Genomic DNA, 115,343 nt, shown 5'->3' with positions numbered 1-115,343 from the left:
AGATTTATAAGAAGGAATAATCAGAGATTTGGAGGGGTACAGATGCTCTTTATCGGGGATTTGTTTCAGCTTCCTCCGGTGGTAAGGGATGAGCATATCCTGAAAATGTATTACAATTCACCCTTCTTTTTTGACAGCCATGCCATTAAAGAAATTCCAATCGTCACTATTGAGCTGACAAAGGTATACAGACAATCTGACGAAGAGTTTCTGGAAATTCTGAATGCAATCCGTGACGGCGATGTGGATAATATAGACTTTAATCATCTCAATGAAAGGTATGATCCTGACTTTGATATGGGAAAAGAATCCTATGTATATCTGTGTTCTCACAACAAAATGGCAGATGAAATCAATCAGGAAAAACTGGCAGAAATAAAAGTTGATCCTCAGGTGTATGAAGCTAAGCTGGTAGGGGATTTTAAAGAAAATCAATTTCCGAACGAACAGTTTTTAGAACTGAAAATAGGAGCTCAGATCATGTTTATCCGAAATGATATTTCCGGTGAGAAGAAATATTTTAACGGAAAGCTGGGCGAGATCATCGGATTGGATGAAAATGAAATCCGTGTTGTACTGGATGAAAGTGAAAGAGAAATTGTTGTCAAAAGAGAAACCTGGGAACAGAAGAAATATTTTCTTGATACTGATAAAAATATCCAGGAAGAAGTGTTGGGAAGTTTCGAGCAGTTTCCTATCAAATTAGCATGGGCGGTTACGATTCATAAAAGTCAGGGATTAACGTTTGATAAAGTGATTATTGATGCCGGAAAGAGTTTTACTGCCGGTCAGGTCTATGTAGCTTTATCCCGTTGCAGAACTTTGGAAGGAATTGTTTTAAAATCAAAAATTACCCCTGAAGTTATTTTCAAGGATAACAGAATTTTGCATTTCCACACAGATACGATTGCTAATGACCATGTAGAAGCTATTTTAAATCAGGAAAAATATGATTACAGCATCAGAAAAGTATTGCGTACGTTAGACTGTACATGGTTTTTAAAGGAAGTGGAGGAGTGGAATAACCTTTCCATTGTCACCAAGAATATAGACCACGTCAAAACCAAACAGCTTTATCTTCAGTTAAAACATGAAGCAGTAAATCTTGGAAAAATCTTTGAGAAACTGGAACGTATTATTTTTCAGAAAGTAAATAGTTTTATTGAACAGAAAGAAGAATGGTCCGAGATTGAAAGCAAATCAAAAGGTGCGGTTAATTTCTTTTTTACAGAAACCAGAAATAAGATTTTCGATCCTTTGAAAGAATTTTATGCTGAAATAAAAGGAGCGAAAGGTTTAAAACAATATAACGAAGAATTTAAAAGCTGGCTGGAAGACATTGAAGAATATCTGAACAGTCTGAAAGATATTCACTTACTTGAAACTAAACTTTTAGATGAAAAGAATGATAAGGAAATCAATCTGAAAATTGCTAAAGTTCCGTCACAGGTTTTAACTTTCCAGCTGTTTGAGCAGGGAAAAACGATCGGAGAAATTGCCTTGGAAAGAGGGCTGGTGAAAGAAACCGTTATTGGGCATCTTGCCAAATTTGCCGAACAAGGCTTGCTGGATATTTCCCGAGTCATTACTTCGGATAAAATTAAGGCTTTTGAAGATGAATTCTATAAAAATCCACATGAAACATTAACCGAGTGGAAGAATGCACTGCCAAGCCATTTTGAATTTAACGAAATCAGGATTTTAATCAATCATTATAATTATAAAAAAGAAAAGAACTCATAAGAGTTCTTTTTTTATGGAGAGACGATTCTTAAAAATTTAAGGATACATCGCATTGATGGTATTGATATCTCCGGTAGTAAATCCGGTTCTGTTATAAGTAAAATTGCTGTTATCAGCTCTGGTAATTGTTGGTAACCCATTTTTAGAATAAGAGGTTGGCCAATACATCATCACAGAATTAATATTAAACGGGCCTATATCTGTTCCGGAATTATAGATGTTGAAATTATAAGATTGTCCATTTTGAATATTGTTCCACAGAATCTTTACATATTGATCTCTGTCTTTACGCGTATGTTCATGATAAAGTCCTACCGTATGCCCCATTTCATGAATCACTGAACCTACAGAAATGTACTGATCCAAAGAAATGGTTTGTTTTCCACCCTGATATCCGATATGAGCCCAGCCATCAGATCCTGATGAGCTTCCGAAAATAAATTCCACATAATTAGCCTGGTTGGTACGGTAGATCCACTGTGTATTCGTTTTATTATTGTACTCGCTGATGGCAGAGTTGATTTTGTTAACATTGATGGAACCCATATTGCCAGCAATAGTATAATAAATTTTACCATTCGGCCATCTTGAATAGCTTGCACCGCCTTTATTAACTTCATTACCTTCTGATAATTGTTTGTCGGTAAGAACAATATCTCCCTGGAAAAAATTCATTCCGTTTTTTCTTTCATAGGTAATTTCCTGGCCGTTCAATTGTCCTTTTTTTACATTGTCTGCATTGAAGGCATTGGTTTGAGCTTCAGAAGTAATTTCTTCATTGTTTTTGCTACAAGACGAAAATATTGCAGCAATAAGAAAACTCATAAAGACAGTTTTTCCTGTCAACATCTGCTTATAAAACAGGCTGTTTGTTTTTTTGTTCATATTAAAGTTTTTAAAAATTTGGTATACGAATATAATAAATATGTCTCTTTTTGTTGAATTATTTTCGTTAAAATATGTTTTTTAATATGATTATTTAATTTTAAGATCACATAGGTAAAACGATGTAAGCAAAATTTTCATTCCAATAGTTTTTCCCTGTACTGATCAATTGTTTTTATTAATTACAAAAAGTAACTAATGCAGTTTTTATGTTTTAAATTTGCCTTGTTTTTCAGATTAAAGAAAAATTAACATCATAACATGAAAAATTTTGAAATTTCTGTTTTAGATCTTGCCCCGGTAAAGCAAGGTAAAAGCATTCATGATACTTTTCAGGACAGCTTATCACTAGCTAATCACGCTGAAAATTTAAATTATAAAAGATTCTGGCTGGCAGAACACCACAATATGGAAAGTATTGCAAGCTCTGCAACTTCTGTTTTAATTGGTTTCATTGCCAATGGAACGAAAACTATAAGAGTAGGTTCAGGAGGAATTATGCTTCCTAACCACAGTTCTCTGATCATTGCAGAACAGTTTGGTACTCTGGAATCTCTGTTTCCGGGAAGAATTGACCTTGGATTAGGAAGAGCTCCGGGAACAGATGGCTTAACAGCACAAGCGTTGGGAAGGAATCCAGCCATCATCAATGAACAGTTTCCAAGACAGATCCTCGAACTTCAAAGATATTTTTCAAAAGAAAATTCAGAGGCGATGGTTCGTGCCATTCCGGGAGAAGGATTGGATATTCCGCTATATATTCTGGGGTCAAGTACAGACAGTGCATGGCTGGCTGCAGAACTAGGGCTGCCTTATGCATTTGCGGGACATTTTGCACCTGAGCAGATGGAAATGGCTTTTAAAATATACAGAGAACATTTCGAACCGTCAAAATATCTGGATAAACCTTATATCATTGCGTGTGTAAATGGGGTAGCGGCTGAAACTTCTGAGGAAGCTCATAAAATTTCCACCACTTTATTCCAGGCATTCATCAATATTGTAAGAAACGACAGAAAACCTTTTGCTCCACCCGTGGATGATATGGATGAAATCTGGTCGCCAATGGAAAAATCTATGGTTTTACAGAAACTGAGATATACTTTTATCGGAGATAAGGCTGAAGTTCAGGAAAAGCTTAAAGATTTCCAGGAAAGATTCCAGGTGGATGAACTGATGATCAATTCACATATCTACGATCATCAGAAAAGATTGAGATCTTACGAGATTTTCAGAGAGGCTGCAGACTCTTTATCCAAAGCGTAATAAACCATACATAATTAATTGGCAGATGCTTATTTTTATGAGTATCTTTGCACAAATAAAAAGTAAAAATGTCCGATATTAAATTAAATACTATTCCAGAGGCTATCGAAGACCTTAGAAATGGTAAAATAATCATAGTAGTAGATGATGAAGACAGAGAAAATGAAGGTGATTTTCTTTGCGCGGCAGAACTGACAACGCCGGAAATTATCAATTTTATGGCTCTTCACGGAAGAGGGCTGATCTGTATGCCGCTTCCTGAAAAAAGATGTGATGAGCTTGGACTTGAAGTGATGGTAAGCAGAAGCAGCGATCCTAAGGAGACTGCTTTCACCGTATCAGTTGACCTTCTGGGTAACGGAACATCTACCGGAATTTCTGCAAGTGACAGAGCAAAAACAATTTTAGCATTGATGGATGAAAAATCCAAGCCTACAGATTTTATGAGACCTGGCCACATTTTCCCGCTTCGCGCAAGAAAAGGAGGAGTATTGAAAAGAGCCGGACATACTGAAGCGGCCATCGATCTTACGAATTTAGCAGGGTTAAAAGAAGGAGGTGTGATCTGCGAGATCATGAATGAAGATGGTACAATGTCACGTCTTCCTGAACTTCATGCGTTTGCTCAAAAACATGATATGAAGATCGTTTCTATTGAAGATCTTATCCACTATCAGCTTAAAAAAGGAAATCTGGTAGAAAGACTTGAAGAGAAAAAAGTAAAAACGCACTACGGTGATTTTGATTTTTATGCTTTCAGAGAAACTTCCAATGACCAGATCCACTTTGCATTGACAAAAGGAGCTTGGACAGTAGATGAGCCTGTTTTGGTAAGAGTACAGTCTTCAGATTCTTATTTTGATGTATTGACCAGACTGAACAACGGTGAAAAACCATTGTTGGAAAAGGTCACAGGTATGGTGAATGAAGCTGGAAAAGGAGCTATTATTTTTATCAACAACGTTTCCAACTCTGAAAATACATTGAGAAAACTTCAACAGTTCCTGAACTATCAGGATGGTCAGGAGCAGCATCCTACATTAGCGTACAATTACAGAGATTATGGAATCGGAACGCAGATCTTAAAGAATTTAGGAATCAACAAGTTTAAAGTAATCACTCAAAATCCTAATATCAAACCTCAGGTTGGAGGATATGATGTGGAGGTTACTGAGATGGTACAGCTATAGAAAATGCACGGTCAATAGTGAATTGTTTTCACAATAAATGACCGTTTGTAATACAAAATTATAAGGTTTAGGGTTTTTCTAAACCTTTTTTTATTTTTAAACCATGACTGAGTCTTTAAAAAAACACATCCGGGGATATATTGATATTTCAGACGAAAAGCTGGATAAATACTGCAGTGCCTTTAGTCTTCAGAAAATAAAGAGAAAAGAATTCCTTTTAAAAGAAGGAGAGATTTGTGAATTTGAAGGATTTGTGGTGAGTGGTTGCTTTAAAGTTTTTCATACCCATCATAATGCTGCCGAACAGATATTGTATTTCGGAATTGAAAACTGGTGGATCTCCGATATTGATAGTTTTGTGAATCGTATTCCCTCAAAGCTCAATATTCAGGCGCTGGAGGATAGTGAGATTCTTCTTATTCCCCAAAAGGAAAAAGAGAAATTGTATACTGAAATGCCAGAGATTGAAAGATTAATGAGACTTAAGTTTCAAAAGTCGATTATAGCATTACAGCGTAGAATTATTGATAATTTAAGCAAGCCTTCAGATGAGCGGTATGTGGAGTTTTTAAAAGATTATCCACAGACAGCAAGCCGGCTTACCAATATTCAGATTGCTGCCTATCTGGGAGTGACACCTGAGTTTATAAGCAGAATCCGGAAGAAAATTGTGAGTAAAAGTTGATGACTGAAAATTAAAAAGTCCCAAAAGTCTATCTGTAAATACTTTTGGGACTTTTTTATGTATAATGATCTTATTTTTTAGGCTAATGCAATTCCGTCAAAGTTTCGGAAACCATTTAGAAAATCTTTTACCAACATTCTTTTTTTACCTTCCAACTGAAGCTCCAGCGGATAATAGATTCCGTCCTGAGTATAGATTTTAAATTCATTCTTAGAAATATCAAGACTTCCAGCTGGTTTTCCGTGATCAGAAAGTTCAAATTTACCCCCGAATATTTTTAATCCCTTTTCTTCGTTGTCAATCTTTAAAGTGGTGAAAGCTGCAGGATAAGGCGACATTCCCAGAATAAACTGATGAATGGTTTTTGAAGGCTGTTCCCAATTGATCCTCGTATCTTCCTTGAAAATTTTATAAGCATTTTTAGGATGTTCTACATGGGGCTGAGGTTTCTCTTCAATAGCATTTTCGGCAAGACCATCCAATGTCTTAACCACAAGGCCTGAGCCCATTTCCATGAGTCGGTCATGAAGGCTTCCGGCATTTTCATCCGGTAAAATTTCCATTTCCTGCTGAAGAAGAATATTTCCTTCGTCAATTTTTTCATTAATAAAGAAAGTAGTTGCTCCGGTCTTTTCTTCTCCGTTGATTACAGCATAATTGATGGGTGCAGCACCTCTGTAATCAGGAAGCAGTGAAGCATGAAGATTGAAAGTTCCCATTTTAGGCATCTCAAAAAGCACTTTAGGCATCATCCTGAAGGCAACGACTACAAAAACATCAGCATCCAGTTTCCTAAGTTCTTCCAGGAATTCAGGGTTTCTCAACTTTTCCGGCTGAAAAACAGGAATATTATTTTCTTCAGCATAGATTTTTACCGGTGACTGGTGAATTTTCTGTCCGCGTCCGCTTGCCTTATCAGCTACAGTTACAACACCTACTACCTGATGGTGGGATTGGTGGATGGCCTCCAAAGAGGTTTTTGCAAACTCAGGAGTTCCTAAAAAAACAACTTTCAATGATTTCATACTGTAAAGATAAGTTTTTGATCTGAGAGTCGGAAAATATCAGGGTTTGAAGGTAGGAGAGTTTTAGAGTGTGAGCGTTTGAGATTTAGGCAGGTTGAGGGTCATAATATTTATCAATAATTACTCATTACTCATTACTCATGATTCAGCGCATACGTTCTGAAATTCAACATTCTTACCTTTCCTGAATCCAAAAGAAAAATCAGATTCTCCAGTATATTTTCTTTGGAATGATAGCTGAGCTGGATAGACAGTTCTTCAATAGTAGCCGACTTTTTAGCTAATAAATTAATGATCTGCTGGGAAATATTTTTTCCAAAGATAGACTGCTTATTTTTTTCACAGACAGAACACTGGCCACAGTTTCTGGAATTTTTTTCACCAAAGTAGGCTAGGATAAGTTTCATTTTACAGTAGTCGTTATTTTCTACGTAAAACTTCATCTCTTCCCATTTTTGGATTTTATTCCTCTGAATATGTTCAAATAATTTCCAGTAAGTGCTGTTCACAGCTCTTTCATCGCGGGGTTTCAGGAATTTGATACTGGCTAACGCCCCATCGATATATTCAAGATAGTTCTTTTGCTGAAGTTCTTTCAACCGTTCTTTGATCAAAGGAACACTGATATTGATTTTGTTGCTTACCTGTTGTTCACTGAACATTACTTTGTGGGTGGTAATTCCTGATATATTACGGAAAAGAAGCTCTATAAAATAGGCATCTTTTTGAGGAAGCTGGTCCAGCTCATCAGCTTTGATAAAAAGCTCAAGTGAAGACAGACTTTTGTAATCGTTGTAGTAGACAATTTCCTGGTTGTGGAGAAAATTGAGTACATTGTTGATCTTTGCTTTCGACAGTTTTGTGAAATTCTGTATACCAAGATTATTCAGCTGAAATGTTTTTTCCGGAAGTTCAAACTCTGCTACCTGAAAAATAGAATAGAGGTAACTAATGATCTTCAAAAACTCAGCTTTGTTGGGTGTCTGATTTTTTAGAACCTGATCAAAATTCAATAATTCCTGTTTGTTCCAAAGCATGAAGGCAAAACTGTCTTTTCCATCTCTTCCGGCTCTTCCGATCTCCTGATAATAGTTTTCCAGAGACGCAGCAGGGGAATAGTGAATCACAAAACGAACATTGTCTTTGTCTATACCCATTCCAAAGGCATTGGTAGAAATAAGAACATGGTTGTCGCTATTATTCCAAAGGTTTTGTCTTACATTTTTTTCCTTGGTTGTGAGACCTGCATGAAAATAATCTACATTTTTCAGTTGGTTTTTCTTCAGGAATTCTGCCAGCAATTCTGCTTCTTTTCTTGTTCTTACATATACAATTCCGGAGTCATTGCTGTATTTTAAAATATCAAAAACACGTTGGAATTTATCAGATACTTCATCGGTGAAAATTTTAATATTCTCTCTCTTGAAACTTTTTTGAAAAACAAAAGGATTTTTCAGTTCCAGTTTATTTTTAATTTCTTCCAGCACTTTCGGAGTTGCAGTTGCAGTTAAGGCAAGGCAGGGAATCTCCGGGTTATTACTTCTGAATCCTTTTATATTCTGATAACTGGGCCTGAAATCCTGACCCCATTCTGAAATACAGTGAGCTTCATCCACAGCAATGAAGGATAGTTGAATTTCCTCCATGTTTTGAATAAACTGACTATTGGTAAGTCTTTCAGGAGAAACATAGAGTAGTTTGGTAATTCCTTCTTTACAACGGTCATAAACTGCTTCTGCATCATATTCATCAAGTTCTGAGGACAGATATTCTGCTTCTATCCCGCGTGATTTAAGCTGATTAACCTGATCTTTCATCAGTGCCAGCAAAGGAGACACAACAAGGCAGGTTCCTTCTTTCAATAAGGCGGGTAATTGATAGCACAGAGACTTTCCTGCTCCTGTAGGTAACAGAACCAAGGTATCTTTTTCGTTGATAACAGCATTGATAATTTCTTCCTGAGAATCTCTGAAGTCGGTATAACCCCAGAAATACTTAAGAGTATCATATTTTAGCTTTTGAAAATCCTGCGGAGAAATCATGTTGTAAAAATAAGGAAAGAATTAGACAAAAAAAGTCACGCTGGGCGTGACTTTCATATAATATATCAATATATTTATTATTTAGCTTCGAAGTATACTCTTCTATTGGCTCTGTTTTTCCATTCAGGGCACTTCGTTGCTGGTTCACACTCAGGGTATTTAAGGTCTTTTTCACCTTTTCCTATTGCCTGTAGTTTACCTGTTTGAACACCGTTTTTGATCAGATAGTTCTTAACGTTGTTTGCTCTTCTTTCTGATAGTTTTTGGTTGTAAGCATCAGTACCTCTTGTATCAGTAGCTCCAATTACATTATAAGAACCAGTTGAAGAATTGATGTAGTTTACAGCATTATTTAAGATTGGAGTATTTGATGGTAAAATTCTGTCAGAATTTAAATCAAACTCAATTCCCTCCAACTTAGTTTCTGTTTCTACTACAGGTCCTGTTGTAGCTACAGGACATCCGTTGTTTTCAACAGGTCCTGGAACTGTTACACACTTATCGTAAAGGTCAATTACACCGTCTAAGTCTGTATCAAGCGCAACTCCGGCACCATCCACTCTTGCTCCTGCAGGAGTATCAAGCTGTCTGTCCCAATCGTCACATACCCCGTCGTTATCAGCATCACCTTTTTTACATACTTCGATATCCTGGTTTTTATTAGCCAGTACATCAAGCTTATAATAGATTTCCTGAAGTGGGTCATGCCACATTAAGTGAGACTCATGTTTTCCAAGTTTTACAGAAAGACCTAAGGTAGCATTGAAGAAGTTGTCAGAAACCTGCTCAGAACGCTTGTTGATAGCGCTGTAAGCATCACCGCCTCCGTCAAATTCATCATCACCTGTTACCACATACATTAATCTACCTTCAATGTCGATTCTTCTGTTTACTTTAAACTTCAGACCTGTACCAGCCTGGAAGAACAGAGAACCTAATTGGAAAGGTTTGATTTCAGTCATTAATGTCTGTTTGTTACTTCCGTCTTTCTGGTATGCTCTGTAGGCAATAGTACCAATACCAGCATATCCATGAAGTGCCCATCTGTAAGGGGAGTGGTTGTCCACTCTTCTTAACAGGTTCGAGAAGTTAATGTCTCCTAATAGAGAGATTGCGTCATACTGAGTTCTTGCTCCTACTGCTGATGCATCGGGTGCAGCATTTTTAGTATTGAACCATCCTTGTCTGGTTTCACCTCTGTCATATTGTAAATTGATCCCAAAAGCATGGGTAATCGCTTTATCAATACTTACGTAGGCTGAATATCCAAAAAGGTTTTTACCGTTACCATTTTTGATAGAGGTTAAATCCGCAGACTGAAGAAGTGGAACACCCACCCCGGCAGAAATAGACCAATCATTAAATCTTTTAGATTGATTGGTGAATGGGGAAACATTAGCAGATCCCGAAGAAAATGTATTAGGATACTCTCCTTTTGAAACTGCCGTTGAGTCTTGTGCATAAGTGGCAGAAGGAATTGCCAAAGCTAATGCAACAATTGCTAAACTTAATTTCATAGTGTTATTTTTTTAAGTTAAGTTATTTTAAATGATTTTTTACGCTAAAAAGTGATTTTGTATTAATTTTTTTCAAAACAAACTTACTGATTACTAATGTATTTCACACAGTTGTCCTGAAAATAATGATAAAGGTATGTAAAAAAAATCGTAGTAGAAAAAAAATAAACCGAAAAGAGCAATTCTTTTCGGTTTAAGTAGTATTTGAAATTTATTTCTTCTTTTTCTTAGCAGGAACTTTTTTTACTGCTTTTTTTACAGGAGCATCTTCATAGTCTTTCTTTTTGATAGAATCCCATTCTGAACTTTCTATAAATCTTACAGTAACTTTTCTGTCAGCCATTCTTTCAGCATCTGAAGCTGATGCCGGGATCGTTGCTTCTGCAGAACCAACTCCTCTAGATTTTAGTACATTTTCATTAATGCCTCTGTTTTCAAGAGCTCCTACTACAGCAGCTGCTCTTTCTTTAGACAGTCTAAGATTGTAGGCTGCATTTCCTTTGATATCTGTATGTCCGGTCAACAAGTAATTACCTCCGTTTTCTTTAATAATTGAAGCTGCCAGATCCAATTTTTCGTTAGATTCAGGTCTGATGGTAGCTTTATTAAAGTTGAAATAAATATCCTTAAGGGTTTTCTCTACTTCTACAGCAGTTTCCTTATGATCTTTAACGATAGGGCATCCGTTGTTTTCAACAGGTCCTGGAACTGTTACACACTTATCGTAAAGGTCAATTACACCGTCTAAGTCTGTATCAAGCGCAACTCCGGCACCATCCACTCTTGCTCCTGCAGGAGTATCAAGCTGTCTGTCCCAATCGTCACATACCCCGTCGTTATCAGCATCACCTTTTTTACATACTTCGATATCCTGGTTTTTATTAGCCAATACATCCAGTTTGTAATAGATTTCCTGAAGTGGATCATGCCACATAACGTGAGATTCATGCTTTCCTAATTTGAAAGAAAGACCTAATGTCGCATTGAAGAAGTTGTCAGAAACCTGCTCAGAACGCTTGTTGATAGCGCTGTAAGCATCACCGCCTCCGTCAAATTCATCATCACCTGTTACCACATACATTAATCTACCTTCAATGTCGATTCTTCTGTTTACTTTGAACTTCACACCTGTACCAGCCTGGAAGAACAGAGAACCTAATTGGAAAGGTTTGATTTCAGTCATTAATGTCTGTTTGTTACTACCATCCTTCTGGTATGCTCTGTAGGCAATAGTACCAATACCAGCATATCCATGAAGGGCCCATCTGTAAGGGGAGTGGTTGTCCACTCTTCTTAACAGGTTTGAGAAGTTAATGTCTCCTAAGAGAGAGATTGCGTCATACTGAGTTCTTGCTCCTACTGCTGATGCATCAGGTGCTGCATTTTTAGTATTGAACCATCCTTGTCTGGTTTCACCTCTGTCATATTGTAAATTGATCCCAAAAGCATGGGTAATCGCTTTATCAATACTTACATAGGCTGAATACCCAAAAAGGTTTTTACCGTTACCATTTTTAATGGAAGTCAAATCTGCAGACTGAAGAAGGGGAACACCTGCTCCTACAGAAATAGACCAATCATTAAATCTTTTAGACTGGTTGGTAAAGGGGGTAACATTGGCAGATCCTGAAGAAAATGTATTAGGATATTTTCCATTTGAATCTGCAGTTGAGTCTTGTGCATAAGTAGCAGAAGGAATTGCCAAAGCTAATGCAACAATTGCTAAACTTAATTTCATCGTGTATTATTATTTGATTTCTTTTATTGAAAAAGAAGTTTAAGTTTGTTTTAATTATTTAACTGGACATCCATTGTTTTCAACGGGTCCTGGTACGGTTACACACTTGTCGTAAAGGTCAATAACGCCATCCAGATCCATATCCAAAGCAACTCCGGCACCGTCTACTCTTGCACCTGCAGGAGTGTCAAGCTGTCTGTCCCAGTCATCACATACTCCATCATTGTCTGCATCTCCTTTTTCGCAAACAACAAGGTCAGTACTTGCGTTTTCAAGAACGCTGGTTCTGTAGTATGCTTCCTGAAGCGGATCATGCCATGCAAGGTGAGATTCGTGTTTTCCTAGTTTGAAAGATACTCCTAAACTTACTGTCCAGGCGTTATCAGATCTTCTGGAATTTAACATGTTGTATTTTGAACCTGGAGTGGAAGGATCATAATCATTAGGATCTGCCCATCCGCCGCCATCGAATTCATCATCACCACTGATAATGTACATGGTTCTTGCCTCAACGTCAATAAGTTTTGAAACATTGTACTTTATTCCCACACCTCCCTGATAGAAGATAGAGTTGATATCAATGTCCTGTTTAATGAATAAAGGAGTTCTTCTTGGAGTATTGCTCCATCTGAATTCGTCGTTATCATGTAGTGATGTTCTGAATCCCTGAACTCCAATACCCATATATCCGTGGAAAGCCCATCTGTATGGAGAGTGGTTATCTACTCTTCTGAATAAGTTCGAGAAGTTGATGTCACCTAATAAAGAGATGTTGTCAAATTGTGTTGTAGCAGTAGCTATTCCTGATTTTACACCTGCAGCACCGGGAAGCTGGGCTGTCTGTTTCGTTTCTCCTCTCATATACATTAGGCTTAGCCCGAATGCATGTGTAATTTGTTTGTCTACGCTTATGTACGCATTGTAACCCCAATTAGTCTTATCCTTGCGGATAGATTTTAAATCGGAGTGTACCATAAATGCAGGACCTCCTCCAACAGAAATAGACCAGTCTCTGAAACGTCTGGATTTGTTGTCAAAGGGTTTTACATTAGCGGAACCTGAGGAGAATGTATTAGGGTACTCTGTGGAAGAGTTTACTGTTGTGCCGCTGTTCTGTGCGAAAGCTGCAATTGGCAATGACGTAGCCAATAATAATAAACCTAATTTCATACAATATGTTTTATGTTTTAAATAAAATCTTTCAATAATATTCTGGAAAAATCCCTTTCAAAAAGATGTTTTTTATGAGGGACTTCTAACCTTTCTGATTTAAAATTTAACTCATTATACTTAATGATATCAATGTCTATAATCCTGTCAGTATAACCTCCGGATACTTTTGAATCATTAATTCTTCCCATCTCAACTTCTATATTCTTAATACAATCAAGCAGTTGGATTGGTGAAAGATGAGTGAATATTATTGCTGCAATATTACAAAAAATATTGGAACTGACAAACTCTACAGGGTCAGACATTAAAAATTCGCTGGTTTGTGAAATGTGATTTCCAGCATCATTTATCATCTTTAATGCAAGCTCTACATTTTTTTTTTGCTCTCCTAAGTTACTTCCCAGTAACAAAACGACCTTATGCTGCGACATATTAGAAAATTGATTGATTTATGAGAAGTTTCTTTAAAAATGTTTTGGCAAATATAGTAGCAATTATCATACTTTGCGCTCTATTTTTCATCTTTTTCATTATGATGCTTGTGTTCAGTGCGATGGGGAATGATAAGTCGGTGGCGGTAAAAAAGAACTCCGTTCTTACGATTAATTTAAAGACAAATATAATCGATAGCCCTACTGAAGAAGAGATGGGATTATTCGGCTTGGGTGCTCAAAATAAAAGTATCCTTATATATGACGCACTGGAAGCTATCAATAAAGCAAAAACTGATGACAATATTAAAGGAATCAGTATAGAAACTGATTATTTATCTGCAGGACTTACTCAGATTGATGATCTGAGAAACGCCATTGAAGATTTCAAGAAAAGCGGAAAATTTGTATATGCATACGGAAATGGAGTATCACAGTCTGCTTATTATTTAGGATCTGTTGCTGATCAATATTATCTGCATCCTGCAGGAATGGTAGAATTAAAAGGTCTTTCTACAGAGGTTGCTTTCTTCAAGGATTTTGCAGATAAATACGGGATTGGAATTGAAGTAATTCGTCACGGTAAATTCAAGTCTGCAGTAGAACCTTTTCTAAGAAATGATATTTCTCCTGAAAATAAAGAACAGTTAAGCACTCTCTTGAATGACCTTTGGAAAAACACTTCCAATAAAATGGCTGTTTCAAGAAAAATTGATACTGCTCAGTTCAGAATGATCACAGATAGTTTGTATGGAATGATTCCTGAGCAAAGCTTAAAATATAAACTAGCAGATAAACTGATTCAGAAATCAGAATACGAAGATCTTCTTAAGGCTAAGTTAAGCGTAAAAAATGACGAAAAACTGAACAAGATTTCTTTGACAAGTTATATCAATTCTTATGCGGATGAAGATAAATCCGGCGAAAAGATCGCAGTACTGTATGCTTCAGGATCTATTAATAACGGAGATGAATACAATGATATTCATTCTGAGAAATATGTGAAGTATATTAAAAAACTTCAGGAGGATGATAAAGTGAAAGCGGTTGTTTTCAGAATCAACTCTCCGGGAGGAAGTGCTAATGCTTCAGATGAGATCCTATTTGAGTTACAGCAGCTGAAAAAGAAAAAACCACTGATCGTATCTTTTGGAGACTATGCGGCATCAGGAGGATATTATGTAGCAATGGCTGCAGATAAAATTTATTCAGAGCCTAACACACTTACCGGTTCTATCGGAGTGTTCGGAGTAATGCCTTACTATAAAGATATTGCGGCTAAAAACGGAATCCGTGCAGATATTGTTTCTACCAATGCCAACTCTATGTATTATTCCGGGTTAAACGGAGTGACGCCTTATGGAGTGAATATGATGACAAGAAGTGTAGAAGGTACTTACAAGAGATTTGTTCATTTTGTAACCCAAAACAGAAAGAAAACTTTTGAGCAGATTGACAATGTAGGAGGCGGTAGAGTATGGAGTGGTGTTCGTGCCAAGCAAATAGGATTGGTAGATGAATTGGGTACTTTAACTGATGCTGTGAAATTTGCCGCTCAGAAAGCAGGATTAAAATCTTATCATGTAGAGGCTTTCCCTAAGAGAATGACTCCGTTCGAGCAAATCTTTAAAGACCTGAATGAAGAGGACGTTTCTGCCAGAATTATCAAGAACAAGATTGGTAAATCCAACTATGAAATTCTGCAGCAGATTACAGATAAGAAACTACAATCTGAGGTGAAAATGGAGATGCCATATCAGATTAGAATTAACGACTAACTAAATTTTATATTGTATACAAAAATCCCGGACCTGAAATTTCAGATCCGGGATTTTATTTTTTTATCAGCTTTACTATCAGCTTTTCTTTGTGGCCATTCCGTAAATCCAGAGAATGATTAAAGCTCCTCCGATTGAGAGAATCCAGCTTCTTGGATTCCAGAATGAGGTAACATCTCCCCAGTGTAAAACGTAAACTCCTATAGCTCCTCCTACAAATGCTCCCAGAATTCCAAGGATAATAGTGATTAGCCATCCTCCTCCCTGAGTTCCAGGCATGATCATTTTAGCGATAGCACCTGCAATAAGACCGAATAAGATCCATGTAATAATTCCCATAGTTGCAAATTTTTTTATTGTTAATATTTTAAAAATGATTTGTTACTAATATAAGGGAAAACATGATATAAATCATCTTTTCTTGAAGAATGAGTCTACAAATTCCGTACCATTAAAAAGTTGTAAATCCTGCATTTTTTCGCCTACACCGATATATTTCACCGGAATCTGGAACTGATCGGAGATACCGATTACAACGCCTCCTTTGGCTGTTCCATCCAGTTTAGTTACTGCTAAAGCATTTACTTCTGTTGCCGCTGTAAACTGTTTTGCCTGTTCGAAAGCATTCTGTCCTGTAGAACCGTCAAGTACTAATAGAATCTCATGAGGGGCATCAGGAATTACTTTTTGCATTACTCTTTTGATCTTGGAAAGCTCGTTCATCAGGTTGATCTTGTTATGAAGTCTTCCTGCAGTATCAATGATGACAACATCTGCATTTTGAGCTACAGCACTTTGTACTGTATCAAAGGCTACTGAAGCGGGATCTGATCCCATTTCCTGTTTTACAATAGGAACACCCACTCTTTCACTCCAGATAACAAGCTGATCAACGGCAGCAGCTCTAAAGGTATCTGCAGCTCCAAGAACTACTTTTTTACCTTCTGATTTGAACTGATGAGCCAGTTTTCCGATGGTTGTTGTTTTTCCAACTCCATTTACCCCTACGACCATAATGACGTATGGCTTTTTGGAAGTATCGATATTTCCTGTACCGGCATGCGGATTTTCAAGCAATAATCCTGAAATCTCATCACGAAGAATTTTGTCAAGTTCGTTGACGCCTACATATTTATCTCTGGCAACACGTTCTTCAATTCTTTCAATGATCTTGATAGTGGTAGAGGCTCCTACATCGGAAGCAATCAGTACTTCTTCCAGATCATCCAGAACTTCATCATCTACTTTGCTTTTACCGACTACGGCTTTCGTCATTTTTTCAAAGAATCCCTGGCTTGATTTTTCCAATCCTTTATCTAAGGTTTCTTTTTCTTCCTTTTTGAAAATATTTTTAAACCAACTCATAGTTTTAGTTTATTCTTATTTATTTTTAATCACTGCTGTGGCTTCTACTTCTATAAGCACGTCATCTCTGAAAAGCTTGCTCACTTCCACAAGGCTGCTTACGGGAGGGTTTTGAAGGTTGATATGCAAATCCCTTACTTTTCTGAAATCAGGTGTTTTTTTGATGTCTGTGGTATAAATTACCAGTTTTATAATATCTTTTCCTGTACCTCCATATTCTTTCAGGATGTTTTCAATATTTTTGAAAACCTGCTGCGTCTGCTCTTCAATAGTATTTCCCACAAGATTACCTTCAGAGTTCAGAGGAACCTGTCCGGATAATAAAATCATTTTAGAATTTCCACAGTCAATACTTACTGATTGTGATAATCCTTTAATAGTGAAAACTTTTGGCGAACTTTTATATTCTACAGAATTCATTGTTTTCTGACTGAATGAAAATAGAAAAGTTGCTGTACAGGCCAGAACAAGTATCTTTTTCATACTTTACTGATTAATAATCTGGTGAGCAAAGATAACAAAAAAACTACCCAAAACAGGAGTTGTTTTTTTATATGTAAACAAAGTCTTTATTATTTTTATTTCCTGAAGCTACTTATCAGGAGTTTTATTGTTGTCTCCTCAATGAAACTGATTGTCGCTATAATTCAAACTCATCTCCCATTCGTGCAATATTAAAACCTTTTTCTATGACCTGCTTACTTTGTTTGCTTTCCGAATTTAAAATTTTATTGGTATGATTAAAATGGATAAAGAAAATTCTTTTTTTATACTCAGGTGACAGGCTTTTAAACAGTTCCATACTCTCCACTACAAATGGGTGCGGGATATCTTCAATATTTCTGTAGCCTATTTCTTCCGAGTCATAGAATGTACCGTCCAGAAATGCATAATCTACTGTTTTTATCAGATCTGTAATATTGTATTTCCACTTATTCCATTTGTCTATATCCGGAATGAATAACGCCTTTTTATGAGGCCCTTTAATGATGAAACCAACCGTTTCTGAATATTCATCACGATGAGGAACCTGTATAGGAGTAACTTCCAAATGAGAGTTCACCTGTATTGGTATTTCATTCTGCATCTCATAAGGAACAATATTCTGCAAACGGATCAGCTGAGACCACGGTCCATTGTTTTCGAAAAACTTTTTAAGCCGTGGCATGGTGTACACAGGAATATCCCTGGAATTCATAGCTTCTTTCCCCAAAAACATTAGACCTGTATAATGTCCGATATGAGCATGGGTGATAAAGATACCATCAGGTATCGTTTTCTTCGGAATGGCTGTATGTTCCATCAGGAATTGCAGTTGCTGGGTAAAATCCGGACTGGCATCGAAGATATAATTTTTCTGCAGCTCTTTATCAATAAGTCCCAGAGAAGTTATTTTCCTGTCTTGCAGAGGATGTTTCCAGAGGTCCAAACAACATTCTTTACGGCATCCGATCTGGGGTGACCCTGCGTCCTGTACATTTCCTAAAACAATAATTTTTACATTCCCAGGAGCGCTTTCTTTGTTTTGAAGACTTTGAGAATGATATAAAGATCCAGTGAATAATAGGGAGAAAAATAAAATAAAGAATTGCTTCATAATGTGTTTTTTTTATGAAACGAATATAACAAAAAAACTACCCAAAAAAATGAGTAGTTTTTTTATATTGTAAACAAAGTATTGATTATTTTTTTAAATAACCGTCTACTTCGTCAGCATTCATTACTTTTTCTTCGAAAACGTAAGCTCCTGATTTAGAAGACTTAACCATTTTCACCACTTTAGTCATCTTCTTAGACTGACCGCTTTGTAGGGTTGCTACTACTTTCTTTGCCATGGTAAGTTATTATTTATAAATTACTTAATTTCTTTGTGAAGGGTAGATCTCTTAAGAACTGGATTATACTTTTTAAGCTCTAATCTCTCTGTAGTGTTCTTTTTATTTTTTGTAGAAATGTATCTAGACATTCCTGGCATACCACTTTCTTTGTGCTCTGTACATTCAAGGATTACTTGAACTCTATTTCCTTTTTTTGCCATGATTTATTAATTCTTTTTAATCAATCCGTTTCTAGTAGCTCTTTCAATAGCTTCCTCGATTCCAATCTTGTTAATCACTCTCAATCCATGAGCTGATACTTTCAGTGTAACGTGCTTATCTTGCTCCGGAAGGTAAAACTTCTTCTCTAATAAGTTAATTTCAAAACGACGCTTCGTTTTGTTATTAGCGTGAGAAACGTTGTTACCAACCATTGCACGCTTTCCTGTTATTTGGCAAATTCTTGACATATCTCGATGTTCTTATTTGTATAATATTTGAGAGTGCAAAATAACGAAGAATTTTTTAGATAGACAAATCTTTTGGAAAATATTTGCAAATAAGTGGCTGATTAATAATATTGAATTTTTAAAATAGCAGAATCCTTGGGATACAGCAGATAAAGGGTGCTGATATATTTCATACAGCCTTTTTTTTACCCTCAGAATTTAATATTCTATCTTTGTTTTTAATTAATCTAAATAAAAACAACTATGAGGAGGATTTATATTCTATGGTCTATGATACCAGCCAGTCTGATGGCTCAGAACTTTACTGAGGTACAGACCATCATGAATAATTTTTATTATTCTGCAGCTGATATTGCGGATATAGACAACAATGGGACGCTTGATATTGTGCTCAACGGAGCAATAGATTCTGATGGGGACGGAAATGTAGACAGTACCTATAATGAAGTATATCAGAATAATGGGACAACCTTATTGCCATTTGTAGGATTGGGAGCTGATGTAACCCATCTTGGAGATATTAAGTTTATTGATTATAATAATGATGGTCTGATGGATATTATTTCTACAGGACTCAGCTATATGGATGTTGTTAATTATAAACAATACCGATTCAAAAATACCGGGACAGGATTTGTAAAAGAAGCAGAACTGCCTGGTAAAATTTATGGTTCTCTGGAAGTTTTTGATTTTAACCATGATGGGAAACCTGATTATGCCATTAATGGAACTCAATATGCTCATGGAGGAGGTTTTGGAAATAGCTTGGATTATTACAAAAACACAGGCGCCGGTTTTGATCTTACGGAAAATTGGATAGATGGAACTCAGAGTGGAAGTTTTAAAGTAGTAGACCTCAATAACGACAACCTGCTGGATCTTGTGATTATAGGATCGGATATTAATGGTGATGCGGTATCCAAAGTATATATGAACCAGGCTGGAGTTCTGACTCCTACACAGGATCTTGCGCCTGTAGCAGTGGGTAAAATAGATTTTGCAGACTTTAATGCAGATGGTTTTCAGGATATCGTGGTAATTGGAAGAGATGCCAACGATGATGCCTATTCTGCTGTTTTAATGAATGATGGTACCGGAGCATTAACTCCTCATATAATTCAAGCAGGCGATATTTCTGATGTTGCATTAAGTGTCGGAGATTTAAATAATGACGGCTACTATGACCTTATCATTTCAGGAAATGAAAATTATAATGCTGTAGTGAAAACCTATATCTATGATGTTTCCAATCATACATTCAATGAAGGAACTGTAACGGGTATTACTGCGCTTGGAGGTCCAGGGCTGGTGCAGCTTTTTGATTTTAATAATGATCATCATCCGGACATCTTATTGGGTGGATTCGACTGGTCTGCTTCAGATCTGCCTTCACTGACTAAAGTATTTAAAAATAATGCTGCAGAAGCAAACGCAAAACCTGCAGCACCAACGCAACTGAATCTGACTAAAAACGGAAATCGTTTCAATTTTACTTGGAGTGGCGCATCCGACGATAGAACTCCGGTGAATGCTTTGCGTTATGAAATTACCGTAGGATCTACACAGGGAGCTCATGATATTGCAAAATACATAGTAACAACATCATCATGGTTTCTGGAGCTTGATCCGGCTGTCCAGAATGTATACTGGAGTGTAAAATCAATTGATGCTGCAAAAGTATATTCTGACGCTTCTGCACAAAGTGTGCTGGGAACAGCGGAAATTAAATCTGAAAAGCAGCTTGTTATCTATCCCAACCCTACGTCAGATAAAGTATATATCAAAGGAGAAAAAGTTTCGGAAGCCGAAATGTATTCTATGGATGGAAGAAAACTGAATATCAGTATCAATGGAGATCAGTCTATTGATGTTTCTCATTTATCTAAAGGAGTCTATTTATTAAAACTGAAGATAAAAAACGAAATAACCACCAGAAAGCTTACGATTAAGTAATTGAATCAATTCTATCTTCTATCAATGAGAAAAGCCAGACGTCCAGCTGGCTTTTCTCTTTTCTATCTGTTTGTTTTTTTGATTTTCAGTAAATATGAGTGGAGTTTACCATCGAAGTTCTGAAATACAAAAAGAAAAAATAAAGGAAAATATAACAGGAAATATCTCGGTAATGGTGCTATTGAATAAAACAGTAAATAAAAAATGAAAATGATTCCTGTATATACAGCATCAAATGAAAATCTTAATTTTAACTTTTTAATGATTGTGTAAATAAAAAGCAAACTAAAAACCAGTAAAATACCAGAGTACAGATACATTATGTAAGCGCTTGTGAAATTATAGTTTCCTGGATAATAATTTAAAAAGTTGATTCCTATTTTTTTAAAACTGTTTTTAATAAACAGTTCCGGATGCTCCGAAATAAAATTTTTATTAAGCTGTTTCAGATATTGATCTATTTGTTTTTCATCTGTAAAATTCTGACGGAGATATTCATCGGTTAATAATAATTTTTTTTTTGGATCATACGGTAGATTTTCACTTGAGAAAATATCATATTTTTCGTTGTTGCCCTTTGCAAAATTATAATTGAGAGAAGTTGAATAATGGAATACTCCCGTTTTTTCATAGTTTCTTATACACCATGGAAGATAAGCAATGAAAATAAATGCGAAAACAAACAGAAGGTTGTAATATTTCATTCTCTTATATCCGATCAGCATAATTGCTGAGATGATCATTAAGAACAGAAATTCAAACCGGAGGTACAGCCCTGCTATTGAAAATATTAAAATTAATATTATACTTTTTGCAGTGACCGTCTGTGACAATTTCAATACTAACGCAAAGAAAATGCAGAATACAGATAATGTAAGAGCAAATGAACTGATTTTTGTAGCGCCTAAAAGAATAGGCGGAAAAAAAATAATACACCCAAAAGCAAAGAAATATCTATTTTTTTTTATTGCATTTTTTTCAAAAGAAAGAACAAGTACTAAAACTGAGAAAAATAAAATGACAGACTGCAGAATACATGAAATCATAATCCACTGCGGTGTCTTAACAATACTTTCTATTAAAAGTAAATAATAAGGATATAAAGGAGGCATGTAAGCCGTGGGTTTGCCCAGATAATAATACTCATCATAAATGGAAAAATCTTCCATGATTACCTTCCATTCAAATACAAGACTGGCATTTTTACTCAGAAAGTATACTGTAATACAATACACCAGAAAAATAACAGAATACCTGTATCTGAATATTTTTGCTTTCATTTTAGCCGTACCTAGTAATTTTTATTGACCCTCGGGGTTACGCTTTCTTTGTTTTCTTTTTGAACCATTCAATCAGATAGTAGAACAATAAGAATCCTAACGCAAATATGGAAAACCTTGAAAGAAGATCTCCTGCTCTTGTATAAAATGTCATGGTATCATACAGGTTTACTTTTGCGAATAAGGCTGTCTGGTCACCATAGAAAGTGTCAGCAGTTACCTCACCTTTAGCATTGATATGTGCAGAAATTCCACTGTTGGCCGCTCGGGCAATTTCTCTTCTGGTTTCAATAGCTCTCAGTTTAGCATAAGATAAAAGCTGTTTGTGTCCTTCTGTAACGCCCCACCAGGAGTCGTTGGTCATAATACCTAAGAAATTAGCTCCTTTTTTGACATAGTGTGTTACAAATTCACCATAAATACTTTCATAGCAAATGATAGGCGCTAGTTTCCCTTTGTTGTAAGGATTCGAAAAGGCAACTCTTTCTTTATCTGTTCCCAAAGAAGCTACTGTTCCTCCCAGATTCAGCATAGCATCTCCAAGCAATGGCTTTAAAACATTCATATAAGGGAATATTTCAACGCCTGGCACTAGTTTTCCTTTGTGATAAGCCTGTACTTTTTGGTTAGGTACCAGTTGAATGGCGGTATTATAACTGCTCACCCAAACTCCGCTGTTGATCTGGTATGCTTCTTTTGGTAAATCGGCTGGATTATAAAAAAAACGGTGTGAAGAAATTCCTGTTGCAAAAACAGATCCAGGGTGATTGGATAAAAATCCTTTGATATTATTGAGAAGTAAACTCTTTTCAAAAGCTGTTTCGGAAATAGATCCTCTTCCCGGTAAAGCTGTTTCCGGGGCAATGTAATAATCAATTTTACCTGTTGAGTTTTTTTCAGCAAGTGCTAATAAATCCTGTTCTATGGTTAGACTGTCTTTCGAATATTTTTCAGCATAAGGATCAAGATCCGGCTGCAGCATCAGAACATTAACTTGTCCTGTTGGTTTCTCATCGAAATTATTGTATTTGATTACCGAAATAATCATAGGCAAAGCAATTAAAGCTCCAATAATAGCCGAATTTTTGATCAAATCTTTTCTCTTTCTTCCGGCTTCCCATGTTCTTACTGTGTAAAAAATAAGTACATTAATCAGTAGAATCCAGAAACTTCCTCCGGTTGCTCCTAGGGTATCATACCACTGGATCAGTTTTGGGTAGTCTGAAAATACATTCCCAAGGTTTAGCCAGGGCCACGTAAGTTCCCATCCCAGATGAAATTTTTCAAAACTCATCCAGATAGCGATTAAAAATCCTAATCCCCAATATGTTCCCTGAGCATTTTTGTACCAGTGATAACATTGGAATACTAAAGAATATAAAAGAGAATTGACCAGTACCGGAAATAAAACAGCCATCAGAGAGTGGCTTCCGTCAGGGTTTTTGGAACCATACAGCCATCCTGTGGTTACTACATTCCAGATGATAAAACACAGATAAGATAATCCAAAGACCATCCAGCTTTTCCTTTTATAATCTGAAAATTTTGAAATTCCGTGCTCCATCATCAGAAGAGGAACAAGAGCAAAAAATATAAAAAACGGAACCCCATAAGTTGGCCATGAAACCGACAGCAGCATTGCTGAAATAAGTGTAAGCAGAACGTATTTCATTAAATTATTTTAATACACAAATTTAATATTTTTGAAATGAATATATTAGCAGTTCGATGTTAAAGAAAATTTATAAAATCATTATTGTTCCGTACACTCTGTTTTTGCTCTATTTGATGTTTTTAGGAATGGGCAGATTTCAATATGAGGAAAATCTCATTACGGTAGAACCTTTTTTTTCTACCATAAAATTTATTCAGGGGCCTAATAAGACGATAGATATTGTGAGGATTGTTTTAGGGAATATCATAATGTTTATTCCTTTTGGATTTTTGGGTTGGATCATTCCTGAACTGAAAAAACTGAAGCCGTTATTATTTGGTTTTATCTCATGCATCGTTATTGTAGAAGCTCTTCAGTATTTTACCAGGATGGGAATATTTGAGGTATACGATATCATCCTGAATACTTTTGGGGTGTATCTGGGATTGAAGATTTGCGGATTGATTGAAAAAAAAATTAATTATTAAGTTCCTTTGCACGCTTTTCGGCGTTCAGAATTCCCTGCTTCAGAATTTCTTTAAAACTGTTTTCTTCAAATGTTTTTAAAGCAGCTTCAGTAGTTCCGCCTTTAGATGCAACATCTTTGATCAGCTCTTCAAGATTCTTTTCTGAATTATTGATCAGATGATAAGCCCCAAGCATGGTCTGTTTTACAAAAAGCTTGGAAAGATTTTCTTCAATTCCCATTTCAATACCTGCTTTAATCATAGCATCGATGATATAATAGAAATATGCAGGACCACTTCCTGAAAGGGCGGTGACACCATCCAGAAGTTCTTCGTTCTCCAGATAAACCGATCTTCCTGTGCTGTTCAATAATCTTTCAATATTGATTAACTGGCTGAAAGAAATTCCATTGGCTGCAGTATATCCTGTGATTCCCATTCCCAGAAGGGTAGGAGAGTTCGGCATTGCTCTTACCACAAGTGGATGATTCAGTAATTTCTGGATTTTTTCAATATTGATTCCCGCCATGATCGATAAAATCATCTGGTTTTCTTTAAATGTAAATTGAATATTTTGGGCAACGGTTTGAAAATCCTGAGGTTTTACAGCAATAATAATCAGATCAGCATCAATTTCTTTTACTTCTTGAAAAGTGGAAATTTTAGATTTGGGAAATTCCTCAGCTATTTTGGTAATTTTTTCCTGACTCCTTATAATAAGATGCAGATGTTCAGGTTTGATCAGTTCGTATTTCAGAAATGATTTTGAAAAAGAAAGTCCCATATTTCCGGCTCCAAGAATAGCTATTTTCATCGCAAATTGTAATTTTTAAGCTAAAATAATGATTTTCCGGAGACTGGATATGAATTGATTCTGAATTAATTTTTGTTACGCAAGGGCAAAGGTGCAAGATTTGAATAATATGCTGTTTTAAGGCGTAAGAAAATCGAAGATTTTCAGTAAGAGTGAAATAAAATTAATATCATAAAGATCTGTGCTATATGAGAAATCCGTGCGAGAAATATATTTCATAAAATAAGACTTCAAAATATTCGACACTTATAGATAATTAAGAAATAAAAAAAGACTGAATTCATATGAATCAGCCTTTGTGTATTTTTAGATTAAATAATATTCACTTCCCTTTCTAATTCTATTCCGAATTTTTCTTTTACAGAATTAATAATCTCAGTGGAAAAATCAAATATTTCTTTTCCGGTAGCATTTCCTGTAGCATTGATGATGACCAGAGACTGCAGTTTGTGTGAAGCTACATTTCCGATCTGCTTCCCTTTCCATCCACATTGCTCAATCAGCCATCCGGCAGGGACTTTTACCATCTCTCCATTCGGGTAACCCTGAATATTTTCAAACTGTTGTTTTAATGCTTCAAACTGAGCCAAAGGAATAGTAGGGTTCTTGAAAAAACTTCCGGCATTTCCGATTTCTTTAGGATTTGGTAATTTGCTTTGTCGGATATTGATCACTGCCCTGGAAACATCCTGAATTGTAGGATTTTCAATGCCAAGATTTTCCAGTTCAGATTTGATAGCTCCATATTCTGTCTTGATAAGGTGATCTTTTTGAGTCAGTTTAAAAGTAACTTCCAGAATAACATATCTGCCTTTTCCTTCCTGTTTGAAAATAGAATCTCTGTATCCGAATCTGCATTGGTCAAGAGTGAAAGTTTTCAGTTCAAGATTTTCTAAATCCAATACCTTACAGCTTATAAAAATATCTTTGATTTCTGTTCCATAAGCTCCGATATTCTGCATGGGAGAAGTTCCTACATTTCCGGGAATTAAAGAAAGATTTTCAAGGCCTCCATAATTTTTTTGCAGGCAGAACATTACAAATTCGTGCCAGTTTTCCCCTGCTTTTGCGGTTACCCATACTTCATTTTCATTGATATGCTCTTCAGAAATTCCTCTTAAATTAAGTTGAATGGCAAGACCGTCAAAATCTTTGGTAAGAAGAATGTTACTTCCGCCTCCTAAAAAAAGAAGCTGAAGAGATTGGGTTTCTGCAAAATTAAGTGCCTCTTTTAACTCATCAATGGTATTGACTTCAGTAAAAAATCGAGACTTGGCTTCAACACCGAATGTGTTATAAGATTTTAATGAAAAGTTTTCTTGCATGTTTTATTGGTATTCTTTAGGAAGAATCTTGTCTAGTTGTTCTTTAACTTGCTGTAGCTGCTTGTAATGTATAGTGTCTGCATAAGCATTCACATAGATATGTGATTTTTTGGGAGTCCGAATCTGGAAGGTTTCATCTATTCCGTCTACGGACTGTTGACTGTGAGAACTTTTTATATGGTCAAGATCTACAATGTTAATAGATGATGTAAGCTTTTTCCACGTTTCGGAATTGATGGCAGATGCCCACGCTTTATGGGTTTGATTGGCTGTCATTCCTTTTTCTGCAAAAACAGAATCTTTTGTGGCTTTGATAATCCTGTAGTTTCCGAGGTTTCCTTCAACATCAGATACACTGATGAAAGTAATTTCGTGTGGATTTTTAGGGGAAACAGGCTGTTCTGTCTTTTTGGAGTCACAGGAAAAAAATGCCGACAGCAAAAGGATCGAAAACAGGATTTTCAGATGGAGTTTTTTTGTTGTCGGCATAGGGTCTATTTTACAGACTGAATTCTTCTCTGTACTTCTTTAAAGCTTCTTTAAGAATTTCAGCACTTCTTTTTAAATCTTCTTCTTTCAGAACGTAAGCAATTCTTACCTGTTTTTTACCTAATTCAGGATTGCTGTAGAATCCTCCTGCAGGCGCCACCATGATGGTTTCGTTATTCAGAGAATATTTTTCAAGTAACCACTGAGCAAATTTTTCAGTATCGTCTACCGGAAGTTCGGCAACACAGTAGAATGCTCCTCTTGGTTTAGGGCAAATTACCCCAGGAATAGCATTTAAAAGATCTACCAATACATTTCTTCTGTGGGTATATTCTTCTCTTACGGCTCTGATGTAAGGTCCATCATTCTGGTGTGCTGCTGTTGCTGCAATCTGTCCTAAAAGAACCGGGCTTAATCTTGCCTGTGCAAAAAGCATGGCAGCATTGCGGATCTTGTTGGAACGTGTTAACATACATCCGATTCTTACACCACACATAGAGTAACGCTTGGATTCTGAATCAATGATGATACAGTTTTCGGCTAATTCCGGGAAATCAAGCATTGAAATCTGTTGCTTCCCATCATAAACGTATTCTCTGTAAACTTCATCAGAAATGATTACGATGTCATATTTCAAAGCAATTTCTGCCAGTTTCTGAAGTTCCTCACGGGTATAAAGATATCCGGTAGGGTTTCCAGGGTTACAGATAATGATTGCTCTTGTTTTCTCTGTAATTTTTTTCTCGAATTCCTCAACAGGTGGCAAAGCAAAACCAGTGTCAATTGTAGAAGGAACTGCTACTACATTCACATCAAATGTGCTGGTGAATCCATTGTAGTTGGCATAATAAGGTTCAGGAATAATCACTTCATCCCCTTCATCACATAAAGTAGAAATGGCAAAGTTTAGTGCTTCAGAACCTCCGTTGGTAACAATAAAGTTATCAGGAGTAAGATCTGAGAATCCTAATGAATGGTAGTATTCTGTAAGGGCTTTTCTGTATTCAATATTCCCTTCAGAAAGCGCGTATTCCAATACTTTTAAATCGATGTTTTTTAAAGCATTTAAAGCTGTTTCCGGAGTTTCAATATCAGGCTGCCCGATATTAAGGTGATATACTTTTATTCCTTTTTGTTTTGCTTGTAACGCAAAGGGAACCAGTTTTCTTACCGGCGATGGCGGCATATGCAGTGCTCTGTTTGAAATATTCGGCATTGTTCAAAAAATTTGTATGACAAAAATAGGATTTAATTTCTCAATAATAAAATTAAGAATCAATAAGAAGGTGTTTCATTAAGCCTTACGTTGTCTTTAAAATTTACTGATTTAAATAGTTTTTAATATTAATTTGTCATACATTTTAAATAAAGTTTATGATTTTGTTAAAAATAATATTTTCGTATTGTTATTTTTCCTAAATTTCGCCACAAATGTGATTAAAATGGTAATAAATTTACTTTCTAGAGTGGTACCTGCTATCGCTCTGTTTTCTGCCAGTATATTCATGGCTCAGAATTATCAAACTATGCCGGTCTCTTCAGGCTTTACAGCCGATGTGATTGCCAACGGGATAGGTTCTTCAACAATTAGTACAAATAATGATGTAGACGGAGTTTCTTATGCTTTTGTAGCTAAAGATTTTCAGCTTACATCATCAAGTAATGCCATTACGTATGGGATTCCTGTTGACGGAATTATTAATTCTGTAGTGGCAACCACTCCCGGATTGAGTTTTCAGTTAGCAAATTTGAATACGAATAATTCTTTAAGACTGGCTGCAACCAATGATAACGGAACTTTGGCATTTACAACACCAAAGGCAGCAACCAAGCTGTATATGCTTGCTGTAAGTGGAAGTGGTACTTCTACGGTAAGTGTGGTGGTAAATTTTACAGATGGCAGCTCGCAGACGTTTTCAGGTATCAGTCTTGCTGACTGGTATAATGGACCTAATTTTGCGATCCAGGGGATAGGAAGAATTAAAAAGCCGGGAGCTACTCCTGGAGCTGGTGATGATGTTCCTTCTCCCGAAGGCGGAACTAATCCAAGATTATATCAGGCTGAACTGGCAATAGATGCAGCCAATCAGGCAAAACTAGTACAAAGTGTAACAGTAACCAAAGTAAGTGGTTCTGGGATACCAAATATTTTTGCTTTTTCAGCAGATGCTTATTCGGATTGTATGCCTCCTGTATTGCAGGCGGTTTCAGGGATCACAGCTAATTCTGCTTTAGTGTCATGGACAGGTAGTGCTGCCAGTTATGATGTATACCATAGTACTTCAAACACAACACCGGCGAGCTCAGTAGCACCTACTTATCCGGGAGTAACAGGTACCAGCACAACAATAGGAGGTCTTAACTCCAATACAACTTATTATTATTGGGTAAGATCCAATTGTAACACGGCGACAGGCCAAAGTGTATGGTCTTTTGCAGGCACATTTAAGACAGCTTGTTCTACTTTCACTGTTCCATATACAGAAAACTTTGATACCACAAGTACAGGTTCCAGCTCAAATACGAATGCACCAAGCTGCTGGGCATATTTAGAAAGTGCGTCATTTGCAGGATATGGTTATGTAACCACAACGAATAATTACTCAGCACCTAATGCTTATTATATGAATAATTCAAGTGGGACAACAGGTAGCCAAATGTTGGTTGCACCTCCTACTATAAATCTTTCAGATGGTACGAAGAGGGTAAGATTTTATGCAAAAGCCGGAGGAAGTAATTATACATTATTAGTGGGAACATTATCAAACCCTGCAGATCCTGCTTCTTTCACACAAATTGGTTCTCCTATTGCTCTGACTACTACTCACACACAATATACTGTTAATATTCCAGTGGGTACTGATTTACAGTTAGCATTTAAACATGGTTTAGGAGGTTCTTCACGTTCTATTTATATTGATAATATTACCGTTCAGAATATTCCTTCCTGCCTTGAACCAACGGCACTTATGTCATCAAACGTAACAATGAACTCGGCAACAATCGGTTGGACGGCACCAGCTTCAGTTCCTGCAAACGGATACGAAGTATATTACAGTACAACCAATACAGCACCTGATGCTACAACAGTATTGAACTCTACCAATTCCGTAACTTCTACCACTATTTCTGCACCATTAAGTTCATTATCTACGGATACGAATTACTATGCCTGGGTAAGATCTGTATGTAGTGCTAGTGATAAAAGTATCTGGAGTGAAGCGACTGCATTCAGAACGGGATATTGTCTGCCTTCATCCAGTTCTCAGAATTCCTGGCTTTCTGACTTCAGTTCTACAGGAGGCCTTGTAGATATGGCTTATTCATCTGGATCAAGTGTTGCAGGTGGGTATCAAAACTTAACAACAAGCAGTAACAAAATAATCAATGCTCCGGGATCCAGTACTTCAGTATCTTTCACTGCCGGTGGTCCTACATGTGGAATCGGGGTTTGGGTAGACTGGAATAATAATTTAACTTTTGAAGCTTCAGAAAGAATGTTTGTTACTAACACTTATATTACAAATGCTTCGGGATCTATCACTGTGCCTGCAGGAACACCTCTGGGAACTTATAGAATGAGAGTGGTGACTGATTATAATAGTACAGCCCCTTCAAACCCTTGTTCTGCTATTTCAAGAGGAGAATTTATTGATTTTACATTTGAAGTAGCTACTTCTTTATCAACTTCAGAAACGCAATTGAAGAAAAAAGAAGTGAGTGTATATCCTAATCCTTTCAAAGATGTTCTGCATATTGCGGATATCAAAGATGTTAAATCTGTAACTGTTACAGATGTAGCGGGAAGAGTAGTGAAAACTATTGACAATCCTACCACAGAACTTCAGTTGGGTGAATTGAATGCCGGTTTATACTTAGTGACGATGAACTTTAAGGATGGTTCAAAATCAACAGTAAAAGCCATTAAAAAATAAAATTTTTTGAGTTAATAATTTCTGTAGACGGCTGCATTCGTGCAGCTGTCTTTTTTGTGACCGGTTTATTAATAACTGGACAAAATATTATCAGAAAATGTCCATAAAATTATTATACATTTGCACCGAAAACTATAATATCTATGAATAAATTTAAACTACTTTTTTTAATACCATTATTTTATTCCGAATTTTCCCAGGCTCAGCGAATTGATAAAGAAATAATCAGTTTCCAGCTTTTAAAAGAGCCGGTTTTTCCTACGGAACTTTCCAACAGAAATTATACGATTACGGTAAAGTCTCCCTATAACATTACAAAAGATGATGTCATAAGAATTTCAAAAGAAGACCACCAGAAAAAGGTAGACAATTACCAGACTAATGTTGAAAATGCCAAGTATGAGCATCAGGAAAGATTAAAGGACTATGATGCTGAGGTGAAAAAACTTCAGGAAAAATACAAACTTGAATCTGCAGAATACAGCAAATTGTCAGCGGTTGAAAAAATTGCAGCAACCAACGGTGCTCCTACGCTTAGACTTCCTTCAAGACCTGTCCTTAATATTCCTCCAATGCCGGTTTACCAGCAGCCCGACCTGAGAGATGCTTTAATTGTGGATAACAAAATTCTTGCTTCTCAAATCGATGTGATTGGTTTTTCAAAAGGTGGAAATTATCTTGACATTGTGATTGAGATGGAAAGAACAAACTTTCAGGACAATCAGGGAAAAACCTTTGCCAATCAGCCTACAAAAATCACGGCGAAGCAGGACGGTGCCATAAAACTGGATAAAACCTACTTCTCAGATTTTGCTGAAATAGCAAGTGTTCCAACTAATGAAATTAATCTGAATGCCCAGGAAAAAAGATTTCTGCAAAGAACAATTGACCGTACAAGAAATATTATCAATGAAAACTTCGGCTATCAGACCATTAATTCTACAGTCACATTAGCAACTGTAAAAAATAAAGGAGAGTATGATGATCTGGAAAAAGCATATATCTATGTGACGACCAATCTGAAGAAACTTCAGGCAAAATCTGATTATGCACCGAACAAAATTGCCATGGAGAACATGCAGAAAGGAATTGATCTTTGGAAAACAGCTTTAACAAAAGTAAATTATAATGATAAGAAAGCAGTTTACAATCAGAAGATCGGAGAATACCTTTATTTTAACCTGATCAGATTGAATATTGCGTTAGGTAATTACCAGGAAGCAGAGAAATATTTAAATGAGTTACAGGAACATTTAGTAGATATTAAACTGTCCTACGATGCTAATCTTGAACTGAAAAGACTGGAAGAAAAAATTTATAATAACTAAAGAAAACGATATGATTAAACAGATTATTGCTTCGGCATTAATTACCGCTTCTGTGTACTCTTATGCACAGACGAAAGTAACGGAAGGAACAAAATTCACTGTGGATGCCAATCTTGAAACGGATGATAAACTGGTGCTGGCAGATGATTACAATTCTTATATGTTCAGCGCTATCAATATTGACGGTCTGATGAGAAATGTTTTTCCTCATAAGAAATTACTGATGAGAAAACTGGATCAGAACGGAAGTCTTGTGGATACTTATGTGAAAGATTATGCCAACAAAACGAATGGTGTTCTTCACAATTATCTGGGGTCACAACAGATTGATGATGATAAATTTATAGCATTTACGGAAGAGTATTTCGGAAAAGAAAACAGAAAAGAAGTTTTCCAGCATGTTTTCAGCAGAAAGGAAGGTACTTTTACAACAAAGAGTATTGCAAAATACAGTATTGAATCTACCAATAAATCAGGAACTACTTATGTCCTTTTCTCAGAAAACGGGAAATATGCAGCCATCTTCAACGACAGATTTGCCAATAAAAAAACTGAAAATGTAAATGACGTTCTGGTATTGGATCTGAGAACACTTACTCCGGTATGGAACAAAGAAATTATATTAAGCAGTGACTATGTTGAAAAGTCTCTGACATTAACGAACTCAGCGAAAATCGTTGTATTGCGTAAAGCAGCAGGTTGGAAGGAATCTTACAAGCTGGAACTGGTTTCCAATACGGAAGATAAAGACCTTCCATTCGATGATAAATATATTCCTGAAAAATTATATGCATTCAGTAAAAATGATAATGATTACCTGGTAACTTTTGGAAGAAAAAATGCAGCGGTTACTATAGGTTCAAGTACTTTCGGAACGGTAATGTTTTATGATATGAAATCCGGAAAAGCAGTTATCAGCAATACCAATCTGGCAGGAAGTAAAGACATGAGTGATGTGAAAGTCATCAAAACAATTGTAAAAGGAGATGAAACTTTAATGGCTGTTCAGCAGGAGACGGTAACAAGACCGATGCCTACAGCAATGAACCGTTTCCCGGATCCTGTATATTCTCTGGATGCGGGAATGCTGATCAAGTTTAATAAAGAAGGTGAGGTAAAACAATTTGTAGCGGCAGGCACTTCTACCGGAAAAAGAATTCATGTGGTGGAAGCAGGAGACAAACTTTATATTTCCGCTTTCTATCCTAAAGGAGCATTTGGTAATACAGGATTTTCTATGAAAGTTTTTGACTTCGCCAATCTGAAACCTCAGGAAGTAAGCCTTGATTATAAAGGCAGAAACTTCTTCCAGAATTATGGTTTTGCAGATGGAAATATGATTCAGTATGTTCCGAATGTTAACAAAATGATGTTCCTTCAAAAGAGCAGCAAGGAGGTTCAGATGTTCAGTGTTTACAATTTTATAAAATAATCGTATTTTAGAAAAAATTATCACATGCAGATTCAATCGGTTTCTATAGAAGATTATATCTCAAAAATTCCTGAAGAGAGACAGGAAGCTTTTAAAAAACTTTTTGATACGGTGAACGATAACCTTCCGAAAGGTTTTGAAGACGCTGCCAATTATGGGATGATAGGCTGGGTAGTTCCTTTAGCAAAATATCCTGCCGGATATCACTGTGCACCCGGGACCCCGCTGCCTTTTATCAATATTGCTTCCCAGAAGAATTTTATAGCATTGTATCATATGGGACTGTATTCAACGCCGGAACTCCTCGATTGGTTTGTGACAGAATATCCTAAACACTCCAAAAAGAAACTGGATATGGGAAAATCCTGTGTACGTTTCAAAAAAGCAGAAGATATTCCTTTTGAGCTGATCGCTGAACTCAGTAAAAAAATGACCGCAGACGACTGGATTAAAATTTATGAATCGCAGTATAAGAGATAAAAAAAGCCCTGAAATCAAACAGATTTCAGGGCTTTTGGTAGTGTCTCACTAACTGTGTAAGTTAAAAAGTTATTCTGAAAAATTTTTGAGCCCTCTAAAGCTCAAAAATAATTTTCGGAAATAACTTTTTATTAATTTTAACCTATATAGTTATGATCGACAAAGAAGAATTATTAAACAACAAGGATTTCTATAAGTCCTTTAAAAATGGAGAAGATTTAACCTTTTTCTTCAAACAGATGCACAAACGTGCCGTTGAACATATGCTGGAAGCAGAACTTGATGCTCATCTGGACAATGAAAAACATGAAAAAACCAAAGAAGGGAACTATCGCAATGGACATGGAACCAAGAAAATAAAATCCTCTTTTGGAGAGAGTGAAATCAAAGTTCCCAGAGACAGGGCAAGCAGTTTTGAACCTGCATTAGTTCCAAAAAGGCATAACATCATCGAAGGTTTGGAGAATATTATTATCTCCTTCTACGCCAAAGGGATGAGTGTGAGCGATATCGAAGAGCAGGTTAAAGAACTATACGATTTTGAAATATCTTCCTCTGCCATTTCCAGGATTACCAATGCCGTTGCCACCGAAGTGGTGAGCTGGCAAAACCGCCCCTTAGAAGATTTGTATTTAATTGTCTGGATGGATGGGATCGTATTCAAGGTTCGTGAAAACTCCAAGGTCATTAACAAAACCATCTATTTGGCAGTAGGATTAAATCGTGAAGGGAAAAAAGAAGTTCTTGGAATGTGGCTCGGTAAGAATGAAAGTTCGAGCTTCTGGATGGGTGTTTTAACGGATCTCAAAGCTCGCGGCGTGGAAGATATCCTCATTACGGCAACAGATAATCTGAACGGATTTACTGGGACTATTCGCTCAGTTTTCCCACAATCTCAAACCCAAATCTGTGTCGTTCATCAGATCAGAAATGCCTGCAAATATGTGGTTTGGAAGGATAGAAAAGAATTTTCTGCAGATATGAAACATATTTACACCGCCCCAACAAAACAAGCGGCTGAAGCAGCTCTCAATGATTTTGCAGGAAAATGGGAAAGCAAATATTCTTATGCTATCGCCTCCTGGCGGAATAATTGGGATGAGCTTACTGTATTTTTTGAATTTCCTTTAGAGATCCGTAAGATCATTTATACCACAAATTTAATTGAAAATCTCAACGGAAAAATAAGAAAATACACCAAAAATAAAATGTCTTTCCCTACTGATGAGGCCGTAATGAAATCAGTGTATCTGGCATTAAAAGAAGCCACTAAGAAATGGACAATGCCTATCCAAAATTGGGGCATTGTTCTCAACCAATTTATGCTTATTTTTGAAGAAAGGCTCAGATTATAAAATCCAAGCCATAACTTTTTAACTTACACACTTTATGGGAGAGTGTCGGGCTTTTTTATGTTGGAAGATGGAAGCTGGAAGTAATACTTTTTTTAAACTACTGATTGTCATTTCTTTATAAATATTCCAAGTATTAATAAGTTACTTAAATGGCGTGTATTTATTCATCGGTTTCCAGATGTCTCCATCCTTCTGCTTCCTTCTTCCAGCTTAAAAATGAATATCCCAGATTCCTGCCTTCCTTTCAAGTTCAATTAAAGCTGCTGCATTATCGGCAAGAGCCTGATAATAATCTTTTCGTACATTATTATAGGTTCTCTGGGCATTCAGAACTTCAAGAATAGAACTTTCGCCTCTTTTGTAGCTATAAATGATTCCTTCCAGAATACTTTTGGCCTCAGAAAGCATTCCGTTATGAAATTGTCTGAGCTGTTTCTGAGTGGCTGTGTATTGCTGAAAAGCCTGCGTTACCTCAGCTTTTATCTCCTGTTCGATCTGTTTATACTCAACTTCTGCCTGCGAATGGGCCATTTCTGCTATTTTCAACCCGGCATTTCTTCTGTTGGAAAATTTTAAAGGAATACTGATACCCATTTTTACAGCATTTACAGTGGGAGAAGGAGCAATTTCATTAGTGGCTTCGGTGTGTCGTTCTGTTCCGGCACTGATGCCCAGATCTATGACACGATTAGCTTTTTCAAGGCTGATCTGGCTTTTGGCAACCTCTTTATTTTGCTTGGCTGCCAATAAATCTGCTCTTTTATTCAATGCCTGAAGAATCAGATCGTCAATGCTGAAATCTCTGTTGAAGGTATTAAAATCTCCGGTAACATCTCTGCCAGTTATTTTGCTGTCTCCAAGAAATACAGATAAACCGGTGAGAGCCTGCTGCTCTGCACTTTCGGCCTGATATACTTCATTGAGTAAAGAAGCTGCTTCCAGCTTACTCTGTTTGGAAGTGACCAGGGTTATCGTTCCCAATTGGTACCGAATACTGTCGGATTTTGCCAATTGCCGCATGTTTTGATAAGAATCCTGCTGTACTTCAAGCAAAGCCTTGGATTTTAAAGCCTCAATATATCCTAAACTGGCATCTGCACGAAGATTTCTGAAAAAATCCTGCAGCTGTATTTTGCTTAGCTCCGACTGGTTTTTGGCCAGATTAACACGAGCTTTTCTTTTTCCTCCTAATTCAATTATCCAACCAATGGCGGCTCCATAGACATATCCCATATTCTGCTTCACTCCGTTATTGGTGGTTTCCATTTCCAGTTGAGGGTCAGGAAACATATTAGCGGTTTGAATGGCAGCTTCGGCCATGCTTACATTATATTTCTGAGAGGCATAACCCAGATTCTTATTTCCGACAAGGTTCAGGTATTCTTCAAATGGTAAAAGCTCTTTTTCCTGTGCCTTTATCCCTGTAATGCTCAATAATACTACAGATAATATGATAATATGAACTCTAATTTTCATGTGATTCTAAGTTTTGTTTTTCATTTCGGCGTTCAGCCATAAAATAAATAGCCGGCAGCACGAATAAGGTTAAAATAGTAGAGAACATCAATCCATATACGATTACTGTTGCCAGTGGACGTTGTACATCAGAACCGATTCCTGTGGCTAATGATGCCGGGAAAAGCCCGATTACAGCAACCGTCGCAGTCATCAGTACAGGTCTGAAACGGTCTTTTGCCCCTTTGATGGCAGCCTGTTTCAGTTCATATCCTTTCTTACGCAGATCGTTGATGTGGGAAATCATAATGACTCCATTCTGGATAGCAACCCCGAAGAGTGCGATGAATCCTACTGCAGAAGATACATTCAGAGACATACCACGTATATTAAGTGCCAGCATTCCACCAAATAATGCCAGTGGAACAATAGACATCAGAACCAAAGCCTGTCTGAAATCTCCAAATGCACCATATAATAACAGAAACATGATGGCTAATGCCAGTGGAACAATAAATGCCAGTCTGGAATAGGCTCTGTTTTGATTTTCAAACTGTCCGCCCCATTTGATCTGGTATTTTTCGTGATCATATTGGATATCTTTTTCAATTTTATCCTGTGCATTTTTCAGGAAAGAAGAAAGATCGGTTCCTCTTAAATTCAGCTTTACCGTAAGATGTCGTTTATTCATTTCTCTGGTAATAGTACTTTCACCTGTACTTAATTTTACTTCTGCCACCTGTGATAAAGGAATTTTTGCTCCGGAAGCTGAGGTTAGCATCAGATTTCCGATCTTATCAGGAGTGTCACGGCTGTCTTCTGTATAGCGGCATGAAATATCATATACTTTATTGCCGATAAAGATCTGGGAAATGGCTTTTCCACCTAGTGCAACCTCAATGAGATCGGCGACATCGGCTACATTCAAACCATATTGGGCAATTTTATCTCTGTTGGCAATAATCTGCAGTTGAGGCAATGGGGGTTCCTGATCGATAGCAAGATCTGCTGAACCCGGAATTTTATTTAAAGTAGACAATACATTTTCAGCAATTCTTCTGGTTTCTTTAAAATCTTCTCCATATACCTTTACTACTAATTCGCTGTGAGCTCCGGAAATTTTATCCATAACTCCGTCAATCATAGGCTGTGAAAAACCTACGGTAAATCCCGGCATATCTTTATAATCAGCTGCCAGTTCTTTGATGAGGTCTGCTTTGGTTTTTCCTTCGGGCCATTCGCTGTAAGGTTTTATCCCGACCGAGACTTCAAAATGGGAAGCTGTCCACGGGTCGGTACCATCATCATTACGTCCCGCCTGAACCATCATATACGTAATTTCAGGATGTTTTAAGGTGCGGGAACGTAAGGTATCACTCATTTCTTTTGATTGGGCTAAAGAAATTCCGGGAGGCAGCTGTACCTGCAGCCATATAGAACCTTCATCCAGTTCGGGAAGGAAATCTTTTCCGACCTGATAGGAGAGAATTCCGGCAGATACTAAGACAATCATAATGGGAATGAGAACTCTTTTAGGAGTCTGCATTATTTTTTCAATGCTTTGTCCATAGGTTGTGCTCAGTTTCTCGAGCCATTTATTGTGATAAATCTTCTGTGGTTTCCGATAAATTACATAAGCTAATCCCGGGATAAGAAGTAATGCTACAGCAAGGGCTCCCAACAGAGCATATCCAACAGTAAAAGCCATGGGGGTAAATAATTTTTTTTCTACTCTTTCAAAAGCAAATAAAGGCAGATAGGCGGTAATGATAATGATGGTTGAAAAGAAAATAGGTTTTGCCACCTCAATCACTCTTTGGGTAATGGTTTTTTCTTCCAGTGTCTCTTCAGAATTTTCTTCCCGTTTCTTCAGAATGGTTTCCAGCATGACGATGGCTCCGTCCACAATGATTCCAAAATCAATAGCTCCCAATGAAAGCAGATTGGCGGGAATATTGGTAAAATGCATTAATATAAAAGCAAATAATAAAGAAAGAGGAATGGTAATAGCCACTAAGAACGCTCCACGCCAGCTTCCAAGAAATACAATCAGCACAATAATAACCAGTACAATTCCTTCGGTAAGCGTATGGGAAACTGTGGTAAGCGTTGTTTTGACAAGATCCGTTCGGTCCAGAAAAGGATGAATCTTTACTCCTGGAGGAAGTGTTTCGTTATTCAGTTCTTCAATAGCTTCATGCACTCCTTCCAATACTTGTGATGGGTTCTGCCCTCTGAGTAAAAGCACGATTCCTTCCACACTTTCAGAATAATTGCGGTTTCTGTCGGTGTAGCCAAGAATTCCTTTCCTTTCCAGATTCCCGTATTTTAATGTTCCTACATCATTCAGGAAAACTGGAACTCCGTTTTGGGTTTTGACTACAATTTTTCCAAGATCATCTAAATCTTTTACCAAACCTATTCCACGAATTACATAGGCAAGATTTCCGCGGGGCAGCATACTTCCTCCGGCGCTTACGTTATTTTTGGAGATGGTTTCAGTAACTTCAGAAAGTGACAGTCCGTATTGTTCAAGTTTATGCGGATCCAGCTCAATCTGAAACTGCGTGGTAATTCCTCCGAAATTGGTCACATCGGCAATTCCTGAAACCTGCTTGATACGGGGAATAATTACAAATTTTTGTAAATCCGTAAGTTCCCGCAGACTGTGGTTATTACTTTCGATAATATAACGATAAACTTCGCCAATAGGAGAGGTGAGAGGATCTAATCCGGGCTGTGCACCATAAGGGAGCTCCACATCCGTCAGTCTTTCCTGAATACGCTGCCGTGCCCAGTAATCGTCTATACCATCATCAAAAACCATAGTAATGATGGATAGTCCGAAGGTACTTTTGCTTCGCATTACATGCATTCCCGGAAGTCCGTTCAGAGATCTTTCCAAAGGAATGGTGATTTGCTGTTCTACTTCTTCGGCAGCCAAGCCCGGAACCTGTGTTACCACCTGGGAAGTTACATCGGCGATATCGGGATAGGCTTCTATGGATAGCCTGGTCCAGAAATAATACCCGAAGAATCCCAGTAAAAGGAAAAGGGCAAGCATGAGCCATCTCTTCTGTATCGAGATTGTTAGTAATTTCTTCATAGTTTTTCTTTTACATTATTTCGCATCCAGCATATAAATTCCTCCTTCAGTCATGATGGTTTCTCCGGATTTTAATCCCGATATAATTCTTACTGTTTTCTGATCGGTTTCTCCTGTTGTGACAACACGTTTTGTATATTGGCTCTTGCCTGTTTTTACCCATACATACTGAGAGTTATCCTGCTGCATTAAAGAGGTTACAGGAATCATCACTGTCTTTTCAGGAGTTGTTGAAAAGTTGACTGTAGCGTACATGCCCGGCTTTAGTTTTCTGTCCGGGTTGTTACATTCAATAAGGACTTTGATGCTTCGGGTATCTTCGTCTACAATTTCATTGATGTGGTATACTTTTCCGGTAATATTCCTGTCTGGATAGGCGCTTACCTTTACAGAAACCTGATCTCCTTTATTCACAAAGCGGATGTCTTTTTCTTTTACATCACCGGAAATCCAGACTTTTGATAATTCTGCGATGATCATTACCGGATCTGCATCTCCTTTCAGATATTGGCCGTTGACAATTTTGTTGGAAATAATTTCTCCGTTAATGGGTGCTCTTACCAAAAGAGGACTTCCTATACCTCCGCCTTTGCTGTTATATACCTTCAAGGCAGAAGAAGCATTGGAGAGGGATGTTTTTTTATTTTTAAAATCAGTTTCTGCTTCGTCCAGTTCCTTCTGAATACCCACTCCATGTTTTACAAGATCCTGTTGGCGTCTGTAATTTTTTTCTGCAAGCTGTACATCATTTAACGCATCTGTGTAATCCTTTTGAACCGAAAAATAATCTGAAGAAAGGATTTCAAAAAGAGGGCTTCCGGCCGAAATATTTTGTCCAAGCTGAATAAAAGATTTTGTAATTCTTCCGGAAAAAGGACTGGCAATTTCCGCATAATGATTGGGTATTGCCTGGATTGTTCCCGCTGAAATCACTCCATCACTGTGTTCCTGTTCAGTAACGACCTGTGTTTTAATTTTTTTGAAAACGGGATGGGTTTCCGGAACGGTGACCTGATTATTTTTGATGAGGAGATCCTGATCCTGCGGAGTTTCACTTTTGGAATTTTTACAAGAGGTAACAATTGTCAAAAGTACCATTGTTAAGACTGTTTTTCTCATATAAGTTATTTATAACCATTATTTTATTGATAGATCTGCTAGCAATGAATTTTGTTACTAAAGCCACTGCCCGAATTCTCTGATAAACCATTGTTTCACAAACTGGGTTAAAACACAATATCCTGTAAGAATTCCTATTAAATAAGGGAAGTAGCTCAAAGGTAAAGGCTGCATTTTGAGATACACTGCCATTGGAGTGAAAGGAACCATAATTCCGATCAGCATGATTAAACTTGTTAAAGCAACAACTGGTGTGGCGGCCCAGCTTTGGATAAATGGAATTTTCTTCGTTCTGATAATGTGAACAATCAAGGTTTGAGATAATAAACCTTCCACAAACCAGCCTGTCTGAAACAACCCTTGTTGTTCCGGTGTATTGGCTTTGAAAATAAAAAATAGTACGACAAACGTGACATAATCAAAAATGGAGCTCAAAGGACCTATATACAGCATGAATTTTTTAATGCTTGCAGCTTCCCATTTTTTCGGTTTTTCCAGAAAATCTTTATCCATTGTATCCCATGGGATGGAGGATTGTGATACATCATACAGTAAATTCTGTGTCAGAATCTGTAGCGGAAGCATAGGAAGAAACGGAAGTAGTGCACTGGCTCCAATCATGCTGAACATATTTCCGAAGTTGCTGCTGGCCGTCATTTTGATATACTTGACGATATTCCCGAAAGTTCTTCTTCCATAAATTACTCCGCTTCTAAGCACCATCAGATCTTTTTCCAACAGAATGATATCTGCACTTTCTTTGGCAATGTCTGCTCCGGTATCCACAGAGATTCCCACGTCTGCTTCTTTTATAGCTGCTGCATCATTAATACCGTCACCCATAAAACCAACGGTGTGACCTTTTGATCTTAATATTTTTACAATACGTTGTTTTTGTAACGGGCTTACTTTAGCAAAAACAGAATAGAGATCCATATCCTTGCAAAGTTCATCATCAGTCATATGCTCCAGTTCATCACCCAGCATAATGGTATTGATAGGAATTCCTACATCATGGCATATTTTTTTAGCAACAATATCATTATCTCCGGTTACTACTTTCACTTCTACACCAAGCTTGTGTAAAGCTTTGATACTTGGTTCTGCTGATGGTTTTGCAGGATCAAGAAATCCCATAAATCCTGTAAGGGTAAGTTTATTTTCGTCGGCAACGGAATAATTCAATGGATGATCACCGTCAAATTCCCGGATGGCAATTAGCAATACACGAAGTCCTTCAGCATTGAGCTTTTCAGACATTCTGATAATCTGTTGTTTCATAAGATCATCCAACGGAACACTATTGTCATTCTCAACATGCAGGCTGCGATCATCTCCAGGGTCTAAGGCATATTGACATAAAGGAAGCATTTCTTCCACTGCCCCTTTGCAGATCATAAGATGCTTTCCTTTTGATGTATTCAGGATGACAGACATTCTTCTTCTTTCAAAGTCAAAAGGAATTTCATCCACTTTTTGATACAATTCATCTGCCCTCATCATATTGTGAACTTCAGCATGATCGAGAACAGCCTGATCCAACAGATTTTTGAGGCCGGTTTGATGAAAACTGTTAAGGTAGCCCCATTTTAATACTTCATCATCTTCAATACCACGAACGTTGAGGTGGGTTTCCAATACAATTTTATCCAGCGTAAGTGTTCCTGTTTTATCGGTACACAGAATATCCATAGCTCCGATATTCTGGATGGCATTGAGTCTTTTAACAATTACTTTCTTTTTACTCATATTGACTGCACCTTTGGCAAGATTAGCCGTGACAATCATAGGAAGCATTTCAGGAGTCAATCCCACAGCTACGGCAATGGCGAACAATAAAGCCTGCATCCAGTCCCCTTTTATCAATCCGTTGATCAGAAAAATAACAGGAGTCATGATCAGCATAAATCTGATCAGCAGATAGCTCACTTTATTAACTCCGATATCAAATGCAGTCTCAGGTCTTTTAGAAGCCAGACTTCTGCTGATGCTTCCGAAATAGGTGAAAATACCGGTATTGGCTACAACAACCGTTGCTGATCCGCTTACCACATTGGTTCCCATAAAACAGATATTCTGAAGGCTGAGAGGATTACGGTATTGGGCATCTTTGATAGGAAGTGCATTTTTTTCAACCGGAAGAGCTTCTCCTGTAAGAATGGATTCGCTGATGAAAAGATCTTTGCTTTTAAGAATTCTGCAGTCGGCCGGAACCATATCACCTGCGGACAGAACAATAATATCTCCGGGAACAATTTCAGTGATTTCTATTTCTTCGCTCTCATTAAATTTTCTTTTGGTAAGACAGCTTGTTTTTACCATCTTTTTTAATGCTTCTGCCGCTTTGTTGCTTCGGAATTCCTGAATGAATCTTAAAACAGTACTGAAGAGCAGCATCACCGAAATAATAATACTTGTACTGAAATCTTTTTCTCCTGCAGGGACAAGAATAGCATCAATAAATAATGAGATTATGGCAATGCAGGCCAGAATATAATTAAATGGATTAAAGAAAGAATGAGCAAATTGTCTTACCCATGAGGGCGCTTTTTGGGTAGCAATTTCATTTTTACCATAAATTTTCAGACGGTCTTTTACGGTGTTTTCACTAAGTCCTTCTTCTGAGGTTTCCAGCAGGGCATACACCATTTTTTCATTCTCGGCTGCAGCTTCTTTCAATTTTACAAGAGCCGCGGAATTGAGATTTTTGTTTGAAGATTTTTTTAACATCGCTTCAAAGGTTGTTTTTAATGTTACAAATCGTTTTCGGTACCTATAATTTCCCAGCTTACTTTGATGACTTTGTCTTCAATCGTTAATCTGCTGGCTGTTTTTTCCATGAAACTGTCCTGCGGAGTAGAAGCATGAACTTCCGCTGTAATGATGGCGTTTTCAGGCAGCCCATTATCATCGCTGGTAAGAGATTTCAGCAACACTTTATCATTTCCGCTCAGAGATTGCATCAGTTGCACACGGACGTGATTTTCTACTTCACTTTTGCATTTGATGCTGAGAAGATATTCTGTATAATGGTTTCTGCTGTTGATATTGTTGCCCAGTTTTACGCCTAAAGGACGAAGGGTGATATGAGTGAGGATAATAAATCCACTGGTAATGGCTGCTTCCACGGGAAATCCCATAGCACTGAGAGCACCTACAGAGGCCGAACACCAGATGGTGGCTGCTGTATTGAGCCCCCTCACGGTAAGACCATCTTTCATGATAACGCCTCCACCTAAAAAACCAATCCCGCTTACAATATAAGAAGCTATTCTACCTGTAGCATCGCCTCCGATTCTGATGGAAAGAAGTACGAATGCTGCGGAGCCAAGGCATACCAATGTATTGGTGCGGAGACCAGCACTTTTCTGGCGCCATTGTCTTTCAAAACCAATGCTGGCACCCAGAGCAAATGCGGTAAGGAGACGAAGAGTAAATTCTAATGTAGTCATAACTTTTCCTTTTGTTATAAAGCTTTTCAGCTGTACGGGAAAAGTGAGTACAACTAAAGCTTTTAAGATTGATAATTACTGTAAGGATCTGAGTCCATATGCTTTATTTTTTACTGTGCAAAAGTAGAACGGTCTCTTTTTTTTTACCGTTAGAGAAGCTTTAGAATGTTATTAGAAAATCATTAGAGAAAGTTACTTCCTGTTTTTCTTAATGATCCTGCAGGAAATATTTATTATATCTTGTTAATATATGTAAACTGTACCCATGGTAAGAGATAAAATTTCAATACATTTGGAAGCTGATTTTTGTAGGTCGAATTTTACAATTTGTCATATGAAATAAAAGCTTGTTTAATCCCGGAGACTTCCTTCCAATACCTTTTGAATTATATATTTTAGAAATGAAAAAATCAAACTTAGCAATACCAGCTACGCTTTTAGCGATTATCTGTGTGCAGGGAGGAGCTTCCATTGCAAAGCAGCTTTTTCCCGCTATCGGAGCTATTGGTACGGTTACTTTAAGAATTGTACTTTCTGCGGTTTTGCTTACGTTGATTAACCGTCCTAAATTTTTACAATTTGACCGTCAGAAATGGAAATACTGTGCAATCTATGGAGTTGGACTGGCTGCAATGAATCTTATTTTCTATATGGCTATTCAAAGAATTCCGCTGGGATTGGCGGTGACTGTAGAGTTTGCAGGTCCTTTATTTCTTGCATTGGCATTGTCCCGAAAACTGCTGGATGTTATCTGGGCGTTACTGGCATGTGTAGGAATTCTGCTGATTGTTCCCTGGAAAAGTGATCATGTAGATTTATTAGGACTTGGACTTGCCTTTCTCGCAGGAGTCTTCTGGGCGCTTTATATTATCATGGGTGGAAAAGTTTCCAAAATAATGGATGGAAAAGATGCGGTTACTACAGGGATGATCTTTGCAAGTCTTGTGATTATTCCATTCACGATATGGGATGGTGCTTTTTTTAATATTACTCCGACGATTTTTATGAAAGGGCTTGGTGTGGCTATTCTTTCGAGTGCTTTACCTTTTTCACTGGAAATGATGGCCTTGAAAAAACTTCCTGCAAAGACTTTCAGTATTCTGATGAGCCTGGAACCTGCATTTGCAGCGCTTTCCGGATTGGTTTTTCTTGCTGAAGAATTATCTTTTTTACAGTGGATTTCTATTGCCTGCGTGATTACAGCGAGTATTGGAACAACTATTTTTAGCAGAATTTCTAATCATTAAGAAGATTTTTACAATATGATAAGAATGCATTGGAAAATACAATTAATCTTACTTCTTATATCCCTGTTTTTTGTTGGGTTAGGTATGGAAAGTATTGTAGATGAAAAAAAATCAGGATATCTTTTGCTCAGACAATTGTTTCACATGATCCCTTTTATGACCAGCAGTGTGATTTTTATCAGAAATATCTATTACCAACGTAAAAAAAAGAATAAAAAAGTTGATTCTGAAGTTTAATTTCTTCGGTTGTCTATACAATATCAAATATCACTGCAAAAATAGTTTCGTTACCTTCTGATAGCACCGTAATTTTTGCATTATGGAGCAGAATAATTTTCTGGGTGAGAAATAATCCTATTCCATGGCCCTTTTCCTGTCTGGACGTTTCGCTTCTGTAAAAAGGTTCAAAAATATGTTGTAAATCTTCTTTGTTAATGCTATTGCCGGTATTGGTAAAACGCATTGTAAGAATTTTTGAATTGGTATTTACATCAATCAGGCAAGTGTGTTCTGATGAATATTTGCAGGCATTGTCAATAAGATTGTTGAAGGCAACCTGAAGAAGATATTCATTTCCCTGAATGATAAGCTGATGCTCTTCCACGGAATCTTCTATGTTTAAAGAAACTTTATATCCTGAATTTTCTTTGGTGATTTTGGTATAAGATTCCAGAAGAACTTCATCAAGACGTACCTCTGAAAAACTGATCTCATTGGGATCATAGCTTGCTTTGGCAAGATCCATTAAACTATTCGACAATTTTACCATATTTCGGGCATCATCCAGTGCATATTGGATGGTTTCCCGATATTCTTCTTTGGTTTTATCCTTTTCTGAAGCCAGTTCCAACTCAGTAATGATGGCGGATAAGGGAGTTCTCAGTTCATGTGAAATATTGGAGACAAAATGTTTTTGTGAATCAAAAGAATTTTCAAGCCGTTCCAGCATTCCGTTGAAATTTTGAGCAAGCTCATTAAGTTCGTCTTTTTCCTTAGTAGTTTTCAGACGCAATTGAAGTTTTCCGGCTGTAATTTTTTTAATCTGAATTACCATTTCACTGAGCGGACTTAATGCTTTTTTGGAAAGAAATATTCCTGCCAGATAAATTAATATGAGAATACTGAAGAATGAAATAATACTGATGGTAAGAAGATGTGTGAGATAATCATATCCGTATTGATCATAGGCTGCTGCAGTTACTGCATATGTTTTTCCTTCATAATGATAGGTCATCCCGATCACCTGCAAGTCATTTAAAAAGAAATTGATTTTCTTCTTTTGGAATATCTGAGCTAGCATTTCCGGAGTTTCCTTTACATAATCTACCTTGGCATCATCATGATAAATCAATTGCTTATTGGAATTATAAATGGCAACCTGAACTTCATTCAATGTTCTGGTATTGTTTTTATAAAGCTTATGCATTTCCTGTTCCGGAAGGGAGCTTCGGAAAAATAAATCAGCCTTGGCAATCGCTTCGTTCTGAAGTTCGCTGAAAAAAGATTTTTCTCTGGCTTCTTTGGATGAATAATAGATCGAAATACTGTAAATACTTAAAAGCATTGCAGTGATTAAGGTAAAAAGCAGGGTAAGTCTGGTTCTTATTTTCATCCCGATATTTTTAGTTTATCTTATTGATTTACTATACAGTACCTGATTCGTAGTCTTTTTTCAGAATAAATCCCATGCCGGCTTTGGTGTGGATCAGTTTGGTTTCAAAATCTTTATCTATTTTCTTTCTGAGATAATTGATATAAACATCAATAAAGTTAGTCCCCGTATCAAAATGGGTTTCCCATACTTTCTCTGCAATTTCAGTTCTGGAAAGAACCCTTTCGGAATTTTCCATCATGAATTTTAAAAGATTAAATTCTTTTGGGGTTAATTTGATAGGCATTTGATCACGGTTTACAGTTTTCTGTTCCAGGTTCATTTCTATGCCTTCGTATTTAAGAACAAAAACTTTTTGATGTAACTGTTGTGAAAAACGTTTCAGAAGTACTTTTATCCTTGCTACCAGTTCCCGCATTTCAAAAGGCTTGGTGAGATAATCATCTGCTCCGGCATCAAATCCTTCCAGCTTGTCATCAGTAGTTCCCAGGGCAGTAAGCATAATTACAGGAAGATTGGGTTTTAAAGTTTTGATCTCATGGCAAAATTCAAGACCATCTTTTTTGGGAAGAATAATATCGGTCACTACCAGATCAAAATTTGTCTGTAAAGCCAGTTTCAGGCCTGTGACTCCGTCATATGCTACAGTGACCTCAAATTCAGCTTCCTGAAATCCTTTTGCAATCAGTTTTGAAAGCCTGTCGTCGTCTTCAACTAATAAAATATGGGGCATAAGATTGTTGGAATGTTTGGGTTGGTGTGAGGAATAGATCAATATTCCCACAAATGTAATGAATTCTATTTTGTAATTTTGGTACCGAAAAGTATAATAAAATGTCTGAATGTAAAACATTTTTTAATAGAAGAATCAAAGGCATTATGTTGACTGGACTCTTGTCCTGTTTAATCGTTTTGTTGATCCAGTGTAATCACTCTTATGCAGGTAATGTACAGCTTAAAAATGGAGATCTTCTTTTTGTAACCGCAAAAGAATCGGGACTTTCCGGAGCGATCAATAATGTAACTCAAAAAGAAAAAGCGGCTTCATTTGATCATATAGGAATTCTGGAAAAAGAAGACAACCGGATGTTTGTTCTGCACGCTGCTCCCAAAGGCGGTTCTCAGAGACAGGATTTGAAAGATTTTATTAAAGATCAGAAAGAAGAAGGGCAGGAGGTTATTGTTTACCGTTTGAAACCGGAATATCAGAAAGCAATTCCTGAAGCAGTTAAAAAAGCAATTTCCATGTTGGGAAAACCTTACAACTTCAATTATATTCTGGATGAACAATCCTATTACTGTTCGGACTTTGTAGAAAGAGCTTTTCGGACAGAAAATATTTTCAAACTGGAACCAATGACGTTTATTGATCCCAAAACAGGAAAAACGAATACATTCTGGGAAGAATTTTACACTAAGAAAAATCTCAAAGTCCCCGAAGGAGAGCCCGGTTGTAATCCTAATGGACTGGCTGGTTCCGACAAATTGGAAAGAGTAGGGAATTTTTAAAATATAGAAAGAAGCTGAACGGGCTTCTTTTTTTTATGTTAAATTTTAAAAAATATTAGTCTACTAATTTGGTGGACTAATATTTTTTTATATTTTTGTCACAGATTTAAAAACAAAAGTGTCATATGATCTGACAATGTTTAACCCAAAAATGTTTAGCAATGATTACACCTAATCCCGGCCTGCAGGTTTTACAAAATAAAATTAACCTGCCTAAAAAAGAATTGTTACTGGAAATAGAGTTGAATGGCAAAATGAAATTTGAACATTTGATGAATACGATCTATAATCAATTCGGCATCTGTCATAGAGTGTTATCTGCTAATGTAGAGTACGTGAACGGATACAGTTTCGGTTCGGTACAGTTATATATTAATGTTAATTCAGAAGATTTTCAGCAGCTTGAAGTCTATCTGAATAAAAATAAACTTATCAATACGACGGTAGAATATACCTGCAGAACCTATTTTTAAGTGAGATTCATATAGTTTTAATTACCAAAGTGTCCGGTGTTTTTACCGGGCACTTTTTATTTTTGCACTAAAAACAGATAAAAAAGATCAATCGTTAACCTGGATAAAATTCCCTCCTCGGGAGGGGTGGTAAAAATTCAAAGAATTTTTGACGGGGTGGTAAAACAAAAAAAACGCTCAGAATATTCTGAACGCTTTCCTATTATTAAATAAAATAATTTTAAATTCTTTCGATGTCAGCACCAATAGCTCTCAGTCTTCCATCAATATTTTCATATCCTCTGTCAATCTGCTCGATATTGTGGATAATAGATTTTCCTTCAGCAGAAAGAGCCGCAATAAGAAGGGCGTTTCCGGCTCTGATATCCGGGGAAACCATCGTTGTTCCTCTTAACGGAGCTTCCTGGTTTAATCCGATCACTGTAGCTCTGTGCGGATCACATAAAATGATCTGAGCACCCATATCGATTAATTTATCCACAAAGAATAATCTGGACTCAAACATTTTCTGATGAACCAGAATACTTCCTTTTGCCTGAGTAGCTACCACTAGAATAATAGATAATAAATCCGGTGTAAATCCTGGCCAAGGCGCATCTGAAATCGTAAGGATAGAACCGTCAATAAATTTCTGAATTTTATAATGTTCCTGAGCAGGAATGTAGATGTCATCACCGCTTTGTTCAAGCTGAATTCCCAGTTTTCTGAAGGTATTCGGAATCACACCAAGCTGGTTCCAGTTTACATTTTTGATGGTGATTTCAGATTTTGTCATGGCTGCAAGACCAATCCATGAACCGATCTCTACCATATCCGGAAGCATCGTATGCTCAGTACCTCTCAGATATTCAACCCCTTCAATCGTAAGAAGGTTGGATCCGATTCCTGAGATATTGGCTCCCATTCTGTTCAGCATTTTGCATAATTGCTGAAGATAAGGCTCGCAGGCTGCGTTGTAGATTCTTGTTTTTCCTTTTGCAAGAGCTGCTGCCATTACAATATTAGCCGTTCCGGTAACAGAAGCTTCTTCCAGCAGGATGAATTTTCCTCTTAGTTCCTTAGCTTTTAAAGAATAGAAATATTCCTCCTCATCATAATTGAATTCAGCACCTAATTCAACAAGTCCCTGAAAGTGAGTGTCCAATCTTCTTCTTCCGATTTTGTCACCACCCGGAGTCGGCATATAAGCTTCTCCATAACGGGCAAGCATTGGTCCCATCAGCATAATGGATCCACGTAGTTTTGCTCCGTCCTTTTTGAACTCATTAGATTTAATATAATCAAAATTAACCTGATCAGCTTTGAAAGTATAATCTCCCTGTCCGTTTTTAGTAATTTTTACTCCAAAATCCCCAAGAATTTCAATCAGCCTGTTTACATCATGGATATCCGGAATATTTTTGATTCTTACTTCCTCATCTGTCAGAAGAACCGCACATAAAATTTGTAGAGCCTCATTTTTGGCTCCTTGTGGAGTTATTTCACCCTGCAGTCTTTTTCCTCCTCTTATTTGAAATGTTCCACTCATTATTTTCTGTTTTTATGATTGTTATTATGCCTTCTCTTGTTAGGCTGGTTATTATTGTTTTTATTATTGTTGTTATTCCTGTTGTTATTGTTGTTATTTCGGTTGTTGTTATTGCTGGTGTAATAGATCTTACTCTTTTCAAGAGAATCTATTCCGGTAAGATCCAACCTGTTTTCGGAAAGTTCTTTCAGGTGGCGGAAAATCACATCATCCGTCACATGTTCTTTATTATAGACATTATAAGACTTCTTCATATTGTTGGCAATCACCTCGATTAGGGCTTCTTTTTCATCACCTGTTTCCAGTTCAATTGCTTTTTCTATCAATTGAAGAATACTTTTTCCGTAGAACTTAAAGTCACCTTGAAGTTTTGGATATTCCATTCTTTTAGGTTTTTCTGCCAGCTCTTCCATTGTGGGGAAGGGATAAGGAGAATCTACATCCAGATCATGATTGGCAAGAATATAAAGATGGTCCCAAAGTTTATGTTTATAATTTTCCTCGTCGCGAAGTTGTGGGTTTCTCTGACCCATAAAATCGATGATTGCCATAGCCATTTCGTTCCTTTCCTCTTTGGTAGGAAGTTCTTTGCAGCGCTCAACCAACTGTTGTATAATTCTGCCATATTCCGGCATATGAAGCTGAGTTTTTTGGGTATTGTATTCCATAGTATGCAAATATATGGATTAAAAGAAAAATTGTCTCGGGATTCTGAAAAATTTATGATTTTTTAATGAAAAATTTGAATGCCTTTCTTATTGATTTATTATGGAAAATGAAAATATTTCCCTTTCATTTGAATTTGTTTTTAATAAAATTGTATCTTGTTTAATAGATTGATAATTAATTAAAGCGATGAAAAAAACAAACTTTTTCCTTTCACTGCTGGCTTTAGCATTAGTAAGCTCATGTAGAACCAGTGATGAATTGACAACTGAACCTACCAGACAAGAAGAGGTTCACAACAAAACAGTGAATGTTACCCATCATGATGGACGCCCTTTCAGTACAGGAAGCGGCTCAGGTTCTGCACAAAGTAAATTTACAGCCGGGCCGGGTGGTGGAGTTTTGATGCAAGGTTTTTACTGGGATGTTCCGGAAGGGGGTAACTGGTGGAATACCGTTAAAGACAAATTAACCGCATGGTCTACTGCCGGAATTGGAGCTGTATGGCTACCACCTGCATCAAAAGCTCAGAATGGGGCTTATTCTATGGGATATGATCCTACCGATTATTATGATTTTGGAGATTTTAATCAAAATGGAAGTACAGAAACCCGTTTCGGATCCAGAGCTGAACTGGAAGCATTGATTACCAAAGCGCATGCTGAAAACATGCAGGTGTATGCAGACATTGTAATCAATCACAACAGTGGCGGGCAGTCTGAAGCCAATCCTTTTACAGGAACCAATACCTGGACTAATTTTTCTGGTGTGGCTTCCGGAAAATTCCAGAGAAACTACAATGACTTTTATAAAAACTCTTACGGGAATAATGATGAAGGGGCTTTTGGTGGCTTCCCGGATTTATGTCATGCGAATCCTCATGTGCAGGACTGGCTTTGGGGGAGAGATGATTCCGTAGCAAAATATTATAAAAATGTGATGAAATTTGATGGCTGGAGGTTTGATTACGTTAAAGGATTCGGGCCATGGGTTGTTAATACCTGGAATTCTAATGTAGGAGGATTTTCAGTTGGAGAATTATGGGATTCAAATGTCAACACATTGGAATGGTGGGCCAATAATGCCAACAGTTCCGTATTTGATTTTGCAGCTTATTATAAAATGGATGAAGCCTTTGATAATGGTAATTTAAATGCTTTGAATGATGATATGATGTGGAAAAGAAATCCATACAAAGCCGTCACTTTTGTGGCCAATCATGATACAGATATTATTTACAATAAAATGCCCGCCTATGCCTATATCCTAACCCATGAAGGTTATCCGACGATTTTTTACAGAGATTATGAAGAATGGTTAAACAAAGAAAGACTGAATAATCTGATCTGGATTCATAATAATAAAGCTACCGGAACAACTTCCATTCTCTATACTGATAACGATGAATATATTGCAAGACGTAACGGCTATAATGGTAATCCAGGGCTTGTTGTTTATATCAATACTTCTTCAAACTGGCAGGAAAGATGGATAGAAACGAATTGGAGCAGTCAGCAAATTAAAGATTTCACAGGAAATTCAAGTTGGTATCCAACAACTCAGGGTGATAAATGGGTGAAAATCCAATGCCCTCCGAATTCTTATTCTGTGTGGTCGCTTAATTTATAAGTAATGAGCAATGGGTAATGAGTAATTATTGATTATTGATTATTGATAATTGATAACTGATAATTGATAATTGATAATTGATAATTGATAAAGCTGGTAAGAGACTATTTTTCAGTTTGATTTCCATTAAACATTAAACAGGAACACCTATCCGTCTTATTTGTCATTCCGTAGGAATCAATACAATGCATTAATATTGTAGGTAACTCTTACGGAATGATCTTTTTATAAGTTAAATGAAAAGGAGTAAGAACAATTAATTACACCTGAATAAATTTTTTCTTCTGATGCTGATCAGGTAAATAACATTTCTGATTGGCCAGCTTCATTCTGTTTCTGGAAATAACATCATACACTTTGTCACTTAAAGATGCCGGCAGGATTTTCCCAACAAAGGAAAGTTTATAAACTCCTCCCAGTAAATTAGCAATTTCCAGTACGGCTCTTGATTTGATCTGATAATACCGTCCGGGTTTCCAAAGATACATCGTATTGAATACATTGGTTTCAAGCCCTCTTTCAGATAAAAACTGTTGTCCAAAATCAGATTGAAGAGAAGCAAACATGAATTGGTCTTTTTTGTCTCTCTCCAAAATCCATTGCACCCAGAAATTACAAACTCCGCAATCTCCATCAAAAAAAACAATATGTTTATTTTCCCAACTTTCCATGACTTTATTTATTAAACATGATTCCTCTTTCAGTGTCTTCTTTTACTTTTTTGAAATATTGTACAAGATCTGCACGCTGCTCATCCGACAGTTTGGCATCCTGATGACCTAAATAATAAGATTCTAGCGGCATTTCTTTTTTCTCAACCATTTCTATACATTCTTCCAGTTTATGAAGCTGTCTCTGAGGTTCATATACTGCAAAGGTAGAAAAATTAAGATGTTTTCTGCCTTCATCAATATGATTTTTTACCCACCATGAAGTTGGGGAAATACTGCTATACCATGGATACCTGGTTTCATTCGAATGGCAGTCATAGCAAGATGTTCTGAGGGTACGGGCAATTTTTTCCGGAGTATTTTTAATTTTTAGAAAGTCCATTCCCGGAGTAAGCGGTGGATTTGTTTTATCAATAGGGAAAAACTGGATGATGATAAAGGCAACAAGAATCACAACAATTATTTTTTTCATAGCAGATGTTCATATTTGGTCCATATAAAGGTAGTTAATTTATTTTTAGTGAGGGAAAGATGGAAGCTGAGAAAGGGAAGAGGGAAGTGCTTTTAGAAATTGCTGAAATAGCGTGGCTTTTCAGAAATGATCAAATTGTTTTTCATGAGGTTGTTAAACTTCCATCTTCCAGCCTCCAACTTCCTTTCCACTTTAAAAGTCTTACGTTGAGCAATTCTAAATTGGGCTATATACTATTGTTTTTATTTAAGTTAATCTGAAAAATGACTAACTTAATACCTCAATTATGTCTTGGCTTTTTAGCTGTTGAAAATATTTGCTTATAGTTTTTAACTATCGTTGAAATAAAAATTAATAGATTGTATTTATCGATTAAACGTTGTAGGTTTGTCATGTTCTTACAACAGAAAATTGAAACTGTATTAATCAACATAAAAAATAAAATAAACGACAATGGAAAAAGATTTGAATGACATCAGTAAATGCCCGTTTCATAACGGAACAATGAAGAAGAACGTAGCAGGCGGAGGAACCCAGAATTCTGATTGGTGGCCTGATCAGCTTAGAGTAGATCTTCTGCGTCAGCATTCTTCCCTTTCAGATCCTATGGATAAGGATTTTGATTATGCCAAAGCATTCGAAAGCCTTGATCTGGAGGCAGTAAAAAAAGACCTTCATGCATTGATGACAGACTCTCAGGATTGGTGGCCGGCGGACTTTGGTCATTATGGACCTCTGTTTATCCGTATGGCATGGCACAGTGCAGGTACATATCGTGTAGGTGACGGAAGAGGTGGAGCAGGAGCCGGACAACAGCGTTTTGCACCATTAAACAGCTGGCCCGATAACGTAAGTCTTGATAAAGCAAGAAGATTATTATGGCCCATCAAACAAAAATATGGAAGAAACATTTCATGGGCAGACCTTTTGATTCTTACGGGGAATATCGCCCTTGAATCAATGGGCTTCAAAACATTCGGATTTGCAGGAGGACGTGCAGACGTTTGGGAACCGGATGCTGATATCTATTGGGGATCAGAAAAAACATGGCTGGGAGGCGACCTGCGTTATGCTCACGGTTCAGAAGGAGTAGTAGAAGGACAATCAGCCGTTCTTCCTACCGATGATAATGCAGACGGAGATATTCATTCAAGAAATCTTGAAAATCCATTGGCTGCCGTACAGATGGGACTTATTTATGTAAATCCGGAAGGTCCGGACGGAAATCCAGATCCTATTGCGGCTGCTAAAGATATCCGTGATACTTTCGGACGTATGGCAATGAATGATGAAGAAACCGTTGCTTTGATTGCCGGCGGACATACTTTTGGTAAAACCCATGGAGCAGGTCCTGCAGATCATGTAGGTAAAGAGCCTGAAGCTGCAGGAATTGAACAGCAGGGACTTGGATGGGCAAGCACTTATAAATCAGGAAGCGGAAAAGACGCTATTTCCAGTGGTCTGGAAGTAACCTGGACAGAAACTCCGACTCAATGGAGTAATTATTTCTTTAAAAATCTTTTTGAAAATGAATGGGAACTAACGAAGAGCCCTGCCGGAGCTCACCAATGGGTAGCTAAAGATGGAGCTGATATTATTCCTGACGCGTTTGATTCTTCTAAAAAGCATAAACCAACCATGCTTACCACAGACCTTTCTTTGAGACTGGATCCTGTTTACGAAAAAATTTCAAGACATTTTTATGAAAACCCTGATGCTTTTGCCGATGCATTTTCAAGAGCATGGTTTAAACTGACTCACAGAGATATGGGACCACGTGCCCGTTATTTAGGTCCGGATGTACCACAGGAAGAACTGATCTGGCAGGATCCTATTCCGGAAGTGAATCATGAACTGGTTGATGGAAATGATATAGAAACATTGAAGTCAAAAGTATTAAATTCAGGATTAAGTAATGCTGAGCTGATCTCTACAGCGTGGGCTTCCGCTTCTACTTTCAGAGGAAGTGATAAACGTGGTGGTGCCAACGGAGCCAGAATCAGGCTGGAGCCTCAAAGAAACTGGGAAGTCAACAATCCTTCACAACTGAATAAAGTATTAAATGTTCTGGAAGGAATCCAGAAAGAATTCAACGATTCTCAGAACGGAGGTAAAAAAATATCATTAGCTGATCTGATTGTTTTAGCAGGTAATGCTGCAGTAGAAGTGGCTGCCAGAAATGCGGGTCAGGACGTAAAAGTTCCTTTTGCTCCGGGAAGAATGGATGCTTCTCAGGAACAGACGGATGTAGAATCTATGGGATATCTTGAGCCTGCAGCGGATGGATTCCGTAACTATCTGAAAAGAAAATACACGGTGTCTACCGAATCTTTATTGATTGATAAAGCACAGCTTTTAACTCTTACTGCCCCGGAATTGACTGTATTGATAGGAGGAATGCGTGCTTTAGATACGAACTTTGACGGTTCAAAACATGGCGTATTCACCAGCCGTCCGGGAGTTCTTACCAATGATTTCTTTGTGAATCTTCTGGATATGGGAACGCAATGGAAAGCAATGTCAGATGACAGAGAACTGTATATAGGAACTGACCGAAAAACAGGTCAGCCAAAATGGACAGCAACGCGTGCGGATCTTGTTTTTGGATCTAATTCTGAATTGAGAGCTATCGCTGAAGTATACGGAAGTGCTGATGCACAAGGTAAGTTTGTGAAAGACTTTGTTGCAGCATGGACAAAGGTGATGAATCTGGACAGGTTTGATCTGGTCTAATAAAATGAAAATAAAGAGAGGCAGCTTTTAAGGCTGCCTCTTTTTATATATCGTATTCATATTTCATTTTATAATAAAAGAAGAAAACCACCCTTAAAAAAGGATGGTTTGTTAAACATGTAAATTTTATAATTATTTATTTTTGTCCTAAGATCTTTATCATATTCCCAGGACTAGTTATAAATTTCCGTTCGGGAAATAAGTTATAAAATTATCATCTTTTAATTAATTTCTTCTGTTCGAACCTCGATATCAATTTCTTCAAAATCATCGGGAGTTTCCTGAATGGGTTCTTGAAGTCTTATTCCATCAAGATAATAAGTTGTTCCTAAATAGATTTCATCGCCAAAAACAACTCCATCTATTTTTCTTTTAAAGCATTTCCCAGGATCCGCTTTAATTATATTGTCTGTCTGTGTCATATGTTATTATTATGTTATCGGATAAATTTTTGCGGCAAAATAGCTCCAGTTGGTTGCTGTTTTATAAGCAGAAACACTTGCTGCGGGTACATGAATTTCAATTTTACTAAGGTAGACGTTGTTATTTAATAAATTAGTTGATATTAAAATAGGAGGCGTTGTTGCTAAAATTTTAATTACTATTTTTTGAACACTATCTTGACCATCTTGTGGATTCAAAATCATACAACCATTTTCTATATAATTAATAGAAGCAGGAAAGATAATATTCATTTCCCTTTCACCAGTTCTTAATCTTAATCTTAAACCAAGGAAATCTATCCTTTCAAGACTTGTGCATGCTTGAAAATCAGCAAGATTAGTGACATAACCTGGAAGATTTGTAAGGGAAATATACATGTTAAACATATTTTCAAATATTCGAGTGATATAAGGAAGATTATAGATACCATCTACAGGATACATATAAATAAATGAAGATTGTTGGTAGATCTTAACATTTTTAAATAGATTAATATTTAAGTATATTCCACCAAACGGAGCAATACCTAATTCTTCAATCTTTTCAAAATTGGCATTTAAGGCAGATGCGTTGGCTAATTCAAAAGCACTATTTCCTATTTTTTTAACGTTAGGAGGAAAGAAAATGCTTAGCATTGTTTGATTACTAAAAGCATTATCCCCAATCGTCTCTACATTTGTAAAAAATCTAAATTCATCAAAATTCCCTAAAAGATGTGTTCCGGAATTAACATAAGGATTAAAAGTATTGGCAGGTATTTCAGTAACAGATCTTGCTTCTGAAAAACTTAATTCTTTATCACCATCAGTATCATAAAGTTTTAATAAAATATCTTTCTTTCTTGAATCGCTAATTTGGATAAAATTAGTAATGTTTTTATAAGTAAATTTAAAATCTGGCCAGTTAGCTTCCATAAAAGTTTTATCCTCTGCATAAATGTTTGTAAAAGTCCATTTTCCTTCAACGATAGAATGTGGGGTTGTATTACCCGAATCATCAATTCCTTTAGCATTTATAAGTGGAAAAAAATTTTCACTAGAAGTACTACTTCCGTTTAAATTGTTAATTCTCAATCTAGCCAAATTTTTCAACGAAGTGGCAATATCATAAACATTAATCAAAGGACAATCCTTAATTACAAGAGTTGTTATAGAACTTGCAGTAAAAGTTAAATTAGAATTTTTAATAAATTTTTGATTATCCAAAATCAAAGTATTTGCTGTATTTGGCAAAATTAAAGAAAAGAGCAACCCGCCTTTAGGTAACAATACAGAGGTTATTCCTGTTCCTGCAGCGGAAATATTTTTAATACTTGTACAACCAGTTAAATCTATTGATTGTTTTAAATTTGGGCAATTTGAAATATCTAATTCTTCTAAAATTGTATTATTACCAATAAACAAGTTTCTCAAATTTTGATTTGAATAACCGGAAATTTGACTTCCTATTCGTAATTTTGACAAATTCGTTGCTTTGGAAACATCTAAAGTACCAAGATACTTTCCTGACAAATCTCCAAGATCTTTAATTGCAGATGCACCATAAATAATAGTTTCCGTGTCGTTAAAAGTAATAGCCGGAGCTTGAACTAAAGATGCAACATTTTTTCTAAGCCTCGCACGGTTGATATAGGAACCAAACTTAATTTTAGTATACCCGTCTTTTTGAGCAGTTAGTAAAAAATTAGCGTTGGGAGTAACTACAGGCGTGCCCGAAGGTGTATAAAGTCTCATTGTGATATAATCAGAAGAGAAAGTAGAGGTATCATACTTTCCGTCCATATATCTGAATCTGTTTAATAGCCAATAATTCCTGTGCGATTTTCTTGAACCTTGTGCGGGGTATAAATAACTTCCATTCCCGGCAACAACCAAAGGGTTTATATATTTATATTTCGCATCTTCATTAAAAATACTTTCCGCCCATTTGTCAGATTCTAATGTGTTAAAATAAGTGTTGCACTTATCATAAGTCAGAATTCCTGAAGTTCTCATTTTCTGATACAAAGCCGTAATTTCAGTATCAAAAGCCACTTCAACCAGTTTCCAAAGCTCTGAAAGCGCGCCATTCCAGACAAAACCACTTCCTACTTGGTCGTGAGCCTCTACCCAGTAATCATATACATTGTGGCCTTCGTTATTAAGCCCTAAAACCGTATCATTATCATAAAAAATAAGATACCAACGTTTGTTTCCCTGCGCATCTGGATACATGGCAAACATTTGATTTTTAGCGCGCTGATCGACCATTGCAAAAAACTCAGTGAAGACATAATAAAACAGTAAAAACTGAATGTTAAAATGATCTGGAGCCTCGGTTTTGAATTTTACAGGATTATTTTTGCAACTCACAATCCATGTATGCAAAGCTTCAAGATTCGAAGTATCTTCATTATTTTCCGGATATCTTCCCTCAAAATCATTTTTCCATAAATGCTTACCATTTTCGTCTACACTTTGAAAATCTGTAGCAATAAATAATGTATTATCTGACGTATTGTTTAAAAATTCCCAACATTCCTGACCACCTGTAAAACCCGTTGTTGCTTCATTTGACTTGTCATTGTTAAAATTATATTTCCCTAAGAAAATACGCTCCGAATCTGGTGTTGCTCTGTGAAATATAAGCATTGGAAACCCGTCCATCGTAGTACGGATATTAGGATCAATTAATTGTGGTGGAACCAAATAACCCAATTGATTTAAAGAATCTTGTGCAAGCCTCGCCAAACCAATGTTGTGAGAACCTGAAGATTCCATGAAGTCAGCTTTAAAAGTAAATGTCTTTTCCGCCAATGAATTGTCACGAAGCTTGTATTTTGAAGAATTTATTTCACCATTTTTAAAACCTCCATTAAATTTTATTTTAAAGTTTTTTCGGGGATAATATTGTGATGATGTACCCTGAACATCAATGCTCGCATTTACATAAGAAAACGATTTTGTAGGATCCTGAGCATTTTCATACTCTCCAACAATTGTTTTTTTATCGCCTTTATAAGTTGGCAAATCTCCAACAATGGTTAAGCATGGAATTGATTGTAAACATTTATCGTAGGACAAATTTCCGAATGCATCGTACAATTTATTTCTCTCGTAAATGTTGACTTTTTCAACCAGGTTATCCATGTCAGCGATGTAATTCGACAACATCTGATCGGCGTTTAGGTTATTATTATAGACCCGAATATTATATAGATTAATATTACAATCACTGCTTCCGATGGTAATGTTTTGAGGAGCTTGTTGCAAAAAGCTGTCTAGTGAATTATACTGATATAGTGAAGATATAATTCCATTGATATACACAAATACCAATCTTTGATCTGCAACCTTTGTAACGACTACACTTACGCGAATCCTTTCATCTTCTTTAAAAAATATGGACGTGCCGTCCTGCTCAGAACTGAACGAAAACGAATTTGAGGTAGCAACAAATCCAACATTTCCATTTTTACAAGAAAAAATAGTACTGTCACTGTTTTTTATATCTGAAGTTGAAAATTCAAATTCTAATGTTTTACCACCTGTTTTAAAATCATTTTCAAAAATCTTGAAAGGAATCTCAACCCTTGCATTTCCGCTCACTTTAAGCGCCACAGAACCCTTTGAATCTTGAATCCACCCATTGGTGCTGAAATCAAAATCAGTAAGAGCACATGACAGGTTTTTGTATTTCCACTCGTTTTTGTTAATCTCTGAATTGCTTCTGTTTCTACTGCTTAAAAATAATTCCAAGCCTAACGTTTCGGCTTCAACTTGAATATCGAAGGCAGTTACAACGACTGAAGTATTTTTCGTGACATTGCCACATTTAAAAGTTACAGTGTGTGCACCTGAGTCCGCAAATGTATAGGTGAACTTCTGCAAACTTCTATTTACAAGTAATTCAGAAACCTTCACTCCATCCACTAAAATCTCAACATCGCTATAATTTGACGATGGTGAATACACCAGATATTCAATCGAAGCTGGAGCATATTGATTAGCAACAACATTATTTGCTGAGGAAACCAAAGGCGTTAAATTACCGGCAACAACGCTGATGATATCTGTAAATAAGTGATTGCTTTCAATGATCTCTCCTGACAAATCAGCGGTCATATACACCTCTAAAATATGAACTCCGTGCGACTGTGCAGGAATTTCATAAAGAAGCTCTTTGTTATTTATTGAAGTAACTACAGACGGAAGATCTGATCCATTTAATTTGAAATGAATCGTCTTCTCTACATTCCCGGTTGGAATATATCGGAAAATGATTGGTCCCGAATTAATAGTGGTCTTGTCGTATGTGGTACTTAAAGCAAGTGCTATTGTTTGAATATCATATTTTAATTTTCTATTATTTCCATAACTATCTGTGATACTAAGCGTTATTGTATTGTCTCCTGCCAAAATATATGGCGTGATATCTATATCATTGGCTCCCTGATTAATATTTTTATTAAATAGGATCGTGTTTCCTTTTAAAATACTCGCAGTTCCTCCGCCAGTCTCACTACCATCAACGCTGTCGATGGATGACCACGAAAAAACTATTCTAACTTCACTTCCAAATGATCTTACGAACGATGCAGGTATTTCAGATTTTGCGCGGAAAACAATTCCATTGCCTCCTCCGGTTCCACCAGTTCCGTATTCACTTTCTGACTTTTCTCCTAAAGCTGAATATGCAATCTGTTTAATGATTTTTCCATTTTCATTTTTAATGAAAAACATGACGGGATAAATGAAATTATCTGCAACTTCTTTATCTGATCTTTCATAATTTGTAAAATAAATTCTTCCTGTATTTCTCATTTTAATCTTCTTGTGTTAAATCAATAAAACCATCTGTTCCACCTCCAGGCATATTAACCTCCAGGACAGACCAAACAAAACCGTCAAAGGAAATTATTCCGAAATTTTCAATCGTAACTCCTGAAGCATTTTCGTAAACTCCACTCCCTGCCCAAAACCATTTTGCTGATCCCGGCTTAATAATAATATTATCAGTAGGCCTTAAAATTCCTCCAAAGGAAGAATTTGCTCCTGAACCTTTAAGCAATTCTATCTGCTCCCTGTTTTCTTTGATATAGTCTACGATTTTCTGAAGCTTATCAAAGTTATCATCATTCGAGGTTAGTATTTCGCTGATTTTTGCAGTCAGCTCAAGCATTTCATTATCTTTTGCCTGAAGTATATTTACAATTTCCTCGATTTGCTCCTTTGTATAGACATTTCCTGTTTCTTCACCATTGTCTATAGTGGCTGCTGGTTTGATCTTTAATTTTTCTTTCCATTCTTCTACATTTCTGGCAGTAAGATTGGATGCATTAAGTCTTGCGAGCACTAAATCGTGTGCTCCTTCATCTTGCAGATGATTTGTAAAAGTTGTGCTGGATACCGTTTTTTGAAAAGTTTCATTTAAACCCGTTACCTCATCCATCCTGATGTTTTCATCTAAATGACGGAATGAAGAAAAGGTCTGCTGAAACTGATGTTCTTTGGGAATATCACCCTTTTCAAACCAGCTAAATATTGTTTTTAATGGTACTTTCATTATTATTGATAATTAGTTTTTATAAGATTGATAATTTGAGGGAGAGTCTGTTCTTGACAGACTTAATGTAGTTAAATAGAATTGTGTTTTTTGAACAGTTATTGATTTTTGGCCTCTTTTATCGCACTGTCAATTAGTGAATTATTAATATGGTTACAGCTTAGAAAACATATGTTTTTGCATGTTTTTTTGTAATTTTATTTTAAATCAACTCCATTCTTTTATATTTTTTCTACGCTGTTTTCTTGGTATATTTTTTTGACTTCAATGATCATTTACATTCTTTAGAGTGCAAATTTCATTGTTTTCCGGTCGTTATAAAAGTTTTTTGACCTCGCTATTCTGTAGTTGCAGTAACAAGTATTTTTAACCGAAATAAGATGGGGGTATTTTATAGTAGTACCATAAATATCAATCTCAAAAGTTGTGGATGTAGTGTTAAGTTTTAAATTTGGAATACGTATATTCCTGATGAGCTAGTAAAACTCTTGCTTCAGAATTTTTAGTAGAGTACTTTGATAATAGAAGAAGAAGAAGAAGAAGAAGAAGAAGAAGAAGAAGAAGAAGAAGAAGAAGAAGAAGAAGAAGAAGAAGAAGAAGAAGAAGTTGATGGAGTGATGGGAAAACGGGTTCTACTTCATATCAAAAGAAGGGGATGGATTGATAAAACCACTGGAGAATCTATCAATAATGAATCATTATAGAGAAATCTTAGCCTTTTTTAACCAAAGAAGCACTGATGCTTTTGCTGAATCTTTTAATGCTAAAATCAAAAACTTCAGAATGCAGCATAGAGGGGTAAAGGATAGGTCATTTTTCTTTTTTAGAATTAACCAAATTTTTTGCTTAGCCCACTACTTTTGTGCTTGATCCTTTTATGATTAATTCACTATCTACCTTTTTAATTTTCGAAAGGGAACAAAAAACAAAAACCATCCTTAAAAAAGGATGGTTTGTAGACCCACAGGATATAACATGTTGTATTTGTTTGTACTTTGTTGTATTTGTTTAATGTTTCAAAATGTTGATAAATAAACGCTTGTGTCTTATTGAATTCAAATGAGTTTAATTGTATTTAAAATTTAAGGTGACCAAAAAGGTGACTAAAGTTAGAATTTTTCGTATATTTGTATATGGCAAAAGTAAAAAGATACAGCAACGAAACAGGGAGTGTAAATTTCAGATTGAAAGAACCCACAAAAGAAATCTCCCGAATCATGGGGCGGTATTCGTTCAAGGATTTGAAAGTGGACTTTTCAACAGGTCTGAAAGTTGCTCCGAGCAATTGGGATTCAGATTCTAAAACTGTCACTTCTGGCGGAGATAAAAGAGAAATCAACCAGAAACTGGCTAAATTTAAAACTTCAATCGTTGATGCTCATAAAAATTTCAATGAGCATTACAACCGTATGCCGACAAAGGACGAGCTAAAAACCATTGTTGACAATGCAATGGCAGGTAAGGAGCTTATAACTGTACAGAAAAACAAAAAATCTTTTGATGACGTGTTCCAGGAGTTCATGAAAGTAACAGAACTTAAAATTGTACGTGCTGTTGCTTCGGGTCAGAAAACCCTGCACAGAAGTTATGTATCATCCTTCAAGACGATGTATCGGGATTTAAAGGACTTTGCGAATGAAAATGGTATCTTTCTGGATATCGATAAATTTGATGAGGTACAGTGTCTGGAATTTCAAAACTGGCTTTTGGGAACTGAAAGAGTGGGGGAGCTAAGTACACTCAAAACTCGGATAAAAAGACTGGCAGCAGTACAAAAACGTGCATTTGAAAAAGGGTATACGGACAACAGAAGCTATATGCAGGAGGAATACAAAGTTAAAGTACCGCCAACATTCCATTCAGTGCTGACAGAGCCTGAAATTAAGATGTTATATGAGCATGATTTTTCAGATGCTCCGAGATTAGAAAGAGTTCGTGATATGTTTGTGTTGGGCTGTCATACCTCACTTAGATTCGGGGATATTACACGTATTGAAAGCGGACATATTGACCATAACAGTAAAACTGTCAATATCCTGTTAAAGAAAAGTTCGGGAGTAGAAAATTATAAGACAGTCCGTTTTTCGTTTTTTGGTTATGCAGGAGATATCCTGAGCAAATATAATGATGATATCAAAAGTATTGCTATATCCAACCAAAATACCAATGAGTATTTGAAAGAACTTTTCAAAGCAATACCTTATTTTAATGAAAAGACAATAACCCGTGAACGCCCTACTAATGACGGAGTGGTATTTGAAACGATAAATTTTGCGGACAAAATAGCATTTCACGATTCCAGAAGGAGTTTCTGTACCAACCGATATATGGAAGGCTGGGATTTATTAGAAATCTGGCAGTATACAGGTCATACAGATGAATCTGTATTTAAAATGTATTTCAAACCGACCTTTGAACACGAACAGATAAGACAGGAGAGCATCAAAGCAAGAAACGAGAAATTGCAAAAAGTTGATTTACAGGCTAAACAGATTGACGAGCTACAAAGTCAAGTGCAAAAAATGAAAGAACTTATTGAGAGTGGAAATATGGAGCAGTTAGCTGAAATCATCAGTATCAACAAAAACGTTTCTTAATGCTGAATTTACCTAGTGAAAGTGAATGTGCTGAACGCCTGAAAGAGCTTGTTTTAGAGCGTGGATTAAGGTGTAAGTGCAATGATACAAGAGGTTTCTATTGGAAGAAAAATAGAGCCTGTTTCGAGTGTAAAAACAGAGGTTGTAAGGCAACCTTGTATTTGAAAGGATTAACCAAAATGAGAGGGAGTAAGTTCCCTTTTCGTGTTTGGTTAGGTGCTGTATATCTGTACGTAATAGACCAAAACGTAACAGCTACGGAAATGCAGGAGCAATTAGGTTATGATACATACAGTACAATGTGGCAGTTGTTGAAAACAATCAAAAAACTGGATGCTGAAATATCTGAACTTCGGGAAAAGTACAGGGCAGAAAATGACAATACAAATGCTATTCCTGAGCGTTTATTGCATTTATGGTGGCTTGACATTCGTCAGACTTTTATTTTTAGTGAGCCTTCGGAGGTTCAAAACAGTATCTGGAATTGGCTGATTGATTTTTAGGTGCTGTTCCGATATTTTACGATTTTAACAAATTTTAACTTTTCTCTCAGGCTCCCTGATAGATTAAGATTTGATTTTTTTTACGATTTACGGTTACGAAAGGATTAAAATGATTTTAATGCTTTTTGTTTTATTTTATGTAGTTCATAATTTTGTGGTGTTAAATAAGGTATAAAAGTAAATAATATGGACTATTTTAAAGAATTTTTCAAAAAAATCGAAGATTTAATTGATGATAAATTAAATCAATTTGAGTGTAAACTGGCAGAAATGTATAAGCCAGAAGGTAAAGAGTTAATGACAAGAGACGAAACAGCAGAGTATTTCGGGGTTTCGCTAGGTACATTAAACAACTGGTCAAAAAGTGGGGTATTGGTTCCTATCAGCTTCGGTGGCAGAGTGTACTATACCCGTGATGAAATTCAAGCAAAATTAAGATTGGCTTCTTAACAATCTTTTCCTGTGCAGGTGCGGTTTGATTACGTATAAAAAACCACTGTACACAAATCTCCAAAAATTTTAACAATTCAAGGTGTAGCTGTAGTAAGGAAACTACGGAGAGCTATTGCTATGCCTAATTTTTAACAAAAACATACAAATATGCAACAATACAAAAGCAAAAAATCAAACCGTAAAATCAACGTATCAGCCTTTTATCATAAGGACTATCAATGGAAAGTAATATTACCTACAATCATTGTAAACTACCTTCAGGAAAAAGTTCAGGAAAAACAACCGTTCAAAGGGTTCAAAATGGATAATGCCCTTTACTTCCTGAGTTTAGTTATCAGTATTCCTGCTTATCAAAAAGATAAAACGTATCTCTGGGGATATATACCTATGGATTCCCAACGATTAAAGAAAAAAGATTCCAATTACAGTAAATATTTTGAGTATTTTTTACAGATTGGTATTTTGCAGGGTAAAGGTCACTCAAAGGGTCGTACCTGCAAACGTTACCGATACAACTATGAAAACATCAATCTGGAAGGTGTAGAATGTCTGGATTTTTCGATATTTGAAATGACAGATAAATTTTTGACTAAAAACCTCCTGAGAGAAGATGTTGGCAACGATTGTCCACATCTTTCCAAATGGTTTGATGATGGTTTGTTCCTTGATGTTGACCGCCTGAATGATGAATTGTCGTCTGAGTTCTGTTACAATAAGTACGGTTTGAGCTACACCAGATTAAACCCAATAATGGCAAAAGCGTATAGTTATTGGTACACTGCGTTAATGTTTAGAGAGCAATGTTACCGTATTTCCCGTAATCCTGATTCGGATAACAGACTGCATACAAACCTAACCAATATGCCGTCTAAATTCCGCCCGTATCTGACGTATTACGGTGAAAACATTCAAAGTCTGGATATTAAAAACTCACAACCCTATTTTATGGTTTTAGTATTGGAAAGGTTGAGTAATAGTAAGATTATAGAGATTATGAGTAGAGTGTTTGGAAATGGTAATATAGGTAATATCCAGCAGAAATTACAACAAACCACGTCTAGTAAGGCGTTTCAGGAGGAATTTGCTCCGTTGAAAAAAGCTGTGTTGACAGGTAAATTTTATGAGTTTTTGATGCCACTCTTTCCAGATATTCAACCTGATTATGATGGAATGTTTAGAAAGTCCTTTTATGATTCGGATACTGACAAAGCAGAAGTAAAAGAGTTCCCGACTAAACGGGATTTGATGAAAAAACTCACTTTACAGATTCTTTATACTCCGCTCAAAAGACCATCAAAAGAATATCTGATATTCAAACAGTATTTCCCTTTGTTGTGCGAATGTATCGAAGTTTTTAAAACTACTTCTGATGAAAAAGATTCATTCAAGCTGTTTCCCATACTATTGCAACAGGTTGAATCCGATTGTGTGATTGATACGATTACAAAACAGATTGCAAAAACAAATCCAGATATGCCACTTTGGACGATACATGATTCTTTCTGTACGACACAAAGTTGGTTTCCTATATTAGAATCTATGGTGCAGGAGCTGTTTTTAAGCTATTCTCAGGGTGTTTTACCGAGTTTCAAGTCTGAGTTATGGTGTAACACTGATGAGTGCCTTAAAGTGGCTTAAAATGAAAATGATTGGCTTTACTTGTCTGGAATAGCGTTGTTGTTTTTTGGAAAATATATTCAGATTGGTTATGAGTTCATGTTGTTGTAATGTTTAGTTAAAAGAAAAATAATATCTGGCTTCAGATAATTGGGAGTAAATTTAGATAATTGATTTTATCAAAATAGTAAAATTTAAAATTATGAGTGAAAATGATATAAAAAGTCTCATAGATTCATTTAGACCAAGACCAGCTGTGTTTATGGAGTTATCAGTTGATGTTATCGAGGGAGACCCAAATCAACCCCGTAAGGCATTTGGATTAGGTGTTGGCGGTGATTATAACCGTCTTATGAAATCAATTTCTCATTACGGCATTGAAGACCCAATAAAAGTAAGCGAAATTGAAAAAGGCCGTTTTCTAATAATGGATGGGCATAGAAGATTTGCGTGTGCAAAAGAATTACAACTTAAAACTGTTCCTTGTCGTGTATACCCTAAAATGAGTGATGGCGAATTTGAAGCACGTAGATTTGAAATGCAAAACAATCGCAGAAGTTGGAAGCCTATGGAAAAAGCGAATGCTATTCATAAAATAAAAATAGAATATAAGGATGCTACAAAAAAGGAAATAGCGGATTTGTTGGGAATATCACAGGTGCATCTTTTTCATTTTACAGAATTAAGAGATATGAGAATGGAATATTTAGAGTTAATGTCTGAATATAATATGAAAGAATATCAACGAATTGCTTTTATGCAAATGCTTCCCAAATTAAGAAAGATTAAGCAATATGAAATTGATGATATTGTGAAAATATTATTTAAAAAAATTAGTAATAATGTAATGTATAGGGCCAGTGAATTTAAAGACCTGGGTAAAATTTTTTACAATGCATCTCTTCACGAAGAAGAAATATTAATCTTTTTAACAGAACCATTGAATACTGTTGCGGAACTATCAGAAAGGTGTCAGTTGTCAGGATTTTCAAGTCAAATTAAGATATTAATAAAAGAATTAAGTACAAAAAAGAATCTAAATGTTCAACTGACAGAAAAAGAAAGTGGCTTGCTTGACGACCTGAATAAACTTATGGAAGCCTTCATATAATACATGTTCAATACTGTTCAACAAATCTATAAAAAGGGAGTTGCTTATTATCGGCATTCTGCTGAAGATAAACAGGAAAACTCCGTAACAATTCAACGTGGCCATGTTGAACGGTTTGCTCTTGAACATAATATTACAATTATCCATGAAGAAGTTGATGAAGGGGTAAGTGGGCTTCTTGCAAATCGTCCTGGCTTTGAAAGACTTTTTGATAATTGGATTAAAAATGTTCATGCTCCAGATTTCGATTATGTATTAGTTTATGATGTTTCACGTTGGGGACGATTTCAAGACCAAGACCAAGCAGGGCATTATGTTTATTTATGTAAGAAACATGGTAAAGATGTAGTGTATGTTTCAAGAGGTTTTGTTGATGCTAATAATCAACTGTTCTCAAGTTTAGAGATTTCTATTCAGAGATACATGGCGGCTGAGTACAGTCGTCAATTAAGTGAGAAAGTATTTTATGGTTGTGTAAAGGTTTCACAACAGGGCTATTCAGCAGGCGGTACGGCAGTTTACGGAATGGCTAGACAGTTACTTGATGCAAATAAAAAACCTATTCGTATTCTTAATACTGGTGAACATAAACAAATAGCTAATGAGCGTGTTTCCTTTACCCCGAAAAATGATGAAACTACAGAAACTGTAAGAAAAATATTTGATTTATTCGTAAATGAAAGATTGAACATACCTGAAATTGCATCATATCTAAATCAAAGAAGAATATTTTCATCAAATAACAAACAGTGGGACAAATCAAAAATTATAAAAATTCTGACTGATGAAACCTATATTGGCACTCGAATATATAATAAAACATGGGAACGATTAAAGCAAAAATCTTATAAAAATCCACGTTCGGAATGGGTAATTGTACCCGATGCTTTTGAAGCTACAATTAATAAAGATATTTTTAAAAAAGCACAGGAAAAAATTTATTGGACTTTTCCCAGCAATTGGCGGAAAGGGATTAATGCTATCAAGAAAGCAAGGAAAAATATTTATAATGATATACGAAAATGGCTTTTAAGTAAGGGGGCTACAGAATTTGAAGCTGATGAGATAGTATCTGAGCTTCCTATCGTTTATAGCGTTAAACTTGAAGACAAAATTAATTCATATTGGTGTTTTTTGATTTATGAAAAAATGAAGAACTGTGATAATATTTTAGGGATAAGTGTATTGATGGAATCCAAAAAAAGAACAAATGAATTTTTTATGTTTTCAACTAAAGATTTTACATCAACAAATTTTCTTATTTTATCTGAAAATAGCCCACTGTATTACAGAACTAAAATTGAAACTAAAAATTTAGAAGAAATTGTTGGAAATATAATCAAGCAGTTCAAAGAATCTAAGAAGTGGTATAAACATAGATATACATTTGTTGATGAGTTGTGATAATTGTTTAGATAGAGTGTGTGTCGCCACTCAGGAAATTCGCGAGAAAATATAAAAAGTAAATAATTCAACCTAGATAACATAAAATTTGAGTTACGGGATTTGTACTAGCTAAATTTCAAACTTTGATAGGGGTAGATAGATAGGTTTGGGTTGAAAAGTTTAGGGGGAGGTAAAAAAGGACAAAATCGGACTATATATAAAGAGTAATTTGTACTGTAAAAATCAAAATGATTGGCTTTACCTGTCTGTGGTAGAACCAATCATTTTTTTATTTGTGAAAAATCATTTACCTACTAAAATTCAAATATTCCTTTCGAATCCAACCAGTTTCAGCAGTATTAGTTTTTATAACTAAACACCATTTTATATTATCTTTTAAAATTTCTACTTGGTCATTTTCTTGTAATATGAAAATTTCCTTAGATGAATTTTTGGGATAATTTCTTATTGAACATTTTTGATTTGCCTTTGCTAAAATATTGTTATTATTATAGTTGTTAATAATTTGGACTGTTGTGGGAGAATTTTGACTTTCTCCTTTAATTTTTTCTAATATAATTGGAACAAGAATTTGCTGAATCAAAAACAAAATAAATAATCCAGAATATTTGATAGATGGATTGCTGACAATATAGTTTTTAATTGAGATAACTAAATTATTGAATATCTCTAATGAACTCTCATCCAATTCTTCTGCATGGTTTGCTAACTCTTGTGCAAGTATTTCAATTTCTTCACTATTAGGTATTTGTATTGTTTCATTTACTAATATACTGGCAACTTGTGCCCAATAGCCAATAGAATTAATTTTTTTTAAAATTTCATTATCAAGCAGCTGTGTATTAATACTCTTCATGGCTGCAAGTGTTGGCTCATTAGATATACGGTCAAACTTCCTAACTAAATCATAAATGGAAGGTGTTAATACTATTTTTGTACTTTTATTAAATTCATCTAATATTGTTGAGTTACCATAAGCATTTAATTTTCTAGTTACCTCCATAAGAGGGGATGAAACAATACTATTAAGTTGTTCAGTAAAAGTGGACAACTTTCTTAAGTTTTCAAGGTTATTTAAATTTTTCATTTTTTCAATTTTCTAATCTTAATTTCAGGAAATAAACAAGCAGGCGGAAAATGTTCCATTGAAACAGCTTCATTGTCATACATATAGCACATTTTCTTTTCTTCCGCCATTATGCTTTATAGTTTTTCCAGATTTCTAAAATTTTTGCAGGATTTTCTCTAAACTCATCTTTTGAGTTTTCATGTAGGTATCTTTTAAAAAAATCCTCTTTGGTTATAAATGAACCTTTCAGGGTTCTGTCATGTATCCACATCTGTAATAGCTTATCCGATTTTGTATTGAAGTCTAAAAATAAATTAGATATTGTCAGACCTGCTAATTCTACTACCCAACGTCGGGGGTTCGTCCATGTGATGGGATAGTTTCTGCCATCTCTTCTGTCAAAATCAACTTTTAATCTGCTGTTCCAAAAATCATGGGCATCAACTAACCAAATTACTCGTTTATTTGAAAATTTTCGATAGAAAAATGTACGGTCTCTTGCTATTCTAATATCAATTGGGCTTTTCTGAATTTCAATTACGGTATCTTTATTTCCGATTAAATCTGCTCGGTGTTCGTTGTTTTCGCCACAAATTACCTCACAATAATTATCTAAAACAGGAAATTTCCAATTGTAGTGCCATTCAGATTCGTTCTCATATCCTTCTGGCAGCTGTGGAGCTCCACCAATATACGCCCAATATTGCCTTATTTCACCTACTTTAGCCTTAACCTCTCTCCCTGTCCACGGACATAACCCGATAGTTCCTGAACCTGCTTCTTCTGCTCGTAATCTTTTTCCATTAACATTTGCTATTACCATAATTGTGTTTTTGATGTTTGAATATGCAATTTAAAAAAATAACCTTGACTAATTTAATTTGGTCAAGGTTAATTATAGTTATTTCTTATCAAAGTGTAATAATAAATTAAACTAGAAAATGTTAATTACTCTTTTTTTGCTATAAATAACCAATTTCTATACACTTTATATGTGAAAGAATTTGAATCATTTAAGTGAGACGTTTCTACAATCTCATCTGTAATTGTTTCATAGCCATTATCTTCAAAAAAAAATCTAAATTCTTGGGCAGTAAGCATTTCAGATTCGGCAGAGAAAAAATAGTCTAAAGGTCCAAAATGAATGAAGTAACCATTTTCATTAATAATGTTATTTATTTTCTCAAACCATAACTTTAGTGCTATTACATCCGTAAAATAAATTGAAAACACAGCATCAACACTTTTTTCTTCTAGTGGAAGGTTTAATACATCAGATACAAAAAAATCAATTTTTCTAGTAATATCCCGCTTTACATCTTCTGAGATATATGCATTGTGTTTTTGAGCTACATTCTCTATTGCATAAATATTTTTCTCTTGAGGAACAAAAAAGTCAAAACTCTTATTTACCAATAGTTTATTAATATGCCAAAGCATTGAATAAGACTTGTCAGTAGCATATATTTTGTTGAAATTATTAGAAAATTCAACAGCAAGTCTACCGATTCCACAGCCTAAAAACAAAGCATTACCCATTTTAAGTGGTAAATTATGTTGAATAGATTCAACTGTGATGGAAATTTGCTTTTCATTTTCATCATAATAACACCAATCTCGGTGTAGATATAAATAATCCTTTAAAGTAGTATTAACCATATTATCTGAATTAGTATTAGCACTTAAAATACTGTCAATGTCTAAATATGGCTTTAAATTTTCAAGTAACTCTCTTATATTGTTGTAATTATGTAAGTATGCTTGTATTAAAGCATCAAAATAATCTTTTCTCTTATCTTCTTGGGAAATATATTTATGTAGTTTTATTTCATTGTATTTATTATGATTTGAAAGTAATAAATATGATTCTGCTAGATATTCTTTTATATCGTCAACATAAATCTTTATTCCATCAATTTCGGTATAATCCTTTGTGTATATCATTGTGTACTAATTTATTTTATAGCTAGAAATCCTTCAAAACAAACATACTTCATTATACTCATGATGTCTACAAAACCTGCTCTATGTAAAAGGTCAAGATTACCTTGAGTAGAGAACGGTTCTAATATGCCTTTTAAACTTCTAGTTTTGTCTAAAATTTCTTCTTTTGTAAATCCTTTTTCAATTTTAAAGTCAGTATACAGTGCTGTCAGTATATCTTGAAACCTAGCATCAGCCCCTCTGACTTTTTCAAATAATAAAAAAGCGCCTCCCCAATTTAAAGATTCATAAATTTTATCAAAAATAATTCGTCTGACTCTGGGTTTAATAAACTGTATTGTATAATATGAAATAATCATATCTGATTTTTGTAAATCCATACTTAGAATGTCATCACAGATTATCTCTATATTCTCGTAATCTTTAAGCTTATCATTTGCATAATTCACCATATCGGATTCAATTTCCACTCCGATAAATTTTATTTTTTTATTTTGATTATGGTCAGCGATTTTTTTTAGTAATGTTCCTGTACTGCAACCAAGCTCATAACAAACAGAATCATTTGATAGAAAGAAATCTGAAAGATTTGAAATTAAGGTATGTCCTTGCTCATATAACGGGACAGAAGATAATATATGGTTATCAAATTCCTGAACAATATTTCCAGAGAATTTCCAATTGGCATTTTCCATAGTTTTACTTTAGATTATTAAAATAAAAAACTCGTTAAAAACGAGTTTTGAGAAGTTAACTTTTAAGTTAGACGTTATTAAGGCCAGATACTATTAATCATATCTTTAAGACCATTCTTAATACCACTTGCTAATGAATCTGTAAATGGCTTTACACCACTAGTATTAGTAGTATGACAAGCTCCTAAAATTCCACCTGTCAATTTTTCTAATTCTTTAACGTCTTTTTCGTTCTTAACAGTTTCTTTCTTAAACTGCTCTAAAGTAAGTCTGCTCATTTGTATTATTTTTAAAAATTAATGTACCACAAATATATAATAAAGTTTTAATCTTCCAAATCTTTTTTCAGATTTTTCATCTCTTGCTGATAAACTTTATCAGATATATTTGTATAGGAGTCATTCATTATTTTTCCTTTACTATAAAAGTCCAATGCCTTATCAATAAATAAATTTGCTTGTTGTATATTATTTTGAGATTTCCAGATTAAAGCTAAATAATAGTAAGGTTCTGCATAATAGTCATAATTTTTTATCTGTTTTTCAAAATATTTTTTTGCTACCTCATAATTATTTAGTTCATAATATAATACTGCTAAATGATAATAATCAAATAACATAGGAGAGTACTCTTTCTTAGCCAGTTGCTTTTCTATAATCTGTATTGCCTTAAATTTGTCTCCAATTCCCTTATAACATAAGGCTTTTACAATTTCTAAATTATAATTTCCATTTTGAGATGAACCAACATTATTTTCGCCTACTATTTTTTCAAATTCTTCAATATCGTTAATAGCTGATTTATAATTTCTTAGAAATTGAAAATTACACCAGCCTCTATAAGCTAAATTAGATGTAGGATTAATTTCAACAGCTTTATCAATTAAAATTTTCCATGTCAGAAAATCTCCTCTTTTTAAGTATGGAACTGATTTTTCTCTATAAGCATAATCAAAATTTGGGCATAACTTAATCGCTTTATCAAAAGCTATCTGAGAGTATTTGTCACCTTGATATTGCTCGGCGAGATTTACCAATTCGCACGCCTTTTTACATTTTTCACTTTCCATCGCCTTACAGTTGATTTGTGCTACAAAAAAATTATTAAAGGGGAAAAAATATATTAATAATCTAAGGTAATATTTCTGTAACAATTCCATTATTTACTTTAAAAGTTAAATATTGATAATAATCGACATTTTCTCCTCTGTAATTTCCAATTAGCCAGCCGTCTAATCTTTTTACGAATTCTAATATGTGTGCAACAAAATTTTCATTAAATTTTAGCTCTTTATAATCTTGACTCATTTGTTGAATTCTAAACCGACCTGTTTTACCTTCACAATTAACTATAAATCTTATTGTAATATATCCTGATTCCTCCAAGATTGAGTTTATTCTATGCTTTTTCCAAAGCTCTAAAATTTCATACTTTTCTCCTTTGTATTGAAATCCCTTATTAAAATTATAATATTGATAAGATAGTTCAGGATGACAAATTTTAAAATCAGGATTGTCAAGTTTTGAATCAAATTCTATATCCCCTACATTATTTGGATATTTATTTTCTAAATTTTGCGCTGACAACTTATTATCCATAAAAAGTAATAAGAATAGATTAAGGATTAGTTTTATCAAAAACTTCATAGGAAAATACATATGGCTGATTTGAAACGTTATATGAATTGATTAAATCTTTCTTTCTATCGTAAATTTCATTATATCTTTTTGAAAAAAAGTTATACCATTTTTTTCCTTCTTCTTGATACAATCCAGAGATATTAAATTTGTCAATTCCTGACTTGAATCTTTTCATGTTACTCGAAAACCTTCCTAGTAATTCTTTATGTTGCCGACCTTCAAAAACATTTTTTTCTATACATATTTCCATACATTGATTAATATTCGATTGCGTAAACATTCCATGAAATCTTCCATATAATTCTCCATGGTCTGATTCATCTTTTGTTATTGTTGACAATTGTGTTTTGAAAGGAACTGTAAACAAGTCCATTTTTGAATGGTAAGTTAAAGTATTAAAAATCACATGCGCACCTTCATGTAAAATATGGTCTAGGAAAAAAATCTCATTATCATTTGTGTTTGCATTAAGGAAAATCATATTATGAGCCTGTATTGCGGCGAAAGAATATGGTTCACCGTTATATATTATCACTTTTTTAACAGCTTTTTTTATCAGGTTAAAGTATTCATTACTGGTTTCCTTAATTTTTTCTAACGCTACATTAAAATGTTCGATATGTTTATAATATATTTCATCTATTTTAACATCCACAACTGTTTCAGAATTATTTTTAAATAAGCTTTCAAGAAGTGGATACTGAGTTTTTATCAATTCAATGTTCTCATCCAAAAAAAATAAAGGTTCAAACTTGAAAAATACTTCAAAGTTGTTATCATCTTTTATGATAAAATTTTCATTGTTTTTTTCTAAGTACAGTTTTTGAGAAAATCTATCTGTATAAAAATATCCTATTTGAGGTATATATATTATACCTTTATTATTTGAAAATACAGATATTTTATCTTTTGGTATTTTCTCATATCCATAAATAATTGAATCTAACCAATCATCATTCGATTGAGTAATGTAGGCAAATAGTAATGGTTCTTGATAAATTGCATCATTTTCAAAATCTATCCTATCAAAAATATTCTCATGCCTTTGGTAAAGAAGAAGCTTTAAAGAGTCTATAACTGCTTCTTGACAATTGTCAAAATTGTTATAAAAATTCATCATTATCGTTGTTTAAAATTTCGTATTAATGTATATATAAATCTTTGAAGCAAGTTTATATCATCTGTGACTATTTCTGCTTGTCCTGTAAGATTATTTGGTGTTATTTTTTTATTGTAAGTTGTAATTAGACCATGGTTTAACCCTACAATGACATAATAAACATTTTCATTAGTTACATTTGTTACTTTGGTTACTTTCCCTTCTAAAACACCAAACTCCTCAAATGGGTAGTTTAATAATTTTATATTGACTTTTTGTCCTACCTTAACTTTTCCAGCTCTGTCAACTGGCATTTTAGCTCTGGCAAAATATTTTCCTGTATTTTTTGTTGGTACAACTGAAAATAGGGATTGCTCATTCTTAACATATTGTTCATTTTGCCAAATATCAAAAAAGTTTATCCTCCCATCAATTGGGGATTGAATGAGATATTTATTTTTCCAAGAAATTATTTGAGCTTTAAGCTCTTGTATTGCATTTTCTAAATTAGTTGTAAGTTCTATTTTTTGATTTTCTTTCTGCAAATTCAAATCAATATTTTCTTTCTGGATAATACTTTTATCACTTTCCAAATTAGAAATATTTGAATTATAGCTTTTGTATCTATTTTCTGTCTGAAGTAACTCAATTTGACTTTTTTCATATTCATTTTTTGAAATTACTCCCTGCTCAAAAAGTTCTTTATTTCTTCCATATTCTTTCTTTTTAACCTCATATTCTCTAAATGCAATACTTCTTTGATTATGAAAATCATTTTGGGCATTACTAACCTTCTTAATCCTGTCTTGATTTGAGCTAATACCTACAATCTGTGGATTAAATGTATTAAAATATTTATACTGACTTTGCGCTTTAATTAGCTCATTATAATATGGTTGAATTTCTCCTAACTTTAAACCCAATGGAATTATTATAGTCTGTATATTAGAGATATTATTAACTATTGAATCTATTATTTTTACATCCTTAGTTTTTGCAGGATTCTCAATTACCGCAAGCCATTTACCTTTTTGTATATTATTTCCATCTTGAACTGTAAGTTCATTAATTTTACCGTTTGCCCTGGAAACAATATATATGGGAGGGTTTTCAGAAGTAACATCTACCTGAGTTGCTACCACATCAGGGTATCTTATCATCCATGAAATCAATAATAAAACGATAATGAAAATAAAAAATATGGAATTTCCCCAGGTGATAATCCATGATGGAGTTTTTTCTAAAATTTCTTTTGAAAAATCACTTTGCTCATCTAATAAATCAATCTTACTTTTCATTCTAATTTGATAGTTCTAGTTGGTTTTTTACAAGTTCAAAGTATGCTCCTTTATTTGCAACAAGTTCTGTATGTGTTCCTTGTTCTATTATTTTTCCCTTTCCTAATACTATTATATTATCAGCATTCTTTACTGTACTAAGTCTGTGAGCTATTACAATAACCGTTTTTCCTGCAAAAAAATTATTCAAGTTTTCCATTATTATTTTTTCATTGTTTGCATCTAAAGCGCTTGTAGCTTCATCAAAAAATAAATACTGAGGATTTTTATAAACGGCTCTTGCAATTAAAGTTCTTTGTATTTGTCCTCCACTCAAATTTATTCCACTGGTTCCTGCTGGTCCTATTCTTGTATTATATCCCGTAGGAAAATTTTCAATCATTTCTTCAATATTGGCAATTCTTACAGCATTCAGTAATCTTGATTTATCCAACATCCATTCTGATTGAGATTCTGTAATATTTCTAGCAATAGTATCGGTAAAAATATACCCATCCTGCATTACAACACCACATGCTCCCCTCCATTCTCTAGTATCTAAATTATTTATTTCAATTCCTCCTATTTCTATTTTTCCCTCGGTTTGTTTATAAAGCTTTAACAGTAATTTAAGTAAAGTTGTTTTGCCACTTCCACTTTCTCCGACAATTGCTGTGATTTTTCCTTGAGGAATTTTTAAACTAATATCTTCCAAAATCATTTTAGAGTTTTTCCCACCATATCTGAAAGATAAGTTTTGAATATTGATAGTATGATTTTTTGGAAGTTCGTGGTTTAGCTCTTGTACTTGATATTCATCTTTTATTTCCTTAATTTCATTCATTCTTGCGAGACTAATTTTAGCGTCCTGTGCTTCTCTAAAAAACTGAACTAATGAAATAAGCGGATTATTTAACTGACCTATAATATATTGTACAGCTAGCATCATTCCTAACGTCATATCTCCCTTTATAACAGAGTAAGCTGCAGTAAATGATATTAATATGTTTTTAATTTCATTAATGGAACTAGCTCCAATCATTTGTAGTTGTGCCAATTTTAACGATTCAATAGAGATTTTATAAAGCTTGATTCTCATTTCTTCCCATCCCCATCTTCTTCTTTTTTCAGAACCATTAATTTTTATCTCTCGAATACCATTTATTATTTGTAATAAACTACTCGAATTTCCAGAAGATTCATCAAATCTTTTATAGTCAAGCTCAGCTCTTCGCTTCATGAAAAACAAAATCCAAATAATATATAAAGTTGCTCCTACCAAAAAAATACTAAAAATGATAAAATTATAGTATAGTAATATTCCCATAAATATGAGCATATTTACTAATGAAAATATTGTTGTGGGAGAAGTAGTTAAAAATCTTTCTAATCTATCTGAATCCTGCAATCTTTGTAAAATATCTCCTTGTATTTTTGAGTCAAAGTATGATATTGGTAGCTTCATCAATTTTATGAGAAATTCGGAAGCAATTGTTAAGTTAATCCTTGAACCAAGATATAGAAGTAACCAATTTTGAACAAAACTTACAAATGATTGAGAAAAAAATAATGTAATTTGTGCTACTAAGACTAGAATTACAAAGTTTAATTCTCGATAATTAATTCCTTTATCAACAATAGATTGTGTTAAAAAAGGAAGTATAAGTTGGATTATACTGATAATACTTAACCCTATAGCAATTTGAAATGCGTATTTTTTATATGGCTTAACATAAGGCAATAAAGATGAAAAACCTTTTTTTTCTTTTTTTTCTTCTTCAATCTCATGAAACTCAGAACTAGGCTCAAGCAAAATTACCAAGCCTTCATCAGAATTGTTAAGATATCTTGTATTTTGCCATCCTTCTATAAATTTATCCTTTTTATAAACTATATGTCCATAATCAGGGTCTGCAACATATATTTTATCTTTTTCAATCTTATAAACAATAAGAAAATGCCTTTGCCTCCAATGTACTATACAAGGCAAAGGGGCTTGTTTTGCTAAGGTTTCATAATCAATACTTGCAACTAAGGTTTTAAAACCAATCTTCTCTGAAGCATCAGTAATTCCCATTGCAGAAACACCTTCTGTAGTAATATTACAAAGTTCTCTAAGATATTCTGGCGAATATACTTTTCCATAATACTTCGCCAACATCCTCAAGCATGTAGGACCGCAGTCCGTTCTGTCAAATTGTTTATAAAATGGGAATTTGTGTTTTTTTAAAGCCATTAAAAATAAAAAATTTAATTTTACTGCAAATATACACTAACATGGTGAAAATTAATGAACTTTCAAAAATAGGAATTGGTACTTATAGAATGAATGTTGATGATTTAGAAAATGAAAATGCAATTCGTTATTCAATTCTATCAGGTATTAACATTATTGATACCGCTTCCAACTATAACTTTGGAAAATCTGAATTACTAATTGGAAAAATTATCGATGAAAATATTAGGGATTCGGTTTTTATCGTTTCAAAGGCTGGCTATATTCAAGGTGATGATATTAATGATGTTAGAAAGAAAAATTTAAACCATATTGAGATAAATGAAAACTTTCTTTATTCAATAGAATCAGATTTTATTTCATTTCAGTTAGAAAAATCTTTGAAAAGATTAAATACAAACTATATTGATTGCTATTTGCTTCACAATCCAGAATATTGTTACGAAAAATTGTCAAAGGAACAATCAAAAAATATTTTGTTCAATTCATTCTCATTCTTAGAGCAAAAAGTCAGAGAAAAGAAAATTAGATGTTATGGTGTTAGTTCAAATTCATTAAATTTATTACCATTAAAGGATATTTTAGAAACATTGGAAAGATATCCTCACTTCAAAGTTCTACAATTTCCATATAATATTATTGAACAAAATTCATTATTTAAAGTTGATGAATTTCAGAATATTTCTATACAACAATTGAAAGATAGGGGATTCACCATTTTATCTAACAGACCTTTAAACACTATCTATGACAATAAAGTTTTAAGATTAGTAGATAATCCTATTGAGAATATTGACTATATAGAAAAACAAGAAGAAATATTATTTAGCTCTCTAAAATCTATTATTTCTAAAAGATTAATCGAAATGGGGGAAGAAGCAATTCTAGAAAATTATTATCCAATAAATTTTTTCATTGAGAATAGAAAAATAATAGCAAATCAAGAGGCTATTGATAAATCGATAAACGCGTACCTAATACCTTTTTTAGACGCACTAGCGTTAAATAATAAAGAAATTATAGATACTTTAAAATCATTAAGAAATTATTGGTTAAATTTTTCTTTGAATGAAAACCAAAAAAGACTGGATATAGTGAAAAACAAACTTTATGCAGAAGGAGTCATAGAGAAGAGTAATGAACAAGATTTGTCAGCAATCTTGGCAGAAAAATATGCTAAAGATGGAATAGATGTTGTTTTAATGGGCCTTACAAAAGAAATATATGTCGATAAAATTAAAAGTATATTATGAAAATACTAAATAGATTTCTCCTTTTTACTTTTATAGTCTGTATACTTCTTTCAATTTTATTATATTTTGGTCTTAAAAATGAGGTGGGAGATATTACAAAAGATAATAATGATAATCCAAGTTTTAAAACAAAAGGTAAAGTTTATCAATATTACCAATCTGGAGCAAAATATAAGGGTGATAGAAAAGAAATTAAAGATATTTTATTATCTAAGAAAATAGAATCTAAAACCTTAAATCAAGGATGGATTGTAACTAGGTTTATTGTTAATTCACAAGGAATTACTGATAGATTTAGATTCTTCTGTATTGATAAAAATTATAATAATATAAAACTAGATAGCAAAGAAGAGAAATATATCTTAAATATTATTCGTTCTTTAAAAAATTGGCAAATAGGTGAAATTGACAATGCAAATGTTGATTCATATTATCAAATAACTTTTAAAGTTGAAAATGGAAAAGTCACAGATATATTTTAGAATAAAATTTATTTTAAAGACGTTATTATTAATTGTATTTACGATTATAATTGGCTTGTCAATATACTTAGTTTTTTTTCTAAATAAGAATAAGAGGTTTAAAATTGCGGAGGATTTACAAGGAACATACTTTTCTCAATTTATGTTTAAGGTCTTAGCTAAACAATTTCCCGACTATTCAGATGTATATCATGAGCAATCAGTAGCTTTTAATAAAAGAGGTCTATATCACGAAGGTTTTAAACTCCTTGATAAAGCAGTTTCTCTAAACCCAAAAGAACATTTGGGATATAGGGGATGGATGAAGTTAAACAAGCTTAAAGATTATAAAGGAGCAATAATTGATTTTGAAAGATTAAGTAAATTGAAGCCAAATACAGTTAATATTGTTCAAGGAGAAAATATTAATTATTTGCTTGCTACTGCTTATCAAGGTCTTGAAAATTATAATAAATCAAAAGAATATTATAATGTCTTTTTTAAAACTAGTGATACTTCATCATTACCCTTAAATCCCATTGTATATGTAAATTATGGTACATTATTAGAAAAATTAAATCTCAATGATGAAGCTATTACACAGTATAACAAATCTCTTAAAGGGCATTTTAAATTTTCAGAAGCATTTTTTCATAAAGGTGAAGTATTTGAAAAACTAAATCAAAAGGACTCTGCTAGGTATTATTATAAAGAAGCACTTAAACAATTTGATAATAGCTCTCGATTAAAAGATGTATATAATGAAGTTTTTAACGAATTATACAGGCAGGATATTATAAATAAATTAGAGAATCTTAAATAAGCTAAATTAACTATTGAAATTATATTTTTTCTTAAATTACTGTGTTTAGATTGAGAATATGATAAGGATGTCTTATGATTATAGTGTGCTTAATTGTAATGCTATGTAGCAGATTCTTTGTCAGCCCCTCTGTTCATAGGTATTTGCAGAGACAAAAGCACAAGCCTCAACCAATAAGGTCAAGGCTTTGTTTTTTATTACATTTTTACCAAATCAAACCAAGTTCCATAGCTTTTCCACTGTATCTGAGTTGCTGATATTTTTCTGAACTCAAAATTCTGTGTTGTTGGTGACATATTATATTTTACCGTAAAGTTATACTGCGTAGTAGTGTTAACAGTTTCATCTACACTGCCACCGTACGGATGTGCTTTGATAGTTCCTGTCAAACTTAGTTCTGATGTACCTGTAATTGTAACGACATCATCAGATGTAAATCTGTATAACTTGTTTGAAGTTGTTCCATTAGTTACTCCCCAAGTTCCCTGAATCCACGTTGGCGGATGAAAATATTGAGTTGTTGCAGGCTGTTGATTGTTGGGTGTAGTGTTGTCTTCATCATTACTGCTGTTAGAACAGTTTACGGATACTAATAGCATTGTTGTTAGCGATAATGCTGTAAAAAGCATGCTTTTTGCGTTCTTTTTCATAATTTAATATATTTCAATGTCTGTTTTAATAATCCAGCCTTTACTAGTTATTCCATCAGTATTGGTAAAGGTGGTGTATACAAAATATTGGGTTTCATTTGATACGAATATTTTTGCTCCATACAATAAATACGTGTCTTTTCTGGTATTTTGATTTGGTGCTTGGTGGAAATATGCTTTGGGTTGGATTACGATATACTGCTGATATGACTGCTCTCTATCATTAGCAGTTGTTTCGTTGCTTTGATTGATGCCAAGTAAGGCTTCTCTTTTCTTGCTGGCTTCTGCATAACTGCCAAAATTCAGGATATATCTTTTTTCAACGTTTTTTAGCTCTAGATTAATCATGGCTTTTTGCTGGGCTTCGTCCATGAGTTGGTATTCTTTATCCTTGTCCAAAAATGCCTCTGTTTCAAATATTCCTGTTGTCACTATCTTTTGCCCCTCGTGTGAAAAGAAACTCTCTCCTTCAAAAACTACAAAAGAGTATCTTTTTTGCATTGTTTCTGGGCTGGGCAGGCTTACAGTCGGTGGGGTATACTGAATGGTTGTATCGGCTTGTATTGGGCTAATTGAAGCTTTTTCCTGCACAGTCTTGTTTTCGCAACTCATACCAAACATTGGCAGAATCAGAATCAAAACCTTTAGACGGTATCTCTTGAAAAACAAGACGATTAGTGTGTATGCTACCCAAAATAGCAGGAGATATTTGTAATCATTAAAAACGGATTTTGCGTATAACACGCCTTTATTAGAGTAGCTCTTGAACTCAGAATCATACAGTAGCTCACTACACATCATTCCGTTTGTAGGTAAATCTATCTTTGTTCCGAATGGCGTAGTTTGATACAATGCACCAACAGGTATTGTGCGGGTGTCATACGTTCCGCTGATAACAACCCTATGTCCGTAATCTATTGTGGGATTGCTTAGATTCGGGATATAGGAAAATTTACTAAAATGCTCTACTGTAAAAACAGTCAGAAACGCCAATACAAAACCTATCAACACTGATTTAGGAATGTTTTTGTCAACCTGAATAGTTTTCTTTTCCATACTAATAATATTCAGCTATTCCATCGTTTGACATTACAATGATTTTTTTGTAATCCTGCGAGACAAACACGTAGATGTTTTCCTTAGAATTGGTGTTGTAGTACAAAGATTGTTTAAAAATAGTACCTGAAATCTCCTTGTAGCCTGTTTTTTTTATTTCAGCTGCCCAATAAGCTTCCTGGCTGTTGTTATAAACTGTAAAAAGCTGTGTTCCTCTTCCGTCTGCTGACAGTTCAAAGTAAAACTTATAGTTAGAGGTTTCATCTGCAATGGTTTTGTATTGGGTTTGTCCGTAACTGTCCGTGTACTTTATACTTTCTTTTCTGTGTGAGAAATAATAGTTTTGGGAAAAGCATAATGTGCTTAGTAGTATCAGTACTCCTGATAATAAAAGTTTTTTCATTGTGATTTTATATCACTCCGAGCCTAAAAGTGTGGTTTATTTGGGTTATATAATAGAAAAAGGACGCAGGCTCGTAATTCTTATTTATTACTGAGGTTCTGGTAAACCTGTGATGTAAATAAGAGAAACCCACGTCCCGTATAATATGGACGTGAGCGTTCAACTTATCATTCTGCATCACATTTTGAATTTACCAGATTCCAGTAACAGAATAATTTATTAACGCTTTTTCGTTATTCGATAAAATTTGAGGTGCTAATATAAGAATTTTTGTAATTATGTGACAGTTTGTTTTTTCTGGTTAGATACAACGGTGAGTGCGGGAGTATGTAATTATACTGTCTGCTGAAATCCTAGAATCAAAATGATTCCTTTTAAGAGGAATTTGTGTGAATTTTGCACCAACTTTTGGGATGTATAATAGTATTGAGATGAAACACCCTCATACATCGTCATAAATGCCTCAAATTTCAATTATCTTTTTGTTTTGGTGTTATCCCTTTATTTGAGTTTAAAAACAGATTAAACAGGTTTATTTGATGTTTGTGGTAAAAACTGAATGTTGGTTTATATCTAGCACTTCGATACAGGTGTTTTAAGTGCTTAAATTTCGAGTTTCTTTCTAGTTTGGTATTGTATGTTGTTTTGTGTATAAAGTGTTAAAATAAGCCTTATTTGAGATGCTGTGATTACACTCAGTTTTTATCCAAGTGTGCGAAATCTGCTATCGACCTGATAGAAGGGTTTGACAGAGATTCTACTAACATATAATGGTATATAATAATACTATATGCTGGTATATTGTCCCTATATGCTGGTAGTAGATAGATAGCTGGAAAATACATGAGTGACAGTTATTCGGGTGGGTGTGGATAGTTTGCAGAATCTTTTTTATGAGAGGCGGCCGCTGAAAAACTATGTTTTAAAGACAGGATAGTAGCTGTAGGCTGTCTCTGTGGTTTGTGTGGGGTATCAAATAAACGTTTATCTTTTACGAAGTTTTGCCAATATTATATCTTCCTATTTACCCCAAAACAAAAAAAGTCCCTCGAAGTAGAGAGACTTAAAAAAACACAAATGATGAAAAAAATCATTTCGCACAAATATATCACTTTTCTATGATTGTTCCAAGCTCTATAGATAGTCTCTGTAAACCATGATGAATACAGGGGTTTGTAGAGAATCTGCTACATAGTACCTATATATACTACAATTATTCTCTTAATATATCACACTCTAATACATCTCTAATTCTTCCAAATCCAACCAGTCGGGTAGCTATGGTAAACAGTTTGTGGTGCTGTGGGTGTGTTGTGGTTTTGCCTGCGGGCTTCTGGGAGAAACTGTCAAATACTTGGGTTACTATTTACGCCACCCGTCAAATTTTAATTTAAAAATGTACCCCCTATATCTAAGTTCAAAATTTTTATATAGGTATCGGGACACGACCTACTATTAGCTTACCCCGTACGGGTCGAGAGCTTTTTTTGCCTGCCCCCTGCCAAAGTATTTAGCTTTTCTGACAGTTGTTTGTGTGGTTCTGTGCTCGGAGTGGTTAAAAAGTTTTTAACTAACCTCGGAAGTATTGATTTTTTTGTTAAAAAGTACCTGAAACACTTGTGTTTATCATATTTTTTACGTATCTTTACTCTGTACTTTACTACTAAAAACAGCCTTGTGTCTACGGAGATAAGGTTTGATATATAACAAAAAAATGCCTAGCAGTATTGGCGTACTACTAGGCGTATCAATAAATTTTAACGTAACTAAAATTACTGACATGGCAAATTTACAAAATTGTCTGGATACAGCAAGTATCTATGTTTCAACGTACGCCAAGTACAACAACGGAAACCTGTATGGCAAATGGTTTAACCTCGGAGATTATTCAGACTATGACGAGCTACTGGAAGCAATGCGGGAGTTTCACAGTGATGAATCCGACCCAGAATTCATGCTACAAGATTATGAGGGTTGCGAACTGTTTGAGAAACTAGGATTGATTAGTGAGTGTCATATATCCAAAGATATCTACGACATTGCCGAGCAAATAAATGAATCAGGGCATGATTCCGAAGTTTATGAAGCTTTGCTGGACAACTTTTTAGATATGGATTTTCAAACTGCCTATGAGTATGTGAACAATTTTTACTACGGTTGGTTCAATTCGGATATTGATTTTGTGGAATATCTGTATGAAGACGATATACCGTTTAATCTCCCTAGCTTTGTTTGCATTGATTGGAAAGAGACAGCAAAAAACATTATGTATGATTATTTTGAATCGAACGGACATTATTTCAAGGCTTAAAATACAATCAGATTCAAATAGATTCAATTGGGTTCACTCCAAACGTTTTTTACAAAAAGTATGACTAAAATGGTGACCAAACGCCAAAAAGTGACCAAAAACAAAATGCAACTTGCTGTAAATTAGCGAGTTGCATTTATTAAGTGGTAGACCCACAGGGATTCGAACCCCAGATGACTGAACCAAAATCAGTAGTGTTACCGCTACACCATGGGTCTGTTTCTATGCCGCGAAATTATAGAAATTATTTTAAATATGAAAATCTAAATTAAAGATTAATTAACATAATAAGGATGCAAAACGCTTTACTTATTGATATCCAAATAATTATTTTTTAATAAAAATTTTAAAAAAAATCTGCTTCTCCTAGTAAATAGGAGATTTGTGGATATTATCTGTTCAATTGGAAGAGTACGGTTAACGTTAATTTATCAGATAGATAATACATCTCGCCTCTTTTTCCCAGCTTCCATCTGTTAAATAATAAAACCCTATCTTTGCAAAAAATTGGGCTCCAAAAGTTGGAGTAACCCATTAATAACATATCCTTGAGCAAAGTAAAAGGATTATTAAACATTTTTTATGTCAAATATTGTCGCAATCGTTGGACGTCCCAACGTAGGAAAATCCACGCTTTTTAACCGTTTATTAGAAAGAAGAGAAGCTATTGTAGATTCTACAGCTGGTGTTACCAGAGACCGTCACTATGGAAAATCAGACTGGAACGGAGTAGACTTTACCGTAATTGATACCGGAGGTTATGATGTAGGTACAGATGATATTTTCGAAGAGGAAATCCGTAAACAGGTACAATTAGCGGTGGATGAAGCCACTTCTATTATCTTTATGATGAACGTAGAAGAAGGGCTTACCGATACAGATCACGAAATCTACAGACTTCTTAGAAGATCCAACAAACCAATTTATATCGTTATCAATAAAGTAGATTCTGCAAAGGAAGAACTTCCTGCAACAGAATTCTATCAGCTAGGAATTGATAAATATTATACACTTTCTTCTGCTACAGGTTCTGGAACAGGAGATTTATTAGATGATATCGTTAAAGATTTTCCTACTACAGAATATAAAGATCCATTTGAAGGATTACCTAAAATCACGATTGCAGGTCGTCCAAACGTAGGAAAATCTACAATGACCAATGCTTTATTGGATGTTGAAAGAAATATTGTAACCGATATTGCAGGAACTACAAGAGACAGTATCCAGACTTTATATAACAAATTCGGACACGAGTTTGTATTGGTAGATACGGCGGGGATGCGAAGAAAGTCTAAGGTAAATGAAGATCTTGAATTCTACTCTGTAATGAGATCGATCCGTTCTATTGAATATTCTGACGTTGTGATCATCATGGTGGATGCTACACAGGGTTGGGAATCTCAGGATATGAATATCTTCGGTTTAGCTCAGAAAAACCGAAAAGGAATTGTAATCCTTGTGAATAAGTGGGATTTGATCGAAGACAAGCAGACCAATACGATGCGTGATTTCGAAAAATCAATCAAAGATAAAATTGGTCAGTTCCAGGATATTCCAATCCTATTCGTTTCAGCTTTGACGAAGCAGAGAATCTTAAAAGCTGTAGAAGTAGCCATGGAGGTTTATGAAGACCGTAAGAAGAAAATTAAGACTTCAAAACTGAATGAAGTAATGCTTCCGATCTTCGAACAGACACCACCACCAGCGTTGAAAGGAAAATACATTAAAATCAAATATTGTGTACAGCTTCCTACACCTTCACCACAGTTTGTATTCTTCTGTAACCTTCCACAATATGTGAAAGAACCGTATAAGAGATTTACTGAAAACCAGTTGAGAAAACAATTCGGGTTTACTGGAGTTCCGATTGAAGTTTATTTCAGACAAAAATAATAAGAACTTATGTTCACGAAAACTCCGGCAAGCGAAGCTTGCCGGAGTTTTTTATACCATCAGAACGGACTTCTCCTTAAGTGCAATCTTTCAATTCGTTTTTTAGTTGTAATTTTGCAGCAATTAATATCTGAAATTAAAAATAAAAATTTTCATGCTTACTATTTTATCGCAACACTTTTCTCTGGTCAACGAATGGATTAACGAACTTAGAAACGTTACGATCCAGCACGACCGAATGAGATTCAGAAGGAATATGGAAAGAATCGGGGAGATTGCCGCTTTTGAAATCAGTAAAGGACTGGAGTATAGAGAAGTTGAAATTCAAACTCCTTTAGATACAATAAAAAGCAGAGAAATTGCCGTACAGCCGGTTATCACAACCATTTTAAGAGCAGGAGTTCCATTATTCGAAGGAATTCTTAACTATTTAGACAGAGCAGACTGTGGTTTTGTAGCAGCATACAGAAAACACGATGCTAACGATTATTTCTCAATCAAACAGGATTATCTTACCTGTCCTAGTATCGAAGGCAGACCTTTGATCGTAGCAGATCCTATGTTGGCAACCGGAGCTTCTTTAATTGAAGCGATCAAGGATTTGCTTACCAACGGAAATCCAACCCAGCTTCACATCGTAGCAGCCATTGCTTCAAAACAAGGAGTTGAAACAGTTCAGAATGCTTATCCTGAAGCGCACATCTGGGTAGGAGCCATTGATGAACATTTGACTTCAAAAGGATATATCACTCCAGGATTAGGAGATGCCGGAGACTTGAGCTACGGAGAAAAACTTCAGAGATAATTTAAGAAAGATTCCAGAAATCTTTTATTAAATTCAATAATAAATCAGGTCGTACTTTATCCATAGGATGCTTTGTGTCCGGAAGTACGGCCAGTTTTGCGTTTGGAAGGCTTCTGTACACTCTCATACTCTCTTCAATAGTGACCATATTATCTGTATCTCCCACCATAATTTGAGTTGGAGTAGTAATCGTGGCAAAATTATTTTCCAAAGGAGGATTTTTACCTAAATCAACCATTAGATCAGCAATAGCCGGAAGAAGTTGTTTCCATTTTGTTCCGTGTTGTGATTCTAAAAGCTGAGCATACTGAGGAATTTTTTCAAGAATAATATCAGGATTAAGCATTTTACTTTCTTTTAAAGCCTGTTCCTCAGTCCAATCGAACTTTGTTCCCAATGTTATTATAGAATTTACATTTTCAGGGTTTTCCATGGCATAACAAAGCGCTACATAACCACCCATACTATGTCCGAAAATTGATACTTCAGTCAAATTGTTCACCTTACAATATTCAGATAATTCCTGAGTATATTTTTCAATATTGATGCCACCAGCAGGGAGTTCCTGATCTCCGTGTCCTGAAAATAAAGGGGTGTGTACCGTGAAATATTGGGACAGTGTATTTAGATAAGGTTTAAAAATGTCGCTGTGACCTAAGGCTCCGTGCAGTAAAAGCAGATTTGGCATAGTTGTATAGTTTCCGGAAAATTAGGAAAAAGAATTGAATGGTGAAAATGGGTGGTATATAGAGTAAGAGTGCTTGAGAATGGGAGAGTTTGAGTTGGTTTTTACCTGATAATATTTTTGAAGATGATCTCCACACCTCGTCTTCCGCCTCAAATATCCACAGCCATCACCAATACACTTACTTTATTGTCACCAGCATTTAAAATCTCCCACGCAACCGATGAAACAGTATTTCCTGTAGTAAAAACATCATCAATCAGGAGGATATGCTTTCCGGAAACAGGTTGGGTGACTGAAAATGTATTAGTGGTCTTCAGCCTGTGTTTTTTGTCTTTTAAAGCCTGAGCTTTGGAATAATGATTTCTTTTGATTAATTCATGATCAAACGGAATATCATAAAATTCTGATAATGTTTCTGTGAATAAATGAAGCTGATTATATCCCCGTTCTCTTAATTTCTTTGGATGGAGTGGTACAGTTACTAAAAGATCAGGATGGTCATCTCTAAAATCCAAACGATCTATCATCCACTCTGCAAGAATCTTTCCTATTCTTTCCCTGCTTCTGTATTTCAGTTCATGGATAATCTGCCGGCTTAAACTTTCCTCTTCAAACTGAATTAAAGAAAACGCATTTTCAACCGGAAAAAATAAACTGCATTTTTCCTTGACTGGATTATTTTCAAAATAATTGTAATGGGTAAAATGAATCTGGCTGAAACAAAGGCCACAAACCAATAGTTCTGGATCAATGATTGTGTTGCAGTGGATGCAGCGGTTGGGAAACAATATATCTAATATCATAGTGTGTTTTTACTAAGATAGAAAATAATTGTCAAATTTTGCTTTGCAAAGCCAATGTTGAATTATTATTAACGCTAATGTTCACAAAGTTTGTTATTTTGTATTGTTCTCAAGGGCATTTCATTTAGCAAGGGAAAAGCCTTTTTGTTGCTGAGTGTAACGTCTTGGCGAGCAAAATATTCTAAAATTATAATAGAAAACTTTGTGATCTCTGCGTTTAAGATGAAAATAAGTTATTGTGGATTTTACCCAAGTCCATTACTTACAACTTACAACTTACAACTTACAACTCACACTCCACATAAAATTCACGAGCGAAGCGTATTGAAGATTCACTATTCACTTACTAATTCTCAAATCTCTTCCTGATCTTCTCCACAGAGCTCTTCATACTCATATTAAAATGTTCCTTTTCCAGTCTCACAGGGGGTGCCTGTCTTACTTCACAATCTGCAATACTGCAGGATTCGCAGGTGACTCCTACATTGATGGTTTTTAAAGAAGGAGATTTGATAAACCCTATTTTCTTTATTGTTTGAGAATTCAATAGAATCCCAAGGCAATAACTTCTGTTGCTTCCATCTGAGAAGGGATTTTTTTGTGAAGTAGAAATCACAAGATAGCTTATTCCCTGATCCTTATAGTGAGAAACCTGAGCATCCGTAAGGGTTTCATTTTCTTTTAAATCACCAAGGTTTTTTACCGCAATCCATCTTCTGCAGTAATGCTCGTTCATTGCATTGGCATGAGGAGCCTGCTGGTGATTAAGATGAAGCTCCTTTAAAATCTGAATCTTATCCGAATTTTTCTTTTTTACCAGACATAGATAGAACAGATCTTTAATTCCCATTTCAGCCGAGAGGATGTTGGTCAGCCGGTAATAAAATGTTTCAGGCGAGTGGGTGAAACTGCTGATAAGACTCTCAAAATTTTTAGGTTCCCATGTATTTTGCTGGAAAAATTCTGCGGTTTTTTCAATGACAGGTTCTTTTGAAATGAGCAATGCACCTGCGAAATAAGACGCGTAAAAGTTATTCAGAATTTCTTCAAAGCTTCCGAAATCAAGCCAAGAATATGTATTGGGACGGTTTTTTAATTCCAGTACATTGAAGCCGATTTCTTTAGCCAGAATGAATGTTTTCTGATCCTTTTCCAGTTTTTGATTCAGAAGTAAAAGTTTTTTCTCAGGAATGAAAAGAGAGCGGAGATTATCCAGAGTTCCATATTTTTCAAAATCTTCAGACTGAATGGTGTAACTGAATTTTTCTGCAAGAATTGCCTCCAGAATGTCAGACTTTAGATCTTTTCCGGGTTGTAACTGATTTTCCCGGGTAAACAGATCAACCTTTTCTTCAATTTCCGGAAAATAGTTATCATATAATTCCTGAAATGACCTTAAGACGGCAAAATAAAATCTTTCCTTACCAAGATTGTAATTCTGAGAAATTTCGATCAGTGCATTGATAAAAGCCGTTACTTTTTTAGGAGCATCACTAATAATACTGATTAGGTTGTTCTTATTGATTCCAAACAGCTCTAGTGGGACTTCTTTGAAGAAATCAGACTGAAGAATTTCGTTGAATGGGGCCAGACTTTTATCCAGCTTGGTAGAAACAAGATCATCGAAAGTGCAGCTGAGTGCTTCAGAAAGCTGAATAATTTTATCGTGTTTGGGATACTTTTTCCCATTCTCAATTTCGTTGAGGTAAGATTTTGATAATCCTGTCTTTACAGCAAGGTCCTGCAGAGACCAGTTTTTCTTTTGTCTCTGCTGTTTCAGTTTTAGCCCGAAAACTGTTTTGATAAAGTCGCTTTCTGAATTCATTACTTCAAATATAAATAATTAGATGCGATTATTCGCATAATAATTTTTTAAATAAATTTAGCGAACGTTCGCTGTTTGTGAAAATTTTTATTTATGTTTGTAACATCAAATCACAAAATCAATAAGTTATGGAAACAAAGACTCAATTAGAAATAAAGTCACAGAAGCAGTTTGAGGAAGTATTTACTCCTGATTTGGCAGATTTTCTGATTTCGCTTCATCAGAACTTTAATCATAAAAGACTTGAACTTTTAGAAGAAAGAAAAATTACTCAGCAAAATTTTGATAAAGGAAATCTTCCTGAGTTCTTGAAAGAAACAGCAGACATCCGGAATGGAAATTGGGTATGTGCTCCGCTTCCTGACGATATGCTGGATAGAAGAGTAGAAATTACCGGCCCCGTTGACCGCAAGATGATTATCAATGCCTTGAATTCCGGTGCTTCTACGTTTATGGCTGATTTTGAAGACAGCAGTTCACCGGTTTGGGAGAACTGTATCCAAGGACAGATTAATCTTTCTGATGCCATTAACCGGACTATTGATTTTGTCAACGAAAAAGGAAAGGCATACACCCTTAATGAAAAAACGGCTGTTTTACAGGTTCGTCCACGCGGCCTGCACCTTCCTGAAAAACATATTGAAATCAATGGAGAAAAAGCTTCCGGATCACTGATTGATTTTGGAATTTATTTTTTCAGAAATGCAAAACAACTTTTGGAAAACGGAAGTGGCCCTTATTTTTACCTTCCAAAATTAGAACACTATAAAGAAGCCCGATGGTGGAATGAAGTTTTTGTTTTTGCCCAAAACTATCTCGGAATTCCGGAGGGAACCATTAAAGCGACTGTTTTAATAGAAACGATTACTGCTTCGTTTCAGATTGATGAAATTTTATTTGAATTAAAAGAACATAGCGCAGGATTGAATTGCGGAAGATGGGATTATATTTTCTCTTACATTAAAAAATTCAGAAATCTTCCTGAATTTATAGTTCCGGACAGAGATCAGGTGACTATGACCTCTCCTTTTATGAGTGCCTATTCAAAAAGAGTGATCGAAATCTGTCATAAACGAAATGTCCATGCAATCGGTGGAATGGCAGCCCAGATCCCTGTAAAAGACTATGATGAAGCTAATCGTATTGCTTTTGAAAAAGTAAAAAATGATAAAGAAAGAGAAGTGAAAAATGGTCATGACGGAACTTGGGTTGCACATCCGGCCTTGGTACCTGTAGCAAAAGAAGTTTTTGACCAGTATATGCCTTCCAAAAATCAGATCGATAAAAAATTCGAATACCATATAACAGAAAGCCAGTTGCTGGAAATTCCTAAAGGTGATATTACCGAAAAAGGAGTCCGAAAAAATATCAATGTAGGAATTCTTTATCTGGAAAGCTGGCTGATGGGAACTGGCGCAGCCGCCATTTATAATCTCATGGAAGATGCGGCTACTGCTGAGATTTCAAGAACACAAATCTGGCAATGGCTGAAAAACGAAGCGGTCCTGATTGACGATAGAACATTAACCCGAAGTATGGTATTACAGTGGGAAAAAGAGGAAATGGACAATATTGAAAAGTATGTAGGAGAAATCCGTTTCCAAAACGGAAAATTCAACCTTGCCAAAGAACTTTTCAATGAATTGATTTTCTGTGAAAAGTTTGAAGAATTTCTAACCCTTAAAGCATATCCTTTTATATAGTTTGAGAGTGAGAGAGTAGGAGTGTCCGAAAGTTTGAGAATCATATCTCGAAACCTTGTACCCCGAATCCCGTATCTCGAACCCTTAAATTTAATCAAACAAAATCCAAATATTATGAAAACAAGACAAGAACAAATCCAGGCTATAGAGCAAGATTGGCTGACAAATCCACGTTGGCACGGTGTAAAAAGACCTTATACGGCAGAAGAAGTTCTTAAACTTCGCGGTTCTTATACCATTGAATACACTATTGCGACAGAAATGTCCAAAAAATTCTGGGATAAATTGAATACTCAGGATTATGTGGCAGGGCTTGGTGCATTAACGGGTAATCAGGCAGTGCAGGAAGTAGATGCAGGTCTGGAAGCAATATACCTTTCAGGATGGCAGGTGGCTGCAGACGCCAATCTATCTGGGGAAATGTATCCTGATCAGTCATTGTATCCAGCCAATTCAGTACCTTCAGTGGTAAAGAAAATTAATAATGCTTTATTGAGAGCAGATCAGGTGCAGTCGGTAAGCGGAACAGGAAATAAAGAATATCTTGTGCCTATCATTGCCGACGCCGAAGCTGGTTTTGGAGGCAATCTGAATGCTTTTGAGCTGATGAAACAGATGATTGAAGCAGGAGCAGCTGGTGTACATTTTGAAGATCAGCTTTCTTCGGCCAAAAAATGTGGACACTTAGGAGGAAAAGTATTGGTGCCTACACAGGAAGCAGTCAATAAACTGATTGCTGCACGTCTGGCTGCTGATGTACTTGGAGTTCCGAGTCTCATTATAGCAAGAACAGATGCGGATGCAGCAGATTTACTGACCTCCGATATTGATGACAGAGATAAGAAATTCGTTACAGGAGAAAGAACTTCCGAAGGATTTTACGTGGTACGAAATGGAGTAGAACAAGGCATCGACAGAGGACTGTCTTATGCTCCCTATGCAGATCTTATCTGGATGGAAACTTCAAATCCCGACCTGGAACAAGCCAAAAGGTTTGCAGAAGGAATTCATGCGAAATTCCCGGGAAAAATGCTGGCTTATAACTGTTCACCTTCATTCAATTGGGCAGCAAAACTGAGTGTGGAAGAAATGTCTACTTTCCGTGAAGAGTTGGCTAAAATGGGATACAAATTTCAGTTTATTACCCTTGCAGGATTCCATGCCTTGAACACCGCTATGTTTGAATTGGCATTAGCTTATAAAGAAAGAGGAATGGCAGGATACTCAGAACTTCAGGAGCGTGAGTTTGCATTACAGCACAAAGGATTCAGAGCAGTGAAACATCAGTCTTTTGTAGGAACAGGATATTTTGATGAAGTACAGAATATTGTGACCAACGGCTCTTCAGCTACTGTAGCGATGAAAGATTCTACAGAAACGGCACAATTCCATTAGTCGTTTTTCCATATTTTTTTGATGTTAAACCTTCTCGTTTGTGGGAAGGTTTTTCTTTTGTTTAAAGGGCTTTGAAACTGTTTTTACAATATGTATATTTCAAAATAATAAAGAAATAAATGCGACATGATAAGTAATTGAAATTTGAATTATATTTGGGGCTGGAAAAAATATTATTAAAAATGAATTTAATTAAAGTACTTTTTATTACATTAGGATTAACGCTTACTGCAAATGCTGCAAATGCTCAACAGAAGGTTGGAAGTGTAAACACAGAGGATATTTTTGCAAGTTTATCTGAAGTAACCACTATAGGAACTACTATTGATAATCTGACTAAGTCTAAGCAGGCTGAAATTGAAAAAATGATCGGTGATTATCAGACTAAATTGAAAGCAGCACAGGCTAAAGAAAAGACTCTTAGTGAAGCCAACAAAGAAGCTGTGACTAAAGAACTGATGGCAGCACAAACAGAGTTGCAGACTTTAGGTAAAAAAATAGAAGATTCAAGAGCACAGGCTGCTAAAGATATTTCAGCTAAGCAAAGTGAATTGTACACTCCTTTACAACAAAAGGTAAAGAGCGTTATTTCTGCTGTTGCTAAAGAAAGAGGATTGAATTTTATCTTCGATACATCATTCCATGAATCTAATAATTTAGTTTACACAGATGGAAGTGAAGATATCACAGCTCTGGTAAAAACCAAATTAGGAGCTACAGCAACGCCTGCAAAACCTGCTGGAAAGTCTAAATAAGAAATTCAATATACTGAATATTATACCGGGATCAGAACTTATGATCCCGTTTTTTTATGTATAAAAGTGTTGGGTTGAATGAAGAAATTTTATTTTAAAATGATACATTTGAGTAAACTTTAAGCAGAATGAATTTAATGTACGAAAAACAAATAAAGGTAACAGAAGATCATATTGATCAGAATAATCATGTGAATAACGTACAATATGTGCACTGGGTGGAGGAAGTAGCAGCGGAACACTGGGATCTTCTGAAACAGCAAACAGGATATGTAAACGATGCCTGGATGCTTCTGGATCATCATATCCGATATAAAAAACAGGTTTATCTGGATGATATCATTACGGTAAGAACTTATCCTCTGACTCCCGAAGGAGCCAAACAGCCAAGAAAAGTTGAGTTCTATTGCAATGAAGAACTTGTGGTAGACTCAAGTACGCTTTGGATTCTGTTCGATCCTGAAACCAAAAAAATAAAACGTCTGGAAAACGACTGGCTGGAGAAGTTTTTTTAGCTATATAACCCTAAATCAAAAACTAAATACACATGAAATTCTCTTATTCACTGGCTTTACTCTTGTTAAGCATAATAGGCTATGGTCAGGAAAATCCTTACTGGTTTACAGATGATATCAAAAAAAAGGTAGCAGACTCTACCCAAAGTCAATCCTGGAGAAGCCAGATGGCAGCAACATACTACTCAATAAGCGGACAATACAAACCGGCATTGGAAAGTTGGGATGAGACTTTTGGACGTGTAAAAAAGTTGAGTACTGCAGATAGTCTGAGATTCACAAAATTAATCCCCGTCAATGCAAAAGATTATATCTTAGACAGAGCTGCCAGTGAACAGATTATCATCATTAATGAAGCTCATCATAATGCCAGTCACAGAGCATTTGCCTCTTCCTTACTCCAAGGGTTGTATGACAAAGGCTACAGATATTTGGGCCTCGAAACATTGGCGAGTGATTCTTTAAATATTACAAAATTTGCTGCTCTCAGTAGCGGATATTATTCCAAAGAACCGGAATTTGGAAATTTTATCTACAATGCTTTGAAAATTGGATTTAAACTTTTTCCCTACGAAGCAGAAGGAAATAACAAAGAAAGAGAAATTGGAGAAGCAAAAAATATCTTCGATTTTATGCAGAAAAATAAAGATGGCAAATATCTTATCTACTGCGGTTATCAGCATGCTTATGAAGGTATTCATAAATCCTGGGAGAAAACAATGGCAGGACGACTTTCAGACCTTACGGAGATCAATCCTTTTACGATTGATCAGACTCAGTTTTCAGAAAAAAGTAGCCTGAAATTTAATGACCCTCTTTTAAGACTTGTGAAAAATACTGTCCCTGTTGTTTTAAAAGATCAGAATCATGGAATATATAATGGGGAAGACAAAGAGTTGTATACTGATATTAAAATCATTCATCCCGTTACAAAATATGTTGAAGGCAGACCCAATTGGATGTTGAACAAAAACAGAAAGTTTTATAAAATTCCAGCCTCTAAAGTTTCGATATATCCGGCCTTGGTTTTAGCATACAGAAAAGGAGAGTTTGAAAAACAGGGAATTCCTGCTGATATTATTGAGCTCAAAACGTCCAATGACAGTCGTTTTTTAATCCTGGATAAAGGGAATTATGAAATTGTTATCAAAGACAAAGAGTATAAAGTCATTAATAGATTTGAAAAAAAGATAAAATAATAGCTAGAATAGCTTGATAAAAAGGGTAATGAAAAATAAGTTAAGAAAAATAACTGTCAATGCTGTAGAATACTTGTATTTAGTTGCAGATCAATATTATTTCGAATCTAAAACTAATACTTTGACTGTAAAAGTTTTTTTAAACGGACAAAAACAAACCCCTTTAATTATCAAATTTATGACTGTCAATGATTATGTGATGGGACAACCTTTAAAGTCAGGGGTAAAGTTATTTAATAAAATAAAAAACACTGAAGAGGTAGTTAATCTTAATGAGCCTAAATATATTAAAGAGCTTATTGTTCTTGGATTAAAGGATGGATGGTCAGGAACTAATTTAATAACAATAAAAAACGGACTTAATTATTTGAGTGAATTAGGCTTTCAAACCGATCAATTAAAACCAGAAAATAACAAATAATTTTTTTCCTAAATGTAATACAAAAAGGCCCGCAGTTGTTTTTAATAAGGAAACATCAAACAAACATCTCCATGAAATCATCTATTTTAACAATATTATTTTCAGGCTTTTTCGTTACAGCTTATGGTCAGACTGCAGAACAATCGAAAGCGATAGACAGCTATATAAAGAAAGTTATTCAAATCAACGAGATACCGGGAATGGCCGTAGGAATTGTAACGAATAATAAAGTGACTTTCCAGAAATATTATGGAACAGAAAATTTGGAAAGCGATAAAAAAGTAGATCAGAATTCCATGTTCAGGGTGTATTCTAGTACAAAACTGATGTCAAATGTTGGGCTTTTTCAGCTTGTTGAGCAAGGAAAACTTTCTGTGGAAGATAAAATTTCAAAATATGTTGACAATATACCGGCAGAATGGCAAAATGTTAAGGTAAAAAATCTTCTTTCCCACTCTTCAGGACTTCCGGACTGGATTAATTTCAATGATATTGCAACAGATGCTACCAACGCTGAAGTTATTAACCGCTTATCAAAAGAAAAAATGGAATTTGAAACCGGAAGTGATTACAGATATAATCAGACCAACTACATGCTGATTACGATGATCATTGAAAAAATAACAGGAGAGAAATTTGAAGATTATATCCTGAAGAATCAGTTTTCAGACTCCAAAAATAAGGTAGTGTTTTCATCCAATTCCATTGAAAAAATCCCTAATAGAATTGTAAAATATAACTACAACAAAAATACACATCAATACGAAAAATCCACATTTGTAGAAGGGAGAAGAGCGCATTCAGCGAATGGCTTAGCGATTGCATTGCCTGCATTTTTACAATGGAGCATTCATTTGAGTAAAAATGATTTTCTGAAACCTGCCACACAAGCGTTGATGTGGAAACCGTTTGAATACAAAAATAAAGAGATCACCTTTACTCATGGTTGGGATACGGACATCTTTAATGCTATAAAATCCTATGATTTCTCAGGAGGAAATGTGAGTGCTTACAGAATTTTTCCGGATCAGAATATAGCTATTATAGTTATGTACAACGGATATAAAGAATTTCCTGTTTTTTATCCTATGATCAATCAGATTGCCGGCATGATGGATAAACGAATGCTGAACCCATATATGGTGGCAGAAGAATATACAAAGTCTGAACCTATTGTTCATCCCAATCTTAAAAAAGAAAATTATGGCTACCGGACTGAAAAGGATAATATCATTTTTTCTTATCAATTTCCAGAAGGGAAAAGTGTAGAGTACATCAAAAGTATTTCTGTGACAGGTTCTTTTAACAACTGGAATCCTGATGATCAGGTGTATTATATGAATCTGAAAAGGAACAATACTTTTGAATTAACACTCCCAAAATCTCATTTCGAAAGTGGGAAAACTTACCAGTTTAAATTTGTTATGAATAAAAAAAACTGGCTTTCTGTACCTTACAATGCTGCTAATGTAGATGAGACCCAGGATCATAATCTGACTTTCAAAATTGATTAAAAAGAATATCTTAAAATCGCTGTAATAGAAACAGTCTTTTCTGTATTAAGCTGTTTTATCCTATCTTTGTATTATGATACGTATTACAAAAATTTTTACATTCGAGACGGCTCACGTGCTTTACAACTACGATGGGAAGTGTAAAAATATGCATGGACATTCCTATAAACTGTTTGTAACAGTGAAAGGAAAACCGATTAATGATATTGAAAATCCTAAAAATGGAATGGTGGTAGATTTCGGAGATATCAAAAGTATCGTAAAATCTGAGATCGTAGATGTATGGGACCATGCGGTTCTTGTCAATGCACTGTCTCCACACAAAGAACTGGGAGATGACCTTGAGCAGAAAGGCCATAAAGTAATCTATTGCAGCTTCCAGCCGACTTGTGAAAACATGCTGTATGCTATTGCTGCTAAAATCAAATCAAGACTTCCCGAAGGAATTTCTTTAGCTTATCTTAAACTTCATGAGACAGAAAACTCTTATGGAGAATGGTTTGCAGAAGATAATCAATAATTTTTCACAAAACTCAGAAAGTGTTAAAAACAACAATTAATTTAGAACCTGGGAAAAAAGTATACTTCGCTTCGGATCAGCATTTTGGTGCTCCTACACCCAAGGAAAGCAAGGTGCGCGAGGAGAGGTTTATACGCTGGATGGATGAGATCAAAGAGGATGCTCAGGTTTTGTTTTTAATGGGAGATCTTTTTGATTTCTGGCATGAATGGAAGCATGTTATTCCTAAAGGATACGTTCGTGTGCTTGGAAAAATTGCAGAATTGAAAGACAGAGGAATTCATATTTATTTCTTTGTAGGAAATCATGATCTCTGGATGAAAGATTATCTGGAAGAAGAAATCGGATGTACCGTATTCTATCAGAAACAATATTTTGAAATGGGAGGAAAGCAGTTTCTGCTGGCTCATGGAGATGGTTTGGGACCTGGTGACAAAGGATATAAAAGAATGAAGAAACTATTCACCAATCCGGCGGCTCAATGGTTTTTCAAATGGCTTCACCCTGATATCGCGATGAAAATTGCATTATACCTTTCACAAAAAAATAAAATGATCTCCGGAGAAGAAGACAAAGCTTTTTTGGGAGAAGATAAAGAGTTTCTGATTATTTATTCCAAAGAAAAGCTGAAAACTCAGAAGATTGATTATTTCATCTATGGTCACAGACACCTGCCAATGGTACTGGATCTGCAACAAAACGCAAAATATATCAACCTTGGAGACTGGATATCCTATTTCACTTACGGAGTTTTTGAAAAGGATTTTGAACTCAAGACTTTTGAAAAATAAAGCAAAAAAAATTACCCCTAAAAAGAGGTAACTTTCGAACGGGTGGAAGACCCACTCTTGTTTTTAATCCATATTCCAAGTAATACATTGCAATAAGTCTACCAAAATAGGTTTTATATAGTAAAAAATTATTAAATAACAATATTTTATCTCTGTAATTGCCTTGTAGTAAGGGATTAAGGAATTTAAAAATTATGGAATTGAAAAATATATTCAACATAAAGACTGAACAGCATTTTCTAAGTGCATCATTGAAAACATTTCGTTATCAATATGAAAATGTTGAAATATACCGGAAATTCGTTGATTTTCTGAAGGTGAACCCCGATGAGGTAGATAGCCTGGTGAAAATTCCGTTTCTTCCTATTGAAATGTTTAAAAACCATCAGATTCTGGATAAAAATGTGGATACGGATCTTTACTTTCAAAGTTCGGGAACCACCCAGATGAACCTTTCCAAACATTTTATTGCAGATCCGGAGCTTTATGAAGAAAGCATTTATAAAAGTTTTGAACAATTTATCGGAAAACCGGAAGATTTTATTTTTCTTGGGCTACTTCCAAGCTATCTTGAGAGACAAAACTCATCACTGATCTATATGGTAGACTATCTGATGAAGAAGTCTGCAAAACCGGAAAACGGATATTTTCTTTATAATCATGCTGAGCTTTTTGAATTATTAAATACACTGCAGGGCAAAAAAGTTATTCTTTTTGGGGTTTCTTTTGCCCTATTAGACTTTCTTGATTACTGTCATTCCGAGCAAAGCGATGAATCCCTGAACTTCCCTGAAAATTTAATCGTAATTGAAACCGGCGGTATGAAAGGGCGAAAAGAAGAAATGACCAAGGATGAATTGTTGAAAATCTTGCAGGAAGGACTTAAAACGGACAGAATATATTCAGAATATTCCATGACAGAGTTACTTTCACAGGCTTATTCCCTTGGAAATAATGAATACGAATGTCCGAACTGGATGAGAATCATGGTTCGGAATGCAGAAGATCCTTTGGCTTACGAAAAAGAAGGCCGTACAGGAGCTATTAATATCATTGATCTTGCCAATACGCATTCCTGCTCATTTATTGCAACACAGGATTTAGGGAAAATAATGGGTGATAAATTTCAGGTCTTAGGAAGAATAGATCATTCAGATATCAGAGGATGCAGCCTGCTGGTGAGTTGATGATTTTGGACATAAGAGAACAATTGTGAATGGTCAATTCGCTTCGCTTGTCAATTTTTGTATCATAAAATAATTTGCGACTTTTGCTGAGTGAAACGCCCTTGCGAGCCTTTAAACACTTGGCTATTAAAAACTTTGCGGGCATTGCGTTTTATTAAAAATTTTTACCATCATAAAAAATGATCAAAATAGAAGAACTCATACATGCCTACATCCATTCCCATTGCGATTTTGAAAAAGAAATTGTACTGACGAATTATTTTCAGGCAGATTGGGAAGCGGACATATTAATCATAGATTCGGAAGGTGGAAGTCATGAAATTGAGATCAAGCTTTCAAAGAGTGATTTTAAAAATGATTTTAAAAAATCATATATCAACAAAGATACCGGGGAAAAATTTCTGAAACATGATAAAATTTCCTGTGGAGATTATGTATGCAATTCCTTTAGTTTTTTGCTCCCGATGGGAATGGTAGACGCAGCTCTTATCCCTGAACATTGTGGAATCATCGAATTCTATCATAATGCAGATACCTGGGAAACTGAATTCTATCTGATCCGCCAGCCTAAAAAGCTTCATGAAGATTCTTACTGGAAACTGAATGACAAAGATCTTTTCATCAGGAAAATGGCGCTTAATCTTCTTCAGCGCAAAATGGAAATTAAAGGGAAACATGAAGAGCTCATCTTTAAAAATCCTTTTGAAATCAAAAAGCTGAAATAAAAAAATGTTGGGTTTAACGAAAAGTTTAATCTCTATTTTTAAGTTTTATGGAAGCAAAGGTGAAATCAATGACATTGATTCTTACTAATCCAACATTACAATTAGCTTCATAAGCAACGTATTTGTAACCACTTTGTCCCCTTTTAAATAAAAAGTTTCTCTTATAAAAAAACTTTGCGTTTACAAGAATTTCAAAGCAATTTATTCAAATCAGAAATAAAAAAATCCTGCCGCCTGACAGGATTTTATCATTAAATATTATTTTAAAATTAATCTGCAATTTCAGCAGTATCTCTCTGAAGTAAGAACTTGTAGATCAATCCGCCTACAACTCCTCCCAAAATAGGGGCTACCCAGAACAGCCAAAGCTGTGACATGGCAATTCCTCCCATAAAGACTGCCTGAGAAAGGGACCTCGCAGGGTTTACAGAGGTATTGGTAATCGGGATAGAGATCAGGTGGATCAACGTAAGCGCAAGACCGATGGCAAGACCGGCAAACTTACCGTTAGCCCACTTATCTGTAGCTCCCATGATTACAATTAGGAAAAATGCGGTTAATAGAAACTCGGCAAGAAATGCTGCTCCCATACTGAAAGCTTTTCCATTGTAAACGGCTTCACCGTAAAAGTTTGTGGCAAAATCTCCGGGTTTTGAGAATTCTACCGCTCCGGCACCGTTAAGGATTGTGTACAGACATCCTGCTGCTACAATCGCTCCCAAACACTGGGCTACAATGTAAGGAATAAGGTCTTTAGCAGGAAATCTTCCTCCTGCTAAAAGCCCGAAAGAAACTGCCGGATTAAAATGCCCTCCTGAGATATGCCCTACAGCGTAAGCCATGGTAAGAACAGTAAGACCGAAGGCTAAAGCAACGCCTAAAAGTCCGATGCCGATGTCTGGAACACCCGCTGCGAAAACAGCGCTTCCACACCCTCCGAAAACAAGCCAAAATGTGCCGAAAAATTCAGCGAAAAGTTTTTTTATCATGTTGTTTATTGTTTATGTATCTCAAATGTAAAATTTAAATCTTAAAGTAAAAAGTTAAAACTGAAAAAATATTTCAAAAAAGAGGGAACAAAAATTGCAAAATCTGTAATTTGGTGTAATGTTTGTTTGGGATTTATTGAGAGAGTATTATCATCAGTCTTGAAAGATCTAACATAAATGTTTTATCTTTCATTTGTAATTTAAAAGGAAGGTGAATGAGAAAGTTTTTTTGTGTGGTCTTTGTACCTTTTATTTATAGTTTACATTATTCGCAGGCAGCCAAAAAAGCTTTTCCCTGCTATGATCTTGCCACTGTATTAAAGGTAGAACCTACACCGTTTTATAAATCTCATCTTGATGCTTCCAAGGGTTTTGGAGTGCAGTTATTGAAAGATTCCAAAACCGTACAGAAATATATCAACAACGGAAAATTCCACAAAATAAAAAAATCCGGCAAAGGGTATCAGGTTCAGAGACTTGATTACAGCAGGGCTTATATGGTATCCAAGGCAAAAACTACTCTGGAAAAAATAGGGTCAAAGTTCAGTAAGGATACAAAAGGAGGTACATTTACGGTTTCATCCATTACCAGAACCCTTGAAGACCAGTGCAGGCTGAGAAGAGTGAATTCTAACGCCTCACTAGGAATTAGTTCTCACAACTATGGCAACTCTTTTGATATTTCTTACATAAGATTCAACAACGTTTTAAAATACAATCCGAAAATGGAAATAGCTCTGGAGAAAGTTTTAAAGCATTATGAGAAGGCTGGTAGAATATATTACATCAAAGAGAAGCAGCAGAGCTGTTATCATATTACTGTGAAAAATTATTAATTAAAATCCTCTTGCATAGCATATTTAGTTTGTATATTTTTATACGACTAAAAACTATGCTTATGTCAACATTAAACATTGTAGACTATATGCTGCCTGTAGAAGAATGTAGAGCAGCGTCAAACCAGTGGAAAGCATGTCTTTCTGACTTTTCCAAAATTCAAAAGCTTATACCTACCAACTATGTTTTTAATATTTCCAGAGAACACCTTGAATGGATGAAGGGGTTTAAGGATTATAAAGACTTCTGTGCTGCAGTAGGAATTTACAGAGACCGATTGATTCTTATCTTTTATCCTATGAACAATGATGGGGTAAAAATAGATGTAAAAGAATATCCATATAGTTTCCTTACCGAACTTGAAAAAGATCTGAGATTGCAGGAAATTCAGGAGTATACACTTATTAGAAACGCCGTTCTATCCAAAGATCTTGAAAGCATGGAAAAAAATGCCAATATGGGATTGCCTGTTTCCAATACACCCATTCTTGAACAGGACAAAGCTGTAGATGCTATTGAACGTTGGAGAAATCAAGGTATGGATTGGTTTTATAAAGAGACCAGAGAAAATCAGGGAAGTGGAATTTTCAGAAAATTCTATGTTCCTACAGCAGACCTTTGTCTTTCAGATGAAGGATTGGCAGGTATTACCTGTTCTTTTGGGATCAGATACAATGATATTTACGGAAAAATGTTGGTAACGCTTATCTTTATCTCTTTCCGTGAAAACCTTAGAAATGCAGAATTGGGAGCAGAATCAATTTCCAATACTTACGACTGGGCAAAACCATGTCCTCCTATTTGCCGTATCCCTGATGTAGATGTAGGAAGTGAATTTTAAAACGATCTATTGAGGAATGGCTGAACTTTATAAGGCAATTTTATTCCTGAATTATGCACTGCTCCTGTCCGTTATACTACTGGGAGCAGCAAAATACCGCATATTAAATCATAAAGAAAAGCAATATTTTCATTGTATTGCTTTTCTTTTTTTTATTGAATTGCTGAATCTGGCGCTGCCTTATATCTTCAGACTGAATGATACCTCATTCCTTTATCCCTTATACATTGCGGGAGAGTTTTTCCTGCTTACAGGTTTATTTATCAGAAAGCTGGACTGGCCAAGATATGTTTTGTGGATTGTAGGTGTATTGGCAACAGGTTTTATGATCTCGAAATACGGATTTGATTATCCTGCCAATGCTGATATAGCGAAAGTGGTTTCCAATATTATCATCATCTGTCTTTCCGGATTTACTCTGATTCGGGAGATTAAGAATACCTCTACACAGAACCGCTTTCTTTTGGTAGATGCCAGTATATTTTTCTATTACTCTGTCTCAGTGTTTATTTTTATCATTCAGCACCAGATCGCCAATCTGTCCGAAAACGATTATTATACTATTCTCAGTGCCAATAATATTCTTTCGAGTATTTTGTACTGTTCATTTTTATATACTTTTTTCAGATTAAAGAAGTAACACTAAATATCAATCTGCTGATCCTGATAATTGTTACCATAACAGTTATCGTATCCTTTATTCTGCTAGCTTACAGAGCTTTTATTACCAGAATTATTAAGGAAAAAAATGTACAGCATGAAGCGGAAGTTCTTCATCAGAAAAAATTAGTTCTGGAAAACATCAAGGCCCAGGAAGAAGAAAGGAAAAGAATTGCTGTGATGATTCATGATGATATCGGAAACCGCCTCAATATTCTTTCTTTGTGGTTGAATAACCTCGATACTCAGGGTGATGAGCTCATCAAAAAAAATATCTACGGTCAGATGTCTTCCCTGATTGATGCTGCCAGAAGTATTTCCCATTCATTATATCCTGTAAACCTGGAATCTGTGGGTCTGGTTTTATATGTTGAAGAATTAATAGCCAACCTTTCCCATAAAATCAATATTTCCCTGCAGGTAATGTCTGGATATGAAAAGAAAGATCTTTTCGTGGAAGTACAGCTGTACAGGATTATTCAGGAGTTTACCACCAATGTGATCAAGCATTCCGATGCAACGGATATTTGGATTTACATTAAAGATTATCCTGAAAATATGGCCGTTGTAATTTCTGATAACGGACAGGGATTTGAATATGAAGAAGTGAAAAAAGGGATGGGAATCAAAAATATTGAATCCCGTATCAAATCAATGAACGCCACACACAAATGGAAAAAAACATTTTCAAATAAAGGAAGTCGTTTAATTATAAAAATTCCAAAATATCATGAGTTCCCAAATCAAACTAGCACTGATTGATGATGAACAGCTCATCCTTGAAGGGGTAAAAATGTTGCTGTCCAATGAAAAAAATATATCGGTTTGCCTTACCGCAGATAATGGCCCCGATTTTATAGAAGACCTCGGAAAACTTTCAAAAGATGAATTTCCTGATATTGCTCTCGTAGATGTTCAGATGAAACCTATGAATGGTTTTGAACTGGTAGAAATCCTGAAAGAAAAATATCCGGATCTTAAAATTATTATCCTGTCATCCCATTATAAAACCTCTATTCTCGGATATATGGTTAAGCTGGGAGTATCAGCATTTCTTCCCAAAAACTCGAATAAAAAAACCTTTATTGAAGCCATCACAATGGTAGATAAAAATGGTGTCTTTTTTACGGCCGAAGATCATCAGATGCTGTTTACTTATATGAACAGCTCTGCCAAAAAAAAATCTCTTTTTGAAACAGAAGATGAATTATCCGAAAGAGAAAAAGATGTGGTAAAACTGATCTGTCAGGAATTGACCAACAATGAAATCGGAGAAAAACTCTTTATCAGCCCCAGAACTGTAGAAAGTCACAGACAACGTATCCTGGAGAAAATCGGAGCCAAGAATACTGTGGGTATAGTAATCTATGCCATTGTCAACAATATTTACTCCCTTGAAAAAATCTAAATTGATTCCGTAGAAATACGGATTTTTTTATTTGGTACTTTTCACTCTAGCGAACCTTATTTTTCTTCTGTTATTTTGGAATGTCTCTTTCAGGGATGGTAGTTGAAAAAAAACACAAACAGGATCTTTAGTAAAAATTAAAGTAGAAACATGAATGGTAACAGAGTGATTTCCGTCGGGATTTTCTTTGACGGTACAGGAAATAATGGAGCAAATATTCTTTCACCGGATAAACCGCTGAATAATAATGAAAGCTATTATGGTACTTTCAGCAATATCTATAAATTATACAGTTTATTCGTTGGAGATGAAAAAATATATATTGAAGGAATTGGTACCGCGACAGGCAGTGAAGATAATAATTTTGCCATGGCAACCTGTGCAAATCCACCCTATGGAAGCGGATATTCGTCTGATGATAAACTTCAGAAAGCCGGAGATTTTGTGCAGAAAATAATCCATGATGAGACAAAGGAATACCATTTCTATATCTATGGATTCGGGAGAGGAGGGATGCTAGCAAGAACTTTCTGTAATCAGCTTCTGACTTTTTATGCGGTAGGAAATTGCAGAATAAAATTTTGGGGGCTTTTTGATACGATTGAGTCTAAGCCTTTTAATAATTATAACATGAAGATCTCTGCACAGGTAGAGAATGCTCTGCATTTCTGTGCAGTTAATGAGGGCAGGTTTTTCTTTCCATTGACAGGTTTGTTTGAGAATTCGAAAACAATGCAGGATCAGAAATTGGAAAATCAGTCTTCAGTTTGGAAAGAAATATTTGTTCCTGGAGATCATGCTGATATTGGAGGAGGATATCTGGAAGGTCCACAATCTGTTTATATTTCTACAGATTTCATTAATGTTGATGATCTGCATGACTACGTTTCAGATATCAGAAATGCAAAAACCAATGCTGATGGAAATAAAATATGGGATGCTTTACTCTCGGAATATAAAGTGGAAACGGTGGATGGCCTTTCACAGGCCTATGTTTGCCGGGATAAAGTATATAATGACCTGTCAAAAGTATATGGAAAACTCATGATGGACGAAACCAATACCATATTATCAGTATTTAGTACTGAGAATGAAGCGTATTTTGGAACAGATTATAATAAGCATGCTTTTCTCAATCGGTTTTATATCAAAATGAAAGAATATTTAAAGGATCTTTCTACAAACAAAAAACCGATATATGATTTCGAAAGATTTGCGGATTATACTCATATTTCTTCAAATTTCGGATTGTATAGTGATAGTTTCCGGTACAGAACTCAGCGTGAAATTAATATTGAGTTGATTAATAATGGATTAAATGTATCAAGTCGTACCTCCGTTGATGAAACAAGCCGTACAAAAAGGCTTTCCGTAGAACTTCATCTTCCTGAAGACAGCTTTGTTGCAGATTTCCTATATGGAACAAACGTTCCCAATAATGATATCTGGGTTCGTTCTATTATAAAAGCACCGGCAGCTACGATATTAAATGAATGGAAGAATTAATGAAAAAACTTCTCAGTTTTAAATTTAGGTTAGGGGACATCTGAGGGTGTCTCCTTTTTTGGTTTAATGTATTATATACAAGGAAAAACTGCTGAATCCTGACCACTTTTTTTATTTCTCGGCTATTCATTTCTTTTTCCGTATTTTTGCACCCGAAAATTCATTATTCATTACTAATTATTAATTAAGATGCTTTCGGTTCAAAGTTTAGGATTACACCATTCAGGAAATTATTTATTTCAAAATGTCAATTTCACCATTAAAAAGGATGATAAAGTAGGTCTCGTTGGTAAAAATGGAGCAGGAAAATCCACTTTGTTGAAAATGCTTTCCGGAGAAATTAATTTCTACGAGGGAGAAGTTGTCACTGAAGGAAGTGTTACCATTGGTTTCCTTAAACAGGATCTTGATTTCGTAAAAGGAAGAACGGTCTGGGCAGAAACCATGCAGGCTTTTGAACAGATCAATGCCTGGAAAAACGAACTGGAAGAGGTGAATCACCAGATGACAGTAAGAACAGATTACGAAAGTGATTCCTACACGGATCTGATTAATAAAATGACCGAGCTGAACGACCTTTTGATGAATCATGATGCCTACAATCTTGAAGGCGACATGGAAAAAGTGTTATTCGGTTTAGGATTTAAAGCAGATGACTTCCAGAAAATTACCGATGAATTTTCCGGAGGATGGAGAATGAGAATCGAATTGGCAAAATTGCTTCTTCAGAAGAACGACATTATGCTTCTCGATGAGCCTACCAACCACCTGGATATGGAATCTATCATCTGGCTGGAGAACTTCCTGAAAGATTATCCGGGAGCTATTGTTCTGGTAAGCCACGATAAACAGTTTATGACAGCGGTGTGCAACCGTACTTTTGATATCAACAATAAAAAAGTTGATGATTATAAAGCGAATTACTCGAAATATCTTGTCATGAGAGAAGATCGCCGTGAGAAACTGATTCAGGCTAAAAAGAACCAGGATGCGGAGATCAAACAAATGGAGGATAACATTAATAAGTTCCGTGCAAGTGCTACCAAAGCATCTTTCGCGCAGTCCCTTATTAAGAAATTAGATAAAATCGAACGTATCGAAGTGGATAACGAGGACGTTTCGAAATTCAATATCCGTTTCGTACAGTCTATGGTTCCGGGGAAAGTGATCTTCGAAGCCATCAATCTTGGAAAAGCTTATGGGCAGAAGCAGATTTTTGATGATGTAGACTTTATCGTTCAGAGAGGAGACAGAATTGCCCTTTTGGGACAGAACGGACAAGGAAAAACGACATTGGCTAAAATTTTAGCCGGAGATATTAAAGGTTATTCCGGAACCTGGAATCTTGGACATAATGTTAACATCGGATATTTCGCTCAGAATCAGGAAGAGGTTTTAACACCTAATAAAACGGTTCTGGAAGAAGCTGAAGATGCAGCAACAGAAGAAACAAGACCAAGAGTAAGAGACTTATTAGGATCTTTCCTTTTCCAGGGAGATGCCGTTACTAAGAAAACAAAAGTACTTTCCGGAGGAGAGAGAAACCGTCTGGCACTTTGTAAACTGTTACTTCGTCCTTTCAACACGCTGATCATGGACGAACCTACCAACCACCTTGATATCCAGTCTAAGGAAATTATCAAGCTGGCACTGCAGAATTTTGAAGGAACTTTAATAGTAATCTCTCACGACAGGGAATTCCTTCAGGGACTTTGTGATAAAATCTACGAATTCCGTGACGGGAAAATGAAAGAATTCCTAGGTGATATCAACGAATACCTGGAGTACAGACAAAAGGAAACCATCAGAGAGATTTCTGCAGAAAAGGCAAAACTTCACAGCGAAGTAAAGGTAGAGCCTAAGAAAGTGGAAGAAAAACCTGTCGTAAGCAGCAGCCAGTCTTCAAATATTGTAAGTAAAGAACAGAAAAATATTCAGAATAAAATTAAGAAAGTGGAAGAGAAAATTTCTGAGCTTGAAACAAAAGTAGAGCAGATGGAAGCATCTTTTGCCAAAGAAAATCCTTCAGATGAAACCTTAGAAGAATACAACAAAGCTAAGGAGGAGCTGGATACCGCTTTACAGGAGTGGGAATATCTTGGAACACAACTGGATTAAACTAAAATATAAATGCTTCATCAAATCAGTAAGATGAAGCATTTTTTTGTAACAAAATTGTACTTGTTTCTACCTATTGTCAACAATCATTAAGTAATTTAATAAAAGTTTAAGGAAACAATTAAATTATTTTCATAATTTTGAAGCATGATTTTTAAAGAAAGCAGAAACCTAAAGAGTTTTATCTCCAAGCTGTTGTTTGGAGTGTATTTCCTCGCGCTGCTTTCTCAAAGCTTTCACCATCACGATTCTGTAGACTATTTTAAGGCTTTTCATCTTAAAAAAGCAGAGAATACGATGACGAAAGCCGTTACTAAAGAGAAAGCTGGCGACTGTCTGGCCTGCCACTTTTTGGTTACCGGACATACATTAGCTCCTGAAGAATTCAATTTTACTTTTGAGCATTACAGCCATGAAGTAAAACAAATCATCGCCATCCAGGAGAAAATCTGGTCACAGACCAAATTCACCTTCCAGCTTCGGGGACCGCCCGCACTTGCATAATTCATAGATTCTATAGGGTTTAAAGTTCAATGTTTACTGATTTAAATTCAATGTTTAAAGTTTAAAGTTTAAAGTTTAAGGTTTCAAGATGTTGGGAAAAATACCTGATAATCTGTAATTGATATTTAATATTTAATAATGTTCAATTACTATTTTCCGGTTTCTTAACTTCTTATCAAGATACATTGTACCATCAAAACTAACCCTTCCCACAAATTTTAACGAAAAATGTACCCTGTTGAAAAGGGTACGCAATCAATCTATTTACAATGAAATTGATATATTGCCTGCTGCTGATCTTTTGCGGATCAGTATTTACAAGTGCACAAAAAACTTATACTGTAGAGGGAACCGTTCAGGATTTCCATGATAAAACATTGCTGGAAAATGCAGTGATTAAAATCGGGAACTTTACAGCCAAAACCAATAAGAAAGGTCAATTTTCTTTTGATAAAATTCCTGCAGGAAAGTATACACTCATTGCACAGCATCCTGATTGCAATGATTATACTGAAAATATAGGAGTTGATAAGGATGTTCAGCTGGTGATTACACTTGAACATCACATTAAAGATATTGAAACCGTGACTATTCATGGTAGTCATAAAAACAATGGAAGCATGGTGGTTAAAACACTTGATAAATCAACGCTTTCAAGAAATGTTACCGAAAACTTAGGGAATTTATTAACCAATATTTCCGGTGTAAATGTTCTTAAAACAGGAAATAATATTGCTAAACCTATTATCCATGGGCTTTATGGAAGCAGGGTTTCCATCATGAATGATGGGGTAAAACTTGCCGAACAGGAATGGGGAGTAGAGCATGCCCCCAATGTGGATGTCAACAATTTTGAACATATCGACGTGATAAAAGGGGCATCAGCCTTGAAATATGGAGCAGGAGCTGTAGGAGGAGTTGTTGTTTTACAACCTCAGGTTTTACCTAAAAAAGATACTATTATGGGAAATGTTTCTCTTTCCGGAATTTCCAACGGAAGAGGAGCCGATCTTAATGTAAAACTTGCAAAAACCTGGGAAAATGGCTGGGGTATAAAAACCAATGGAAGCTATAAAAAACTGGGAGATCTTGAAGCTCCGGATTATGGCTTGATGAATACTGGTCTTGAGAGCTCAGGATTTAATTTTGGTGTACAGAAAATGACATTTGAAAAAGGTTTTTCTTTTGATTATTATCTGACTAAAAGCACAGTCGGGATTCTTAGAAGTTCTCACGTAGGGAACTCTGAAGATCTACGTAATGCTCTTACATCACCAGAACCTATCTATCAGAGAGATTTTAGCTATGATATCGATAATCCCAGACAGGAAATTGAACATCATATCGCTAAAGTTTCGGCCTATAAAAGGTTTGAAAATTTTGGAAAAATAACGGCTACTTACAGTTTTCAGTACAATCATAGAAAAGAATATGATATCAGACGTACAGAAGTGTTGAGTAAGAAGCCGGCATTGAATCTTGAGCTGATCACCAATGATCTGAATGTAAACCACCTCATAGAAAGAGGGAACTGGAATCTTGAGACAGGAATTAATGCAGGATATCAGAATAACTATTCCAATACGCAGACTGAGGCAAGACGTCTTGTCCCGAACTATGACAGATATTATGCAGGAATTTATTCTGTACTAAAATATAAAATTACGCCGGAACTGGATCTTGAACTGGGAGGGAGATATGATTACGATCATTATGATGTAACAAAATGGTTTGGTCTGAGCGACTGGAATAAAAAATATGCTGCAGATTATTCAAATTTTGCAGTGAGAATAGATCAAAATAGAATTCTCACAAAACCATCATTAACGTATAATAATG

General features: G+C 35.3%; 102 protein-coding genes and 1 tRNA gene (2 of these 103 only partly in view). 51 read left to right on the top strand and 52 right to left on the bottom strand.

What is annotated here, in order from left to right:
• Positions 1-1,743, top strand: partial view of a helix-turn-helix domain-containing protein gene (locus RHP76_RS10565; protein WP_311230137.1) — the 3' portion only. The gene continues 384 nt to the left of window position 1, outside the view; 1,743 of the gene's 2,127 nt are visible here — the last part of the coding sequence; its start codon lies off the left edge, out of view; it ends in the stop codon at positions 1,741-1,743.
• A gap of 36 nt (positions 1,744-1,779) precedes the next feature.
• Here RHP76_RS10565 and RHP76_RS10560 read toward each other — a convergent pair whose 3' ends face one another.
• Positions 1,780-2,628, bottom strand: coding sequence for a M12 family metallopeptidase (locus RHP76_RS10560; protein WP_120232911.1), 849 nt, complete (start codon positions 2,626-2,628; stop codon positions 1,780-1,782).
• Positions 2,629-2,889: 261 nt separating this feature from the next.
• Here RHP76_RS10560 and RHP76_RS10555 point away from each other — a divergent pair, with 261 nt between their 5' ends.
• From RHP76_RS10555 to RHP76_RS10545, 3 genes are all read left to right on the top strand, one after another.
• Positions 2,890-3,894: an LLM class flavin-dependent oxidoreductase gene (locus RHP76_RS10555; RefSeq protein ID WP_062676211.1), complete on the top strand. Its 1,005-nt coding sequence runs from the start codon at positions 2,890-2,892 to the stop codon at positions 3,892-3,894.
• Positions 3,895-3,962: 68 nt separating this feature from the next.
• The gene (ribB, locus tag RHP76_RS10550; protein WP_120232913.1) at positions 3,963-5,084 is read left to right on the top strand and encodes a 3,4-dihydroxy-2-butanone-4-phosphate synthase; all 1,122 of its coding nucleotides are present in this window, start codon (positions 3,963-3,965) and stop codon (positions 5,082-5,084) included.
• 103 nt (positions 5,085-5,187) lie between these two features.
• Entirely contained in the window at positions 5,188-5,769 is a 582-nt protein-coding gene (locus RHP76_RS10545; protein WP_277695487.1) for a Crp/Fnr family transcriptional regulator, read from the top strand.
• Between the two features lie 77 nt (positions 5,770-5,846).
• Here RHP76_RS10545 and fmt read toward each other — a convergent pair whose 3' ends face one another.
• The 6 genes from fmt to folK all read right to left on the bottom strand — a co-directional run bounded on the left by fmt (position 5,847) and on the right by folK (position 13,695).
• Positions 5,847-6,794 (bottom strand): methionyl-tRNA formyltransferase, encoded by a 948-nt coding sequence (gene fmt, locus RHP76_RS10540; RefSeq protein ID WP_123279199.1) that lies wholly within the window; start codon positions 6,792-6,794, stop codon positions 5,847-5,849.
• Between the two features lie 134 nt (positions 6,795-6,928).
• Entirely contained in the window at positions 6,929-8,836 is a 1,908-nt protein-coding gene (locus RHP76_RS10535) for a RecQ family ATP-dependent DNA helicase (RefSeq protein ID WP_311230136.1), read from the bottom strand.
• Between the two features lie 77 nt (positions 8,837-8,913).
• Positions 8,914-10,353, bottom strand: a complete 1,440-nt coding sequence (locus tag RHP76_RS10530; protein ID WP_123279201.1) for an OmpA family protein — start codon at positions 10,351-10,353, stop codon at positions 8,914-8,916.
• Positions 10,354-10,564: 211 nt separating this feature from the next.
• Complete coding sequence (locus RHP76_RS10525) at positions 10,565-12,091, bottom strand: OmpA family protein (protein WP_062676205.1); 1,527 nt, start codon at positions 12,089-12,091, stop codon at positions 10,565-10,567.
• A 54-nt stretch (positions 12,092-12,145) separates the two neighbouring features.
• Positions 12,146-13,261, bottom strand: a complete 1,116-nt coding sequence (locus tag RHP76_RS10520; protein ID WP_062676204.1) for a hypothetical protein — start codon at positions 13,259-13,261, stop codon at positions 12,146-12,148.
• Between the two features lie 17 nt (positions 13,262-13,278).
• Positions 13,279-13,695 (bottom strand): 2-amino-4-hydroxy-6-hydroxymethyldihydropteridine diphosphokinase, encoded by a 417-nt coding sequence (folK, locus tag RHP76_RS10515; RefSeq protein ID WP_062676203.1) that lies wholly within the window; start codon positions 13,693-13,695, stop codon positions 13,279-13,281.
• 20 nt (positions 13,696-13,715) lie between these two features.
• Here folK and sppA point away from each other — a divergent pair, with 20 nt between their 5' ends.
• Positions 13,716-15,473, top strand: a complete 1,758-nt coding sequence (gene sppA, locus RHP76_RS10510) for a signal peptide peptidase SppA (RefSeq protein WP_288443562.1) — start codon at positions 13,716-13,718, stop codon at positions 15,471-15,473.
• 78 nt (positions 15,474-15,551) lie between these two features.
• Here the strand turns inward: sppA and RHP76_RS10505 are convergent, their stop codons facing one another.
• The 7 genes from RHP76_RS10505 to rpmB form a co-directional block, all read right to left on the bottom strand.
• Complete coding sequence (locus RHP76_RS10505) at positions 15,552-15,812, bottom strand: GlsB/YeaQ/YmgE family stress response membrane protein (protein ID WP_034694983.1); 261 nt, start codon at positions 15,810-15,812, stop codon at positions 15,552-15,554.
• Between the two features lie 72 nt (positions 15,813-15,884).
• Positions 15,885-16,838, bottom strand: a complete 954-nt coding sequence (gene ftsY, locus RHP76_RS10500) for a signal recognition particle-docking protein FtsY (RefSeq protein ID WP_034694984.1) — start codon at positions 16,836-16,838, stop codon at positions 15,885-15,887.
• A 15-nt stretch (positions 16,839-16,853) separates the two neighbouring features.
• Entirely contained in the window at positions 16,854-17,321 is a 468-nt protein-coding gene (locus RHP76_RS10495; RefSeq protein WP_120232168.1) for a RidA family protein, read from the bottom strand.
• 157 nt (positions 17,322-17,478) lie between these two features.
• The gene (locus tag RHP76_RS10490; protein WP_311230135.1) at positions 17,479-18,435 is read right to left on the bottom strand and encodes an MBL fold metallo-hydrolase; all 957 of its coding nucleotides are present in this window, start codon (positions 18,433-18,435) and stop codon (positions 17,479-17,481) included.
• Positions 18,436-18,520: 85 nt separating this feature from the next.
• Positions 18,521-18,673 carry a DUF4295 domain-containing protein gene (locus RHP76_RS10485; protein WP_002976755.1) on the bottom strand — a complete coding sequence of 51 codons (153 nt, stop codon included), beginning with the start codon at positions 18,671-18,673 and terminating at the stop codon, positions 18,521-18,523.
• A gap of 20 nt (positions 18,674-18,693) precedes the next feature.
• The gene (gene rpmG / locus RHP76_RS10480) at positions 18,694-18,876 is read right to left on the bottom strand and encodes a 50S ribosomal protein L33 (RefSeq protein WP_027373683.1); all 183 of its coding nucleotides are present in this window, start codon (positions 18,874-18,876) and stop codon (positions 18,694-18,696) included.
• A gap of 6 nt (positions 18,877-18,882) precedes the next feature.
• Entirely contained in the window at positions 18,883-19,125 is a 243-nt protein-coding gene (rpmB, locus tag RHP76_RS10475) for a 50S ribosomal protein L28 (protein WP_002976757.1), read from the bottom strand.
• 270 nt (positions 19,126-19,395) lie between these two features.
• On the opposite strand from rpmB, the gene RHP76_RS10470 reads away from it, so the two are divergent.
• Positions 19,396-21,078 (top strand): T9SS type A sorting domain-containing protein, encoded by a 1,683-nt coding sequence (locus tag RHP76_RS10470; RefSeq protein ID WP_311230134.1) that lies wholly within the window; start codon positions 19,396-19,398, stop codon positions 21,076-21,078.
• Positions 21,079-21,140: 62 nt separating this feature from the next.
• Here the strand turns inward: RHP76_RS10470 and RHP76_RS10465 are convergent, their stop codons facing one another.
• On the bottom strand, positions 21,141-22,358 hold the full coding sequence (locus RHP76_RS10465; RefSeq protein ID WP_120232165.1) for a hypothetical protein: 1,218 nt from the start codon (positions 22,356-22,358) through the stop codon (positions 21,141-21,143).
• A 37-nt stretch (positions 22,359-22,395) separates the two neighbouring features.
• Positions 22,396-24,030 carry an apolipoprotein N-acyltransferase gene (gene lnt, locus RHP76_RS10460; RefSeq protein ID WP_120232164.1) on the bottom strand — a complete coding sequence of 545 codons (1,635 nt, stop codon included), beginning with the start codon at positions 24,028-24,030 and terminating at the stop codon, positions 22,396-22,398.
• Between the two features lie 56 nt (positions 24,031-24,086).
• On the opposite strand from lnt, the gene RHP76_RS10455 reads away from it, so the two are divergent.
• Complete coding sequence (locus tag RHP76_RS10455; RefSeq protein WP_311230133.1) at positions 24,087-24,500, top strand: VanZ family protein; 414 nt, start codon at positions 24,087-24,089, stop codon at positions 24,498-24,500.
• Here RHP76_RS10455 and proC read toward each other — a convergent pair.
• The 4 genes from proC to RHP76_RS10435 all read right to left on the bottom strand — a co-directional run bounded on the left by proC (position 24,490) and on the right by RHP76_RS10435 (position 28,323).
• On the bottom strand, positions 24,490-25,293 hold the full coding sequence (gene proC, locus RHP76_RS10450; RefSeq protein ID WP_120232162.1) for a pyrroline-5-carboxylate reductase: 804 nt from the start codon (positions 25,291-25,293) through the stop codon (positions 24,490-24,492). The genes RHP76_RS10455 and proC overlap by 11 nt on opposite strands.
• A gap of 311 nt (positions 25,294-25,604) precedes the next feature.
• Entirely contained in the window at positions 25,605-26,618 is a 1,014-nt protein-coding gene (gene murB / locus RHP76_RS10445; RefSeq protein WP_277695478.1) for a UDP-N-acetylmuramate dehydrogenase, read from the bottom strand.
• A gap of 3 nt (positions 26,619-26,621) precedes the next feature.
• Positions 26,622-27,107 (bottom strand): hypothetical protein, encoded by a 486-nt coding sequence (locus tag RHP76_RS10440; protein WP_062676193.1) that lies wholly within the window; start codon positions 27,105-27,107, stop codon positions 26,622-26,624.
• 10 nt (positions 27,108-27,117) lie between these two features.
• The gene (locus RHP76_RS10435; RefSeq protein WP_062676192.1) at positions 27,118-28,323 is read right to left on the bottom strand and encodes a pyridoxal phosphate-dependent aminotransferase; all 1,206 of its coding nucleotides are present in this window, start codon (positions 28,321-28,323) and stop codon (positions 27,118-27,120) included.
• Positions 28,324-28,549: 226 nt separating this feature from the next.
• Here RHP76_RS10435 and RHP76_RS10430 point away from each other — a divergent pair, with 226 nt between their 5' ends.
• From RHP76_RS10430 to RHP76_RS10410, 5 genes are all read left to right on the top strand, one after another.
• Positions 28,550-31,042, top strand: coding sequence for a GEVED domain-containing protein (locus RHP76_RS10430; protein ID WP_311230132.1), 2,493 nt, complete (start codon positions 28,550-28,552; stop codon positions 31,040-31,042).
• 143 nt (positions 31,043-31,185) lie between these two features.
• On the top strand, positions 31,186-32,370 hold the full coding sequence (locus RHP76_RS10425; RefSeq protein WP_062676190.1) for a hypothetical protein: 1,185 nt from the start codon (positions 31,186-31,188) through the stop codon (positions 32,368-32,370).
• Positions 32,371-32,380: 10 nt separating this feature from the next.
• A complete protein-coding gene (locus RHP76_RS10420) occupies positions 32,381-33,802 on the top strand; it encodes a hypothetical protein (RefSeq protein WP_120232158.1) in 1,422 nt (473 codons plus the stop codon).
• Between the two features lie 24 nt (positions 33,803-33,826).
• Entirely contained in the window at positions 33,827-34,282 is a 456-nt protein-coding gene (locus tag RHP76_RS10415) for a DUF1801 domain-containing protein (RefSeq protein WP_062676188.1), read from the top strand.
• A gap of 152 nt (positions 34,283-34,434) precedes the next feature.
• Positions 34,435-35,637, top strand: a complete 1,203-nt coding sequence (locus RHP76_RS10410; protein WP_311228317.1) for an IS256 family transposase — start codon at positions 34,435-34,437, stop codon at positions 35,635-35,637.
• A 210-nt stretch (positions 35,638-35,847) separates the two neighbouring features.
• On the opposite strand, the gene RHP76_RS10405 is transcribed toward RHP76_RS10410, so the two are convergent.
• The 5 genes from RHP76_RS10405 to RHP76_RS10385 are packed head-to-tail and all read right to left on the bottom strand — an operon-like array spanning position 35,848 to position 44,769.
• Positions 35,848-37,113, bottom strand: a complete 1,266-nt coding sequence (locus RHP76_RS10405; RefSeq protein WP_311230131.1) for a TolC family protein — start codon at positions 37,111-37,113, stop codon at positions 35,848-35,850.
• The gene (locus tag RHP76_RS10400) at positions 37,103-40,198 is read right to left on the bottom strand and encodes an efflux RND transporter permease subunit (protein WP_311230130.1); all 3,096 of its coding nucleotides are present in this window, start codon (positions 40,196-40,198) and stop codon (positions 37,103-37,105) included. The genes RHP76_RS10405 and RHP76_RS10400 overlap by 11 nt, the downstream gene beginning before the upstream one ends.
• A gap of 15 nt (positions 40,199-40,213) precedes the next feature.
• Positions 40,214-41,317 (bottom strand): efflux RND transporter periplasmic adaptor subunit, encoded by a 1,104-nt coding sequence (locus tag RHP76_RS10395; RefSeq protein ID WP_288443527.1) that lies wholly within the window; start codon positions 41,315-41,317, stop codon positions 40,214-40,216.
• A gap of 57 nt (positions 41,318-41,374) precedes the next feature.
• Positions 41,375-44,047 carry a magnesium-translocating P-type ATPase gene (gene mgtA / locus RHP76_RS10390; protein ID WP_311230129.1) on the bottom strand — a complete coding sequence of 891 codons (2,673 nt, stop codon included), beginning with the start codon at positions 44,045-44,047 and terminating at the stop codon, positions 41,375-41,377.
• Positions 44,048-44,070: 23 nt separating this feature from the next.
• Entirely contained in the window at positions 44,071-44,769 is a 699-nt protein-coding gene (locus tag RHP76_RS10385) for an MgtC/SapB family protein (RefSeq protein ID WP_288443524.1), read from the bottom strand.
• A gap of 401 nt (positions 44,770-45,170) precedes the next feature.
• On the opposite strand from RHP76_RS10385, the gene RHP76_RS10380 reads away from it, so the two are divergent.
• Positions 45,171-46,016 (top strand): EamA family transporter, encoded by an 846-nt coding sequence (locus RHP76_RS10380; protein WP_311230128.1) that lies wholly within the window; start codon positions 45,171-45,173, stop codon positions 46,014-46,016.
• A gap of 250 nt (positions 46,017-46,266) precedes the next feature.
• Here the strand turns inward: RHP76_RS10380 and RHP76_RS10375 are convergent, their stop codons facing one another.
• Both RHP76_RS10375 and RHP76_RS10370 read right to left on the bottom strand, forming a co-directional pair.
• Positions 46,267-47,628 (bottom strand): ATP-binding protein, encoded by a 1,362-nt coding sequence (locus RHP76_RS10375; protein ID WP_311230127.1) that lies wholly within the window; start codon positions 47,626-47,628, stop codon positions 46,267-46,269.
• A gap of 31 nt (positions 47,629-47,659) precedes the next feature.
• Positions 47,660-48,361 (bottom strand): response regulator transcription factor, encoded by a 702-nt coding sequence (locus RHP76_RS10370; RefSeq protein ID WP_120232150.1) that lies wholly within the window; start codon positions 48,359-48,361, stop codon positions 47,660-47,662.
• Positions 48,362-48,507: 146 nt separating this feature from the next.
• Between RHP76_RS10370 and RHP76_RS10365 the strand changes: the two genes are divergently transcribed.
• Together RHP76_RS10365 and RHP76_RS10360 are read left to right on the top strand one after the other, a co-directional pair.
• Complete coding sequence (locus tag RHP76_RS10365) at positions 48,508-49,137, top strand: YiiX/YebB-like N1pC/P60 family cysteine hydrolase (protein ID WP_311230126.1); 630 nt, start codon at positions 48,508-48,510, stop codon at positions 49,135-49,137.
• Between the two features lie 161 nt (positions 49,138-49,298).
• Complete coding sequence (locus tag RHP76_RS10360; protein ID WP_062676181.1) at positions 49,299-49,610, top strand: NIL domain-containing protein; 312 nt, start codon at positions 49,299-49,301, stop codon at positions 49,608-49,610.
• A gap of 220 nt (positions 49,611-49,830) precedes the next feature.
• Here RHP76_RS10360 and murA read toward each other — a convergent pair whose 3' ends face one another.
• Both murA and RHP76_RS10350 read right to left on the bottom strand, forming a co-directional pair.
• Positions 49,831-51,138 carry a UDP-N-acetylglucosamine 1-carboxyvinyltransferase gene (murA, locus tag RHP76_RS10355; protein WP_110008022.1) on the bottom strand — a complete coding sequence of 436 codons (1,308 nt, stop codon included), beginning with the start codon at positions 51,136-51,138 and terminating at the stop codon, positions 49,831-49,833.
• Positions 51,138-51,806, bottom strand: a complete 669-nt coding sequence (locus RHP76_RS10350) for a DUF4290 domain-containing protein (protein ID WP_034695011.1) — start codon at positions 51,804-51,806, stop codon at positions 51,138-51,140. The genes murA and RHP76_RS10350 overlap by 1 nt, the downstream gene beginning before the upstream one ends.
• 187 nt (positions 51,807-51,993) lie before the next feature.
• Between RHP76_RS10350 and RHP76_RS10345 the strand changes: the two genes are divergently transcribed.
• On the top strand, positions 51,994-53,433 hold the full coding sequence (locus tag RHP76_RS10345; RefSeq protein WP_311230125.1) for an alpha-amylase: 1,440 nt from the start codon (positions 51,994-51,996) through the stop codon (positions 53,431-53,433).
• A 260-nt stretch (positions 53,434-53,693) separates the two neighbouring features.
• On the opposite strand, the gene RHP76_RS10340 is transcribed toward RHP76_RS10345, so the two are convergent.
• Entirely contained in the window at positions 53,694-54,104 is a 411-nt protein-coding gene (locus RHP76_RS10340; RefSeq protein WP_120232147.1) for a thiol-disulfide oxidoreductase DCC family protein, read from the bottom strand.
• 4 nt (positions 54,105-54,108) lie between these two features.
• Positions 54,109-54,576, bottom strand: a complete 468-nt coding sequence (locus tag RHP76_RS10335; RefSeq protein ID WP_120232146.1) for a heme-binding domain-containing protein — start codon at positions 54,574-54,576, stop codon at positions 54,109-54,111.
• A gap of 453 nt (positions 54,577-55,029) precedes the next feature.
• Here RHP76_RS10335 and katG point away from each other — a divergent pair, with 453 nt between their 5' ends.
• Positions 55,030-57,309, top strand: a complete 2,280-nt coding sequence (gene katG, locus RHP76_RS10330) for a catalase/peroxidase HPI (RefSeq protein ID WP_120232144.1) — start codon at positions 55,030-55,032, stop codon at positions 57,307-57,309.
• Positions 57,310-57,530: 221 nt separating this feature from the next.
• On the opposite strand, the gene RHP76_RS10325 is transcribed toward katG, so the two are convergent.
• From RHP76_RS10325 to RHP76_RS10315, 3 genes are read right to left on the bottom strand one after another with little or no spacing between them, the layout of a single operon-like run.
• Complete coding sequence (locus tag RHP76_RS10325) at positions 57,531-57,731, bottom strand: hypothetical protein (RefSeq protein ID WP_062676176.1); 201 nt, start codon at positions 57,729-57,731, stop codon at positions 57,531-57,533.
• A 9-nt stretch (positions 57,732-57,740) separates the two neighbouring features.
• Positions 57,741-62,555, bottom strand: a complete 4,815-nt coding sequence (locus RHP76_RS10320; RefSeq protein WP_311230124.1) for a CotH kinase family protein — start codon at positions 62,553-62,555, stop codon at positions 57,741-57,743.
• A 1-nt stretch (position 62,556) separates the two neighbouring features.
• Positions 62,557-63,297 (bottom strand): hypothetical protein, encoded by a 741-nt coding sequence (locus RHP76_RS10315; RefSeq protein WP_311230123.1) that lies wholly within the window; start codon positions 63,295-63,297, stop codon positions 62,557-62,559.
• Between the two features lie 515 nt (positions 63,298-63,812).
• Between RHP76_RS10315 and RHP76_RS10310 the strand changes: the two genes are divergently transcribed.
• From RHP76_RS10310 to RHP76_RS10275, 8 genes are all read left to right on the top strand, one after another.
• On the top strand, positions 63,813-64,001 hold the full coding sequence (locus RHP76_RS10310) for a hypothetical protein (RefSeq protein WP_311230122.1): 189 nt from the start codon (positions 63,813-63,815) through the stop codon (positions 63,999-64,001).
• Entirely contained in the window at positions 63,988-64,167 is a 180-nt protein-coding gene (locus RHP76_RS10305) for a transposase (protein WP_311230121.1), read from the top strand. Before RHP76_RS10310 ends, RHP76_RS10305 begins: the two co-directional genes overlap by 14 nt.
• A 263-nt stretch (positions 64,168-64,430) precedes the next feature.
• The gene (locus RHP76_RS10300) at positions 64,431-65,894 is read left to right on the top strand and encodes a tyrosine-type recombinase/integrase (RefSeq protein WP_311230120.1); all 1,464 of its coding nucleotides are present in this window, start codon (positions 64,431-64,433) and stop codon (positions 65,892-65,894) included.
• Positions 65,894-66,397 carry a hypothetical protein gene (locus RHP76_RS10295; protein ID WP_311230119.1) on the top strand — a complete coding sequence of 168 codons (504 nt, stop codon included), beginning with the start codon at positions 65,894-65,896 and terminating at the stop codon, positions 66,395-66,397. Before RHP76_RS10300 ends, RHP76_RS10295 begins: the two co-directional genes overlap by 1 nt.
• A gap of 186 nt (positions 66,398-66,583) precedes the next feature.
• Positions 66,584-66,847, top strand: a complete 264-nt coding sequence (locus RHP76_RS10290; protein ID WP_311230118.1) for a helix-turn-helix domain-containing protein — start codon at positions 66,584-66,586, stop codon at positions 66,845-66,847.
• 150 nt (positions 66,848-66,997) lie between these two features.
• Positions 66,998-68,488 (top strand): hypothetical protein, encoded by a 1,491-nt coding sequence (locus RHP76_RS10285; protein WP_311230117.1) that lies wholly within the window; start codon positions 66,998-67,000, stop codon positions 68,486-68,488.
• A gap of 181 nt (positions 68,489-68,669) precedes the next feature.
• A complete protein-coding gene (locus RHP76_RS10280) occupies positions 68,670-69,578 on the top strand; it encodes a ParB/RepB/Spo0J family partition protein (protein ID WP_311230116.1) in 909 nt (302 codons plus the stop codon).
• Between the two features lie 3 nt (positions 69,579-69,581).
• On the top strand, positions 69,582-70,982 hold the full coding sequence (locus RHP76_RS10275; RefSeq protein WP_311230115.1) for a recombinase family protein: 1,401 nt from the start codon (positions 69,582-69,584) through the stop codon (positions 70,980-70,982).
• A gap of 289 nt (positions 70,983-71,271) precedes the next feature.
• On the opposite strand, the gene RHP76_RS10270 is transcribed toward RHP76_RS10275, so the two are convergent.
• From RHP76_RS10270 to RHP76_RS10225, 10 genes are all read right to left on the bottom strand, one after another.
• Positions 71,272-72,072: an SH3 domain-containing protein gene (locus tag RHP76_RS10270; RefSeq protein WP_311230114.1), complete on the bottom strand. Its 801-nt coding sequence runs from the start codon at positions 72,070-72,072 to the stop codon at positions 71,272-71,274.
• Between the two features lie 109 nt (positions 72,073-72,181).
• Positions 72,182-72,877: a competence protein CoiA family protein gene (locus RHP76_RS10265; protein WP_311230113.1), complete on the bottom strand. Its 696-nt coding sequence runs from the start codon at positions 72,875-72,877 to the stop codon at positions 72,182-72,184.
• Between the two features lie 125 nt (positions 72,878-73,002).
• Positions 73,003-73,998, bottom strand: a complete 996-nt coding sequence (locus RHP76_RS10260) for a class I SAM-dependent methyltransferase (protein ID WP_311230112.1) — start codon at positions 73,996-73,998, stop codon at positions 73,003-73,005.
• 11 nt (positions 73,999-74,009) lie between these two features.
• A complete protein-coding gene (locus RHP76_RS10255; protein ID WP_311230111.1) occupies positions 74,010-74,693 on the bottom strand; it encodes a methyltransferase domain-containing protein in 684 nt (227 codons plus the stop codon).
• 77 nt (positions 74,694-74,770) lie between these two features.
• A complete protein-coding gene (locus RHP76_RS10250) occupies positions 74,771-74,971 on the bottom strand; it encodes a hypothetical protein (protein WP_311230110.1) in 201 nt (66 codons plus the stop codon).
• A gap of 47 nt (positions 74,972-75,018) precedes the next feature.
• Complete coding sequence (locus tag RHP76_RS10245) at positions 75,019-75,762, bottom strand: tetratricopeptide repeat protein (protein WP_311230109.1); 744 nt, start codon at positions 75,760-75,762, stop codon at positions 75,019-75,021.
• A gap of 61 nt (positions 75,763-75,823) precedes the next feature.
• Entirely contained in the window at positions 75,824-76,291 is a 468-nt protein-coding gene (locus tag RHP76_RS10240; protein WP_311230108.1) for a hypothetical protein, read from the bottom strand.
• A gap of 19 nt (positions 76,292-76,310) precedes the next feature.
• On the bottom strand, positions 76,311-77,453 hold the full coding sequence (locus tag RHP76_RS10235) for a hypothetical protein (protein ID WP_311230107.1): 1,143 nt from the start codon (positions 77,451-77,453) through the stop codon (positions 76,311-76,313).
• A complete protein-coding gene (locus RHP76_RS10230; protein WP_311230106.1) occupies positions 77,453-78,730 on the bottom strand; it encodes an HlyD family secretion protein in 1,278 nt (425 codons plus the stop codon). Before RHP76_RS10230 ends, RHP76_RS10235 begins: the two co-directional genes overlap by 1 nt.
• A 1-nt stretch (position 78,731) precedes the next feature.
• Complete coding sequence (locus tag RHP76_RS10225; protein WP_311230105.1) at positions 78,732-80,945, bottom strand: peptidase domain-containing ABC transporter; 2,214 nt, start codon at positions 80,943-80,945, stop codon at positions 78,732-78,734.
• A gap of 41 nt (positions 80,946-80,986) precedes the next feature.
• On the opposite strand from RHP76_RS10225, the gene RHP76_RS10220 reads away from it, so the two are divergent.
• From RHP76_RS10220 to RHP76_RS10210, 3 genes are read left to right on the top strand one after another with little or no spacing between them, the layout of a single operon-like run.
• A complete protein-coding gene (locus RHP76_RS10220) occupies positions 80,987-82,198 on the top strand; it encodes an aldo/keto reductase (protein ID WP_311230104.1) in 1,212 nt (403 codons plus the stop codon).
• Complete coding sequence (locus RHP76_RS10215; protein ID WP_311230103.1) at positions 82,195-82,680, top strand: hypothetical protein; 486 nt, start codon at positions 82,195-82,197, stop codon at positions 82,678-82,680. The genes RHP76_RS10220 and RHP76_RS10215 overlap by 4 nt, the downstream gene beginning before the upstream one ends.
• Positions 82,655-83,482, top strand: a complete 828-nt coding sequence (locus RHP76_RS10210; RefSeq protein WP_311230102.1) for a tetratricopeptide repeat protein — start codon at positions 82,655-82,657, stop codon at positions 83,480-83,482. Before RHP76_RS10215 ends, RHP76_RS10210 begins: the two co-directional genes overlap by 26 nt.
• Positions 83,483-83,679: 197 nt before the next feature.
• Here the strand turns inward: RHP76_RS10210 and RHP76_RS10205 are convergent, their stop codons facing one another.
• Genes RHP76_RS10205 through RHP76_RS10195 form a run of 3 tightly spaced genes read right to left on the bottom strand, consistent with a single transcriptional unit; the run spans position 83,680 to position 85,591 of the window.
• The gene (locus RHP76_RS10205; RefSeq protein WP_311230101.1) at positions 83,680-84,132 is read right to left on the bottom strand and encodes a hypothetical protein; all 453 of its coding nucleotides are present in this window, start codon (positions 84,130-84,132) and stop codon (positions 83,680-83,682) included.
• A gap of 3 nt (positions 84,133-84,135) precedes the next feature.
• On the bottom strand, positions 84,136-85,188 hold the full coding sequence (locus tag RHP76_RS10200; RefSeq protein WP_311230100.1) for a hypothetical protein: 1,053 nt from the start codon (positions 85,186-85,188) through the stop codon (positions 84,136-84,138).
• A gap of 1 nt (position 85,189) precedes the next feature.
• The gene (locus RHP76_RS10195) at positions 85,190-85,591 is read right to left on the bottom strand and encodes a hypothetical protein (RefSeq protein ID WP_311230099.1); all 402 of its coding nucleotides are present in this window, start codon (positions 85,589-85,591) and stop codon (positions 85,190-85,192) included.
• Positions 85,592-87,371: 1,780 nt separating this feature from the next.
• Here RHP76_RS10195 and RHP76_RS10190 point away from each other — a divergent pair.
• Positions 87,372-87,902: an antirestriction protein ArdA gene (locus RHP76_RS10190; protein WP_311230098.1), complete on the top strand. Its 531-nt coding sequence runs from the start codon at positions 87,372-87,374 to the stop codon at positions 87,900-87,902.
• 144 nt (positions 87,903-88,046) lie between these two features.
• On the opposite strand, the gene RHP76_RS10185 is transcribed toward RHP76_RS10190, so the two are convergent.
• A tRNA-Gln gene (locus tag RHP76_RS10185) sits at positions 88,047-88,120 on the bottom strand.
• Between the two features lie 364 nt (positions 88,121-88,484).
• On the opposite strand from RHP76_RS10185, the gene der reads away from it, so the two are divergent.
• Both der and upp read left to right on the top strand, forming a co-directional pair.
• The gene (der, locus tag RHP76_RS10180) at positions 88,485-89,795 is read left to right on the top strand and encodes a ribosome biogenesis GTPase Der (RefSeq protein WP_062676152.1); all 1,311 of its coding nucleotides are present in this window, start codon (positions 88,485-88,487) and stop codon (positions 89,793-89,795) included.
• A gap of 154 nt (positions 89,796-89,949) precedes the next feature.
• Entirely contained in the window at positions 89,950-90,600 is a 651-nt protein-coding gene (gene upp / locus RHP76_RS10175; protein ID WP_062676151.1) for a uracil phosphoribosyltransferase, read from the top strand.
• A 1-nt stretch (position 90,601) separates the two neighbouring features.
• Here upp and RHP76_RS10170 read toward each other — a convergent pair whose 3' ends face one another.
• The 3 genes from RHP76_RS10170 to RHP76_RS10160 form a co-directional block, all read right to left on the bottom strand.
• A complete protein-coding gene (locus RHP76_RS10170; RefSeq protein WP_311230097.1) occupies positions 90,602-91,288 on the bottom strand; it encodes an alpha/beta fold hydrolase in 687 nt (228 codons plus the stop codon).
• 149 nt (positions 91,289-91,437) lie between these two features.
• Positions 91,438-92,091 (bottom strand): ComF family protein, encoded by a 654-nt coding sequence (locus RHP76_RS10165; RefSeq protein ID WP_311230096.1) that lies wholly within the window; start codon positions 92,089-92,091, stop codon positions 91,438-91,440.
• 346 nt (positions 92,092-92,437) lie between these two features.
• Positions 92,438-93,916 carry a helix-turn-helix domain-containing protein gene (locus tag RHP76_RS10160; RefSeq protein WP_062676148.1) on the bottom strand — a complete coding sequence of 493 codons (1,479 nt, stop codon included), beginning with the start codon at positions 93,914-93,916 and terminating at the stop codon, positions 92,438-92,440.
• Positions 93,917-94,044: 128 nt separating this feature from the next.
• On the opposite strand from RHP76_RS10160, the gene aceB reads away from it, so the two are divergent.
• The 11 genes from aceB to RHP76_RS10105 all read left to right on the top strand — a co-directional run bounded on the left by aceB (position 94,045) and on the right by RHP76_RS10105 (position 104,641).
• Positions 94,045-95,619: a malate synthase A gene (aceB, locus tag RHP76_RS10155; protein ID WP_311230095.1), complete on the top strand. Its 1,575-nt coding sequence runs from the start codon at positions 94,045-94,047 to the stop codon at positions 95,617-95,619.
• A gap of 114 nt (positions 95,620-95,733) precedes the next feature.
• Entirely contained in the window at positions 95,734-97,014 is a 1,281-nt protein-coding gene (gene aceA, locus RHP76_RS10150; RefSeq protein WP_311230094.1) for an isocitrate lyase, read from the top strand.
• Positions 97,015-97,196: 182 nt separating this feature from the next.
• The gene (locus tag RHP76_RS10145) at positions 97,197-97,769 is read left to right on the top strand and encodes an OmpH/Skp family outer membrane protein (RefSeq protein ID WP_120232135.1); all 573 of its coding nucleotides are present in this window, start codon (positions 97,197-97,199) and stop codon (positions 97,767-97,769) included.
• A 128-nt stretch (positions 97,770-97,897) separates the two neighbouring features.
• The gene (locus tag RHP76_RS10140) at positions 97,898-98,284 is read left to right on the top strand and encodes an acyl-CoA thioesterase (RefSeq protein ID WP_311230093.1); all 387 of its coding nucleotides are present in this window, start codon (positions 97,898-97,900) and stop codon (positions 98,282-98,284) included.
• Positions 98,285-98,316: 32 nt separating this feature from the next.
• Positions 98,317-99,483 carry a hypothetical protein gene (locus RHP76_RS10135; RefSeq protein ID WP_311230092.1) on the top strand — a complete coding sequence of 389 codons (1,167 nt, stop codon included), beginning with the start codon at positions 98,317-98,319 and terminating at the stop codon, positions 99,481-99,483.
• A gap of 28 nt (positions 99,484-99,511) precedes the next feature.
• Entirely contained in the window at positions 99,512-99,904 is a 393-nt protein-coding gene (locus RHP76_RS10130) for a hypothetical protein (protein WP_277695456.1), read from the top strand.
• Between the two features lie 71 nt (positions 99,905-99,975).
• Positions 99,976-101,418, top strand: coding sequence for a serine hydrolase (locus RHP76_RS10125; RefSeq protein WP_311230091.1), 1,443 nt, complete (start codon positions 99,976-99,978; stop codon positions 101,416-101,418).
• A 73-nt stretch (positions 101,419-101,491) separates the two neighbouring features.
• Positions 101,492-101,938: a 6-pyruvoyl trahydropterin synthase family protein gene (locus tag RHP76_RS10120; RefSeq protein ID WP_047097353.1), complete on the top strand. Its 447-nt coding sequence runs from the start codon at positions 101,492-101,494 to the stop codon at positions 101,936-101,938.
• A 20-nt stretch (positions 101,939-101,958) separates the two neighbouring features.
• The gene (locus RHP76_RS10115; RefSeq protein ID WP_062676140.1) at positions 101,959-102,729 is read left to right on the top strand and encodes a UDP-2,3-diacylglucosamine diphosphatase; all 771 of its coding nucleotides are present in this window, start codon (positions 101,959-101,961) and stop codon (positions 102,727-102,729) included.
• Between the two features lie 194 nt (positions 102,730-102,923).
• Positions 102,924-103,916, top strand: a complete 993-nt coding sequence (locus RHP76_RS10110; RefSeq protein WP_183037409.1) for a LuxE/PaaK family acyltransferase — start codon at positions 102,924-102,926, stop codon at positions 103,914-103,916.
• Between the two features lie 179 nt (positions 103,917-104,095).
• The gene (locus tag RHP76_RS10105) at positions 104,096-104,641 is read left to right on the top strand and encodes a hypothetical protein (RefSeq protein WP_120232130.1); all 546 of its coding nucleotides are present in this window, start codon (positions 104,096-104,098) and stop codon (positions 104,639-104,641) included.
• A 269-nt stretch (positions 104,642-104,910) separates the two neighbouring features.
• Here the strand turns inward: RHP76_RS10105 and aqpZ are convergent, their stop codons facing one another.
• Positions 104,911-105,627 (bottom strand): aquaporin Z, encoded by a 717-nt coding sequence (gene aqpZ, locus RHP76_RS10100; protein ID WP_034696881.1) that lies wholly within the window; start codon positions 105,625-105,627, stop codon positions 104,911-104,913.
• Positions 105,628-105,845: 218 nt separating this feature from the next.
• Here aqpZ and RHP76_RS10095 point away from each other — a divergent pair, with 218 nt between their 5' ends.
• The 9 genes from RHP76_RS10095 to RHP76_RS10055 form a co-directional block, all read left to right on the top strand.
• Entirely contained in the window at positions 105,846-106,466 is a 621-nt protein-coding gene (locus RHP76_RS10095) for a DUF5715 family protein (RefSeq protein ID WP_311230090.1), read from the top strand.
• A 62-nt stretch (positions 106,467-106,528) separates the two neighbouring features.
• The gene (locus tag RHP76_RS10090) at positions 106,529-107,308 is read left to right on the top strand and encodes a hypothetical protein (protein ID WP_228411949.1); all 780 of its coding nucleotides are present in this window, start codon (positions 106,529-106,531) and stop codon (positions 107,306-107,308) included.
• A gap of 16 nt (positions 107,309-107,324) precedes the next feature.
• Entirely contained in the window at positions 107,325-107,948 is a 624-nt protein-coding gene (locus tag RHP76_RS10085; protein ID WP_062676136.1) for a hypothetical protein, read from the top strand.
• A 200-nt stretch (positions 107,949-108,148) separates the two neighbouring features.
• Positions 108,149-108,730, top strand: a complete 582-nt coding sequence (locus RHP76_RS10080) for a sensor histidine kinase (protein ID WP_228436768.1) — start codon at positions 108,149-108,151, stop codon at positions 108,728-108,730.
• A complete protein-coding gene (locus RHP76_RS10075; protein WP_062676134.1) occupies positions 108,699-109,376 on the top strand; it encodes a response regulator transcription factor in 678 nt (225 codons plus the stop codon). Before RHP76_RS10080 ends, RHP76_RS10075 begins: the two co-directional genes overlap by 32 nt.
• A gap of 150 nt (positions 109,377-109,526) precedes the next feature.
• On the top strand, positions 109,527-110,882 hold the full coding sequence (locus RHP76_RS10070; protein ID WP_311230089.1) for a T6SS phospholipase effector Tle1-like catalytic domain-containing protein: 1,356 nt from the start codon (positions 109,527-109,529) through the stop codon (positions 110,880-110,882).
• Positions 110,883-111,071: 189 nt separating this feature from the next.
• Positions 111,072-113,000: an ABC-F family ATP-binding cassette domain-containing protein gene (locus RHP76_RS10065; protein ID WP_311230088.1), complete on the top strand. Its 1,929-nt coding sequence runs from the start codon at positions 111,072-111,074 to the stop codon at positions 112,998-113,000.
• Positions 113,001-113,147: 147 nt separating this feature from the next.
• Positions 113,148-113,504, top strand: a complete 357-nt coding sequence (locus RHP76_RS10060; RefSeq protein WP_227943437.1) for a hypothetical protein — start codon at positions 113,148-113,150, stop codon at positions 113,502-113,504.
• 269 nt (positions 113,505-113,773) lie between these two features.
• Positions 113,774-115,343 carry the 5' portion of a TonB-dependent receptor gene (locus tag RHP76_RS10055; RefSeq protein ID WP_311230087.1) on the top strand. Its footprint extends 824 nt past the window's final position, so 1,570 of the gene's 2,394 nt are visible here — the first part of the coding sequence; the start codon lies at positions 113,774-113,776; its stop codon lies beyond the right edge, outside the window.

Source organism: Chryseobacterium sp. SG20098 (genome assembly GCF_031844745.1).
Taxonomy (GTDB): Bacteria; Bacteroidota; Bacteroidia; order Flavobacteriales; family Weeksellaceae; genus Chryseobacterium; species Chryseobacterium cucumeris.
This window is presented reverse-complemented; position numbering and strand designations above follow the sequence as displayed.

Coding starts and splice junctions, on each gene's coding strand:
- aceB (WP_311230095.1), top strand. CDS start 94,045: ATGGAAACAAAGACTCAATTAGAAATAAAGTCACAGAAGCAGTTTGAG.
- RHP76_RS10375 (WP_311230127.1), bottom strand. CDS start 47,628: ATGAAAATAAGAACCAGACTTACCCTGCTTTTTACCTTAATCACTGCA.
- RHP76_RS10350 (WP_034695011.1), bottom strand. CDS start 51,806: ATGGAATACAATACCCAAAAAACTCAGCTTCATATGCCGGAATATGGC.
- lnt (WP_120232164.1), bottom strand. CDS start 24,030: ATGAAATACGTTCTGCTTACACTTATTTCAGCAATGCTGCTGTCGGTT.
- upp (WP_062676151.1), top strand. CDS start 89,950: ATGCTTACTATTTTATCGCAACACTTTTCTCTGGTCAACGAATGGATT.
- der (WP_062676152.1), top strand. CDS start 88,485: ATGTCAAATATTGTCGCAATCGTTGGACGTCCCAACGTAGGAAAATCC.
- RHP76_RS10340 (WP_120232147.1), bottom strand. CDS start 54,104: ATGGAAAGTTGGGAAAATAAACATATTGTTTTTTTTGATGGAGATTGC.
- RHP76_RS10485 (WP_002976755.1), bottom strand. CDS start 18,673: ATGGCAAAGAAAGTAGTAGCAACCCTACAAAGCGGTCAGTCTAAGAAG.
- aceA (WP_311230094.1), top strand. CDS start 95,734: ATGAAAACAAGACAAGAACAAATCCAGGCTATAGAGCAAGATTGGCTG.
- RHP76_RS10465 (WP_120232165.1), bottom strand. CDS start 22,358: ATGAAAGCAAAAATATTCAGATACAGGTATTCTGTTATTTTTCTGGTG.
- RHP76_RS10070 (WP_311230089.1), top strand. CDS start 109,527: ATGAATGGTAACAGAGTGATTTCCGTCGGGATTTTCTTTGACGGTACA.
- rpmB (WP_002976757.1), bottom strand. CDS start 19,125: ATGTCAAGAATTTGCCAAATAACAGGAAAGCGTGCAATGGTTGGTAAC.
- RHP76_RS10300 (WP_311230120.1), top strand. CDS start 64,431: ATGGCAAAAGTAAAAAGATACAGCAACGAAACAGGGAGTGTAAATTTC.
- RHP76_RS10535 (WP_311230136.1), bottom strand. CDS start 8,836: ATGATTTCTCCGCAGGATTTTCAAAAGCTAAAATATGATACTCTTAAG.
- RHP76_RS10290 (WP_311230118.1), top strand. CDS start 66,584: ATGGACTATTTTAAAGAATTTTTCAAAAAAATCGAAGATTTAATTGAT.
- RHP76_RS10270 (WP_311230114.1), bottom strand. CDS start 72,072: ATGAAAAATTTAAATAACCTTGAAAACTTAAGAAAGTTGTCCACTTTT.
- RHP76_RS10370 (WP_120232150.1), bottom strand. CDS start 48,361: ATGCCCCATATTTTATTAGTTGAAGACGACGACAGGCTTTCAAAACTG.
- RHP76_RS10095 (WP_311230090.1), top strand. CDS start 105,846: ATGAGAAAGTTTTTTTGTGTGGTCTTTGTACCTTTTATTTATAGTTTA.
- RHP76_RS10220 (WP_311230104.1), top strand. CDS start 80,987: ATGGTGAAAATTAATGAACTTTCAAAAATAGGAATTGGTACTTATAGA.
- RHP76_RS10425 (WP_062676190.1), top strand. CDS start 31,186: ATGAATAAATTTAAACTACTTTTTTTAATACCATTATTTTATTCCGAA.
- katG (WP_120232144.1), top strand. CDS start 55,030: ATGGAAAAAGATTTGAATGACATCAGTAAATGCCCGTTTCATAACGGA.
- RHP76_RS10170 (WP_311230097.1), bottom strand. CDS start 91,288: ATGCCAAATCTGCTTTTACTGCACGGAGCCTTAGGTCACAGCGACATT.
- RHP76_RS10205 (WP_311230101.1), bottom strand. CDS start 84,132: ATGAAAAAGAACGCAAAAAGCATGCTTTTTACAGCATTATCGCTAACA.
- RHP76_RS10080 (WP_228436768.1), top strand. CDS start 108,149: ATGATTCATGATGATATCGGAAACCGCCTCAATATTCTTTCTTTGTGG.
- RHP76_RS10215 (WP_311230103.1), top strand. CDS start 82,195: ATGAAAATACTAAATAGATTTCTCCTTTTTACTTTTATAGTCTGTATA.
- RHP76_RS10235 (WP_311230107.1), bottom strand. CDS start 77,453: ATGATGAATTTTTATAACAATTTTGACAATTGTCAAGAAGCAGTTATA.
- RHP76_RS10245 (WP_311230109.1), bottom strand. CDS start 75,762: ATGGAAAGTGAAAAATGTAAAAAGGCGTGCGAATTGGTAAATCTCGCC.
- sppA (WP_288443562.1), top strand. CDS start 13,716: ATGAGAAGTTTCTTTAAAAATGTTTTGGCAAATATAGTAGCAATTATC.
- RHP76_RS10520 (WP_062676204.1), bottom strand. CDS start 13,261: ATGAAATTAGGTTTATTATTATTGGCTACGTCATTGCCAATTGCAGCT.
- RHP76_RS10555 (WP_062676211.1), top strand. CDS start 2,890: ATGAAAAATTTTGAAATTTCTGTTTTAGATCTTGCCCCGGTAAAGCAA.
- RHP76_RS10415 (WP_062676188.1), top strand. CDS start 33,827: ATGCAGATTCAATCGGTTTCTATAGAAGATTATATCTCAAAAATTCCT.
- RHP76_RS10130 (WP_277695456.1), top strand. CDS start 99,512: ATGAAAAATAAGTTAAGAAAAATAACTGTCAATGCTGTAGAATACTTG.
- RHP76_RS10295 (WP_311230119.1), top strand. CDS start 65,894: ATGCTGAATTTACCTAGTGAAAGTGAATGTGCTGAACGCCTGAAAGAG.
- RHP76_RS10160 (WP_062676148.1), bottom strand. CDS start 93,916: ATGAATTCAGAAAGCGACTTTATCAAAACAGTTTTCGGGCTAAAACTG.
- RHP76_RS10255 (WP_311230111.1), bottom strand. CDS start 74,693: ATGGAAAATGCCAATTGGAAATTCTCTGGAAATATTGTTCAGGAATTT.
- RHP76_RS10230 (WP_311230106.1), bottom strand. CDS start 78,730: ATGAAAAGTAAGATTGATTTATTAGATGAGCAAAGTGATTTTTCAAAA.
- RHP76_RS10140 (WP_311230093.1), top strand. CDS start 97,898: ATGAATTTAATGTACGAAAAACAAATAAAGGTAACAGAAGATCATATT.
- RHP76_RS10430 (WP_311230132.1), top strand. CDS start 28,550: ATGGTAATAAATTTACTTTCTAGAGTGGTACCTGCTATCGCTCTGTTT.
- RHP76_RS10165 (WP_311230096.1), bottom strand. CDS start 92,091: ATGATATTAGATATATTGTTTCCCAACCGCTGCATCCACTGCAACACA.
- RHP76_RS10315 (WP_311230123.1), bottom strand. CDS start 63,297: ATGAAAGTACCATTAAAAACAATATTTAGCTGGTTTGAAAAGGGTGAT.
- RHP76_RS10325 (WP_062676176.1), bottom strand. CDS start 57,731: ATGACACAGACAGACAATATAATTAAAGCGGATCCTGGGAAATGCTTT.
- RHP76_RS10305 (WP_311230121.1), top strand. CDS start 63,988: ATGAATCATTATAGAGAAATCTTAGCCTTTTTTAACCAAAGAAGCACT.
- RHP76_RS10380 (WP_311230128.1), top strand. CDS start 45,171: ATGAAAAAATCAAACTTAGCAATACCAGCTACGCTTTTAGCGATTATC.
- RHP76_RS10525 (WP_062676205.1), bottom strand. CDS start 12,091: ATGAAATTAAGTTTAGCAATTGTTGCATTAGCTTTGGCAATTCCTTCT.
- RHP76_RS10385 (WP_288443524.1), bottom strand. CDS start 44,769: ATGACTACATTAGAATTTACTCTTCGTCTCCTTACCGCATTTGCTCTG.
- RHP76_RS10440 (WP_062676193.1), bottom strand. CDS start 27,107: ATGCCGACAACAAAAAAACTCCATCTGAAAATCCTGTTTTCGATCCTT.
- RHP76_RS10420 (WP_120232158.1), top strand. CDS start 32,381: ATGATTAAACAGATTATTGCTTCGGCATTAATTACCGCTTCTGTGTAC.
- RHP76_RS10195 (WP_311230099.1), bottom strand. CDS start 85,591: ATGAAAAAACTTTTATTATCAGGAGTACTGATACTACTAAGCACATTA.
- RHP76_RS10545 (WP_277695487.1), top strand. CDS start 5,188: ATGACTGAGTCTTTAAAAAAACACATCCGGGGATATATTGATATTTCA.
- RHP76_RS10490 (WP_311230135.1), bottom strand. CDS start 18,435: ATGAAGCAATTCTTTATTTTATTTTTCTCCCTATTATTCACTGGATCT.
- RHP76_RS10410 (WP_311228317.1), top strand. CDS start 34,435: ATGATCGACAAAGAAGAATTATTAAACAACAAGGATTTCTATAAGTCC.
- RHP76_RS10125 (WP_311230091.1), top strand. CDS start 99,976: ATGAAATCATCTATTTTAACAATATTATTTTCAGGCTTTTTCGTTACA.
- RHP76_RS10060 (WP_227943437.1), top strand. CDS start 113,148: ATGATTTTTAAAGAAAGCAGAAACCTAAAGAGTTTTATCTCCAAGCTG.
- RHP76_RS10085 (WP_062676136.1), top strand. CDS start 107,325: ATGGCTGAACTTTATAAGGCAATTTTATTCCTGAATTATGCACTGCTC.
- RHP76_RS10200 (WP_311230100.1), bottom strand. CDS start 85,188: ATGGAAAAGAAAACTATTCAGGTTGACAAAAACATTCCTAAATCAGTG.
- RHP76_RS10250 (WP_311230110.1), bottom strand. CDS start 74,971: ATGAGCAGACTTACTTTAGAGCAGTTTAAGAAAGAAACTGTTAAGAAC.
- RHP76_RS10335 (WP_120232146.1), bottom strand. CDS start 54,576: ATGAAAAAAATAATTGTTGTGATTCTTGTTGCCTTTATCATCATCCAG.
- RHP76_RS10560 (WP_120232911.1), bottom strand. CDS start 2,628: ATGAACAAAAAAACAAACAGCCTGTTTTATAAGCAGATGTTGACAGGA.
- RHP76_RS10260 (WP_311230112.1), bottom strand. CDS start 73,998: ATGATATACACAAAGGATTATACCGAAATTGATGGAATAAAGATTTAT.
- RHP76_RS10280 (WP_311230116.1), top strand. CDS start 68,670: ATGAGTGAAAATGATATAAAAAGTCTCATAGATTCATTTAGACCAAGA.
- RHP76_RS10210 (WP_311230102.1), top strand. CDS start 82,655: ATGGAAAAGTCACAGATATATTTTAGAATAAAATTTATTTTAAAGACG.
- RHP76_RS10320 (WP_311230124.1), bottom strand. CDS start 62,555: ATGAGAAATACAGGAAGAATTTATTTTACAAATTATGAAAGATCAGAT.
- RHP76_RS10395 (WP_288443527.1), bottom strand. CDS start 41,317: ATGAGAAAAACAGTCTTAACAATGGTACTTTTGACAATTGTTACCTCT.
- folK (WP_062676203.1), bottom strand. CDS start 13,695: ATGTCGCAGCATAAGGTCGTTTTGTTACTGGGAAGTAACTTAGGAGAG.
- RHP76_RS10075 (WP_062676134.1), top strand. CDS start 108,699: ATGAGTTCCCAAATCAAACTAGCACTGATTGATGATGAACAGCTCATC.
- RHP76_RS10120 (WP_047097353.1), top strand. CDS start 101,492: ATGATACGTATTACAAAAATTTTTACATTCGAGACGGCTCACGTGCTT.
- RHP76_RS10345 (WP_311230125.1), top strand. CDS start 51,994: ATGAAAAAAACAAACTTTTTCCTTTCACTGCTGGCTTTAGCATTAGTA.
- RHP76_RS10275 (WP_311230115.1), top strand. CDS start 69,582: ATGTTCAATACTGTTCAACAAATCTATAAAAAGGGAGTTGCTTATTAT.
- RHP76_RS10145 (WP_120232135.1), top strand. CDS start 97,197: ATGAATTTAATTAAAGTACTTTTTATTACATTAGGATTAACGCTTACT.
- RHP76_RS10495 (WP_120232168.1), bottom strand. CDS start 17,321: ATGAAAAAGATACTTGTTCTGGCCTGTACAGCAACTTTTCTATTTTCA.
- RHP76_RS10530 (WP_123279201.1), bottom strand. CDS start 10,353: ATGAAATTAAGTTTAGCAATTGTTGCATTAGCTTTGGCAATTCCTTCT.
- RHP76_RS10400 (WP_311230130.1), bottom strand. CDS start 40,198: ATGAAGAAATTACTAACAATCTCGATACAGAAGAGATGGCTCATGCTT.
- RHP76_RS10455 (WP_311230133.1), top strand. CDS start 24,087: ATGTTAAAGAAAATTTATAAAATCATTATTGTTCCGTACACTCTGTTT.
- RHP76_RS10090 (WP_228411949.1), top strand. CDS start 106,529: ATGTCAACATTAAACATTGTAGACTATATGCTGCCTGTAGAAGAATGT.
- RHP76_RS10105 (WP_120232130.1), top strand. CDS start 104,096: ATGATCAAAATAGAAGAACTCATACATGCCTACATCCATTCCCATTGC.
- RHP76_RS10360 (WP_062676181.1), top strand. CDS start 49,299: ATGATTACACCTAATCCCGGCCTGCAGGTTTTACAAAATAAAATTAAC.
- RHP76_RS10225 (WP_311230105.1), bottom strand. CDS start 80,945: ATGGCTTTAAAAAAACACAAATTCCCATTTTATAAACAATTTGACAGA.
- RHP76_RS10065 (WP_311230088.1), top strand. CDS start 111,072: ATGCTTTCGGTTCAAAGTTTAGGATTACACCATTCAGGAAATTATTTA.
- murB (WP_277695478.1), bottom strand. CDS start 26,618: ATGCAAGAAAACTTTTCATTAAAATCTTATAACACATTCGGTGTTGAA.
- RHP76_RS10285 (WP_311230117.1), top strand. CDS start 66,998: ATGCAACAATACAAAAGCAAAAAATCAAACCGTAAAATCAACGTATCA.
- rpmG (WP_027373683.1), bottom strand. CDS start 18,876: ATGGCAAAAAAAGGAAATAGAGTTCAAGTAATCCTTGAATGTACAGAG.
- fmt (WP_123279199.1), bottom strand. CDS start 6,794: ATGAAATCATTGAAAGTTGTTTTTTTAGGAACTCCTGAGTTTGCAAAA.
- RHP76_RS10470 (WP_311230134.1), top strand. CDS start 19,396: ATGATACCAGCCAGTCTGATGGCTCAGAACTTTACTGAGGTACAGACC.
- ribB (WP_120232913.1), top strand. CDS start 3,963: ATGTCCGATATTAAATTAAATACTATTCCAGAGGCTATCGAAGACCTT.
- RHP76_RS10505 (WP_034694983.1), bottom strand. CDS start 15,812: ATGGGAATTATTACATGGATCTTATTCGGTCTTATTGCAGGTGCTATC.
- RHP76_RS10110 (WP_183037409.1), top strand. CDS start 102,924: ATGGAATTGAAAAATATATTCAACATAAAGACTGAACAGCATTTTCTA.
- RHP76_RS10190 (WP_311230098.1), top strand. CDS start 87,372: ATGGCAAATTTACAAAATTGTCTGGATACAGCAAGTATCTATGTTTCA.
- RHP76_RS10240 (WP_311230108.1), bottom strand. CDS start 76,291: ATGGATAATAAGTTGTCAGCGCAAAATTTAGAAAATAAATATCCAAAT.
- proC (WP_120232162.1), bottom strand. CDS start 25,293: ATGAAAATAGCTATTCTTGGAGCCGGAAATATGGGACTTTCTTTTTCA.
- murA (WP_110008022.1), bottom strand. CDS start 51,138: ATGAGTGGAACATTTCAAATAAGAGGAGGAAAAAGACTGCAGGGTGAA.
- ftsY (WP_034694984.1), bottom strand. CDS start 16,838: ATGAGTTGGTTTAAAAATATTTTCAAAAAGGAAGAAAAAGAAACCTTA.
- RHP76_RS10405 (WP_311230131.1), bottom strand. CDS start 37,113: ATGAAAATTAGAGTTCATATTATCATATTATCTGTAGTATTATTGAGC.
- RHP76_RS10265 (WP_311230113.1), bottom strand. CDS start 72,877: ATGGTAATAGCAAATGTTAATGGAAAAAGATTACGAGCAGAAGAAGCA.
- mgtA (WP_311230129.1), bottom strand. CDS start 44,047: ATGTTAAAAAAATCTTCAAACAAAAATCTCAATTCCGCGGCTCTTGTA.
- RHP76_RS10135 (WP_311230092.1), top strand. CDS start 98,317: ATGAAATTCTCTTATTCACTGGCTTTACTCTTGTTAAGCATAATAGGC.
- RHP76_RS10435 (WP_062676192.1), bottom strand. CDS start 28,323: ATGCCGAATATTTCAAACAGAGCACTGCATATGCCGCCATCGCCGGTA.
- RHP76_RS10365 (WP_311230126.1), top strand. CDS start 48,508: ATGTTGACTGGACTCTTGTCCTGTTTAATCGTTTTGTTGATCCAGTGT.